This is a genomic window from Halosimplex aquaticum, assembly GCF_028747785.1.
Taxonomy (GTDB): domain Archaea; phylum Halobacteriota; class Halobacteria; order Halobacteriales; family Haloarculaceae; genus Halosimplex; species Halosimplex aquaticum.
This window is the reverse complement of the sequence record NZ_CP118158.1, coordinates 1,626,789-1,736,349: the sequence shown is the minus strand read 5'-3', so window position 1 is coordinate 1,736,349 and position 109,561 is coordinate 1,626,789. Positions and strand designations below refer to the sequence as shown.

Below are 109,561 nucleotides of genomic sequence, written 5' to 3'. Positions count from 1 at the left end.
GCCGTCCCGTCGGCACGTCCACCAGTTTCGTCGGTGGCCATAGTGGGAACGCGTCCGGCGTCGGCTGTGCCGGTCGCCGCATCGGCACCGACGCGATCTGCGATGCCGATGGCGATGGGGACCATCATGGCCGTCGTCGCGGAGTTGGAGATGACCATCGACAGCGCCGCCGTCGCGAGCATCACGGCGAGGACGATCCGTCGCGGCGACGTCCCGACGGCGGCGAGAACGTGGTAGGCGATCCGACGGTCCGTCCCGTGCTTCTGGAGCGCCTCGGCGAGAACGAATCCAGCGAGGAGCAGGAAGACGATGGGATCGGCGAACCCGGCGACGGCCGCTCCGGCCGTCGGGACGACGCCGAACGCGGTCAGGACCACAGGGATCGTCAGTGCCGTGATCGGCAACGGGAGCCCGCCGGTGACCCAGAGCGTTCCGGCGAAGGCGGCCGTCGCGAGCGCGAACTGTGCGTGGGACGGAAGCCCGTCGACCGGCACGGTGGCAACGGCCACGAACGCGACTCCGGCGGCCAGGAGCGCGCGACGGTCGGCCATCTACGCGAGCCCACCCAGCGTGACGCCCGCGGCGTACGCGACGGCGGCTGCGAGCATTCCGATCGCGAACATCTCCGCGCCGGCGCGATACCAACGGCGGTCCGTGACGAGCGTCCGGCTCGCGCCCACAACGAAGAAGGCGATCCCGGTCACGACGACTGACAGCCGAAACGTGGCGTCGATCCCGAACGCATAGGGAACCAGCGGCGCCCAGCCGGCGACCACGAACGAGAGGAACGTTACTGCGGCCGTGTAGCGTGGCGGACGAGCGTCCGCGACCGTGGTTCCCCGGGCTGCGCGATAGTCCCGTTCGGAGTGCTGGCTGAGATAGTTGCTCATGCCCATCGAGAAGCCATCGGCCAGCAGGTTCGCAACGCCGAGGATCAAAACGATCGCCGGGTCGAGTGCTGCGCCGGCGACGCCCGCGACAACCGCAAACGTCGTGACGATCCCGTCGTTCGCTCCGTATATCACCTCGGCGATATACCCGCCAGCGTCGTCGAACTCGTCCCCGAGGAACTGTTCGATCATTGTCTACTGCGTCTCGTGGCTCTCCCATAATAGCACGGCGAGAATGCTATCTCGTCGCGGTGATGGGCTAAGCTGGTTCAGCCTCTAGATGGTCGCTCCCGGGATCGATGTCCACGGCGTCAACGCCGTGGAGGAGGTCAATCCGAAACAGTCGTTCTCGAGCGCTCCCGTGGCTCGGAAGTCAACGGAGTCAAGGGACGAGCACGATTCCATGGTATGCAGGTCCGGAGTATCTGACCCGCTCGTTCTTCCCAAGTGAGAACGTTCGCCCGGTTTGACACTCCCCCAGATCGTAGTTTACCGTGAGACCGTATGTACGAAAGAATCCTCGTCCCAACAGATGGGAGCGCGGCGTCCGAAGCGGCCATCGAAACGGCGCTGACGCTCGCACGACGGTTCGACGCGACGTTGTACGCGATCCATGTCCTCGAACTCGACGAACTCCCGCCGGAATTTGACGCGGGAGCGCGTGCTGAACTACAAACTCGCGCTGAATCACTCCTCGCGACTATCGCGGACTGGGCCGACGACGCAAGCGTGTCGACTGTGACGGAGGTCGTCGAACCCGTGGGGCTGGTCCGCCAGGCGATCGTCGACTACCTCGACGAGCAGGACGTCGACCTCGTCGTGATGGGGACGCAGGGACGGACCGGGTTACACGAACTCGTCCTCGGGAGCGTTACCGAGCGCACGCTCCGCCTCTCTCCGATCCCCGTCCTTACCGTCCACGAGGAGACGGAACTCGATCCCGAGTTCGACGCGATACTCGTCCCGACGGACGGGAGCGAAGTGGCGAACGCCGCAGCGGATCACGGGATCGAACTCGCCGGCCGGGCCGACGCCGCGTTGCACGCCCTACACGTCGTCGACGTAACCGGTTTCTGGACCGACGTCGACAGTCCCGCAGTACTCTCGGCCCTCGAGGAGGCCGGACAGCGAGCCGTCGACGATGTCGTCGATCGCGCTAGCGAGGCGGGCCTGGGGTCCGTCGAAGCGTCAGTCAGTAGTGGAACCCCGGCCAGCGGGATCGTCGATTACGCCGACGACCGCGACGTCGATCTGATCGTCATGGGGACGCACGGCCGGACCGGTCTCGACAGATTCCTACTCGGTAGCGTCGCGGAAAAGGTCGTCCGCGTCTCTGACATCCCAGTGCTAGCGGTGTCAGTGGATCCAGAACAGTGACGCGCCTCGCCGGCCGAATTCTGGCGTACCGCTGGTCGACACGACTCCACCGAGGGGCGACACGTGTGGGGGGAAACGACTGTCCGTCTCCCGCCGGGAGATAATAGACGAGCGCCAGTCGCCTGCGCGTGGCCGGTGTCGCGAACGACACCGCTCGGGGGCGTCTGAGCAACGAGCGCTACCGCTGACCGAGACATGAACTGGTACACCCTGACTGTCGAAGAGATCTTCGACGAACTCGATGGAGGACCAGACGGGCTGGACCCTGAGACGGCCGAGAAGCGTCGCGAACGAGTCGGTCCGAACGAGATCACCGGTGACAGCGGGCGCAGTCCACTACGGATCTTCCTGGCGCAGTTCGAGAGGGCGCTCATCTGGGTATTGCTCGTCGCGGCCGTTCTCTCGTTCGCGATCGGTCACGTGGTCGACGCGGTACTCATCGGTATCATCCTGCTCCTCAACGGTGTCTTCGGTTTCGTCCAGGAGTACCGCGCCGAGCAGAGCCTCGAAGCGCTCCGCGACATGGCATCTCCAACCGTCACTGTCCGCCGCGACGGGACCGAACTGGAAGTCGACGCGACTGACCTCGTCCCCGGGGATATCGTGCTTTTGGGACAGGGCGACGTCGTCCCTGCGGACGGTCGACTCGTCGCGTCCGAGAACCTCGAGGTCGACGAAGCCCCGCTCACAGGCGAGAGCGTGCCCGTCGAGAAGACGACCGGGACGGTCGAAGCGGAGACGCCGCTCGCCGAACGGAAAAACGCGGTCTACAAGGGAACGAACGTCACACGCGGTCGCGGCGTCGCTGTCGTCGTCGAGACGGGAATGGACACGGAGATGGGCGAAATCGCGACGGCACTGATCGGCGCCGAGGACCCGCGGACGCCGCTCCAGCGCGACCTGGACCGGCTCGGTCGGCGCCTCGGGATCGGTGTCGTCGCCCTGTCGGCGCTGATCGTTCCACTGCTCCTCATCGGGGGCAAAGGAGTGGTTCAAGCGGGGTTGACCGCTGTCTCGCTTGCAGTGGCGGCTGTCCCCGAAGGGCTCCCGGCGGTCGTCACCCTGACGCTTGCGCTCGGCGTCCGGCGGATGGCCGACGAGAACGCGCTCGTCCGGACGCTGCCGGCCGTCGAGGCGCTGGGTGCCGTCGACGTCGTCTGTACCGACAAGACGGGGACGCTGACCGAGGGCGAGATGCGCGTGCAAACAGCGTGGGTGTCCGATACCGCCGTCGACGTCGGCAGTGACGACGGGATCGGAGCCGACGGAGACGTTACAGACCGACTCGACCAGTTGTTCGAGATCGGTGCCGTCTGTAACGACGCGACCGCCGAGGAGGGTGACCCGACCGAGCGTGCGCTCGTCGCAGCTGCGGCCGACCACGGGATCGACGTCGAGGCGCGGCGCGAGAGTCGGTCGCGGCGCGACGAGGTCCCGTTCTCCTCCGAGCGCAAGCGAATGGCGACGATCCACGACGACGTGGTTTACGTGAAGGGCGCGCCGGCGGTCGTCCTCGAACGCTCGTCGCGGGTGCTCGGCCCGGACGGTCCAGTGGACCTGGACGAGAAGGCGCGCGCAGACATCGAGGCGCAGGTCGAGTCATTCGCCGAGGACGCGCTTCGGGTCCTCGGATTCGCCTACAAAGACCGCTCAGACGACGGCGGCCCCGAGGAGAATCTCGTGTTCGTCGGGCTACAGGGGCTGCTCGACCCGCCGCGACCCGAAGTCCGGGACGCCATCGCCGACACGCATCGAGCAGGTATCGAGGTGAAGATGATCACCGGGGACAACGCCGCGACTGCGAGGGCCATCGCTGCCGACATCGGTATCGAGTCGGCTGTTCTCACCGGTCAGGAGGTCGAGGAGCTCGACGACGAAACACTCCGGGAACGCGTCGAGGAGGTCGACGTGTACGCGCGGGCCGAACCGACTCACAAAGTCCGGATCCTGCGAGCGTTACAGGCCAACGGTGCCGCGGTCGCCATGACTGGCGACGGCGTCAACGACGCGCCAGCGCTGAAAAACGCCGACGTCGGCATCGCCATGGGCATCCGTGGAACTGACGTCGCCAAACAGGCGAGCGACATCGTCTTGCTCGACGATAACTACACGTCGATACGGACCGCCATTCAGCGGGGTCGGACCATCTTTGACAACATCTGGAAGTTCGTCGCCTACTTACTGAGTGCGAACGCCGCCGAGGTAGCAATCGTCTTTCTTGCGTCGCTCTTCGGGTATCTCATCCTGCCCGCAGTCCAGTTGCTGTGGATCAACCTGCTGACCGACGGTCTGCCAGCGCTGGCGCTCGGGACGGATCCCGGAGGCGACGTGATGCAAAGGGAACCGCGGGAACAGGCGACGGGAATCATCGACCGCGACATGCTCGGATTCGTCGGTGGTGCCGGGCTCATCGCGACCGTCCTCTTGCTGGGACTGATGTTCTACACGCTCGACGGCGCCGCGAGCGTCACGCCATATGCGATGACGATGGTGTTCACCGGGTTGGTTGTCTTCGAGTTCGTCAAACTGTACGTGGTCCGATGGACGAGAGAGACGCCGGTGCTCACGAACCCGTGGCTCGGCGTCGCTGTCGCGGCGTCCCTTCTGCTCCAGCTGGCGGTCCTGTATACACCGCTGAACGAGTACTTCGGGACCGTTCCGCTCGACATCGCTGACTGGGGAGTGTTGGGCGCCGTACTCCTGCTTGGCACACCAGCTCTGCTGCTCGTCGGGTGGCTCATCAGGCGTCACGCAGCTGGAGAGCGTGCAGCGACATCACCACGACGGGCGAGCGATTCACCGGATGCGAAGGTCGACTGACGAATCGTCGGCCAACCCATGAACTGGCGAGTCACACACGAGCAAGTTGAGTACAAGGCGGAGACAGTTGGAATTACTGTGAAACAGGTTGGGTCGGCGTACACGTCGAAACGGTGCGCCGAGTGCGGGTTCACAGCAAGTGAAAATCGTACGACTCGCGATGAATTCTGTTGTCAGAAGTGTGGGTCGGAAGCGAACGCCGATTACAACGCGGCGAAAATTATTGGAATGCGGTACGTCCGCCGGGGCCAACAGTCGTCTCGGCGGACGGGCAACAGTCAGCTTGCCCTGAAGTCTGGAACAGTGACGCCGAGCGGTGGATTCACCGCCCACCCGGACGGGTTCGAGGCCGAGTTCATGGACAAGCCCCACCCTCCACGAGCGAACCCCCAAGGGTGAGCGAAGTAGGGTGGGGTCGTTGACTGTGATTTCGACTTAGACTGCGATGAAATCGAACCGCTCAAATTTTGAATCCGTAGTAGAATGGCTCTCTGAATACTTCTATCGTGAGCGCTTCTGGACGCCCGGGTGGGGAATCGTCGTGGGCCTCCGGTAGCTTCAGTTTTCTTGATTCGCCACTAATCGCTCACGACGCTTCTGAAACTCTTCTTCGTCGATTTCGCCTCGTGCGTAACAACGTTGGAGGGTTTCCATTGCGGAATCGTCACTCTCTGGAGGTGGATCACCTCGACCCAGTGCCCAGTAGAGGAGTCCGCTGACCAGCCCCAGCATTCCGAGTGCCCCGCCGACGAACGGCAGCCCACCGAACCATCCACCGTTCCGGCCGTTCATCATTCCAGGGCCAGAACCCATCCCGGGCCCCCTCATTCCGCCACCGGAGCTCCCGTCACCACCGTTGCTGGACCCATACGCTATCGCCCCCTGTTCGACGATCGCCTCGCTCTCGGGCACGTCACCGTCCGGAATCGGACTGTCTTCGGCTGGACCGCCAGGGCTGCCGACGACGATGCGACCGACCATCCCGACCGACTTGTGCGGAATGCAGTAGTAGTCGTACGTGCCCGGTTCCTCAAACGTGTACTCGAACTCTCCCGACGAGATGGTCCCACTATCGAATGCGCTGGCATCGGATGGAATCCGGTTCTCGTAGGCCGTTGCCGAGTGTGCACCGGCTGCTATCTCGAAGCGGACGGTCGTGCCGGGTTCGACGTGGAGCCCGATCGGGTCGAAGTAGTTGTTGCCCATCTTCACGACGGGCGTCTCCTGTGCGCTGGCTGGCTGAGAGAGGCCTGTGCTGGCGACTGCGCCGGCACCGAGCACTCCCAGAAACTGACGTCGACTATAGTTCGTCATATGAGTTGAATCGGTCGCTGGTTCGTTATCCACGCACAACATCAACGAGGCGCTGGGCGAATCCAGATGACTGCTCGGTCGCGCTCTCGATAGCTGAGTCCAAGTCGTTCCGGTCGACGATGCCAATGAATTCGGCGATCTGTTCACCGTTCGCGTAGACGAGTGTCGTCGGCGACTTCCGGACGCCGTATTCCTCGGCCGTTTCCAGATCTTTCTGGATGTCGACCTCCCGGAACTCTACGTCCGGATACTTGTCCTCGAGGCCGTCGTTTTTCTCCCGTTGTGTTGCGCATGCTCCGCATGTCTCTTGGGTGAAGAGGATGACTTCGGTCACATAGTATACTACGGTATTGGGACTTAACCACATTACTATTCAGAATCGTAAGCTGAGAGACCTCCATCTCTTTGATTCGAAGGCGCGCTCACACAGTGGTGATCGGGAGTAGCATCACGAATTCGATCACGCAGGCGTGGGAATACGCACCTTGGTGCGTACTCGTTGGCTCACTCCGACCGTTCGAGTCTCTCGCGGCGGGCTTCGAACTCTTCGTCAGTGAGGTCGCCACGAGCGTATGCCGTGCGGAGTTCCTCCATCGCGGGATTTCGAGACGTCTGCGTTTCGCTCATGCGCCGGAAGACGAGGTAGCCACCGCCGAGGATGATGAGGAGGAAGATGATCGGGACGAGCATCCCGATGAACGGCCACCACCCGCCAGTACCGCCATACTGGCCCATCATCCCGCCGTACCCCATCATTCCGCCGAATCCCATTCCCATTGTGAGCAACGGGAGCACGATGATCGCTCCGAGGATCAGGAGGAGGATGGTCGTGGTGTCGAGCTGGTTCGACGAAGCCATCGGAGATCAGGCCTCCGACGTGGATCCTAGTTCGTCGGTGACGGCCGAGAGAACACGCTCGAAACGCTCGTTGACCTCGGTCGCGATGGAGTCGAGCGCATCGTTGTCCGCGATACCGACCAATTGCTTTGGATCGACGGCACTCACAACGATATCGCCGTCATCGGTTTCGTAGACGATGACGTTACACGGGAGGAGTGCGCCGAGTTCGATCTCTTCGGTCAGTCCCTCGTACGCCAGCGGAGGATTGCACGCACCGAGGATACGGTACTGTCGAAACTCCTCGCCGAGTTTTTCCTTGAGCGTCGCCTGGATGTCGATGTCACAGAGGACGCCGAATCCTTCGTCTTCGAGCGCTGCGATCGTCGTGTCGACGACGTCGTCGAACTCGCCGGTGACTGACGTCTGTATTGTGAATTCCATAAAATATCATACTCCGTCCAGGGGGTTAACGCTTGGGTGCCACAACGGCGGGTGTTGGGGGTATGGTGCATCTGCTGGAACAACAACTGTTCCGGTCATCCGAAACGTTCAAGCTGTTTTTCGCCGTCGATCGAATTCGTCGTCCGAGAGCTCACCGCGGGCGTAGCGCTCGCGGGGAACCGACAGCGACTGCTCATCGTTCTCGCCGGATCCTCGATTGAGGAGTGCATAGACGATGTAGAGCGGGACGGCGATGAGGAGCCCCATCCTGAGGAGTCCCACGAGCAACCAGCGTCCGAGTGTGAAGTTGGTCATTGTCTTTCTCCTCGGTTACTCGTAGGACCGCTCGGGTGTTCTCGACGTGGTGTGAATCCGCACAGGAGAACGTTTGGGAACGCGTATAGAGTGTTCTAACCGTTTTTCAAAAATCGGACCGTTCATCTATGCCGAATACTGTGGTTTGCACAAGATACGACCAGTGGTCACTCGACGTATCTCACGACACGCGCCATCCCTGCATCGAGATGGTACAGGTTGTGACAGTGGAACAACCACCGGCCGGGGTTGTCGGCATGGAAGTCGATCGTCACCTGCCCTCTATGCCCGGGCACGATGACTGTGTCTTTGATTGCGTCGCCGACCTGGAAGAAGTGACCGTGAAGGTGCATCGGGTGAACGACTGGGCTCCGATTGGTCATCCGAATCCGGACGTGTTCGTCGGGCCGGATCTGGAGCGGGTCGGCGTCCGGGTAGGCCTGTCCATCTATCGTCCACGTGTATGACTGGCCCCTGCCGCGTGAGAGCGTCAGGTCGAACGTTCGATCCGGCTCTCCACTCACCCCGTCGAGCGAGGAGATCGCCTGCAAGTCCCCGTACTGCAGCCGGTTACTGGCCGACGACGGGCTCTGTGGGCTCCCTCCGCTAGCTGACTCGTACTCGACGACGGCTCTGGCGGGTGGTTCGTTTCCATCGAGCGCATTCGCTTGAACGGCCCACGTGCCCGGATTCGTCGCCTCGATCACGGCGTCGTAGCGCTCGCCGGCTCCGAAGACGAACGAGTCCACGTCGATGGGTTCGACGGGTCGCCCATCGGCGTGGGTCACCGTCATTTCGTGGCCGGCGATTCGTACACCGAAGACTGTCGCGCTGCCGGCGTTCACGAACCGGAAGCGGATCCGCTCTCCTTCTGCCACTTCGAACGTCGGTGGATCTGCTGGAAGCCGGCCGTTGATCAGGAGGCCCTCGTACGGCGGTCGAACGTCCCCCATCATCCCGCCTCCCCCGCCCATTCCACCATCGCCGCCCATCCCCCCGTCCGACGGAAGTTCCGGCTCTTCGGGGAGGTAATCGTCGACGATGACGACGTACTCGCGGTCGTACTCGACGTGTGGGCTGCGTTCTTCGACGATCAGTGGGCCGAACAATCCCCGGTCAAGCTGGAGCCCGACGTGACTGTGGTAAAAGTACGTTCCCGCGGGTTCGGCACGGAACGTATACGTGAATGTCTCGCCGGAATCGATCGGGTCCTGGGTCACGTTCGGCACGCCGTCCATCGGATTCGCGACGGGAATCCCGTGCCAGTGAATCGTCGTCTTCGCCTGGAGATCGTTGGTCAGTTCGACGCTGAGCACGTCACCCTCCTGGACGCGTAGCTCCGGCCCTGGGAATTGACCCTCGTACATCCAGTTGGTCGTCGACGTCTCGGGGGCTGGCCGAATGGTCCCGGACGCCGCAGTGAGGTTGACGGACGTATCTGGCTCGGCCGTAACTGTCGAGCGGGGCGTCACCTCACGACCCCCTCCGTCGCCGGAACCCGGTAGCTGACCGGAACAGCCCGCGATCACGCCGAGAGTGGTCGCTCCCATCAGCTGGAGGAGGCTGCGACGGGAGAGCGAGTGCTGTGTTCTATGCGGCACAGTTGTTCGGCCCCAGTTCGAGTTCCGTCGCCTCGGTCTCGTCGTCGACGGTGTCTTTGCCGGTGTTGATGGCGATGACTGCCTCGTAGTTCGGGGGCTTCTCCGGGACGTCCTCGGTCAGGCGCTCGACGAACGCGTCGCGGTCCAGCCCGAGGAAGTCGAGTTCGTCGCGGAGGTCCCCGAGTCGGGCCTCGAGGGGTTCGCCCGGCGAGCCGTTCTCGTAGCGCCCGTCGCTCGTGACGGTGAGGTGACCCGGCAGAATCGTCGTGTCGTCTGGGAGGTCGAGGATGGTCTCGTGGAGCGAGTCGTACAGCAGTTCCGCTCCACGGGAGGCGTCGTCCTCGCCGAACTGGAGTTCCGTCCGTCCGACGGAGTCGACGAACAGCGTATCGCCCGTCAACAGGAGTTCCCCGTCGACGAGGTAGTTCATCATCTCCGAGGTGTGCCCGGGCGTGTGCAGCGCCTCGATCTCGACGTCGCCGACCTCGACGACTTCGCCATCCGATAGCGGTTCGTATTCGTACTCGACGCCGCGCTCGCTGGCCCCTTCGCCGAGGTAGTAAGGCACGCCGACCTCGTCGGCGAGTGCCGAACCGCCCGAGATGTGGTCGGCGTGGACGTGCGTATCGAGAACGCGCGTGATGGAGAGTCCAGCGTCCTGGGCGGCGACCTTGAACTGGTCGGTCTGTCTGGTCGCATCGACCACGACGGCCGCGTCCGCCGCTTTCGAACCGACGACGTAGCCGAGACAGCCCTTCGCGCGGCGCTGGACCTGCCGAACGACGAGGTCCTCGCTGGCCGTCTCGATGGGGACGACCTCGTAGAGTTTGCTCCACGCCTCCATGCCGCCAGTGACGACCGAGAGGTCGTCGTAGCCGTGCTCGTCGAGTTCGAACGCGAACGGCGTCGAAGTCAAACCCTTCCCACAGATAGCGACGACCGGCTGGCCGTCGACCAGTGCGTTCACCTCGTTCAGTTGGTCCTCACTCAAGCCCTCGTCAGGGTCGTACGGGACGTTCTCTGCGTCGCGCACGTGCCAGGCCTCGAAGCTGTCTTCGGGACGCACGTCGATGAGCGTGAACTGTTCGTCGGCGTCGATCCCGTCCGCGAGTTGTTCCACAGTAATGTTTTTGACCATCGTATCTCACCTGTGTCGTGCCGAGTGTGCCGTCCGTCGGATCCGTCGCGTTCGCCGTCGCCGTCTAGCGCGTTCGATTACGCCCTTCGTCGGGGAAAGTGTTCCTGCCCGGAATCATGGACGTCTCGCAGTAGGCCTCACCGCCCTGATAGTCGACGCCCGGTTGGATGAACGGATACGGTCCGTCTGCGGGCGTGTTCTGGGCTCGGCCGCCATCGTCTGCACTCTCGACCAGCCCCATCACCTCATAGTCGACGGGCGAGTGGTCCTCGAGATACTCGACGATGACGTCGACCGGTATCGTCTCGTCGTCGACCTCGACGTCCTGGAACGGGAACCCGCAGTTGCCGAGGTCGCGTTCGGGATCTCCGGGCCGGCGGAACGTCGCCACCGAGTACGTCTCCTCCGGGTCGACCGTCTCGGAGTCGATTCGCAACTCGACGAGGCGACGGCCGCGCTTCGCGGTCGGGTCGACGGTCACCTCGACGTTCGAGGAGAAGTTGCGGACGCGACCGTCCTCCTGGTCGTAGGGGTACGGCGTGAAGTTGTCTTCGAGGAACTCCTCCATGTGGTTCGTGAGTTGCTGTCCGTAGGCGACACCGCGGGCGACGGGTGTCGTCATCGGGAAGAACGTGTACAGTTCGCCGAGCGTGATGTCGCCGGGCGGGATGGCAGTCCCATACCGGAATCCGTGCGAGACGGCGAGGTCGGTGTCGAAGTGGGTCCGGAGTGCGTCGTTGAACAGCGTGTTCCACGCGCTCTCGAGGAACGACTGCCGGTAGAGTGGGTTCTCCGTCCGGCCGACGACCGTATCCAGCGGCCGGTCGAGCGTGCCCGCGCCTCGCTCGAACCCCGGGTCGTCCTCGAGGAAGGGCGCGCGCACGGCTTCGACTGTCTCCGCCGCGTCGGCGTCCGGCTCTGGCGTGTGCTCGCCGTCCTCGGTCAGACAGTAGAGATGATGACGGAACTGTATCTCCCCGTCTCGAACTCGGAGGTCCACACGGCCGAGCGCCTCGCCCATCCCGGACTCGACGACCACGGTTTCGGTCTCCTCGACGACGATCGGGTCGTAGGTGTACTCGTGGGTGTGCGCGCTGAACATCACGTCCACGCTCGGACAGTCCTTGGCGGCCTGGACCATCCACGGGAGGCCGATCTCGGTGACCGCGACCACGACGTCCGCGCCGTCCTCGCGGGCGGCCCGTGCGGACTCTTCGAGGAGTGCGGGGTGCTTGCCGAAGCGGTACTTCCCCTCGGAGAACGCGGGCGCCATCCGGTCGACGTAGACGTTCGTCATCCCGACGACGCCCACAGAGAGGCCACCGACGTCGAGGATGCTGTACGCGTCGTACAACCGCTCGTCGGTCTCCCAGTCGTAGAGGTTGTTCGCAAGAATCGGGGCGTCGAGGTCGTCCATCAGCTCCACGAAGTTGCCATCCTCGGCGGCCTCGTTCGAGTAGTCCCAGTTGCCGGGGACGTAGACGTCGGGGACGACGTGCTCGTTGACTGGATCGAGCATCGCTCGCCCATCGGTGTAGGTGGTCACGGCGGAGCCGTGGAACGTGTCGCCGCTCATGAGCGTACAGACATCGTGGTGCTCGCGGAGTTCGTCGAGTTTGGCCGCGAGCAGGGGAATCCCGCCGCCGCGCTCGACGACGCGGTCGTCGTCTCCGAAGTCGAAGTCCGGCGTCGACGTCGGGTTGTCGTAGTAGACCTGGTGGCGCGGCGTCAGTTGCCCGTGGAGGTCGCTGACCTGAGCGAAGACGGCGTCGGGGGCGCCCGCACCGTCGCTGGCAGGGTCGCCACCGAGTGACGCCCACTCACCGAGTGCCGTGGTATCGGTCATCGTGACGGGAGTACAGCTACGCGCTCCGACTGTTCATGACTTGGGGTTACTGTTTGAAAGATCACACAAATCCAGCTACCAACACCGCATCGCAGAAGACCGGGCTCCATATCCGAGAGGCACGCTCCCGAGTTGGACACACAAACTAGGCCTCGACCTGAGAGCGATTGCGAACTATGGCCGGGGACGTCTCCCTTCGGCTCTCCGGGGTAATTATTCGGCGTCGTAGCCGCGGTCGGCAGCGAGACTCCGCAGGTCGCCGGCGTTGCGCCGGGCGACCTGCGGGCCGATTTTCGCATCGTGTTTCTTCGAGGTGGTCGAGTGGATGTCGGTGATGTACAGCGTCTCGACATCCACGAGAGCGGTGACTTTCAGCGCTCGAACGCGGTAGTGGGTGCGGTTGGCGTAGTGGCGTCTGGGTTGGTCACGGTCGAAGCCAGTCTAATCGATAGCAGCGTGACCGGTGCGTTTCTCGGCGGTTCCGCCGAGAAACGCACGCCACGTCGTGTTCGGAATACATGCAAACCACGTGTGGAGGACAGTGTAGTGGGGAAGCCGCGTGAGGCCAATCTCTTCGAGGATGCCGGGCATCTCGCTGAGCAAATCCACCGCAACACGGTGGGATTTGCCCAGCTCGATCCGGAGTGCATGGAGCGTGAGCATCGCCCATTCGGCGAACCCGCCTCCCCCTTCGGGGTCGGCGGGTTCGTCCGGATTAGAGGCAACTGATTTCGCCTTAGCGACCGTAACACGCGTGAGGAGACGGAATTCCGATACCAAAACATTCTGTCTCTTCGCTTTCTACGGCAATAACGCAGTCGCGGCGTCTCCGTCTAGCGAAACTATAGAGCCAATTATTCTAAGGTAGGAAGCCGTACGACCGTCTACAGAGATGCGCCCACTGACTCGTTCGTTGAGGCGGTATCGATGACGAGCGACTGGGTGACGACCGGGTTGTCTGCGGTCGTCATCCTCGTCGCGGCTGCCGTTCACGGTATTGCTGGGTTCGGCTTCGCGCAGGTGTCGATGGGCATAATGCCGCTGTTTCGGTCGCCCTCGAGCGCGTCGATCATCTTCACGGCAACGGCGGTGGTGGCCAACGCCCGCGTCTGGTGGAGCGTCCGTGACGCCTTCGACTGGGAGAAGTGGATCGTCCCCGTCGGTGGTCTCGTCGTCGGGATGCCGCTCGGCATCGTCGTGTTCAGTCGGTTCGACGCGGCACAGATGCGCGTCGCCATCGGAGCGGTTCTCGTGCTGGCGGTCATCGTCGTCGGCGCGACCCAGCAACTCGATACGATCACGGACTGGATCGAGGAGAAGGACTACCGACCGGGGAAGATAGTCGGCGCGACCGCCGGGCTGCTCGCCGGAATTCTCGGCGGCGCCGTCGCCGTTCCCGGCCCGCCGATGATCGTCTACGGGGCCTTCATGTCGGCGAGCGGGTTCTGGAGTGACGAGGAGATGAAGGCCACGTTCACCGCCTTCTTCGGGACGCTCATGCTGTACCGCCTCGGGAGTCTCACGTACACGGGAGCCGTGACGACGCCACTGATGATCGAGGCTGCCGTCGCCGTTCCGATGGTGTTCGTCGGTTCCTGGGTCGGCGTGTACATCTTCGACAACATCCCCGAGCGCATCTTCCAGTGGCTCGTACTGGTGCTACTGACCGTGAACGCGTTCGTCCTCCTGTTTACGTCGATCCCGGAACTCTAACCGTTTCAGCTGTCCTCTGTCCGAGGGATCCGGTCCCTCGGTGCCGCCGTATCGTTCCTCTTGGACTATCGACGACCCCTTCTCTATCCGGTGGGAATCGTGTATACGGCGGTGCGGTTCCCGCTCTGGTATGTAGCGAACGTCGGCGAATTCACGACGATCGGGTGCGTAGATAAAACACTACAAGGAGTGCTCATCGTCGTTCTCGCATACTTCTACTGGAAAGCACGACGGGCTCCCAAACCCGATCGTGAAACGATTACCGCCCGAGTATTCGAACTTACGCGCTTAGTGATGGGAGTGCTCAGTCGTTCTGATACTCCTTTTCGAAGCCCCGGAATTCGGTTCGATGGGCTTCCTCGTCGACAAGAATCGTCACTGCGAGGTCTTCGGTGGCCGGATCGTCGGCGCCCCAGGCAGCGTCGATGAGCGACCGATACGTCTCGATAGGGCCCTCTTCAGCGTCGAGAACGCCTCGGATCACCAAAAGCACGTTGGTCGAATCCTCGGGCGGTTGCAGCGAGTCCTGCCGAGCAGTGAACTCCGCCGAGCTGGGCGGTCGGGCGTCCACCTGTTTGAGTCGATTTCCAAGTTGTCGGGCGCGGGTCAGTTCCTCCTAAATGTCTTGCTGGAGGCTCTGCTTGATCTCTTCGGCACGGAGCCGTCCAGGACGATCGCGTTCGTCTGGTAGTTCATCACGGTCTCCATCTCGTCGCCGTAAGCCTTCTGGAGCAGGTCGATGACACGGTCAGAGGTCATAGGAGTGACACTACCAGCTAGGCGCCGATATACCCGTCGCTGATTCCCGTTTTCCCGAAACGCTCTGAATTATCACGCAGCCCCCGGATTGAGGCGCTGTCAGTTCCGTCGAACCCCTCAGCAGTCGAGATACAGGACGTCACGGACGGTATTCGGGGGATGGATTAACGAGTGTGTGGACGCATACCGTACACATGGCGTATCAATTCGAGTGTGCGGCCCCGGACTGCGTGTTCCTGATCCGGGCCGCGGACGAAGAAGAGGTCATCGCACAGGTCCAACGACATTCGGAAGAACGACACGAGAAATCCCCACCGCCCGAGGACGTAATCCGCGAGCGAATGGAGACCGTCGACGTCGAGTGATACTGCTGGACTCAGTCCCCGTCGAGCCAGGCACGGCGAAGTCGGTCGACTTCTTTTGGAGTGATGTCGTCACGCTCGACTGCGATCTCGATGTCGGCGTCAGTGACCACACTCCGCTCGAGCGCGCGTTGGAAGATATCCTCGACGACAGTGGCCATCTCGTCACCGTCGACCGCATTGGTCTCAGCCGCGTTACCGGGTGATTCTGTCGCTGTAACTGTGTTAGATCAGTCCGATCCGGCACCTCGTTTGATAAACCTCGTCCAGACGACGAGCAGGCTCGGGAGGACGAACACGCTGGCGAGGAACGCGAAGACGATCGTCAGCGCGGTGATGAGGCCGAACGACTGGAGGAACGGCAGGATCGTGACGAGTAACACGGCGAATCCGCTGGCAGTCGTCACCGCGCTCGACAGCAGGGCGCCGCCGGTCCCGGTTACGGTCTCGTGTAACGCCGCTGCAACCGTCTCCGCTTCGGCGAGTTCCTGATTGAATCGCTCGCTGATGTGGAGGCTGTAGTCGACGCCGAGCCCAATGGTGAGTCCAGTGATCATGCCGGTGACGATGTTGAACGGGATGTCCAGCAGCGCCATCGTCCCGAGCACCCACGTTAGGGTGAACGCGACAGGCAGGATCGTGACGACGCCAAGTGACGCGCTCCCTTCGGTGACCCGGTAGGCCACTGCGAGGACAACGAGGACCGACGACAATGCAACGACAAGACTCAGTAGCGCCGTCTCCGCGAGCTGGTCGGCCGTGATCTGGTTGACGATGACGTCACCGGTCGCGATGACGGAAACACCTGCCCCATCGGCGTCGTCAGCAATCCACTCCATCTGGTCGCGGACGACATCGCCGTCGGCTCCACTGTCGACGGTCACGACCATCCGGACGGCCTGGTACTCGCCGGCTTCCCGGTGGACGACGTCTGCGGCCTCCTCGGATGCGACCCGGTAGAGTTCGTCGTAGACGGCGGTCACGTTTTCGTCGGGGATGCCGTCACCGTCGGTGTCGGCGGCCGACAGCGTCCGGTTGAACGACTCGTTGTTAGCCGCGACGCGGTCCATCACCGTGATCGGGTCGGTCACTGCCGGCTCACCGTCGGCGTACGTCTCTGTCGCCGACATGTCGCTGGCGTTCGTGCGTGCCGCGTCGAGCCGGTCGAGTGTCGCGGGATCAGTCACGTCGCCTCTGACGAGTATCGTGGCCGTGGTATCCTGTCTGACGAAATCCCGGTCCAACGTGTCTATCGCCGTCTCCGCCGTGTACGTCCCCGGCGCTATCGGATCAGGAAGGTCCTTCAGCCAGTCGTCGGGATCCTCCGCGAGGAAGTCCGACTGCTCGAAACTGGCGTCGATGTCTGTTGCTCCGTAGGCACCTGCGGCGCTGACGAGGAGCGCAACGGCGATGACGACGTAAGGAGCCTTCGTCGCGAGTGTCGCACCCGTATCGAGGAGGTGATTGACCGGCCCGCCCCCGGTTCCGACGGCTGGTTTCACCCGATCGATTCCCCGGCCTTCGAGCAGTTCGTCGAGTTCGATTTTCAGAGCCGGAACGAGGAGGCCGAAGACGAGGAGCGTGGCCACGATGCCGATGGCGCTGAGGACGCCGAGTTCGCGGAAGACCGCGAGCGGGCTCGTGAGATTCGAGAGGAATCCGATGACAGTCGTCGTGGTGACGTAGACGAGTGCGACCCCAACACTCCCGAGCGCGACAGCCATAGCCCGACTGGGTGGTGTCTCGCTGGACCCTCGGGCCTCGCGATAGCGCATCACGACGTGGAGGCCGTAGTCGATAGAGAGGCCGATCAACAGGACGAGTACGACGATGAACGGCTGGCTGAACGCGATTTCGAACCATCCCATCGCACCGAACGTCCACACGAGGACGAGAGCGATCCCGAGGAGCCCGAGCAGGATGTCGAGCAGGTCCCGGTAGACGACCACGAGCACGAGCAAGACGAACGCGACGGCCAGCGGGCCGACCAGCAGGACACTGTCGATCATCGAGTCGGTAATCTCCGTGGAGACGATCCCGTCACCGTAGACCAGGACGGACATCGAGTCGTCGTTCGGCGCCAGGTCTGTCATGGCGGCCTGCGCGTTTTCGATCTCGTCGGGCGCGTCACCGGGCGCGAACGACCCGCCCGCTGTCTCCTGGGTCACGACGATCAGTGTCGCATTTATCTCGGTGGTTCCCGGTTCGTAGTAGTCGGGCATGAAGGCGAGTGCTCGTGCCGACCCGTTCGAATCTCCGCCCAGTACGTCCGCGACGAGGGTATCGACTTCCGAATCGTTCAGCGACCGGAGTTTCTCGGTCTGATTCTCAAGTGTGGGGTCGAGGTCCGCTAATTCCCGCCTGTCCTCGGCGAGGCTTGCGTACTCGTCCGCGAGTGTCTGTTCCGTTACGTTCCCCGTCCTGTCTCTCGTCTCGTTGTGGGCCCCGGCCGTCGCGGTTCTGTCGGTCGTTGCGTTTCCATCAATCGATTCGCGTCGCTCCTCGACAGCGTCTGCGAACAGCGTGTAATCCTCCTCCGTGAGAGTCACTGACGTGTTGGCGTCGACGGCACCGAACGCGAGGCGGACGCTCGCGTTCGGGTTGCGTGCGAGCGAATCGAGGGCATCCGCGAGTTCCGTCTCTGTCCTGGCCAATTCGCGTTCGCGAGTCTGAAGCTCAACGGCCCGGCTATCGCGGATCGCTGCAGTCGCAACCAGGTTCGCGACACTTTGGGTGGGGTCGTTCTTGACGAGTGTCTCGTTGACTGTTTCGTTGGTCTGGAGCGCTCGCTCGTATTCGAGCATGGAAACGAGCGTCTCCGTATCGAGGACGTCGTCGTCTCGGACGATGACCTGTGCGGACGTTGTGTCCGTCGTCCCGCTAGAGAAATTTGTGTCGACGTAATCGAGGGCATCAGCCTCATCGGCGTCGGTTTGGAACTGGTCGAGCGATGTCGAGCGGTCGACCATTGGCGCTCCAGCGGCGACCACCGCGGACGCGATGAGCATGACCGCGATGACGAGCCGAGCATTGCCCGTGATCCACTCGCTCGTGTCGAACATTACTGAAGACTCACCCCCGGTTTCGAAGACGTGGACGAGACACGAGACACAGCAGTTGCCTCGTCACGCTTGAGGCGAGACAGCGTTCCGTAAACAGATATCCGGACGACGGGACATTGAGAGTCCAGTCCCATTGCCACGTATTCGTGGAGTATCGACATTACGTGTCTGTATACTCCTCGGCCGGTTAGTGATCAGTGCGAATTATCGAGAGTGACCCTAATATATTCGTAACTACCGCTATTATAAGCGGTCTGTTAGGGTGACCGACCGACGATGCCACACGCGAAACTCGCAATAGATCTTCCAGATCATACCTGGATTGGTGACCTCTCAACCATTCATCCGGAGGTAGTGTTCCAGGTCGTCACGAGTATCCCAGGTGAAGGAACCGGTATCGGACTCGTCCGACTCATTGCGACCGACCCGTTGCCAATCATCACCGACATTCAAGCTCGTGACGACGTCGAGGACCTTGAACTGCTTTGGAAACACGACGACGAAGCGCTCCTCCAGATACAGACAGCGAATCCGCTCCCGCTCCTCCCGGTCTGGCGGGCCGGCGTGCCGCTCAAGATGCCCTTCGACATCCAGGATGGGGAGGCCACGTGGGAGGTGACGACGTCGACGAGTCGCCTCTCGAGCCTCCGCGACCACCTCGACGATCTGGGCATCGGATTTTCTATCGAGTACGTTCGTGAAATCGACGCGAGCCAGGCTGACCAATTGCTGACTACCCGCCAGCAAGAGGTGCTGATGGCCGCCGTCAAAGCCGGTTACTACCGCGCACCACGGGAATCGACGTTAGGTGACGTGGCCGAGACGCTCGGCGTCGCGAACGCAACGTGTAGCGACGTGCTCCATCGTGCCGAGGGCCACATCATCCACTGGTTCGTCGAGGAGCACATGGAAGCATAACTCGTCCGGGGTGCGCGTCGACGGATCCGCACCACGCTACGATAGTTGGTGTCGCGTCACAGAACCATTCACGGATCGGTCGGGTCAGGGACTTGCCACGGACGTTCGACGCCGATGGTTACCCCCCCGGGACGTCCTCCGGCTTGGGTTGCTCCTGAAAGCGGGCAGTGGGAACGGGTTCGATACCTTCGGCTTCGAGTCTGCGATTTTCCTGTTCGACTCGGACGCTGAGAAGCCGCTGAATTTCTCGCATCCGGAACGCCATCGTACGGAGCTCGTCGCGCTCGGAGGTTCCTGAATTCGGGTCGCTATCGGGTTGATCTGATGCGTCACTCATCGTGTTATTATTTCACATGCTGGTATTTAGTCTCCGGGTCGAGACACGGTTCCGAAGGGTGCTAAGATGTCAAACGTGAAGAGGAGCAATGCACAGATCGGCTGTCTCTCCATACGGACGATGGGGTGATTTTCGGGCTATCGCAGTTGGCCTCCCTTCTGCTGTGCACGGAGCGTCATATATCGGGAGAGTGTGGCTGTATTGTTGACTATAACATACAACCGTGAGGCACCCGTTGGCTCTACATGGAGGAGTTCGATTTTCTGGTCATCGGATCCGGGTCTGGCCTGGACGTAGCAAACGTCGCCGTGAACCAGGGACTATCAGTAGCTATCGTCGAGAAGGGTCGGATCGGAGGTACGTGTCTCAATCGTGGCTGCATCCCGTCGAAACTGCTGCTGTATCACGCAGACGTGCTGGAAACGGTCGAGAGCGCGCATGAATTTAATATCGAGACGGAGGTGACCGATATCGCGTTTAGCGATATTGTCCACGAGGTCAACGAAGATGTGAAAGGAGATTCGGAGTCTATCCGTCGCGGCCTCCGACAGTCTCCGGACCACACGCTTGTCGAAGGGGAGGCACAGTTCGTCGATGATCGGACCGTAGAGATTGTGGCCGGCGACGACGAAGGAAGAACCATCCAGGGCGACACGGTTCTAATCGCAGCTGGTACCCGCCCCTGGATAGCGGATATCGAGGGTCTGGACGATATCGATTATCTGACGAGCAAGGAGGCACTCCAGCTAGAGGAACCGCCCGACCACCTCGTCATCGTCGGTGGTGGGTATATCGCCGCAGAGCTCGGGCATTTCTTCGGTACCTTCGGGAGCGACGTGACTGTTATTGGGCGTCGCCCTCGCCTGCTCCCCCAAGCCGATGAAGAAACTGCAGAGGCCTTCACTGAGCGATTCTCAGAGCGATTTACGGTTCACACCGGTCACGAAGCCACGACTGCCGCGCAGGACGGTGACGACGTGACTGTTGAGGCACGACCGTACACGTACGGCGACGACGCCGGCGTGACTGGCGGGGAAGAGGCGACCGTGAGCGTGACGGGCGATGCACTCCTGGTCGCAACCGGTCGTACCCCGAACACCGACTTACTACACGTCGAAGGGACTGGAGTTGAGACTGATCAGCAGGGCTTTATCGAGACCGACGAGTATCTGCGGACGACTGCCGATGACGTGTGGGCCCTCGGTGACATCGTCGGAGAGTACCTGTTGAAGCACAGTGCCAATCACGAGGCACAGGCAGTCACGTGGAACATTTTCGGCGACGAGCTAGACCCGGTCGATTACACGGCGATGCCGTTTGCTGTCTTCACTTCTCCCGAGGTCGCCGGCGTTGGAAAGCGTGAACAAGATCTCCGAGGTGCCGACCGCGAGTACGCTACAAACACATACCGGTACGAAGACACGGCCCGTGGCGATGCGATGAAGGCCGAGGGATTCGTGAAGGTACTCGTCGATCTCGACGGAGAGATACTCGGGTGTCACATCGTCGGCCCTGATGCATCGACGCTCATACAGGAGGTCGTCGTCGCCATGAAAGCCGGAACCGGTTCAGTACACGACATCCGCGAGTCGGTCCATATCCATCCGGCTCTCCCGGAAGTCGTCCAACGGGCGTTCTCCGGTCAGTTCACACAGCAGGGTCACGACCACCATCATCACCATCACGACCATTAGATCCCCGTCGCTCACTACATACTCCGTGGAAGTACTCGAGTCAGGGCCGCTGGACCGGGTAGTACCGCCGTATGGGGACGACAGCCTCCCTGCTAGATGTCGATACGAGTAGCAGTAACATCAGTTTCTTTATCCGGAACTGGGGGATAGTACGCGTATGAAGGCCGTTTTCCATCACTCGGACGCCGACAAGCACTCCCAGGTCCTGGGTAACGTTGAAAACCTCCTCGACGACGACACGCTCGACCTCGAATCTGTCGCGCTCGTCGCGAACAGCGGGGGACTTGGACTCCTCACCCGGGACTCTGACCATCGGGATGGAGTTGAGGCCCTTCAGGAACGCGGTGTCGACTTCAAACAGTGCGAGAACACGTTGGAGGGGACCGACGTCACTCCGGACGACCTGCTAGACGGCGTCGAACTCGTCTCGTCAGGCGTCGGAGAGCTGACGCGTTTGCAGTCGGGCGGGTACGCGTACATCGTCCCGTAGGCGTTCCGAGTATTCGCTCCGCCGTCACCACCAGAATGGACGACTCCGGCGGATAACCTCGCGCTTGACATGGAGCCCGATGGCCGAGATTGCCAGCTTGTCTATCACTCGTTGCACTTTGCTATTCGCGTGAACACGGAACTCGTGGCTGTTTAGATGGCCAGCAATCTCGGTCCATACCCGCCTGGCCGCAATTTGAGGTCTAGCCTTTCCGGAGTACTCCATCGGATGACTACGGCAGCAGTCTACCGATCAAGGGCCGGTTTTCGGCCACGAGTCGATATACGCGATCGCGGACGGCACCATAGCCGGGGATCCGTCGTAGCGCCGGCAGTGCCGCCGATGGTGGGAGTCCAGTCCGCTCGTAGGCGCGTTCCATTGCTTCGCCACAAGAGTAGACACTTTCGTTAACGATCAAGTGTGCGCACCGCTCGTACTCGGTTGGGAGCCACGTGCGCAACTCGTCGTCCAGGTCCGAAAAGCCCACAATCCCGATGTCCGACCGACGCTCGACGTAGTGTGCCGCACGCGTACAGATTCCGCAGTCGTCGTCGTACACGAGCGTCGGGGACGACATCCTCATGGAACCTCCGTGTGCGCGTTCGCCCTGCGGACGCAAAACGCTGGTTCTACAGTAGAAATTGTATGCAGTGGAACACTCGAAGGCTCTACTCCAATTCGAGAAAATCGGTGGAGGGGTTCAGTAGTCCCATCGTTGCGGCGAAAATGATGGACTGACGGAGAATCTGTGAGGGCTCTCGAAAGCCGTCGATAGCGCCTTTGGATACTTCAGGCAGACGGCCATAGCCAATGCATGGACGGCCGACAGGACCCATCACATCCACTATTCGCTGCGATATACGACCCGGCGTTGGCAGTCGTCGAGCGAACGCTACTGCGTCCTCATCGCGGCTACTTGGTCGAAGATCTTCACGGTACGGTCCTCGATATCGGTGCCGGGACCGGGGCTATGTTCTCGTACTTTAACGCCGTCGCCCATGGGGGCGTCTCGTTCCATGCGATCGAGCCCGACCCCTATATGCGACGGCAGGCCATCGAGAAAGCGGACGAGTTGGGACTCGAGATCGATCTCCGATCAGCGGGCGCCGAATCGCTCCCGTACGAGGACAACTCGTTTGACGTCGTGATCGCCTCGATGGTCTTCTGTACGATCCCGGATATCGAGGCGGCGTTGTCGGAGGTGGCCCGTGTGTTGCGGCCCGGCGGCGAGTTCCGCTTCTTCGAACACGTACTGGATGACGGGTGGCGCGCTCGCGTCCAGTCTCTTATTGCACCGCTCTGGAAGCGGGTCGCAGGTGGATGTCACCTGACGAGACAGACCGCGTCAGTGTTCGCCGCCGACCGATCGTTCGACGTCGTCGAGGTCGATCGGATGAACCTCGGCGTGACGCCGATACGACCGTTCGTTCGAGGCCGATTGCGGAAACGAGCATGAGCGATAGGTGATCGGCACCACTTGTCGCCCTGTACGGGTCGTGGCCTCCCTCCAGACTTCTATTTCGCCGTGGCGACTAGGAGGAACGTCTCCGGCCGGACGGCTTCGTGTTCGATGCGGAACCCAGCGTTCGACAGTGCGTCTGCCGCTTCCGTGACGGTGAACCGCTCGTCGAGGGGTGGGCCGACGTCCCCGGCCCCGGTCGCGCTCCAGTCGACGATGACGAGTTGTCCCTCGGATGCGAGGACGCGATCGATCTCGACGAGCGCGTCGTCGCTCGCGAACTCGTGGTAGGTCATCGTCGAGAAGGCGGCGTCGACCGAACCCGCGTCGAACGGGAGGTCGCTCACCTCGGTGGTGAGGAGGTCGACGTTCTCGGGGATGCCCTTCTCGCAATAGTAGTCATGCATCTCCTCCTGTACGTCAACGCCGTACACGGTCCGCGCGTGGGGCGCGACGTCGTCTGACAGCGACGCCGTGGCTGCTGACTGATGTTAGGGTATTCCTCCCAATGTGAGCTCACATCGGGTCGCGAAATTGTAGTATATTGGGGAGACAGCTAGAACGCTTATCCGACATAATCGACTAGATTCCCTGATGCCTGCATACGATTGGCGTGCCCGCTACGGTAACGGCCCGCTGCAGCCCGAGGCACTAATCGAGAGTGCACCGGATCCGATAAACTCTGTCTGCAAAGTGAATCCGCTCTTGGGTGACTGCGAATTATGAACGCCATGCTCCTATCGCTCTGGGCCGAGCTGTTCCCACGGGGAATAACGCAGTATCTCGTTGGGGGCCTCTTCGTCGGCCTGGGAATCGCAGTGATCTACCTCGGAACTGGAATCATAGCGGGAAACAGTACGTTCCTCGAGACGACGCTGTCGTACGTTTCCGACCTTCCGCGCTTCCAGCGTGAGAAGTACGTCACGTCGCGCGACTGGCGAGTCGTCTTCGCGCTCAGTATCGTCGCCGGTGCTGCGCTCTATGGGCTAGTTCTTACGCCCGGTATCTTCGTCACAGACGTCCAGTGGTGGCGGCTGCTCGGCGGTGGCGTCCTCGTGGGAATTGGAACCCGAATCGGCAAAGGCTGCACGTCGGGCCACGGCGTATCTGGGATCGCGTCGCTATCGCGAACGTCGATCGTGAATGTCCTACTGTTCATCGGGGTCGCAATCATCACTGCCCTAATCGTCGCCGCACTGGGGGTGACTCCCTGATGAGCACCACGTCCCGGCAGCCGCTGTTCACGCTAGTCATCGTCGTCGGCGGACTCCTCCACGGATTCGGACTAGCGTACAGTGGAATGGCTCGCCCAGAAATCGTGCTGGACTTTCTCCAACTAGAGGATCTCGGACTACTCTTCGTGATGGGCGGTGCCGCGCTGGTTATGGGATTTGCAATCCGTTTGGGAACGGAGGTCCTTGATACGGCCCCGTTGACGGGGGACCGTTACACCAAGCGCGAGAAGTCCTACGACCGAAGCGTCGTCGTCGGTGGTATCGTCTTCGGCGTCGGGTGGGGGCTCTCGGGTATCTGTCCCGGTGCAGGATACGCGAGTCTCGGCATCGGGAACTACGAGATCCTCTGGGCCATCGCCGGAATGTTCATCGGCGCCTATCTGCAGGGTCTCTGGCGCGCTCATCGAAGTTCAACAGATCGGGAGTCACCAGCTACTGGGGACTAGCGTCTATCGTTTTAGACGACTTTCCGTTCGGTACTTCGATGCCCGCGGCTAACTCAACCGCCGAACCAGGAGCGTCACGAATACTCTCCCGCGATGTACAACGCGATTGTCGCCCCACCGAAGATGATCGTCGCGTAGGTTACGGGCATAAAGAAGCCTCCGTGATGGGACTCGATGAGATGGAAGAGGCCGATTCCGAGTGGCACCCCACCAGTAAGGACAGCACGTGTGAGGGTCCGGTCGTTGACCGCCGCGAGAAGGATCGCGTAGCCGAAGAAGCCACCGGCGAACACCCAGGGAGGGATACCGAGTGCTGCTGGTTCGCCACGCATGAGGTCCTGCCCTGCATGCATGAACGCTGCCGCAATCGCGAGCCATTCTGTGTAGCGTGTCAGAACGGAACGAATCCCGGTTGTTCTTGGAGATGACTGTCCCATTGTTACACTAGCTTCCTCCCGTGGCTGTCTGCGATTTGCATTTGATTTTTGATCATCTATCGGACGGAACGGCGCTAGGGATCAGCTGGCGTAGCAACGAGAGGCCACGATAGACGAGTGTTCCCTCGGTATAGTGTCGCCAGCCTGTATATCCACCATTCAGTGTCATAGCGTTGTATCCCTGGTCCCGAAGATAGTTCGTCGCTTTCTGAGCGGCGATACCTGCCTTGCACACGGTAACGACAACCGTCTCGCTCGGGATCTTATTGAGAAAGGAATCGAGAGCATGGGTGTCCCCACGCTGTAAATCGTCGTAGACCGGCGCATTGAAGCTGCCCTCGATATGCCCCTGCTGGTAGTCCGTCTGTGGGCGGATATCTAAGATGAACACGCTCTTCTCGGAGCGACGGTCGTCGAGTTGTGACGGCCCGATATTTCCCATAATTCACAATACTGCTCTCTATCACTATAGCGTTGGCCTTCGACGGGAGATCCACGGCCCCGGAAGAAAGCGACTATGCGACCACGATGACGCTATCCCTCAGGCTCTATTTCTGAATAGGGGTGGAACGTGCGGAGCCCCAGGAGGGACCCTTAGCTGTCTTGCCTTTCGCGGAGGTCTTCGTCTTTGAGTTCTGTCTCGGCGTACCACGTCCGGGGCCGAACAGCAATGAACAGGAGCGCTCCGAAACTGATGACGACGATGGCAATTACAAGGAAACCAGGTGCGTCCCCGATCGCTGCGCTGGCAGGCACGGGAATATCCGCATAGGCAGTGATACGAATGACCCAGGCACCAAGAACGATGGTTAACAGGGGGAGGTACACGCGACGAAGCCTGTGAGCGATGGCTTCCTCCATCGTAATTTTGAGTTGTGGTTGTCGGTAGTCGCTGCTCAGTTCGGCCCGCCAATTTTGGTCTTCGAGCCCTTGGGATGGGTCAAGGCCATACGCAAAGACGTTCTTTTGTAAGGTCCGCATTCGGGACCGCCAAATATCGTAGCCCCGATACCGTCTTGCCTCGAATACCAATAATGTGATGAGAATTCCGCCACCGAGAAGTAACACATAGTGTGGATTCGTAGGACTCGAAAATGACCATGTTAGGATGGCGGCTATTACGATAATTGCCCAGTTAGTAGTTCGGTCGAGACGTTCACGCCAGAACCTCATTCGATGGATTTCTCCGCGATACAAGTGAGCCATTGACCCGCTGGGCCCCATCTCTTCATCGAGGAGTCCCTGTCCGACCTCCCGTTGCTCCGGATCAGCTGGATCGATATCTTTGCTCGAACTTCTGCTCATAGGCGTATTCGATGGTCGCTTCGGCTAATGATCCATCGGTTTCGTCTTGAGAATTGGAGACGACAGGGGGTGTTACGGCCAGTGATTACGGACTGAACCGCTTCGATGCGTCGTTAGTTCGCAGCGCAGTTGTTCGGACCGAGTTCGAGGTCCGACGCGTCCGAGGTTAGCGGCTCTTTGCCCCAGTTGATGGCCTTGATCTGGTTGTAGTTTGCAGGTTCGTCCGAGAGGCTCTCGACGATAGTGTCGACGAACTCCTCGCGGTCGTTCATGCTGAACAATTCGTTGTCCTCTTCGAGCTGACCGAGCGATGTCGCGAGCGGACGGATGTCTTCGTCGTTGAAGTGGCCCGGTAGGACGACCGTGTCATCAGGCAGCTCAGCGAGTCGGTTGAGGCTATCGAAGAGCTCCCCCGCACCCTCTCGAATGTCAATCTCGTCGTTCCCTTCAAGATCTGGTCGACCTACGCTGTTGAGAAACAGCGTATCGCCCGACAGCAGTGCGCTGTCCCACGTGAGTGAGATGCTTCCGGGCGTGTGGCCGGGCGTGTGGAGGACTTCGAGATCGCGGTCGCCGACGATGACCGTGTCGCCGTCTTCGATCCCATCGTACTCATCGAGTTCGCCGGCGTCGATCGAGTTGAGGTAGTAGGGGACGTCCAGTTCGTCGGCGATGGACCGCCCGCCGCTGATGTGGTCGGCGTGGGCGTGGGTGTCGAGCGCACCGACGATGTCGACGTCGTGTTCGTCGGCGACCCCCTGATACTTGTCGACGTACAGGCTCGGGTCGACGATGATCGCCTCGCCGTCGTCGTGGACGAGGTACGAGACGCAGCCCGTACCTGGGCGGACGATCTGGGTTACGCCGTCGACGTCGGTCTCGTAGGTTACGTGGACGCGTCCCCAGCCGCTCATCCCGTCATCCATCGTCTTGGCGTCGTAACCACGCTCACGGAGGAACTCAGCTGCATCCGTTGACGTGATGCCGGCGACGCACACGACAACTATCTCCTTGTCTTTCGGGATCTCGTCGAGAGACGCCTCGAGTCCGGTGAAGTTCCCGTCGAGGAGCTGGTCGTAGATGGGGACGTTGTGACTTCCCTCGATCTGCCACTCCTCGTAGTCGTCCCTGTTACGGACGTCGAGGATGAACAGCTCATCGTCCTCACGGCGATCTGCCACTTCGTCGGGTGTCATCGTGTGATCTGCGTATCCAGTCTTGCTCATATCAGGAAATACTACGGAACACAGACTGAAAAGTCTGGCGCGACATTGGGGCCACTCTGACCGATGGAATCCGGGTATATTGCTTTGTTCGGCGGTTCAACCGTTCTATTGCCACGTACCGCAGAGCCATCCGATATTGTAGATACGGATGAATACTCGTGTGAAAGCGATCTTCCACCACTCCGACTCTACCCAGCATGCACAGGTCGGCGGAACCGTCGAGATCCTATCTGCCCACGAAACAATCGACCTTGACGCAGTCGTACTCGGGCCCGAACAGTGGGGGACTCGGGCTACTCACCGACGACTCCGAGTGTCAGGAGGAAGACAATCCTGCCAGGTAACGCGAGTATGGCGTCCGAGCGACAGCGAAACGCTGTGCATGTTTTAATTCCAGATCTCATGGAGTTCAGGCAGTCGTTGCAATCAGGAGGAACGTCTCCGGCCGGACGGCCTCGTGTTCGACGCGGAACCCGAGCTCTCGCAGTGCGTCCGACGCGTCAGTGGCCGTGAACCGCTCGTCTAGCGGTGGCCCCTCATCGCCAGTTCCCGTCGCAGCCCAGTCCACGACGACGAAGCGCCCCTCCGATTTTAGTACTCGTTGAATCTCGGTGAGTGCATCGTCGCTGGCGAATTCGTGATACGTCATTGTCGAGAAGGCAGCGTCGATTGAGTTTCCGTCGAGTGGGAGGTCGCTCACCTGGGTGGTGAGGAAATCGACGTTCTCTGGGACGCCCTTCTCACGATAGTAGTCGTGCATCGCATCCTGGATGTCAACCGCGTACACGTGGTTGACAGCCGGTGCGACATCGTCGGTATAGAACCCGGTCCCACTCCCGAGGTCCGCCACTGTTTCGTCCCCTTCTGGTGATAGCGCCCAGAGCAACTCCTCTGCGGAGAGGAACTGGTACCGTTGCTGTGCATTTTCGAGTTTGTCGGCGCGGTCGGCGTCGAACGTGTGATACCCCATGTTAGAGGTTCTCGAATGCCTTGTCGACGAGTTCGCCGGTATCGGCGACGATGTCTGCCATCTCCTCGTTATCGGGCGCCATCCCGACCAGTCGTGCGATGCGCATGATGGAGACGTGATAGACGACCTGCTTACCGGGTTCCTCTTCCCAGATAACAACGTTGCAGGCCATGAGTGCCCCAAGTTTGTTGTCAGTCGCGTCCAGAGCGCGGTCGGCGACCTCGGGGTTGCACGCACCCAGCACGTAGTAGGGGTCGCGGCCGGCGTCGACCTTCTCGTTGAGCATCTCGGAGGGCGAGAACTCCACGGGGACGCCAAAACCGGCGTCAATGAACACGTCGCGGACGTGATCGATGGCATCTTCGTGGCTCATCTCGAGGGTCGCCAGTTCTTCGCCGATGTCAGCAGGGTCGATCTGGCTCGGGTCGATTGGGAGCGTCATTCGTGTATTGTCTTGGGTGTACAGAACAAAGTCTCTTCGGATATACTCCCGAGAAAGCGCTGAAAACGGAAATATAATCTCCTCGCTACATTCTAGGCTAAAATAGTATTGTGATATTCGGGAACAGCTTTAATCTTCTCTGTCACCCTATTCTCCGATATGATGGCCACTTCAGTGCGTGAGGATCTTGAGCGCGACCTGGGGTGTCTTGACCTGCTGGGATACGTTCACGGTCTCAACGAGCGGGATCAGATGGCCTTTCAGCTGCTACAACAGGCAGAAAGGGGACTCACCGTCGATGACATAGCAGACCGACTGGATTGTGAGAGATCGACGGCATATCGCTCGATTTCCCGGCTTCACGAGGCTGGCGTGGTCGTACAGGAGCAGATAAACTACGAGAACGGCGGGTACTACGTGTATTGTCCGCGGACACCCGAGGAAATTGCTCACGATATGCAGCGATTGCTCAACGACTGGTATGCGGACATCGGACAGCTCATTCAGGAGTTCGAAGATCGATATAGTCGGGACTCGGACGACCGAGAGAACCAGCCGCTGCAGTCCTGTCCCTGACTCCTGTTAACTCAACTATCTAACGGAATAGTATTGTGCACTTTACGCAAAATACATAAGTCGATGCGGTTGGAACGGATACCTAATGGCTGAAGATATCGAGGAGATCCGACGACAGAAATTGGCGAAGCTTCGAAACAAGGCTGAAACGGGCGGTTCTGAGGCGTCCACCCCGAAGAGCCCGTCCAAACCGATCCATATCGACGGCGGCGCCGAGCTGTCCGAAACTTTCGCCGAGTACGGTCTCGTGCTAGCCGACTTCTACGCCGATTGGTGTGGTCCGTGCCAGATGCTCGAACCGATCGTCGAAACGATTGCGGCCGAGACCGATGCGACCGTAGCGAAGATCGACATCGACGCGAATCAGCAACTTGCCGCAGAGTACGGTGTCCAGGGGGTTCCGACCCTCGTCCTGTTCGCTGACGGCCAGCCGGCGGAACGACTCGTCGGAATGCAGGACGAAGCGCAGCTTCGCTCCGTGATCGAAGCGCACGCGTGAACCAACGATGACCGATGAGTCTGCTGACGCGGATGACCGCTCACTGGGGGATATCGCTGGGCCCCCTCGAATCGACACTGAAGGCTGATCTCGGTGAGACGCTGGTCGGCCTGGCGTCCTACGAGGATGGCGAGTACGATGTCCTGTACCGAGACGAGGCGGCGTCCTCACAGTAGGCTGCGTCGGATATCCGATCGATTCTAGAGCACATTTAGCTGGAGGCGATCGGCACTGCAGTCTACGAGGAGTACCACGGAGAGCCGCTGCACGCGACCGTTCGCGTGTACGAGACGCTGGTCACCATCGCCGCACCAGTCGGGGAGACGACCGGGTTCGTTGTCGTGGTACGGAACGATGGCACACACGATCCGTATTCGATAATTGAGACAGTCGAAAACGCGGTATAGGTCCCCACAGGGGGCGATTGCGGGATTGAGTTAGGACCACAACGTCTATCAGCCCATGTGAAGTGGTATTGTATATAGATGGGCGAAGAGAGCAATATAACTCGCCGAAGAGCACTCATCGCCGGCGGCGCAGTTCTCGCGTTCGGCGGTGGTGTCGCCTACATTGGGTCGCGATCCGGTCCGAGCGGACAGCATTACGTCCCCGACACCACGCACGCTGGTTCCGGAACGACCGGATTCCACGTCGACCTCGACGGCCGCCCCATCGCCGGTGAACGCGACGCGCCGGTAGACATCTACTACTGGACGGACTATCTGTGCCCGTTCTGCAAGCAGTTCGAGACGGAGACACTCCCGGAACTCGGCCGGAAGTTCCTCGACACCGGCGACGCGCGCCTGGCCGTGCTGCCCTACCCGAACATCGGAGAATACTCCACGTCAGCGGCGGTCTGGGGGCGTTGCGTGTGGTCGCAGGTCGCCGACAGCGACCCGGACGCGTTCTGGAACTGGCACGCGGCGGTCTTCGCCGAACAGCCAGAGTCCGGCACGGACTGGGCCGACGACGAGACGTTCGCGGCGGTCACCGAACAGACGGCTGGCGTTGACCTGTCCGCGGTCGAGACCTGCCGCGAGGAACGCGGCGCGTCGATTCGGGAGCGCATCGAGCTGAACGTCGGCGTGGCCCGGGAGTCGAGAATCCAGGGGACGCCTGGGTTCGTACTCTACAACCGTGACTCCGGGGCGGCCGGAAAGCTCGTCGGTGCCCACCCCTACGAGAACTTCGCCGAGGCGATCGAGAAGGTGATGGAGGCGTGACCGGGAACCGCGCCGCCACGAGTCGCGAATGGATTCGTGACCTCCGCGACGCGCTCGGCTATCCGCTCACGTCGGACGCGCGGTTGCTGGTGACCGCCGTCGTGGCTGTCGCCACGTACGTCGTCCTGGTGTTGAGCTCGTTCCCCCAGTTCTCGGTCCAGGTGCTCGCGACCGACCCGACCGACGTCGGCTACGCGGTTACGGCGCTCACGCGCGAAGTGTACCTGACTACCGGCTACCTTGGGCTCGCGCTAGTCGCCACGTACGCCGTCCTGACCGGTATCGGAGTGACCAACGCGCTTGCGCTGGTCCAGCGCGCGCGTCGCCGGAGTGCGTCGACGATCGTCGGCGTGCTCCCCGGACTGCTCGCCGCCGGCTGTGCAAGCTGTGGCGCGGGCGTGCTCGGCGCGCTGGGCTTCGTCGGTGCGATGGCGGCGCTGCCGTTCGACGGCAACCTCCTCAGACTCGGCGGAATCGCCCTGCTCCTCTTCTTCCTCGGTCGCGCAGGCGACCCACGGACGTGTTCGCTCGACGGAGGTGGGCGTGCATGACGGCGCTGCCGCGCCCCCGTCTGCGCCGGAGTGTCGGCGTGAGCCTCGGGGTGTTCGTCCTGTTCGGGGCGGTGACCGGCCTGCTGCCGAACCCGGTCTACGTGCGGATGATCTCTCGGACCCCGGCGGACTACCTGTTCCTCGTCGCGACCGCCGCTTCGCCGGCGCGTTCGTCTACCAGCGCTCGCTAGCCGAGGAGCCAATTGGCGATCGATTCGCTGCCGGTGGAATCGTCGGCGGATTCCTGGCCTTCGGCTGTCCGATCTGTAACGCCGTGTTGCTCGCGCTGTTCAGCTCGTCGGCACTCATGACGTACTTCGACCCGCTCCGCCCAATCCTCGGCGTCGTGAGCGTCGCGTGCTTCGCCGCGCTCCTGGTCTACCAGCGCCGGCGTTGCGAGGTGTGCTGACAGTGCGACCGACGGAGGCGAGTACGGAGGACGCGTCGACACCGCCGTGGGGACTACTCGGTGTTGGCGGCGCGTTGAGTCTTTGCTGTCTCTTCGCGGCGCCGGCCGCCGGCGCCGCGGCTGCCGGGGGAACGGCGGCTGCACTCGGTGGTGGGCTCATCAGAATCGTAGTGACCGCGCTAACGGTCGGTGTGTTGGGTGCCGTCTATCGAGTCCGCTCATCTGGCTGTGCGTGTAGCCCGCAGGACGACAGCGACCCCTGAGGCATATCGGTCGGCACTCGTCAGGGCTGCGTGAACTCCTCTGTGGCGAACCAGGTGACGATGCTGCTCTCACAGCGGTGGAGGATGTCACTGCACGTCGACTTCGAGACGCTCAACGTCTCTGCAACGTCGGTGAGCGTCGCTTCGCGCGGAACGGCGTAGTACCCCTCGTCGATCGCGACGGCCAGCACCTCGTGCTGTCGAGGTGTCAGCAGTCGGTCGGCTTCCGAAGAGCCGATTTCGACGACGGACTCGTCGTTTCGACTTGAACGAGCGCAGTGCGCTCGCGCTTCCAGAGCAAGTCGACGTCGACAACGTCCGGTTGACCCCGAACGTCCGCGAGGATGTCGAGGAGGTCGGTACTCTCGATCCGGAGGAGTGCGATTCCTGCGTCCTCGCCTGCAAGCGCTGTCACGACTTCGAACGTTGTGGCGTCGTAGGACGTCGACAAATCGCGGATCCAGACATCCGACGGCAGGGAAATAGAGAGCTGGGCTCGGGGCATACTGGAACATCGTCACTGGAATCCCTTGAACCACCTCCTGACATGTTCGAGTTATGCTCACATGTTCGAACACAACCGACAGGTTCGTCCGAACTGGTACACGGACCGGATGATAATACTGGGGCAGGTGTTCACGACGATGCAAACACGAAACAACCCGTTCCTTCTCATGGCCGGCCTGTATCTATCCGTCGGCTTGCTGGCCGTCATCGGAAAGCTGGGTGTCGAATTCGGAGCGATCGACGCGTTGCCGCGGCTCCGTTGGTTGACGATCCACTTCGTTACTATCGGGGGGCTGACACAGGTGCTGTTCGGCGTCCTCCCGGCCCTCGCGGGTTCTGCGTCCGCGACGACGGCCGCGACCACCCGGAACAGGTGGTTCCAGTGGCTTACACTGAACGCGGGATACCCACTCATCCTCATCGGGATGGCGACCGGCGACACGACGACCGCTGCGGTCGGTGCGACGCTCGTCCTCACGGCCCTCGGCGGACTGCTGGTGACGGTCTTCCGGGCGAGTACGTCCGGCGACCGAGGGGCCAGGTTCTTCAGAACCGCACCCTGGTTTCTGGTCGTCGGCATCCTCGCCGCGTTCGGGATGCTGTTGAACCTCCACGGGCCCGGCGGGTACTTCGGGTCGATCGAGGCACACGTTCACGCCAACGTCTGGGGCTTCCTCGCGCTCGTCGCAGCCGGCGCACTCCTCACGTCGATCCCGCACCTGTTCGGAGCCGACCTCCGATACCCGCGGCTCCGTGGCGTCACCTACTGGGGGGTCACTGTTGGCGCGGCGGGACTCGTCGCCGGGCCGTGGCTCGCGCGCCACGAACTCACGATGGGCGGACTGGCTGTGTACGTCGTCGGAACCGTAGCGCTGCTGGCGAACGTCGTCGGGACGTACCGAGCCGGTGACCGGATCCGCACTCGGCGGCTCGCGCTCGTTCTCGGAGCGTATCTCTGGCTGACGTTCCCGGTCCCGTGGGCGCCGCTCGTGTTGCTGTTCCCAGAGACCGTTCCCGGGACGGCAATCGAGTTAGCGGCAATCGACGGCCTGGTGTTCGGGTGGATGCTCCAGCTAGCGATGGCGTTCCTACCCGCCGTCGTGGTTTCCCTCGGGAACGAGACGCAGGACGTCGTCTCCCTACTGGATGTGGGCGTCGAGACCGTCGGCCGGCCGTCAAGGGTCCAGATTGCAAGCGTAAACGTCGGAATGCTCGCACTCTGGGGCACGGCGATGCCGCCACTCGAGGGACTCGCGGACTCGCTGACGCTCGTCGGCTACCTGCTGATTGCCGTCGCTTGGGCATTCCTCGTTGCCGACCTATGGACCGCACTGACCCCGCGGGCTTCCGTGACTGGCCCAGCCACAGAATCTCTCTCCGAGTGAGGTCGCTCTGAGCACCCGGAGAGACTCTAGCAATATTGTGAAATCCGCGAAATACTTTTGACGCTACTGCACCAACTCTCAGACATGAGCGACACGTTCGTGGTCGTTGGCGGTGACGCCGCGGGGATGAGCGCCGCGAGCAAGGCCAAGCGCGAGGACCCGGAGCTGGACGTCGTCGTCTTCGAGAAGGGCGAGTGGGTGTCCTACGCCGCCTGCGGGATGCCTTACTACGTCAAAGGCGAGGTCGAGGACCTGGAGAACCTCGTCGCCGTGACGCCCGAGGAGTTCCGCGACGAGCGCGACGTCGACCTCCGGACCGGCCACGAGGTCGTCGGCATCGACCCCGAGGGCGAAACCGTCACCGTCGAGGGTGACGGCGAGACGTTCGACCAGCCCTACGACCATCTCCTCGTCGCGACGGGCGCGAGCGCTATCGAACCACCGTTCGAAGGGCTCGGCCTCGACGGCGTGTTCACGATCCACGACATGGACGAGGCCGACGCCATCGAGAACTACGTCACCGAACACTCGCCGGACTCCGCAGCCATCGTCGGCGGTGGGTACGTCGGCATCGAGATGGCCGAGGCGCTGTCGGCGCGCGGCGCTGACGTCCACCTCTACGAGATGCTACCGCACGTCCTCCAGCCGTTCGGTGACGCGGTGGCCGAAGTCGTCGAGGACCACCTCCGCGAGCAGGGAGTCGAGCTACACCTCGACACCGCCGTCTCGGGGTTCGAGGGCGCCGAGCGCGTCGAGCGCGTCACGCTCGACGACGAGTCCCATCCCGCCGACGTCGCCATCGTCGGCGTCGGTGTCGAACCGAACACCGACCTGGCGGCGGACGCCGGCATCGAGCTGGGCGAGACCGGAGCCATCGCGACCGACGAGTACAGTCGGACGAACTACGAGAATATCTACGCTGCGGGCGACTGCGCGGAGGCACGCCACGTCGTGACCGGCGAGCCGGACCACGTGCCATTGGCGCTGACCGCCAACCGCGCCGGCCGCGCAATCGGCCAGACCGTCGTCGGCGATCCGGAGCCGGTCGGCGAAATCGCCGGAACGGCCATCGTCAAGGCGTTCGACCTGGGCGCCGCCCGGACCGGCATCCTCGACGAGGAACGGGCACGGGACGCCGGCTTTGACCCCGTCTCAGTAACGATATCGGCACCGACGCGGGCCCACTACTACCCCGATGGCGCAGAGATCACCGTCACGCTGGTGGCTGACCGGGAATCCGGCCGGCTGCTAGGCGGAAGCGTAGTCGGCCGGGAAGGGGCGAAACGGATCGACACGGTGGCGACGGCGCTCACGGCGGGAATGACCGTGACTGAACTCCGGAACGCCGATCTGGCATACGCCCCGCCGTTCAGCCCCGTCTGGGACCCGATACTCACGGCGGCGAAAGTCCTCGAGGGGAAGGTAGCGGGCGAATGAGCGACGCTACGCCATCCGAGTACGTGCGAGCACACCGAGAGGAACTGGTCGCGCTCACCCTCGATCTCCTCGCAATTGATACGTCGAACCCACCCGGCGACACGCGCAAAATCGTCGCCGAGATCGAACAATTCCTCGACCCGCATCCGGTCGAAGTAGAGCGTTTTGCAGTCGATCCAGCAAAGCCGAATCTGCTCGTTCGACTACCGGGTGGGTCTGACCACACACTGCTATATAATGGCCACCTCGATACGGTGCCCTTCGACGCAGATGCCTGGTCCCACGATCCACTTGGCGAGCGCGTCGATGAACACGTCTACGGCCGCGGTGCAACCGACATGAAAGGTGCCGTGGCGTCGATGCTGTTCGCAATACAGGCCTTCGCAGCCACAGATACTGAGCCACCTGTCGACCTCCAATTCGCGTTCGTGAGCGACGAGGAAGTGGGTGGTGACGCCGGCTTGCCAGCGTTACTGGACGCTGGTGAGCTCGACGCTGACGCATGCGTGATTGGCGAGCCAACCTGCGAGGAAGGGCGCCACTCCGTCACAATCGCGGACCGGGGCAGCATCTGGCTGACGCTCGAAGCCAGCGGTGAGGGGGCCCACGGCTCCCGACCGGTACTCGGCGTCAACGCCATCGACCGGCTCTACGACGCCGTCGGGACTATGCGCGAACGGTTTGGTACCCAGCGACTCGAGATCAACGCTGACGTGGCACCGATTGTCGAGGAGTCAGTCGAATACTACGCCCCTTCGATGGGTGAGGCTGCCGCTCGAGAGCTGTTCTGGTACCCCTCGATCAATCTCGGCGTCCTCAAGGGCGGGGACGCGATAAACACCGTCCCGCAGTCTGCGCACGCCGAAGTTGACGTGCGACTGACCGCAGGTGTCGACACGCCCGATGTGCTCGCGGAGATTCGGGAGTGCGTCGCCGACTGCGACGGTATCACAATCGCCGACGTCTCCTGGAGCGTCGGTACGGCCGAAGCACCCGCCAGCCCACTCGTCGAAGCCGTCGCGTCGACCGCAGAGGAGGCCACGGGTGATCGCGTCTTCCGACGGAGCGCTACGGGAGGTGGTGACGCCAAGAAACTCCGGAATGCCGGCATCCCGACCGTTGAGTTCGCGCTAGGAACTGACACCGTCCACACGCCAGATGAGTACGTTTCAGTCGACGTACTCGTCGACAACGCCGTCGTCTACGCTCAGCTACCAGCACGGTGGGAGTCGCAGATCGGTCAGTAACGCCTCCAGGCTGACGGTTCTACCGTACTGCTTCGGCAGTGAGAGGGTGGCTGAGCAAAATTGTATTGTATGGTTGGCCCAAGACTATTAAACATCCGGTGCGTAGAATCTCGTAATGACAACACAGACAGCGGAGACGGACCGCGTGGTCTCGCTCGGTGACGTCGACCTCGAAACGGTCGTCGAAGACAGCAGCGTTGCGCTCGTGGAGTTCTACACGGAGTGGTGTGGCACCTGCAAACGAATGAAGCCGGTTCTCGAAGCACTCGCGGAAGACACTGACGCGACGATCCTGACGATCGACATCGAATCGAATCTCGAAACGGCGATCGAGTTCGGCGCCCAGAGAACGCCCACGTTCGTCCTGTTCATCGACGGGCAACCGGTGAAACAGCTTCGTGGCGGCCAGAACGAACAGACACTCCGCGACCTGATCACCCGGTATCGGGACTAACTCACCGACAACGAGATGAACCCGAGAGAACTCCGCGCCGACACGCCCGCCCTGCACGAGGACGTTTACCTGAATTTCGGCGCTCACGGGCCGAGTCCACGGTACGTCGTCGAGGCTGCTGACGAGTTCGTCCGGTCACACGAGTACGAAACGAGCACGCGAAACGACCCCTACGAGGTGGCGTTCGACGCATACGACCGAGTGCGGGAGCGCGTCGCCACCTTCGTCGGTGCGGACGCCGACGAGATCGCGCTCACGGAGAGCACGACCGCGGGCATCAACGCCGTCGCGACCGCCATCGACTGGGAGCCCGGCGACACCGTCGTTCGAACCGACCTCGAGCATCCAGCCGGAACGCTCCCGTGGCAACGCCTAGAACAGAAGGGCGTCGAGGTTCGCGTCGTCGAGACGGAGAACGGTCGCGTCGACCTCGACGCCTTCGCCGAGGCCGTCGCCGACGCCCGACTGGCCTGTTTCAGCGCGGTGACGTGGACGCACGGCACCCAGTTGCCCGTCGGCGATCTCGTCGATATCGCCCACGACGCTGGCGCGTTCGCGCTCGTCGACGCCGTGCAAGTGCCGGGACAGCTCCCGATGGACGTCGGCGAGTGGGGTGCGGACGCCGTCGCGGCGGCCGGTCACAAGTGGCTGCTGGGGCTGTGGGGTGGTGGTTTCCTCTACGTCGACCGCAACGTCGCCAACTCCCTCACGCCCACCACAGTCGGCTACCGAAGCGTCGAAACGCCGACTGCGGATCCCTACGAGTTCGCAGCCGGCGCCCGCCGATTTGAGGTCGGCTCGGCCAACCCGGCGCCACACGTCGCCCTGGCTGAGGCCATTGATGCGATCGACGAGATCGGCGAGGAGCGTATCGCTGATCGGATCCGGGAATTGGCCGGCCAGCTAACCGCTGGTGTCCCCGACGATCGGCTTCTCAGTCCCGTAGACCCCGAGTCGGGACTCGTGACCATCGACGTGGACGACCCCGAAGCGACGGTCGACCGACTCACGTCAGAGGGAATCGTCGTTCGGGCCTTGCCGACGCCGGATGCCGTCCGCGCGTCGGTCCACGCGGTCAACACTCACGCTGAGGCCGAGCGGCTGCTGGACGCCCTCGAATCGGAGTGGACCTGACGCGACCACAGTTCTCCGCTGCTCCTCACTACGATAGTCTCTCAGAGCCTACTCGTTGAAATCGGACGCCGCTGCTGCAGTGGCCGTCGGTGGGATACCGCTATCGAAGAGAAGTTCTGTCGACTTCAGTCGACCTGTATGCGCCCGCTGTCGTCGACGACGACGTCGTGACCACGATACGCGAATCGAACTTCGAGGTCAGACGCCGTTGAATCTTCGACTAACCTTTCTACTGCATCCGGATCGACGACCTCAGCTAGCGGCGGATCGAGTGTGACCGGCTCAACGTCCTCCGCCTCCGCGACGGCATCGACAATCCGGGGAATAGGATTCTCAAGGTTGTTCATCGGGGTTCAGACGAGGAGCTGGATGTCGGCGTCAGCCATGTCCTGGAGGGCAGTCGCCGCGCCGACGCCCGTGGTGACGCCGTCGTAGAAGTCGTCCTCGTCGTAGTCCATGAGGTCGATGGTCATCTGACAGGCCTGGAACTCTACGCCCATGTCGAGGCTCGTCTCGATGAGTTCCTCGATTGTTGCGGTGTCGTTGTCGTCGATCTTCTTCTCCATCATCTTCGTCGTCACGCGGTCCATGCCCGGGAGCGCTGCGACGGCGTTCGGCACGGGCATGTTGGGGTTGCCGACGGAGCTCAGCTTAAGGTTCTTCGAACGCTTCTCGTGGAGGATGTCCAGCCCCCAGAACGTGTGGAAGACGGTCACCTCGTAACCGAACGCGGCAGCGGTGCTAGCGAGGATGAGCGGCGGGTACGCCATGTCCAGCGTGCCCTTCGTGGCGATGATGCTCATCTTCATGGTGTCGTCCTCGTCAGTTGCCTCGGCGAGTGCGTCCTCCAGTTCGTCAACGCGTGCAGCCAGCTCCGCACGGGAAGGCGTGTCGTCGGCGGACGCGTTGGGTGTGTCCGTGCTCATCGTTACTCCGTCTTGCGGACGTAGTGCTTGTACACTTCGTCGCCTTCGTCCTGGTCGACGAGCTCGACGCCTTCGGTGCCGGACGCCCAGCCGTCGATGTCGCTCATGCTTCCGGGATCGGTCGCTAGCACTTCGAGAATTTCACCTTCCGCGAGGTCGTCGATAGCAGACTTCGTCTTGACCACTGGCATGGGACACGATGCACCTTTGACGTCGAGCGTCTCCGTGATGTCGAATTCAGCACTCATTGGTTATCTGCTCCGTTAGTCTGTATTGGAGCTATCGCACAATACCCCCTATCCAAGTATAAGATTGTCGGTTCTTGGGAATACTCCAATAGACCAAGCAGCGGGATAACCCAATGATACTTCTCTTATACCCGTCTTTCGGACGTTTGGGGAAAATAGTGGTGGCATATCCCGGATTAGTATTGTGTAGTTAGGGAACTTCTATGCAAATGCTTTTGTACGTCCATCCAGTAGAAACGACTGCACAACATGAACGCCGACGACTTCCCGACTCCGGATGTCGACGTTGAAACCGTCGACCCGGAGACGCTGAAGGATCGTATCGACGCCGGCGAGGACGTCACACTCCTTGACGCGCGTATGCAATCAGATTACGAGGAGTGGCGTATCGACGGTGAGAACGTCACGTCGATCAACGTCCCGTACTTCGAGTTCCTCGAGGACGACATCGACGAGGACGTCCTCGATCAGATCCCCGATGACCTCGAGGTGACCGTCCTGTGTGCGAAGGGCGGCGCCAGCGAGTTCGTCGCGGGCACGCTCGCCGAGCGCGGCTACGATGTGAACCATTTGGAGGATGGGATGAACGGCTGGGCGAGCATCTACGAGGCCGTCGAGGTCGAACGCTACGACGGCGCCGGCACCCTGCTGCAGTACCAGCGCCCCTCCTCTGGCTGTCTCGGCTACCTCCTCTACGACGACGGGGAGGCAGCGATCATCGACCCGCTGCGGGCGTTCACCGACCGCTACCTCGAGGACGCCGACGACCTCGGCGTCGACCTGCAGTACGGGTTGGACACCCACATCCACGCAGACCACATCTCGGGCGTGCGCGATCTCGACGCTGAGGGCGTCGAGGGCATCATCCCCGAGGCCGCCGTCGACCGCGGCGTCACCTACGCCGACGAACTGACCACGGCCGCAGACGGCGACACCTTCCAGGTCGGCGACGCCACCATCGAAGCTGTCTACACGCCCGGCCACACGACCGGAATGACCTCGTACCTCGTCGACGACAGTCTGCTCGCGACCGGCGACGGGCTGTTCGTCGAGAGCGTCGCCCGCCCCGACCTCGAAGAGGGCGACGACGGCGCGCCCGACGCCGCGCGCATGCTCTACGAGTCGCTCCAGGAGCGCGTGCTGACGCTACCCGACGACACGCTCGTCGGTGGTGCCCACTTCAGCGACGCCGCCAAGCCCGCAGACGACGGCACCTACACCGCGTCCATCGGCGAACTCGTCGAGGAGATGGACGCACTCACGATGGACGAGGACGACTTCGTCGACCTCATCCTCTCGGACATGCCGCCGCGGCCGGCCAACTACGAGGACATCATCGCGACGAACCTCGGCCAGAACGCCGTCGACGACGATAAAGCGTTCACGCTGGAGCTTGGGCCGAACAACTGCGCAGCCAGTCAGGACTCCCTCGCGGGTGACTAACGACGCCGATGGTCACTGACCCAGTACTGCTCCAGACGGTTACCGACCTGTTCCCGAACGGGGTTAGTCGGTACGCCGTCGGCGGACTGCTCGTCGGGCTCGGGACCGTCCTGATATACGTCGGGACGGGGATCGCGGCCGGGGCGAGTACGTTCCTAGAGTCGACGCTGTCGTACGTCTCCGACCAGTCCCGCTTCCAGCAGTACGTCGGCTCGCGTGACTGGCGGCTCGTGTTCACGGCCGGCATCATCCTCGGCGGGCTGGCGTTCGCGGCGACGTTCCAGTCCGGGCTGGTCACGAGTTCGCTGTACGAACCCGGGACGACCGGCCAGCTGTACGAGGTCGCCGGGGTGACGCTCTGGACGACCGACGTCCAACCGTGGCGACTGTTCGTCGGCGGCATCCTGGTCGGCATCGGGACCCGGATTGGAAAGGGCTGTACGTCCGGGCACGGCGTCTGCGGCGTCGGTTCGGCGTCGAAGACGTCGCTGGTCGGCGTACTGACGTTCCTGACCGTCGCCATCGGGACCGCACAGGTCGTCGCCGCGTTGGGGGTGAGCCCGTAATGGCGGATAGACATCCGCTGTTTAAGCCGCTGATCTTCGTCGGCGGCATCGTGTTCGGGTTCGGGCTCGGGTTCAGCCACATGGCCCGCCCGGAAGTCGTGCTGAATTTCCTCCAGTTCGACGACCTCGGACTCCTGTTCGTAATGTTCGGGGCCGCCATCGTCTCCGGCATCGCGTTCGCCCTGCTGCCACGGATTCGGGACGCGGCACCCCTCACGGGCGACCCCTACGAGCGGCGCCTGAAGCCGTTCGACCGGAACGTCCTGGTCGGTGGCGCCGTCTTCGGTGTTGGCTGGGGACTCTCCGGTATCTGTCCGGGCGCCGCGTACGCGAGCCTCGGTGTCGGCAACATCACGATCCTCTGGGCGCTCGCCGGGATGTTCCTTGGCGCGTACGCCCAGGGCTACTGGCGGAGCCGCAGCCAAGCACGTGACACCGCCGTAACGGGCGCAGACTAACCCAGTTCTATGGACCCCGCTCTCATCGCCCTCTTCGCCGGTGCAGCGCTCGCCAGCCTGTTCATGGCGTGGGTCATCGGCGCCGGGTCGAGCGGCGCAACTCCGTATGCCCCTGCTGTCGGTGCGAACGCTATTGGGACGATGCGGGCTGCGTTCCTCGTCGGCATGTTCGGCCTCGTCGGTGCCGTTACTCAGGGCGGCAACGTCTCGGAAGCCATCGGAAGCGGCCTCGTCGGCGGCATCAGCCTGCCCGTCGCCGGGGTCATCCTCGTGCTCGTGTTAGGTGCCGGGCTGATGGCGATCGGCATCACGACCGGCTATCCGATCGCGACTGCGTTCACCGTGACCGGTGCCGTCATCGGCGTCGGCCTCGCACTCGGCGGGACGCCGGTCTGGTCGAAGTACCAGCAAATCGCCGCCGTTTGGGTGCTGACGCCGTTCGTCGGCGGCGGCATCGCGTTCACCATCGCGAGCCTCCTCCCGCGTCCCGACGTCCCCGAACGGTACAGTATTCCCATCCTCGCCGGCCTCGTCGGCGCCGTCCTCGTGAACGTTCAGTTTAGCTTTCTCGGCGAGGGGAGCGCGGCAGGAACCGTCCGCGGTGTCGGACAGCAGATGCTGGCAGTCGAGGGGGTCGCCTCGGCGGTCGGGATAACCGGCTTCGCGGCGCTAGCCGTCGCGGCCGTCGTCTGGTGGGACATCAGTCGGGACGAGCGTGGCGGCCTGCGGCGCGTGCTGCTGGCGCTCGGGTCGCTCGTGGCGTTCTCCGCGGGCGGCAGCCAGGTCGGGCTCGCCGTCGGACCGCTGCTCCCGCTGCTCGACGAGGTGGGAATGGTTTCGACGTTCGCCGTGCTTGTCGGCGGCGGCCTCGGAATGCTCGTGGGTTCGTGGACGGGTGCGCCGCGGATGATCAAGTCGCTCGCCCAGGACTACTCGTCGCTGGGGCCGCGGCGCTCCATCTCGGCGCTCGTGCCGTCTTTCCTGATCGCACAGCTGGCCGTGTTACTTGGCGTCCCGGTCTCGTTCAACGAGATCGTCGTCAGTGCCATCATCGGGAGTGGCGCCGCCGTCGGCGGTCGGGAAGCGGTGGATGCCAGAAAGATTCTCCTGACAGTCGGGGCGTGGGCAGGGTCGTTTATCCTCTCGTTCGCGGTCGCGTATGCCGCTGGAGCGCTTCTGTTGTAGCCGTTGCTGATAGCGTTAGTCGGCGGCCTGTTCGGTTCGTCGACCGTTCCCGACGCCCAGTGGGTCGGTCGTCGAGGTGGCGGTGACAAGTCGCAGGAACTGGCCCGCGTTCGTGAGCAGTTTGTTTTCTGCCTTCCGGAGGTGTTCTTCGTACGTCGAGCGAGCGACGGCAGTTTGTTCGGCGAGGTCACGGAGGGACGTCTTCCGAGGCTGTTCGTAGTAGCCGCTTTCGAGGGCGAGCTGGAGGGCAGCTAACTGCCGGTCAGTGATGTCCTCGAACAACTGATTCGCCGGCGCCAGCATACTATGCGGAATCTGTGTCTCCGATATCGACGTCTTAGAGAGGAGTTCGATCTCTCTGTCGGACCGAAGCGATTCGAGTAGTTCACGCACGTCCTCGCTGTCGAACGCGACGACCGTGTAGTGCTCCCAGCCCTGGCGGTAGATGGTCGGTGATTGATACAGGCAGTTGTGGTCCTCGAAGCGGTCGATGACGGAGTCTTCGAGCGAGCAAAGACAGGACTGGGTGACGACGTGATACCCGTCGTCGTCCGCCGATTCGTACAGTACGGTGCCGATCTCGTTGATCTCGTCGAGTAGTTCGTCGGTCGGCGTCGTCTCCGTCGTGATTTCGAGCACTTGGCAGTCGCTCAACGGCCACTCGCGGATCGTCAGATCCGGGTATCGCTCCGATATCCTCCGGTACGGGCATTCGTGTTTGACCCGAATTGACGCCTCGTACAGTCCCATACGAATGGTTTCGAACTCGATGCAATTATCAGTGCCGGTCATGTCCGGCAGTACCCATATGCAAATATACCTGCTATCCTGGACTACCGATGCAGGAGATATCGCCCGAGGAACTCGGTGAACAGTTACAGGATGATAATGACGGGCCACTTGTCCTCGATATTCGCCACCAAGCGGACTTCGAAGAGTGGCACATCCCGGGCAGCCGTAACGTCGATGTCTATGACGAATTGACTGACGACCCGGAACAGGCCATCGAACCGCTCTCCGACCTGCCCAGTGACGAACAAATCGTTACTGTCTGTGCGGCAGGCGTCGTCTCCCAGACTGCGACAGAAGTCCTCCAAGAGTTGGGGTACGACGCGGTGACGCTGACGGACGGGATGAACGGCTGGAGCCGCGTCCACCGGCACGCGGAAGTCCCCGTAGACGTCGATGGGACCCTCGTGCAAGTCGCCCGTCCAGGGAAAGGCTGTCTCTCGCACGTCCTCGTCTCGGACAGCGAAGCCGTCGTCTTCGACCCGTCACACTATCTCGACGAGTACGATACTGTCCTCGACGAGTACGACGCCGAGCTCGTCGCTGTCTTTGACACGCACGCCCACGCGGACCACGTCTCGGGTGCGGCAGACCTCGCTGACCGCCACGACGTTCCGTACTATCTCCACCAGAAGGATGCGCTCGCGCTCGACGCGACGCCGGTCGAGGATGGACAGACTGTGACGGTCGAGAGCCTCGACATCGAGGTCGTCCACACGCCCGGCCACAGCGAGGGAAGCGTCTCCTTCGATGTCGAGGGGAACGCTGCGACGCTGTACGAGAGCCTCCAGCGGCTACTGGACCGCCCTGACGACGCGCTGGTCCTGCCGGCGCACGACCCGGGTTCGCCTGAACCGCCGGTGGCCGCCACGCTCGCAGAGGTCAGAGAACGGAACGACGACCTCGGCCGTGACCGGGAAGCGTTCGTCGAGGAACTCGCGTCGGACATCCCGGACCACCCGCCGAACTTCGAACGCGTCAAGCGGACGAACGTTGGCCAGGAGTCCGTCCCTGCGGACGAACTGGCGGAACTAGAACTGGGCCCGAACAACTGTGCGGCCGAGTAATCCATGAGTACGACGACTGAACTCAGACAGGGGATCCGCGAGCACCTCGGGCAGTTCTCGCTGCACGTCCTGCTCGTGTTCGCGACTGGACTGACCATCGGGTCTGAGCGGACCGTCGTTCCCGTACTGGGGGAGGACGTCCTCGGCGTCGAGTCGTTCCTCGTAATCGGCTCGGTCGTCGTCTCCTTCGGCGTCGTGAAGTCGATCCTCAATCTCTACGCCGGCAAGTGGGGTGAGGAATACGGTCGCAAACCCGTCCTCATCGCCGGGTGGGCGACGGCGCTCCCCCTACCGGTCATCCTCATCTTCGCCCCGAGCTGGGGCTGGATCACAGTGGGGAACGTCCTGCTGGGGATCAACCAGGCGTTGACCTGGAGCATGGCGATCAACGCGAAGATCGACCTCGCGGGCCCCGACCAGCGCGGACTCGCGGTCGGTATCGACGAGGCGTTCGGCTACACTGGCGTCGCCGTCGGCGCCTGGATCACGGGTGCCATCGCCGGCCAGTGGAGTCTGCGGCCCGAGCCGTTCTACTTCCTCGCCGTGGTCGTCGTGCTGGCGTTCCTCATCTCCATCTTCCTAATCAAGGAGACCGTCCAGTACGCCCAAGCCGAGAGTGACGACGACCACCACGACGCGAATCTGCCGTTCGACGAGGTGCTGAAGCGCGCGACGTACGGCGATCGGACGCTGTTCGCGGCGGCGCAGGCCGGCCACATCGAGAACTTCGTGGACACGCTGTTCTGGATCGCCGTCCCGCTGTACCTGACAAGCCAGGGGCTGGGCATCGCAGCGGTCGGGGTAGTCGTCGGTGTCCACAGTGCGATGTACTTCCTCCAGATCGCGACCGGCGGGCTAGCGGACCACATCGGTCGCCGCCCGCCAGTCATCGCAGGAATGTTCCTCGCCGGCGCGGGCGTCCTCGGGATGGTGCTCGTCGATAGCTACGTCTCGTGGGCCGTGCTGGCTGGCGTCTCCGGGCTGGGGATGGCGCTGCTGTACCCGAACCTGATGACAGTCCCGAGCGATGCGGCCCACCCGACCTGGCGCTCGGCGGGCATGGGCGTCTACCGGATGTGGCGTGACTCCGGCTACGCTGTCGGCGCGGTCCTGATAGGACTCTCGATGGAGTTCGTGAATGCGGCGGCCGCGTTCTACGTGACTGCCGGCCTGATGTTCGCGTCAGGTGCAGTGGTGTACGTTTGGATGGAGGAGACTCATCCCGAATTCGGCACTCACGAGCCGCCTGCTCCTGCGAGAGTCGGAATGGGGAAGGGCGTCACGGAAGACTGAAGACTCCGTGACGGCCCCGTTTTGTGGGCTCCACAAGCGATCCGAGAACTGGCTTGAACTGCCGACGCTCTGTGATATCGGGGCCCTGGTGGTGTCTCTCAGACTGCCCGGGGCGGGGGAACGAGGAAGACGTTCCCCGTCGCCTCTGCGACGATCTCCTCTGAAACGCTACCCAACAGGAGTCGCCGGATACGGCTTCGTCCCTTCGAACCGACGAGGATCGTCGACGGCGTTACTTCTGCTTCGACGGCGAGGATTTCGTCGGCAGGATCGCCGTGCCGGACCTCGATTCGTGTTTCGATGTCCCAGTTTTCCAGCGTACTCGCGTACTCGGTCAGTTGCTCCCGTGGGCTGACATCGGCGTCGACGCCTTCGTCTTTCGGCGAACGCACGTGAACGAGCGTGGCTTCCTCGGTCGCATGACGGAGGTACGAGAAGGCGTCGAACGCCCGGTCGGCGTGTTCGGAGAAGTCCGTCGCGAAGAGCATCCGTTGGAAGAGGTGTTCTCGGAGAACCTCGGGGTCGTCGGTCCCCCGCTCGATGCGGTTGACCAGTAACGGAACGACGGTCGTCCGCGCAAGGTTGCGGGCGGTTGAGCCGATGATACGATTTTCGAGGGAGCTCTGGCCCCGGGAGCCGACCACCGCGAGGTCGGCGTGGACGGTTTCAGCGATACCGTTGATACGTCGATAGGGGGTCCCACGGACGATGTGGGCCTCGACGTCGAACCCGGCGGACTCGATTACCGTCCGATACTGGTCGAGCGCCTGCTGGCGTCGCTCCTCGAAATTCACGCCGGGCATGCCGGAGTGGACGTTCGCCGGGACGACTGTCACGAGATGGATCGTATCGACGCCGATACCTCCTAGACACTCGAGGCAGGTTTCGTTCTCTATTGCGGCCTCGCTTGCAGCCGACAGGTCGGTCGCGCACAGGGCCCTCATATCGGGTATTAGTCGTGTGCCGACAACATGGTTTTGCTCAACAGGTTATCGCCGTCCGTGGTGTTAGTCTGAATTGCACCAGCGGATCTCCAGAGCTGCCTTGGCGTATATGTTCTCTCTACGTTATCGGAACTCCTCCCGTGGTTACCCGAATATAGTATTGTGCGATAATCCCAAAACCGTTTTGTACTCTGGTCGGTTACGTAGGATTGCATAGAAAAGTATGAAACGGACAAGTCTAGCCGTCATAGAAGAGGTGGCGTACAATGATCGGTGTTGAATCGCTGGGCGGATGGGGACAGGCAGCGACCGTTATCGGAATCGTGCTACTGGAGGCAGTTGTGCTCTACGTCGGGTATGGAGCACTTGAGAAGGTCGTCGGCTCGAAGCTCATTGCCGCAATTCGAGGTGACCAGTAATGGAGATCTTCGGTATCGCTGCATCACTACTCGTGATGTTCACCGGGTTCGGCCTGCTCATCGGCCTCTTGTTCGGTTTCTTCGGCATGGGTGGATCGTTCCTCGTCACGCCAGCGCTGCTCGTGATGGGATACAAAACCGACGTAGCCGTCGCGTCCGGGCTCGCCTTCGTATTCGGAACGTCGGTCATCGCGACGCTTAAACACCGAGATCTCGGTCAGGTCGACTATAAGCTCGGGGTACTGATGATTGCCGGCACCACGGCAGGCATCGAAGTCGGTAAGCAGGGCCTCCATCTACTGCAGGACCTCGGCCTGGCAGATACCGTGGTCAGCGTTGCCTACGTCGGCCTACTCGGTGGCATCGGCCTGTTCGTTACGCGCCAGGCGCTCAAAGACGATGGCGGCGGCGGCATCAGCCACGACGCCGACGTTGACGGTGAACTAGACGCGGAAGATATCCCTGACATCGCGAAAAAGATCCAGTCGTACGAGGTTCCGCCGATGATGACGCTTCGCGGCGGCGTGGCGGTCTCGCTGTGGATAATCCTCGCTGTCGCGTTCGCCACGGGGCTGTTGTCCGGCTTCCTCGGTGTGGGTGGCGGCTTCATCCGGATGCCTGCCCTGTTCTACCTTGTGGGTGTACCCGTGCCCATCGCGGTCGGGACCGACCTGTTCGAAATCGTATTCTCCGGCGGAATCGGGAGCTTCCTCTATGCACTCGATGGGGCAGTCGATCTCGCGATCGTTGCACCGTTGCTTGCAGGAAGCGCCCTCGGGGCCCGGGTCGGCGCTGCGGCGACGAGTATCGTCGACGAGGATGAAATCAAGGTGTACTTCGGCGTGATGCTCCTGCTGGGAGCGATTGCCGTCGCCGTGCGCAAAATCGGCGGTGTCATCGAGATGCCCGTTCTTGACACAGTCGCACTGGTCATCATCATGGGTGCAGCACTCCTCGTCAGTAGTGCGGTCGTCTACAGCTCCATCCAGGAGCTTCGGACGACGTCTGCCGACACTGATTCCATTACCGCTGACTGACGAGCTCTCCTGCTGTTTCCGTCGTAGCACACAAGTCTTTGTCCGGCCGAGATCTTTGTTCCCCCTCCGTTTTGACTATGGGTCCTCACAGGATTGTGAAATCTATACACAAGTCTTTTAACAGCCTAGTGCGTAGAGTTACGTGATAACAATGCCAGATTCGATGTCTGAACAGCTCCGTCGGGACATGGAGTGCGAGGGGCTACTCGAGTGCTTCCACGGCCTCAAAGAGCTCGATAAGGAGTGCTTCCGGGCGCTCGTCGACGCCGAGGAACCGTTGACTGTCGACGAAATCGCCGATGCTGTCGACCGTGAACGGTCGACTGCATATCGTGCCGTCCAGCGGCTTCTCCAGACGGGCTTCATCGAAAAGGATCAGGTCAACTACGATCAGGGCGGGTACTACCACGTCTATTCGCCGACGGATCCGTCGCAGATCGCCGACGATATGCAGCGGATGCTCAACGACTGGTACGCGAAAATGGGCCAGCTCATCCAGGAGTTCGAGAACAAGTACGAACAGTCCGATACTTCGGCTCCCACTGCCGAAAGCTAACTTTTCTCTCTGTTTCAGATCTCACCGTTTCGACGGTGATCTGGAGATTTCCTGTGGCACAGTGACACCTGAGTCTCCATGTCACAGACTGTATTGGGTAGTATTGTATATATCACCCAAAACCCTTAATTAGCACCGGTGCTTACGTACTCGTGATGGCAACCGATACTGCATCCGACGCTGGCACCGCTACGAGTGAACCGCTCCAGGTCAACGGCCAGTCCCAGCTTGGCGATGTCGTCGCCGAGCATGATGTCGTCCTCACGGACTTCTACGCCGACTGGTGTGGCCCGTGCCAGATGCTCGAACCCGTCGTCGAGACGCTGGCCGCGGAGACCGACGCGACCGTCGCCAAGGTCGACGTCGACGCCAACCAACAACTCGCCAGGGCCTACGGCGTTCGTGGCGTCCCGACCCTGATTCTGTTCGCCGACGGCGAGCAGGTCGAAGAGATCGTCGGGGTGCAGGGTGAAGAGCAACTGCGCTCCCTGATCGAGAGGTACACTGAGTGAATGACTGAGGACATACAAGATCTCGTCATCGCCGGATCCGGAGTCGCCGGTCTCTCGGCGGCCGTCTATGCGGCACGGGCTGACTTCGTTCCCCTCGTGCTCGAGGGCGACGAGCCGGGCGGCCAGCTCACGCTGACGACGGATGTCGAGAACTACCTCGGATTCCCCGAGGGCGTTGGCGGCATGGAACTGATCCAGCGCGGCAAGGAGCAGGCCGAGCAGTTCGGCGCCGAGTTCCAGCACGGCAGCATCGAGTCTGCAGAGTTCGACGGACAGCCGCTGAAGCTATCGCTCTCGACCGGTGAGTCGCTCCGGACCCGCGCGCTGATCGTCGCGACGGGAGCAAGCGCTCGCTGGGTCGGCGCCGAGGCAGAAGATGAACTAATGGGGTATGGCCTCTCGACGTGTGCGACATGCGACGGCGCGTTCCACCGCGGTGACGACGTCCTCGTCGTCGGTGGCGGCGACAGCGCGATGGAAGAAGCCCTCTTCCTCGCGAGGTTCGCCGATACCGTGACCGTCGTCCACCGACGTGACGAACTCCGTGCCTCGGAGATCATGGCCGACCGCGCTCGCGATCACGGTGGCGTCGAGTTCGCCTGGAACACCGAACTCCTGGCGATCGACGGGTCTCAGGAGGAAGGCGTGACCGGTGCGACGCTCGTCTCCCACCCAGACGGCTACCCTACCGAGAAGTACGAAGCCGGCGAAGACGTCGAAATCGAGGAGCTCGACGTCGGCGGCGTATTTTACGCCATCGGCCACGAGCCCAACACCGACTTCCTCCGGGACACGCCCGTTGACCTCGATGACGACGGGTACGTGCAAACCTCCACCGCCGGGGACACCTGGGCGACGACTGCGACGGCCGCGGACGGCGTCTTTGCGGCCGGTGACGTGATGGACCGCGAGTACCAGCAGGCTGTCACCGCCGCCGGTATGGGTAGCATGGCCGCCCTGGACGTTGAGGAGTGGCTCGAATCAGCGGAAGCGGCGTCGACCGACAGCACTGGAACGATCCCGACGGAGGCTGACGACTGATGGGATCGGCAGAGATACGCGACATCAATACGACGGACCCGGCCACCGTTGAGGATCAGGCGGATCGAGTCCTTGTCTCGTTCCGGTCACCAGAGACAGATCCCGACGAAGACGACGACTGGTGGGTCGCCGACAGCGAGTGGTTGCGGGAGAACATGACCGAACACACGTACCGTCGGTACCTTCGGTGGGCTCATGCAGGACCGGTCGGTGTCGGCGACGAATGGGAGGAGTTCGTCAACTGCGGGTGTGCGAGTCCCGAAGACGTAATCCTCCGCGTCGAGGATGTCCAAGGCGGGACCGCGATCGGTTCCGAGACAACGCTCGAAGTGATTCCGTGGAAAGCCATCGTCGAAGACAATATCGAGGGGATAGCGGACGACGCCGGCTAAGCGACCATTTCAGGCGGATCTTCTGACGTTTGGCGTGTACAACTATGTCCGTGTCACAGGGAAAGGGTTGGAATCGTATTCCAGAAGATATTAAGTGAGATGACTCTCAGCAACGCGACTATAAACCAAGTGAACTTCTTTTCGTCTACCTCGAGACGGCGGGGGTGCGTTCTGAACAAAAGGCCGAGGATCGTGACGACCGCGTCCAGTCTGGCGCATCCGTGGCCAGCGGGGTCTGGAACATGAGGACGTCCACCATCGGCGAGAACAACATCACGTACACCCCGCCCAGCCGACCGAGGACGATGCCGACGGCGACGCCGAAGATGCCGAAAGTGTGCCCTGCGAGCAGCGTCGCGGCGACGAACGGGGCAATTGACTCGGGCGTAAACGCCAGCACGGCGACGAGCACTGACGCCGCCGTCACGACGGTGGTCCCGAGTCCGAGCGTGCCGACCCGCGAAACGACGAGGCCAGTCACGCTATAGCCGGCGAGTCGAAGCCTGTCGTCGGCCGCCTGCGACGTCTGGACGAGGAACAACCCGACAATTCCCGAGAGGATGGCGACGGTCACTGGGGCCATGAATGCGGCCGCGAAGTCGGGTAACAGATGCTGCGAAGAAACAGCAATCCGACGGCTTAAATTCAACCCTTGGTCCGTCCCTCACTGACCATCCCGATCAGATGGCGATATCACCCTATTAGGTCCGTTATCGATTCGGTGACGGGCAAGAGTAAATCTCAGTAGGGAAAGGGGCACCGGAGAGACTCGTTCGTCGGGGTTTCGATCCCGCCAGAGACAGGCCCAATACAGCGAAGTTGCGGCAGTATTGCTCGTGATCTGACCGACGGTCGATCACCCGCCAGTATTCGCCCGACCGCGCCGGAGTGGGTATACCCGTGGCCTGCTATCGCAACGATAGTTCGTAATACAATCTCACGAGACGTTGGTACTGACCCTCCCCCAGATGGGGACAAGCAACTGGTGGCATAACTAATGATATCAAACACCAATGGGGGCGCCGTGTGAGACGAGAGACCGTCGTGATTGGTGTTCTCGTCGCCGTGGTCTTGCTCCCGATGTGGTACGTCGCGCTACACGGCGAGCCGGCCAGCGAAGAGATCGCGATCGACGGGAGCGTCAGCGAGATCCGGCCGCTGGACGGCCCGGTCGACGCGCCGAACAAGCTCTCACCGAGCCAGGTCGGCGTCATCGTCTGGGTCGCGCTGTTCGGGCTGTACGGGCTGCTCGTCGGTGCGCATCGGTTCATGAACACCGCCGTCAGACCGTCCGACGCGGACGCCGCGGTCGCCGTCTCCGACGGTGGTTACGCAGAGACGGACGACGCAGATCGAGACGCGGAGGCGTCGGATACGCGCCCGGACGGTGGTAGGACTCGCCTCTCGTGGCTCCAGACGGACGAGCGATGGCTCGTCGAATACCACGGCGCAACCGGGTCAGACGAGGGCCTCGTCGTCATGGCGGCGCTGACCATCCTCGCTATCGCCTTCGCGGCGCTGTTCACGGGCGAGTATTTCACGCTCGCGCGGACCCAGTACTTCGGGCTCTACGCCGCGGGGCTGTTCATCTCGCTGGCCGCGTTGACCGTCGCGTACTACGCGTGGTTCATGCCACACGTCGAGGTCGCCGAGAAACGGGACCACTGACGATGACCGACAAGGACAATCCGACCGATTCAGAGCGAACGGTAGCGGACGAGTCACCCGCCGACCGGTGCCGGAGCTGTCCCTGCGACGGCGCGGACGGCGGCTACCGGGGTCTGCTGGCCGACGGTGGACCGGAATCAACGGCGGACGAGGGGAACGGCCGATTTGATCGCAGGAACGTGGCCAAGGCCCTCGCCACCGTCGGCGGCCTCGCTGCCGTCGGCAGCTTGGCCGCCCCGCTGGCCGGGCTGTCCCGCGTGTTTGAGCGCGGGTACACCGGGCCCATCTACTCCGACGGGGTGCCCCTGGTCGACGGGGACGGCGAACGAATCGGCGAGAACCGCCTGGAGATGGGCGACTTCATGACCGTGTTCCCCGAGCCACGACCCGGTCTCGGCGACGCGCCGACGCTGCTCGTCCGCTATCCCGAAGAAGAGTACGCCGAGCCGACGCGCCTCGAGTACACCGTCTCGGGTTACGCGGCCTACTCGAAGGTGTGTACCCACGCCGGCTGCATGGTGTCCGGCCGCGACGGACAGACGATGGTCTGCCCCTGTCATTTCGGGAAGTTCAACCCCGTTCAGGGCGCGACCGTCGTCGGCGGGCCGCCACCGCGCCCTCTCCCACAGCTCCCGCTCACGCTCTCCGGTGACGGCTACCTCGTCGCAGGAGGCGACTTCGAGGCGCCCGTCGGGGTGCAGGAGTGACCAATCATGCTGGAGCGTTTCTACCAGTGGTTCGACCGGCGATTCGACCTAGAGGAGGGCAGCGAGTTCCTCGGGAAGGCCTTCCCTGCGGAGGATTCGTTCCTGCTGGGCGAGGTGGCGCTGTTCTCGTTCGGCGTCCTCGTCTTGACCGGCGTGTTCCTCGGCTTCTTCTTCGAGCCGAGCACGACCGACGTCACCTACGAGGGCAGCGTCGCCCAGTACCAGGGCCAGGAACTGCCCGCCGCGTTCGTGAGCGTGTTGCAGATAACCTACGACATCCCCTACGGGATGTTCCTCCGGCGGATGCACCACTGGGCCGCCCACTTCTTCGTGGCCTCGATCGGTCTGCACCTCCTGCGCGTGTTCTTTACCGGCGCGTACCGCAACCCGCGGGAGCCGAACTGGGTGGTCGGCGGCGGGCTCGCGGTGCTCTCGATTTTCGCCGCCTACACGGGGTACTCGCTACCGTTCGACGAGTTCGCCAGCACGGCGACCGGCATCGGCTACAGTATCGCCAAGTCGGTGCCGGTGTTCGGGGACCTGCTCTCGAAGATCGTCTTCGGCGGCCAGTACCCCTCCAGCGCGACGGTACCGCGGTTCTACTTCTTGCACGTCTTTTTCATCCCGGTGGCGATCATGGCACTCATTGGCGTGCATATGGCGATCCTGATACGCCAGAAGCACACCGAGGGGCCGCGAAGCGGCGACGTCGCGGGCGAACTCACCATCGACCGGGGCGACGACACCTACGTCGTTGGCCTGCCGGCGTTCCCGAACCAGGCCGCGGTGAGCGCCGTCGTCTTCTTCCTGACGATGGCGGCTATCTCGCTTCTAGCGGGGTTTCTGCCCGTCCACAACGTCGCCCAGTATGGCCCCAACGATCCCGCGGGGACGCCCACACTCATCATGCCAGACTGGTTCCTGATGTGGGTGTTCGGGTTCCTGAAGCTGCTACCCTCGTGGATGAGTTTCGATCTGCTGGGCGTCCACGTCTCGACCGAGTTCGTGAGCGGCGTAGTGCTGCCGGGTATCGTGTTCGGTCTGGTCTTCCTCTGGCCGTTCGTCGACTACCGCGAGGAGCCGACGCACTTCACCGTCGACCCGCTCACTCGTCCCTGGCAGACGGCCGTCGGCGTCACCGCAGTGACGTTCATTATGGTCGCCTCCATCGGCGGGATGAACAACATCCTCGCGGAGGTGATCGAGGAGCCGACGGGGTTCGTCAACGCCGTCCTGCTGGCGGCGCTGATCCTGTATCCACCCGTCGCCGGCGTGATCACCTACTTGGTCCTCAGACGCTGGAACCGGTCCGAGACGGCCGGTCGCGCCGAACCCGCGGCCGACGGCGGCGAACCGATCACGGAGGCCGGAGGTAGCGTGAACACTGGGGCCACCGCGGAGACGGAGAATGGCGAAGCGGACGAGAGGGACGCGTCCGACCCAGAGTCGTCCACAGACACTGAACAGACCGGAGGTGGGGCGGATGAGTGACCGGTGGGTCGCCGTCGACGAGCGGACGTACCGACGGCTCGATGTCGCGACGAAACTCGCCGGCCTCGGGCTGATCGCGGCGGGGCTGGAGGTCGGGGGTGCGACGGCGCCGGGTCTTGCACTCGGCGTCTGTGGGGCCGTGCTGGGACTGGTAACGGTCATCATCGGAGACTCAGAGCCATGAATGACAATCGTCCGAACGATGCAGGCGACGCAGGTGAATCGAGCCGCGGCGTCGGCCGCCGCGACTTCCTCAAGGGACTCGGCCTCTCCACCGCGCTCGGGCTCTCGGGTGCGGGCGTGGCCGACCAGTTCACCCAGCTCTCGGGCATCGAGCGCGTCGATGGGGAGGACTACATCGGGAACTACCCCTACCGGGACTGGGAGGACTTCTACCGCGAAAAGTGGGACTGGGACTCCGTCGCCCGCTCGACCCACGGCGTCAACTGCACGGGCTCGTGTTCGTGGAACGTTTACGTGAAGAACGGGCAAGTCTGGCGTGAGGAGCAGGCCGCCGACTACCCGGAGATCAACGACGAACTCCCCTCGTCGAACCCCCGGGGGTGCCAGAAGGGTGCCTGTTACACCGACTACGTCAACGCCGAGCAGCGTATCAAGTACCCGCTTCGACGCACCGGACAACGCGGCGAGGGGAAGTGGGAGCGGATCAGCTGGGAAGAGGCGCTCACCGAGATCGCCGAAAAAGTCATCGAAGAGGTCCAGCAGGGCAACTACGACGCCATCTCCGGGTTCACGCCGATCCCGGCGATGAGCCCAATCTCTTTCGCCTCGGGGTCACGGCTCATCAGCCTCATCGGCGGGGTCGTCCACAGCTTCTACGACTGGTACTCGGACCTGCCGCCGGGCGAGCCGATCACCTGGGGCACCCAGACGGACAACGCCGAGAGCGCCGACTGGTACAACGCCGACTACATCATCGCGTGGGGGTCGAACATCAACGTCACGCGCATCCCCGACGCGAAGTTCTTCCTCGAGGCAGCATACAAGGGCACCAAGCGCGTCGGGATCTTCACCGACTACTCTCAGACGGCGATCCATTGCGATGACTGGCTCTCGCCGGAGGCTGGTACAGACGCTGCGCTCGCGCTCGGGATGGCCCGTACGATCGTCGAAGAAGACCTCTACGACGAGGCCCACCTCAAAGAGCAGTCCGACATGCCGCTGCTCGTCCGCGAGGACACCGGGAAGTTCCTGCGGGTGGCCGACGTGCCCGCGCTCTCGACGGACGGCGACCCCGGGAAGGTGTTCGTCATGGTCGACCAGCAGGGCGACCTCCGGAACGCGCCAGGCTCGCTTGGGAACCGCGACGGCCAGCACGACGAGAGCGCGAGCATCGAACTCGACTTCGACCCGCAACTGGCCGTCGAGGGGTCGGTCGATCTCGCCGGCGGCGGGAGCGCGCAGGTCAGGACGGTCTGGTCGCACGTCGTCGACGAGCTGTCGCAGTACACGCCCGACGCCATCAACGAGATCACGAACGTCGGCGCGGAGACTCACCAGGAGATCGCTCGCGAGTTCGCCCAGGCGGATCGGGGGAAGATCATCCACGGTAAGGGGGTCAACGACTGGTACCACAACGACCTCGGCAACCGCGCCATCCAGTTACTGGTCACGCTCACGGGGCACATCGGGCGCCAGGGGACCGGATTCGACCACTACGTCGGCCAGGAGAAGATCTGGACGTACCACGGGTGGCGAGAGCTCTCGTACCCTACGGAGAACGTCCGTGCCGTCCCGACGACACTGTGGACCTACTACCACGGCGACATCCTCGGTAACATCGAACCGGAGACGCGCGAGCGGATCCAGACGGCCATCGAGCGCGGGTGGATGCCGATCTACCCGAAGGAGCGCGAGGACGGCGCCCGGCCGGACCCGAGCGTCTTCTTCTGCTGGCGGGGCAACTACTTCAACCAGTCCAAGGGCGGTATCGCCATCGAGAACGTCCTCTGGCCGAAACTCGACCTGATCGTCGACATCAATTTCCGGATGGACTCGACGGCGCTATACTCGGATATCGTCCTTCCCGCAGCGAGTCACTACGAGAAGTACGACCTGAACATGACGGACATGCACAGCTACGTGCACCCGTTCACGCCCGCTATCGAGCCGCTGGGCGGGTCCAAGACCGACTGGGAGATCTTCCGCCTGCTCGCCGAGAAGATCCAGGAGATCGCCTGCGAGCGGGACCTCGAACCGGTCTCCGACCGGGAGTTCGACCGCGACATCGACCTTACGACGCTCCACGACGACTACGTCAGGAACCAACTGGACGACGAGCCGAACGCCCTGGTCGAAGACCGGGCGGCCTGCGAATACATCCTCGACCACTCCGAGGAGACCAACCCCGAAGAGGGCGACGGGCGGATTACGTTCGACGACACGGTCGAACAGCCCCGGCGCTTCCTCGCCGCGGGCGACCACTGGACCTCGCCGCTGGAGGAAGATCAGCCATACGTCCCGTGGAAGCGCTACGTCCAGCAGAAGAATCCGTGGCCGACGTTCACGGGCCGCCAGCAGTACTACATCGACCACGACTGGTTCCTCGAACTCGGCGAGGAGGTCCCGACGTTCAAGGACCCGGAGGTGCTGCAGCAGCCCGAACAGTACCCGCTCCGGTACAACACCCCCCACGGGCGGTGGTCGATCCACTCGACCTGGCGAGACAACGAACACATGCTGCGTCTCCAGCGGGGCGAGCCTATCGTCTACCTGCACCCCGACGACGCGGAGGAGCGCGGCATCGAGGACGGCGACACCGTTCGCATCTACAACGACCTCGACGAGATCGAAGTCGGCGTCAAGATCTATCCGAGCGCCCAGCCGGGCGTGGCGAAGCTCTACTTCGCGTGGGAGCGCTTCCAGTTCCCCAGCCGCGGCAACTTCAACACCCTCGTCGGGATGTACATGAAACCGACGCAGCTGGTGCAGTACCCCGAAGACACCGGTGAGCACCTCTCGTTCCGACCGAATTACTGGGGGCCGACCGGCGTCAACAGCGACGTCCGCGTCGACGTCGAACTGGTCGAGGCTGCCTCGGGCGACGAGGGACAGGACGCGACAGCCGCCCCCGACGAGACGGAGAACGTCGTTCCGGAGACGCCCGCCGACGACGAGACGGGACCGATCACCGAGGACGGTACCGCGACTGAGACGGAGCCCACACCGACGGACACCGCGGGCTCGCTCGACGTCGAACTGGCGGACGGCGGGTCACCCGGCGCAGACGGCCGGAAACCTGGCGACGCCGTCGACGATCGGACCGGAGGGAAGTCACAATGAGTTCTCAGGACGACCAACAGCAGACGACGACCGCGGGGAACGGCGCACAGATAGACATCGCGGAGGGCATCGACCACCAGGTCGCCATGGTGATGGACCTGAACAAGTGCGTCGGCTGCCAGACGTGTACTATCGCCTGTAAGAAGCTCTGGACGGACTCCGGTGGTCGCGAGTACATGTACTGGAACAACGTCGAGACGATGCCGGGCGGGGGGTACCCGCGCAACTGGCAGGACGACGGTGGCGGCTACGAGTCCGCCGAGCAGGCCGAGGACGATGGCCACCTCGAGTACGAAGAGGGCGACGGGACGCTCCCGACGCAGGAGGACTACGGTCGGGCGTGGGAGTTCAACCACACCGAGGTAATGTACGACGGCAGCGACGAACCGCTCAGGCCCGAGGGGGAGGAACCGGACTGGGGTCCCAACTGGGACGAGGACCAGGGTGGCGGGGAGTACCCCAATTCCTACTACTTCTACCTCCCGCGAATTTGCAACCACTGCACCCACCCCGCCTGCGCGGAGGCCTGCCCCCGCAAGGCCATCTACAAGCGCGAAGACGACGGGATCGTCCTCGTCGATCAGGAGCGTTGTCGGGGGTACCGTTACTGCGTCGAGGGATGTCCGTACAACAAGGTCTACTACAACGTGATGCGCAAGCGCTCGGAGAAGTGCATCTTCTGTTACCCCCGCATCGAAGGCGAGGGCGCCGAGACGGAGGGGAACTTCAACCTCAACGACGGCGAGGCCGTGCCGCCGGCCTGCGCGACCGAGTGTCCGCCCCAGCTGCGCATGGTGGGCTTTCTCGACGACGAGGACGGTCCCATCTACAAGCTCGTCGAGGAGTACGGCGTCGCGTTGCGCCTACATCCTGACTACCACACCCAGCCGAACGTCTACTACATCCCGCCGTTCGCGCCGCCCCAGCACTCCGAGGACGGCGAGAGCATCGACGTCGAGCGGATCCCGCGGCCGCTGCTGGAGGAGCTGTTCGGCGAGGACGTCCACGAGGCACTGGATACGATCGAGCGCCACCGCGACCGCGTCCGCCGCGGCGAGGAGAGCGAGCTGATGGACCTGCTCACGACGAACAACCCGGCCCAGCAGTACCGCCTGGAGGTGTTCGATTGATGCGAGCGCAAGCGAGCGAAATCGAGCTCGCCAGCGCTCGCTCTGGAGGTGTTCGATGATTGATGCCGGGGGAGCGAGGCCTCGGGCGGAAACTGATCGTCGCCGTCGCGCTCGTCCTCGCGGCGGCGGCCGTCCCGCTGCTTGTCGCGGGCGCCCCGGCCGACGAAATCCCGCTCGCGCAGGCCACCCAGTCGGAGGCCGAGTCGTTGGCGAACCCCGCCGCGCCGGTGTGGGACCGGCTGTCCGTCGCGACGGTCGCGCTGACGAGCGCGCCCAGTCAGGTCCCCGACGCAAACGAGACGTCGGTCGATCGGGCGAACGTCCAGGCGGCCTACACGGACCAGTACCTGTTCGTCCGGGTGTCCTGGCCCGACGCGACCCGCGACGGCAACGTCACGCCCTCACAGTACGAGACGCCGACGCTCAACTCATACGGCGACGCCGTTGGCGTGCAGTTCCCCGCGAATGCCAGCCAGCAGCCCGGCATCGCCATGGGCAGCCCGCAGTCGCCGGTCAACGTCTGGTGGTGGAACGGCGCGATGGGTCGCCAGGAGTTGCTCGCCGCCGGTCCAGGGTCGACGACGCCGTTCAACGAGACGCGGATCGCTGCCAACGCCACCTACAGCGACGGCCGGTGGTCGGTCGTATTTGCCCGGAACCTGACCGCCGAACGCCGCGACCGGGTCTCGGTGACGACCGACCAGGATGTCCCCATCTCGATCGCCGTCTGGAACGGGTCCAACGCCGAGCGCGCGGGCCGGAAGGCCGTCAGCGAGTGGCAGACGCTCCCGTTCGGACCGGAACCGGCTGGACCGCCGTATCGGACCGTCCTCTGGACGATCGCCGGGCTCGCCATCGCCGTGGTCGTCGTGGTGACTGCGATCGCGGTCAGGAGGAGTGAGTCCTGATGGCACCCGACACGACCGAACGGACTGAAACTGACGCGGAGGAGCCTCCGGCGGACCCGTCGGTCGACCCGTCGATGCTCGACACTGACGCGGCGGCCCGCGGAACCGTCTACGCACTGTCGGCCAGCGCCGTCGAGCACCCGACCGACGAACTGTACGACGCGCTCGCCGGAGGTGCCCTGCGGGCTCGGTTCGAGGAGTTGCTCTCGCGGACGCCACTCGATGTCTCCGTCGAAGGCGTGCAAACAACGGACGATTACGAGACGCTCGCGGCCCGGTACAACGACCTGTTCGTCATCGGCTACTCGGAGTACGAGGACCGGACGGACGGGACGCTCTCGACGGACGAACCCCCGGTCCCACTCTACGAGACGGCGTACCGACCCGAGGCCTCGTGGACGGACGTGAACCTCGACCTCGCCCGGGCATACGACTACTACGATGTCCGGCCGGCGGCCGACGACCGCGACCACCACGACCACCTCCGCCTCCAGCTGGAGTTCGCGGGGTATCTCGGTCGCCGGGAGGCCGCGAGTGACGGCGCCGACGCCGCCCGGTCCCGCCTCGATCTGCTTGACCGCCACCTTCGACCGACGATCGAGGGCGTCCGCGAGCGCATCGACGACGAACCGAACACCGGCGTCTACGGCCGGTTCGTCCGTCTGATCGACGAGTTCACGGCGGCCGAGCGGGCGGAACTGGTCGACCGACTGGAGGGCGAGTGAGATGCGCCGGTCGACCGGTCTGCTCCGGGAGCGCGCCCGAACCGCGGCCAGTGACGCCGCGACCGTCGCCGCGGCAACCATCCCCCCTGTCCGCAGGCGGCGCGTCCGGGCGGCTGCAGCTGTCGTCGCGATCGCTGGACTGGCGTCGCTGACCCTCACGCGAGTCGCGTTGAACAGTCCTATCGTCCTCCCGGCGGCCGCCTCGGGGCAGTGGTTCGACTTCGTCTCGACTGCCGCGACCGTCGGGCCGGCGCTCGGGGTGCTCGCGGTCGGTGTGACAGCTGACGGCTGGAGCCGTCTCGGACTCGTGATCGCCGGCGTCTTCGGTCTCCTGTCGGCGGTAGCGCCTGCCGCCCAGTCCCCGGCCGTCGGTGCCGTCATCGCCGGCGGATGGCTCACGCTCACCGGTCGGGCGACGGCGGGACTGCTTGCGGCGGCCGGGGCCGACGCCGAGCGTGATGTCTCTGCCCCCAGTGACGGCGCGGCCGTCAGCGTGGTCGTCGGCGCGGTACTACTCGGCGGGGTCACGCTGTCGCTGTTCGGCGCGGCCGGTGTCCGTCCGGCGCTGTTCCGACCCACCGGTACCGTCCTCGTGCTCGTCGGGATGGCCGCGACGCCGCTGGGCATTCGCCCGGGCACCGTCCCGCTGGTGGTCGGGGGTGTCGCCGCAGTGGGGACGTTCTGGGTAAGCGCCGCCGCACCGTTCACGACGGGGGCGGTCGCGCTGATCGCCGGGAGCGTTGTCGGCGCGCCGGTCGCCCTGCTCGCAGTCGCCCTCGGCGGACTGACGGCGACGATAACGTACGGCGTGCTGGAGACGGCGCCCGACACCGCCGTCGTAGGTGTCCTTCTGCTCGCGGCGGGCGTACCGTCGTCGATCCCCCGAGCGCTGGGTGCCGTCCTCGCCGTGGCATTCCTCGCGGCGATCGGACCGGCTGTGACCGCCGGACGGCCCCCAACGAGTGACGACGCGAGCACGGACGAGTCTACCGCAACTGACGGAGGTTCCACATGAGTCACGACCATAGCCAAGACCACGAGCACGGCGACGCGAACCACGACTGCGGCTGCGGCGACGCCTGCGGCTGTTCGAGCGACCCTTACGAGGAGGACCCTGGGTACGAGGAGATAGAAGAAGAGCCCGACCCGCAGCTCGACCCGACGAAGAGCCCTGGGTTCGGCCATACACTCGATAGCCTCGCGGATATCGAGGTAAGCCGGGACGTGACCATCGGCGAGATGGACCCGGAGGACCTGACGGCGGCTGACACCGGCCCGGTGGTTGACGGCTCAGCGCGCGAGCTACTCGACGATCTGACCGATGGACAGCTGAAAGACCGCCGCCGCGCCGCGCTCGCCCTCGCCGAGACCGACGGATCGCCGGCGGTCGTAAAGGCGCTCTCGTCGGTGGCACTGACGGACGAGGACGCTGACGTCCGCCAGTTTGCCGTCGAGTCGCTGGCGAAACTTCGGGCCGACGGTGCAGGCAACGTAGCCCTGAAGGTGTCGGTCGAGGACGACGACCCGTGGGTCCGCGCGGAGGCGCTGGTCGCGCTCGACCGGATCGACCGGGAACGCTACGCTGACCGGCTGGAGTCGGCGCTCTCGGACGAACACCACGCGGCGCGGCGCAATGCGCTCGTCTCCCTGTTCAAGCTCCGCGGCGAGGCGATCCTCGACGAGGCCCTCGAACTGGCCGCGGACCCGAGCGACCGCGTCCGCGAGTGGGCCGCGCACGTCCTTGGGGGGATCGACGACGACCGGGCCCGCAAAACCCTAGAGGGGCTCGCGATGTCGGATGACAGTGACATTGTCGCCCTGACAGCCAGACACGCCCGCTCGGTCGACCCCGACCGGTTCCGGCGCCAGTTCGCCGGTGCGCTGGAGGAGGGTGATACGCTGTTGCCCGGCGAGGACCTGCTGAACCGCCAGCCGACGCTGTGAGGGACGGCCTGTCTTCAAGATCTCATTCATGAGCGAATCCAAACCCCACCTACGAGACGATGTGGAAGCGAGCCTCCGGGCGGTCGAAGACTCCCGGAGCGGGATGAACGTCTTCGAGGCCGGTCTCGTCGCTGACATCACTGTCGACGGCGATTCAGTCACTGTCGAGGCCGACTTGGCACAGTTCGACCCACGGACCACCACCGAAGTGATGGAGACAATGCTGCGGGCGGTCCGGAGCGTCGATGGCGTCGAGTCCGCACACGTCGAGCCCGCGCAGGTCGACACTGGCGACCGGGTATCGATCGCGGAGATCGACACCGTGGTCGCCGTCGCCTCAACGAAGGGCGGCGTGGGCAAGTCGACGGTCGCCACGCAATTGGCTTGCGCCTTCGCTGCCGACCGCGATACCGCGCTCTTCGACGCCGACATCTTCGGCCCGAACGCGCCCTCGCTGCTCGACGTGGCGGGACCGATCATGTCAGACGAGAATGATAACCCTATCCCAGCCACTGTCGACGACATGGAGGTGATGAGCGTCGGATTGATGACCGAGGGGGGGCCGCTGGCCTGGCGCGGCGCGATGGCTCACGATGCCCTCTCTGACCTGTTCGCCGACACCGCGTGGGACGACCCCGACACACTCGTCATCGACCTGCCGCCCGGGACCAGTGACGTCCTCCTGACGACGCTGCAAGAGGTACCCGTCGACGGCGTGGTCTTCGTCACGACGCCGTTCCACACCAGCGTCGAGGACACCCGGCGGAGCCGCCGCCTCTTCGAGGAGAACGGCGTTCCCGTCCTCGGTTGCGTCGTGAATATGGAGCGGTTCGTCTGCGAGGACTGTGGCCACCCCCATGACATGTTTCCCGACCGCTCGCTGGCCGACGACCTCGAGATGCCAGTGCTAGCGCGCCTCCCGTTCTCGACCGATCTGCAGATGAAACCGGAACCAGGCACGGCGCCCGAGGCCTTCCGGTCGGTCGCCGACGCCGTCGACGACCGCCTCGATACCGCGGATCGTCTCGAACTGCCCGAGGACCCGCTCGACATCCGCGGGCTCGAGGCGCAAGAACGCGTCGACCGCGTGCGAACGGCGTTCGACTCCCTCGAACCCAGTGAGCCACTCTATCTCGTCAGCGACCGCGATCCGACTCCAGTTGGTGACTTTCTGATCGACTTGGTGGATGCCGATGGGGATCCGAGTGACGTACTCTCTGAATACGAGGTGGAACGCAGAGGCCTCGAGAAGTGGGCGCTCAAGGCAACTCTGCCGTAGTCTTCTCTCTCCGCTACTGCTATTCTTTGAGAGACGCCTGTGAGTATTCGAACTGCCGGATCGACTTAGTCGGTGTCGCCATCGAAAGTATCGTTTGCCACAGTATCGTGAAGGCTCGTTGCGGTGCGAACTTATACGGTAACATGACCCATGACCTCTCGGACGGACGGTACCAACGCGGGAAGAACGGTTGCTTGACAGAGTTCGAAATAGCTCGGTGTGCTACCAGTACTGACCTTAATCGTCTTCGTCCTGATCACCACCGGTTCGAACGTCTGAAGCAGTACTACTCGATGGAATACGGTGGATGAGTGACCGACGTTTCTGTGCCGGTGAGCAGCCTGTGGCACGGCGGCTCATCGATAGATTCAGGGATGAGATACATATCGCTGTCACTCGGAGGTGCAGTTCAAATGGTCGAGGCCGATCAAAGTAGCCGCATCTCGGAGGCAGCGGTGGAGGGCATTGCGGCACTCGGAAACCCCCCAGCGACTCCAGATACTGTTCGTACTCGCGGAAACGGAGCGGGACCAGCAACGGCATCGCCACCCGCTTCCGTTCAGTGAGTTGCACGATGCAGTGGACATCGATAGCTCTTCCCAGTTCCCGTATCACCTCGACCAGCTCATCGGTCAGTTCGTCAGCCAGACACCCGATGGATACTGTCTTACCTATAGCGGGCGGAAACTGATTCGAAGCATCCTCTCCGGCGTCTACGAGAGCGCCTCGAAGTTCGATGAGCGATGCGTCGATGGTACCTGTCTGTACTGTGGCGAAGCACCACTCCGTGCGACGCTCGATCGGGAGGAGTTCATGATTCAGTGCGAATCGTGTGGTGCAACGCTCCTCACTGATTCGTTCCCGCAGAGTCAGTTGCGAAATCGCACGCCGAGAGAGATCGTCGAGAGTTTCGGCTATCGCATCTGGAGTTCGTACATGCATCTCCGGGAGTCAATCTGCCCGGAGTGTTACGGTCGCGCCGAAATAGTCATTGTGTCACACGCTCTCGGGGAGCAGACTCGATATACATATCGCTGTTTATGTTCGAACTGCGGTTTTACCGTCCATTTGCCGGTCGAAGTCGCAGTCGCGTTCCATCCAGCGACAGTCGGTCTCTTCTGGAATCACGAAGTGTCACTGTTTGATGTCCCCCCTCTGGGAACTGTTCGAATACATCGCGGCAGACGTCTTCGTCACCGATAGCGCACCAGATCGGCCCGCTAAACTTGTCTGCTCGGTATCCTTTGCTGGGGAATCTCTCGATTTTGGGATCGACGAGTCGCTACAGGTTTCCTTACTTGAGCAACCGCCCGAGTAGCTACTCACCTGCCGGTGAACACCACTGGCGCTTCTCAACCAGCAGCAACTCGGTATCGATTGCTCAAATAAATTTGAGTTACATCGCTGTTAAATGTAATTAAAATAACGGTACTTATCCCGGACTGGGGCTTCTGTGTGGAGTATGGATTTTGAGCGACCGGTTTGCGGGGATGCGCCAAGGAGAGGCGAGAATGTCCGCGATTGAGATCGACGGGCTGACGAAGCGATTCGGGGGCATCGTCGCCGTCGACGGCCTCGATCTGACAGTCGAGGAGGGAGAGATCTTTGGTTTTCTCGGGCCGAACGGCGCCGGGAAATCGAAGACGATCGACACCCTGCTCGATTTCATTCGACCGACTGCGGGCTCCGTCACCGTTCTTGGTCACGACGCACAGCGAGACGGCGAGGCTGTCCGACGACGAACTGGCGTTCTCCCCGACGCCTATCACGTGTACGACCAACTTACCGGTCGGCAGCACGTCGAGTTCGCCATCGAGATGGACGGGAATCAGACGCTCTCAGACAAGGAGATACGAGAGAAGTACGTCCGGTTGACTTGTATCGGACGCCCGGCAAGCGATTATATCCGGTTAGTATACAACGCGAAACACCTCGATTATCTTCAAGACAGGATCATGTGAACAGTTAATCGGACGTGACAGTGACCCCGGAAGGGATATCTCGGTCGCCACTTCTGTTTTCTTTTAGCACTTGCTCCTCCGCGCGGTGGAGGATCTCGCTACAGGTCGACTTCGCCATGTCCAGTTCTTCGGCGAGGTCGACGAGCGTCGTCCGCCGCGGCGTGTCGTAGTACCCGCGGTCGATAGCCTCGTCGAGCAACCACTGCTGGCGCTCAGTCAGGAGCGGCGAATCCGAGTCCGGTTCCTGCTGGATCCGTTCGACGGTGTACTGGATACCGAACTGGTCGAGGGTTTCCCCGAGATCCGAGAGCGTCTGCTGGGGAACCGTCACTTCGAGTGCCATTTCGCCGTCTTTGACCTCGAAGGGCATCTCCAGGGGAACGCCAGCGTCCTGTAGGGAGGTTAGCAACAGGGGGACGGTCGTTTCGACCTGGACCTGACACGTCCTGGAGCCGGATTCGAAGACCGTCAGATCGGTTACCGAGTCGTACGTCTCGAACTCGTCGCAGACGGCTTCGGGGTTTTCGCCGAGTATCTCGATTCGGGCGACACCGGTCGCCATGTTCGCAGTGGCTGCAAGCACGCGAAAGCGCGTGTTGGGATGAGAGCGGGACACCTCGCTGATCCAGACTGCATCCGGAATCGTAAGCGTGAGTTGTGCGTGGGGCATGGTGGTGTATCGTGAGTTGGTTGCTCGATCGTCCGCTCGACTGAACCGATCCGGTTTCCTTCGTACAATGTATTTTAGGGCGTCCTAAAAATATGTTGGCGTGAATATGTTCGAGTCGGGTTGAAGTAATACGTTCAAAAACTCAGCGATACCCTCGAAGTACGTTATCAGTGGACGTCGATGTCGAATCCGTCCGGTGGATCGTCGGGACTCGATCGACTGATGCTCAAGTGGGATCCCGAAGGGATTCGCCATGGAGATATTAGGTCGGGCGCGAGGACTAACACCAGAGATGGAAACGGATCTCGACCTACGGGACCACTCAGAAGACGAGTACCGTCAGATACTGTTCGATACGCTATCGGAGTCAGATACCGGGGATGACGTCGAAATCGTGGCAGACCACGATCTCGATCCCCACCTGGTCCGCTATCAGATCGAACGCGACCGGGACGTAGAGTGGACGTACGCGGATCCTGACGAGGTGCCGCGAGAACTCACGGTGTCCAAGGGCGAGTCGCTGGACGGTGACCTGGGGACGATCGACGTTCGCGACCTGAAGCCTCAGCGGCGACACGAGGCGCTGCTCGGTATCTTCGACGAACTCGGGGCCGACGAGGGGTTCGTACTGGTTAACGACCACGACCCCAAACCCCTGTATCACGAACTCAGGTCGATGCACGGCGAGGTGATCGACTGGGAGTACCACAGCCGCGGCGGCGACGGCTGGCGGGTCGAAGTCGTCAAGACGGCCGAGTCCGACGCCGACGACGAGGACATCGTTACCCGATACGACGTTCGCGACATCCCCAAGGAGGAGCGCCACCCGACGATCCACCATCGCTACGGGATGATCCCTGAGGGCGGGACACTGGAACTGATCGCACCCCACGAGCCGCGACCGCTCCGCGGGGAGTTCCGGGAACGGTACGGGAACGCCTTCTCCTGGGAGGTCGTCGAGAGCGAACCCGGTCGCTGTCGCGTCCAGATCACGAAGGAGGGAGACGGCGACGCCGGCGATTCCGAGGAAACGAGCGAAGCGGAAGCGGGCGACGAAGCGGTCGAGGTCATCGAAGAGCTGGACGTGCGCGACCTCCCGCCCGCACAGCGCCACGAACAGATCTTCGCCGCGTACGACGACCTGGAGGGCGGAACGGGGTTCGTGCTGGTCAACGACCACGATCCTAAACCGCTGTACCACCAGTTCGAAGCCGAGACGGGACCGGAGTTCCGATGGGAGTACCGACAGAAAGAGCCCGGGGAATTCAGGGTGCTGATCGGCAAGACGGAGGCGGCCGACAGCGAACTGGCTGGAAGACAGGAAACGGCCGGCGACGCGTCGGACGCGCCATTTTGACGATGGCTGACGCCGACAGAGCGAGCGAAGCAGATCCCGACTCGGGGACCGTCGCCGTCACGTTTCACCCCCAGGAGTGGGTCGACTCGCCGGGAGAGGACCACGACTGGGACCGACGACAGTTGATCCCCGCCCGCGAGCGGGACGAGGTCACGTTCCGTGTCCCGCGGACGGACGCCACCGACGATACGGGGAACCCGTACCCCGACGAGTCCTACGAGGCCAACCTGCTCGCAGACCACTCGTCGGCACCCGAGTGGGTCAACCAGTGGGACGGTCCGTACTACGTGATCGTCGCCGAGGACTGACTGACGACGAATCCAACACGAATCATGACCGACATCGACCCAGAACGCACACTTGCATCGCTCGTCAAGGAATCGCCCGCTTGCGCCCGCACGTTCGAATCACTGGGACTGGATTACTGCTGTGACGGCGACCAGACGCTGGCAACCGCCTGCGACCGGAACAACCTGGACATAGACGAAGTCCGCGACCGGCTCGCCGAGGCCCGAGACCGGAGCGACGGCGACGCCGCCGACTACGAGTGGGACGGCCTCGAGGACCTCGCCGACCACGTCGTCGAAGCACATCACGACTACCTCCGCGAGGAGCTTCCGAAACTCGAGGACATCGTCGAGACGGTCGCGAAGGTCCACGGCGAGAACCACCCCGAACTCCGCGACGTCGAGGCGGAGTACCGAGAGCTCGCGGCGGAGATGCGTGAGCACATCGACGAGGAAGAGGAGGAGCTGTTCCCCGTCGTCGGGAAGCTCGACCGCGGCGAACGGCTCTCGGCCGACGAGACCGAGCGACTGCGCGAGGAGATCCGAACCTTCGAGGAGGACCACGCTGCGACGGCGGCCCGTCTCGAGCGGATCGCGGAGCTGACCAACGGCTACGCCGTGCCCGATGACGCCTGCCCGAGCTACCGAAGCATGCTCGAGCGCCTCGACAACCTCGAACGCGACACCCACATGCACGTCCACAAGGAGAACAACATACTGTTCGAGCGTGCCGGCGAACGGCTGGCGACCGCGTCGGCCGAATCCTGATCGGGCGGAATATACGGGTGCGTCCGCTGTTTCCTCACTGATATACTCCTATTAAATTCGAACCATATCATATTCGGCCGTACTCGTGTCTTCGCTCGTCTCCTACGATCGGATGCCATGTCACGGAACGACCGCGCGTTCGACTTTCTCCACGTCAACGACCGCCCGGACAAGCCACGCGAAACGGGGATCACGGAGATCCGCGGTCCGTACTACGACCCGATGGGGCCCCGGGAACTGCGAGATATCCTGGAAACCATGGGCGAGTACGTGGACATCTACAAGTTCTCGGGCGGATCGTTCGCACTCATGCCCAAGGACGCGGTCCGGGAGCTGATCGAGGTCTGCCACGAGTACGACGTGGAGGTGTCGACCGGCGGGTTCGTCGAGAACGTCCTCGTCAGGGATAACGACCTCGTCGAGGAGTACGTCGTCGAGGCGGGCGAACTCGGGTTCGACGTTGTGGAGATCTCCTCCGGATTTCTCGCGGTCGACACCGACGATCTCGTCGAACTGACGGAACTGGTCGCCGACCACGGCCTCAAGCCGAAACCCGAGATCAACGTCCAATTCGGCGCGGGCGGGGCCTCCAGCGAGGAGGAACTGCTCTCGGAAGTCCAGCAGGACCCCCGTCTCGCCATCGAGGAGGGACGGAAACACCTCGATGCGGGGGCCTACAAGCTGATGGTCGAAGCCGAGGGGATAACCGAGAACGTCAGCGACTGGCGGACGGACGTGGTCTACGAGATCGCGACCGAACTCGGCATCGAGAACCTGGTGTTCGAGGCGCCCAGCCCCGAGGAGTTCGAGTGGTACGTCAAGAACTTCGGCCCGAACGTGAACCTGTTCGTCGACAACTCCCAGATCGTCGAGCTCGAGTGCCTGCGGTCGGGTTTCTGGGGGAAGTCAACCTCGTGGGGCCGGACCACGTCGTTCAGCCGCGACTGACCCGTCGTCGGGAATCAGCTCCGCTCGCTGTCGAATCGTCGAGGTCGGGTGTTTGACCGGGGCTTGGGCCGACTCGTCCGGGGAACTGTCCACTCTAAATTTACTTTTCGACTGGTTGGAGTCGTCTTTTGCGGCCGAATACATCTCCCGTGACGGAGGCGACTGTCCACGACCAGTATCAACCGTACGTTCTTAGATAGGGGGATCGTTAGTCGCCTTGGAGCAGTAGCTGGAGGTCACAGTGGGCACGGTGGCGCGTTCGCGCCACCCGACGAAGCACGATACTACTCAAGACCGTCGTCCCGAAGTGTAGTTGTAGCGGGTTTTCGCACCTGAACACGGTTGCCGTCACGGATCACCGCTCCGGTAAATGTTCCAATCTCCGCAGGGAGCTTTCGTGTCCACATGACGGGCAAAAGAGGACTGTTCTCTGGCTGGGTCTGTTCACCTGTCCGCCACTCCACCTGCCGCTTCGAGAATCTCCGGGTACCGGTTCCGGATCGTGACCTCGCTCACATCGGCGATCTCGGCGAGTTCGGGTTGCGTGACGTCCTGATTCGTGAGTTTAGCGGCCGCGTACAGCGCTGCTGCGGCGATCCCGACGGGGTTTCGCCCACTGTGAACGCCCGCCTCGACCGCGGCCTGGATCAGATCCCGACTCCGACGTTCTGTCTCGTCGGGACACCCCAGTTCGGAAGCGAACCGAGCGACGTAGGCTTCGGGATCTGTGGGGGCCATTTCCAGCTCCAACTCACCCGCCAGATAGCGATAGGCACGCTCGATCTCCAGTTTATCGACGCGACTCACGGTCGCAACTTCGTCGAGTGTTCGGGGTGCGTTTTCCAGGCGGGAGCCGGCATAGAGGGCCGCCGTTGCCATCCCCTCGATCGAACGTCCCCGGATCAGGTCCTTTTCGAGCGCTTGCCGGTACAACATACTCGTCGTCTCTCCGATCGGATCGGGACATCCGAGCGCGGAGACCATTCTGCTGATCTCCCCCAGCGCCTGCTTTAGATTCCGTTCTCGGTCATTCTTTGTCCGGAACCGCTCGTCCCACTTTCGGAGACGCCGCATTTTCTTTCGCTGACGGGACGAGAGCGACCGCCCATGCGCGTCTTCGTCTCGCCAGTCGATAACCGTCGACAGGCCACGGTCGTGTAGCTGCTGGGTCTGGGGAGCACCGACCCGTGATTTGTCGTTCTTTTCGCGCGAATCGAACGCACGCCACTCCGGACCATAGTCGATCTGGTCCGATTCGATCACGCGACCGCAGTCCTGACAGTGTGTTTCGGCCTGGGTCTCGTTATGGACGACGCGTCCACTGCACTCGGGACACGTTTCAACTGAGCGTTCATTCTGCTTCTCTTCGCCCGTTTCGTCGTGTTCCTCTGGATAGGTCTCTTCGCGAACCCCTGACGTCATAAATGACTCAGTCATGTTTGACTACCCCCGGTATGGGAGCGAGAGCGCCGCCGCCGGTGGGACAAGCGAACATCCCAGTCTCGACAACTCCGGAACGTCTCGTCCGAACTAATTTGGCCGACCCTGTGCGGAGGTCGATCATCAGATCGCTTTCCGGGCTGTCGACCAATGGACATTGATACCATACACCTCTTTTGGATCGGAGCGATAGTAAGTTTTTACACCGAAAAAATTAGTTACGAATACAAATAGTTATAACGGGGTATCCAGGGAATATTTCCACAGATAGCAATCAAAATTTGCTGTGAGCTAAACTTATGTGGTCAGGGTCTCAACGTGAATTCATGAGCTCAGACCAAGACCACCTACAAGAGACCGACACCGAGGCCCGCTTCGAGTTCAAGAAAGAGGAGAATTCGGCGTTCGAGACGGAGAAGGGACTGACCGAGGAGACGGTCCGGATCATCTCGGAGGACAAAGACGAGCCCGAGTGGATGCTCGAGCGACGTCTGCGCGCCCTGGAGCAGTTCCAGGAGATGCCGATGCCGACCGACTGGCCCGGCCAGCCCGACCTCTCGGAGGTCGAGATCGAGGAGATCGTTCCCTACATCCGCCCGGACATCGAGACCCGCGGCGGCGCCGAGGACTGGGAGGACCTCCCCGAGGAGATCCAGGACACCTTCGACAAACTGGGCATCCCGGAGGCCGAGAAGAACGCCCTCTCGGGCGTCGGCGCCCAGTACGAGTCCGAGATCGTCTACCAGAACATGCAGGAGCGCTGGGAGGAGAAAGGCGTCATCTTCTGCGACATGGACAAGGCCGTCCAGGAGCACGAGGAACTCGTCAAGGAGCACTTCATGACGAAGTGCGTCCCCCCGAGCGACAACAAGTTCGCCGCGCTGCACGGCGCGATCTGGTCCGGCGGTTCGTTCGTCTATATCCCGGAGGACACGACGGTCAACATGCCCGTCCAGGCGTACTTCCGGATGAACTCGGAAGGGATGGGCCAGTTCGAGCACACGCTCATCATCGCCGAGGAGAACTCCGAGGTCCACTACATCGAGGGCTGTTCCGCACCGAAGTACTCGGCGTTCAACCTCCACAGCGGGGGCGTCGAGGTCTTCGTCGGCGAGGACGCACACGTCCAGTACTCGACCGTCCAGAACTGGTCGAAGAACACGTACAACCTCAACACGAAGCGCGCCATCTGTGAGGCCGACGGGACCATGGAGTGGGTCTCCGGCTCGATGGGCTCGAAGGCGACGATGCTCTACCCGAGCACCATCCTCAAAGGCCCCGGCGCGACCGACAACCACATCACCATCGCCATGGCCGGTGAGGGCCAGGACATCGACACCGGCGCGAAGGTCTACCACAACGCGCCCGACACGAAGTCGACCATCGAGTCCAAGTCCATCGCCAAGGACGGCGGCCGCACCAACTACCGCGGCCTCGTCCACATGGCCGACGGCGCTGAGGGCGCCTCCACGTCCGTCGAGTGTGACGCGCTCATGTTCGACAACGAGTCCACGTCGGACACGATGCCGTACATGGAGATCCAGGAGAACGAGGTCGACGTGGCCCACGAGGCCACGGTTGGCAAGATCGGCGACGAGGACGTGTTCTACCTCCAGAGCCGCGGGCTCGACGACGACGACGCCAAGCAGATGATCGTCGCCGGCTTCATCGAGCCGATCACCGAGGAACTGCCCATCGAGTACGCGGTCGAGCTCAACCGCCTCATCGAACTGGAGATGGAGGGCTCGCTCGGGTAGCGTCCGGCTGGACTGACCACTAACCAACGTAACAGAGGACATATCAATGGCTATCGATCCGAACTTCGAGGAAAACCGTAACGTCGTCGAGCAACACGAGGGACACAACGTCTGGGGGCCGGTCGACGAGCCCGAGGAGCTGGGCATCCACGGTACACACGTGGCTGTCGACTTCGACATCTGCATCGCCGATGGGGCCTGTCTGGAGGACTGTCCCGTCGACGTGTTCGAGTGGACCGATACCCCTGACCACCCCGAAAGCGAAATTAAAGCTGACCCGACCCACGAGGATCAGTGCATCGACTGTATGCTCTGTGTCGATGTCTGCCCCGTCGATGCCATCGACGTTGACCCGGGACGAGCGGGGAGGCTCTGAACCCCCGGCAAACGAGTGTCGACGATGATCCTGACATTACAGTGTTACCGGTGTGGAACCGACTACGAGTACGTCGGCACCTCACCCCATCCAGGCCAGTGCCAGGCGTGTGGCTCACCCTGTGTCCCTCCGGCAGGTGGCCTCACAGTCCTCAACAGCGCTCACTGGGAGAGTGTAAATGGCCTCTCGAAGGTCTGGGTCTATGCCATCGACGAACGGGATCGCCCGTTCGAATTCGAGGTTGCTGCACAGGGGGACCACGGAAAGCTGGTGGCACTGAGAGTCGACGGAATCTCGGTCGATCCACACGTAGACGAGGCACTCGAAAACCTCCCCCCGGCAGTGAGGGCCGAACTTGATACCGCAGGTATCGAACGAGTGGCTGCGTATACACCCAGACAATCGAAGCGATGATTACCGAACGGGAGTCGCTGACGTGGGGGAGAACCGTATCAGACGCGTTCGTCACGGCGGATCGGACATCCCAGGAATTCACCGTCGAGTCGGACGACAGCCTCGCTCGTCGTCGTTCTCCACCGCTCTCATGAATACGATCCCTTCTCTCAGGAGGTCGGAGGGCACGCGTGACCTCGCTCAGTCACTGGCCCGAGCCTATTGCTGCCGGGGACTACTGTTCAGCCATAGGCGAGTCAATCCTTCCAGATGACGGTGACGACCGTATCGCCGTCTTCGAGCGTCTCGTAGTCGTACCCGCGGTCATCCAGCTTCGGATACAGGTGTTGTGGACGGCGGTCGTTCAACTGGATCAACACGATCGAATCATCGATCTCGGAGAGCTGTTCCAGCGTGTTCTTGATCGGCTGTGGCGGCGGGAGTTCGCGGGCGTCGATAGTCTCACACGGGCGGGTCTCTGGCGCGTCCGTCTGCGAGAGGTACGAGACGACGTTCTCCATATCCGTCCGTTCGTCCGCCACCGTATCAATCGTTCAGCCGAAGGTATTCCCGACAAGAAGGTTGATTCTTCGGGGAGTACAGTCGGTTGCGGAGGACGGGACCCAGTCGAAGTCGTGTGTCAAGCCATATTGACTCCGTTCGGCGGTTTCCGGCCCACTATCCCGTCCGTCCCCCGTACCCTTTCATTTCGATGTCCACCGAATCCCGACCCGACGGCGCGACCTACCTGATCGAAACCAGAGACGGCTCCGAAGAGCACGTCGTGTCCATGCTCGAGAAGTACTACGGCGACCTGCTTACCGATGTGGTCCGGAACCCGGCCGGCCGCGACGGTGTCTTGCTGGTTACGACAGGCTACGAGCTCCCACCGGACGCGTTTCGGCGGTACGTCGAGGTCGACGACGTCGTCCAGACCGACGCCGCGATACGGGACAGGGACCCCGAAAGTGTCGCCGATGGCTGTGGGGACGCGATCTCCGATCTCTCGGAGGGAACGACGGTCTCGCTCGTAGTGAACGATTCAGTGACGTCACCGGGCGATAGCGAAGTCCGGAGACAGTGCGAGGACGCGTTGCGTACTGCCGGACTGATCGTTGCCGAGGACAGTACCGCCAAAACCGAAATCCGGGTTGATGTCGTCGGTGACTGGGTAGGTATCAGCGTAAACTGATAGTAGGAGCGGATCCTCCCTGGGAATCCGGGCGAGTCACCGTATTGCGACATCGTCTATACTGGAACACGATGGCGGTCCCGACGAATACAGTGGGATACTAATATATCCGTACTCGAATTCATCTGGATCCATCGACGAGATACCGATATGGCGGAATCGGCATCACTGCCCGCAGGATGGAACTGCGTCGTCGAGCGAACGAATCACGACCCGTTCTGAACCGTGAGTACACGATCGTCACCTACGAACACGCAGATACCGGCCGGATAGTGTTTATCAATGTCGTTCAGGAACCTAACGGCTTCGGCGGATGGGGGTATCTCGTTCGAGTGGACGGCTACGACTACGGCGAATTGGGCTTGGTTGAGGACGTGGAATCCGCGAGAGAACTGGCCGTGGAGTTCATGGAAGAGTACGAGATACCGACGTAATCAACGCCGTGAAGTCGTGAATTCTCCTTTCACGGAAAAGCGAACGCGTCGGGAACTCGCGTTCGCACACTGACGAGCCCAGGGAGTGCTACGCCCCCAGTACTCCGAACCCGAAACTACACTGTCCAGTTCAATAGGGTGCCATAGAACAGTTCACAAGGCGATTGATTACAGGACTATTGGTAATGAAACAGCTGATAAGTAGGTTTGCGAACTGAGTGGAGGGTTAATTTCCAGTGATTGTGATGCTGAAGGTTTCAACAGCTGTTTTGGCGTCAGGGCCACGTTCAGCAAAAACTTTCACTCCATATGTGTATTCACCCGGCTCAGCGTGGTCACCTATCTGAATCGGGATTTCACCTGACACGGATCGGGGTGGCGACCAGACCCACCGAGGTGGATACGAATCCGAGGTTCTCGTCGGATTCGGCGACCAGTTCGCGTTTCGGAATCGGAACGCGATAAACTGCGGATCGGGGAGTTTGACCGTCAGTCCGGCAATATCGTTCGCTTCCACTGTCAGCCGTGATTCCTCGGCGAATGAGAGCGTCGGTTCGGCCCCCTCGATGGCTGGCGACCACGTATCTTCGTCGCCACTCCCCCCGGCAAAGCTCAGACAGCCAGTAACACCAGCCAGAATCCCGGAGCAACTCATTGTAAGAAATCGTCGCCGCTTCATGATATTTCAGTCATCTGTGGACCACAAAAGTAACCCGGACGATCAACTACCTAATTGAACGATTTCCAAGAGGTGTAGTATCTATCTCACCTGTACTGACCGATTGCAGGAAGATAATTTCAACGGGGAGAGACGGAATCAACCGCTCACTGTACCTGCGTACCGAACGGAAGAAGTGTGTCTCTGCTAACTGTCCGAGCGCCCAGCCAGTTCGAGGTAGGGCGTGAGCTGCTCAATGGCCTCTTGTGGGTTGACTGTCTCGCATGCTGGGTCGTACTGCACGACTCCAGCGTCGGCCATCTTCGGGAGGTGAACGTGGACGAGGCTGGTACAGACCCGCTCGTACTGTTCGCGGGTGTGTTCGCCCTCCCAGAGCGTGAGTTGGTCGGCGAGGTCACTGATCGGGACAGCACCAACTGTCTGTGTGAGATACTGCAACGCACGTTGACGGCGCTCGTTCGTGAGCAATTCGAAGATAGTCGTCGTAGATAGATCGGAGTCAGTACTTCCTGCAGTAGCAGTGTATCGCGTCTTTGACATTGTTATCCCCATACCTCGCCTACCCATCACCCGCTCCCTGTCAGCAGTGGCCTACTTCAGCGGTGTACGTTTGAATCTCAGTCGGTCCGTATATAAATCCTCGGTATTGGTAGTCCTACTTACATACTGAGTAGATACGCGGTGGAGTCGCTTACTCCATAGATACGTATCGGAATCTACTGAGACAGATCGCTACGGGGATCTGCCTATTCGTCGAGGAACGTAGACTCGTCTTGAGGGGTGTCGGCGTTGTCGGTCTTCTCGATGGTAATTCGCCAGTTGGGGACGACCGATGACGGAGGAGTTACCTCCCACGCGCCCTCGATAGCGACCCCCTCTGCGAACGACTCTAAGATGAGTGTTTCGAGGGCGGATTCGAAATCGTCTGTTGGCGTACCTGTAGGATTAGTATTTGGTCGAGAGGTCATGATCGGACTGCGCAACACGTGGGGGGAACGATCTCACCACGACACGGTCACTGAGTCTTATAGCTGGGAGGTGTATTTAACTCTCTCTATCAAATGGCGATTCGCTGCTACGGCTATAATCTGTATGTATCGGTTGGTCCCTCTCCATGAAAAACGAGGGAACGCTCTAGTGCTCGGTGTCCACATCTCACGGTCATTACTTGTCCGAATTCTGTGATTCCGTCGTGACCTGACCGCTGATTCGCTGCTGTTCGTCTTCCGGGATGAAAGGGCCGAACGCTGCCGTTCGCTGGGCAATGAGCGCAATACGTACAACGTACGCGAGAAGGACTGCAAGCGGTACGAGCGAGACTGCGATAGTCGCGCTGAGGAGAACAACAATGATCGGGCGTGCAATCGTGAGGCCGGAAATTTCTGGGGCGATAAAGATGGCCAGCCCGGCAACGATGACCGCCGGAAGTCCGGTGTACAGCATCATTCGAGACAGCTCTGCGAGTTCTCGCTGTATCCACAACGATTTGATATAATCGCGCGCGGCGTCGAGCCCCAAAAAGAGATCTTCTAATTCGTCGAGCGCCTCGATCGCGGGCTCCGAAAGCTCATTCTCGTACGTGGCATCGAGACGACGCGCCGTGTGGAGTTGCCACGAATCGTGATAATCAAGCAGGACGATTAGTGTATCGGTTAGCTCGAAACCGAGGTTTTCGAGATCGGCACTGATGTTGTCGGTCTGTTCGGTGAGTGTTTCGGTATAGTCTCTGATCTCCTCTTGCAGTTGTTCGTTGGTGGCTTTCTCACCCGCCGCTTCGAGCTCCCCCGCTCGGTTGTTGATGGCGTTTGAAAATTGTAGGAAAAATTCCGACGCCTGTGGTGAACTCACGGAGACGTTCGTGGTGTCCCCGATTTGCTGATGGACATCGAACGTTCCCTTCGTCCGGTCGTACAGATCATCGAGTGAGCCCAATTCTTGCGAGAGAACGATCTGATTGAGACCAACGGCGATGGCGATGAGCGTGAGGAGACCGCTCAGCGTCCCGCTGAGAAACCAGACAGCCCGGTCCGAGACGGATAGCGAAATGAATCCGGTGAACCCGAACAGAAGAAAAATGGCGAAAACCAACCCAGTGATAGCGGCGGTGATTCGGAATCGATCACCCGTAAGTAAAATCCACCGTATCAGACGATCGGTCGCCGAATCCACCGGTGAGATATTTTCTGATTCAGACACAGTGATCACTACAGGGCGTCATTGGAAATAATCGGGACACTGGACTCCCGTCTCTGATCATGTTTCCTCCTGTATTTCACTTGACTCCTCGTTGCGAATTTCTTCTAGTTGCTTAGTCTCCCGGAGGATGAACGGCCCAATCGAGAGCGTTCGCTTCATAACCGTGAGTACGCGAAGGAGGTAGGCGAGCAATACGGCGAACGGAATGAGCGTGAGTACGTAGAGGGCACTGACGACGAGGTAGGCAGTACTGACGCCGAACACTGTGCCAGTGATTTTCGCAGCGTCGAATTCGAGAATCATGTAGCCGGCGAGTGCGAGGGTCGGCATCGCCCCGTACAGCACTCCGCGTGAAATATTGATGATCTCCCACTGAACGTAGAGTGTCTTGAAGTATTCGCGGGCTGGCCCGAAGAATCGGAGCGCCTCAATCAGGTCGCCGAATGCATCGTCTGCCTCTTCCGGGAGCGACTCGGTGTACTTATCTCGGAGCGTCCGGGCAGCAAACACCTTCCACGGGTAGTTGTAATCCAATACGGGGAGCAACATCTGGAACGATCCGAACTCCGCGTTTTCCAGCTCGTCGTTGATTTTTTGACTGTGATCGATGAGACCAGCTGCGTATTCAGCAACTTCGTCGAACTGCTCCGAGTTGTCACTCTCGGAAACCGCATCGCTAAGCCCTCTTGCGTTCGTATCAACCGTCCCGATGAGTGTTCGGAGGAATCTGGATGGCTCGGCGGGACTCACACCGATGCCCGCGGCCTTCTCTACCGCTTCACGAAATTCGGTCTCGTTCGACATGCGCTCGTGCTGTTGACCGAGTGGGCCGATTTCCCCGGCGAGCACGAACTGTGAGATCGACAAGACGAGGGTAACACTCGTGACGGTGGCGATGACCATCGAGCCGAATAATGATCCTATCCCACTGGTCGTCACAAGTTTCTGTGGTGATGTCGGGCCGACCACGTGAACGAAGAGTAGGACGAGATACGTGATCAGAAGTATGATACCGGTGACGAGCCACCGATTCGCGCTAATGAGAAACCAGATCTTCACACGAGTCTCGCCGACCCGTTCACGCATCGTATCGGCTGGCCGTGAGATTGTCTCCGAGTCACTCATATTTCCAATTGTTATACTTCGATTCAGAAAATAAAGCGCCCGGCCCCCTATTTGTATTGCAGACATTATTGACTGGCTGGTCGTTCTATTGCTGTCGGTATCGCAATCGACGTATTCAGCACCGGGGTAGCTGGATGCTATAAGATGCCAGAGAACAGTTCCCAAGGTGATTGATTTCAAACTCTGGGGACGAACCTTCTGCTCAGTAGGTATGCGTACTGTTTGCTGTTCTCCAGTCTATGACACTCAGAGTACGCCGTCACCATACCTGCTTATGGAGCGAGGAGATGTCTCTCCGCTATGAGCGATTCGAATAGCGACGAGTTCGACCCAACAGCACCAGACCAACGGGAGATTGGCCGTGAAATGGTCGACGACAGTACGGGACTCGGTTCGGTGATGGCCCACGCCTATCGTGGAGAGATAGACCGAGTGGGAACGTGGCGCCAGCGCCTCGACCAGACGACGACGTGGGCGGTGACGCTGATGGCAGCAATCTTCACGTGGGCGTTTTCGAGTACCGATAACCCACACTATATCTTGCTGATCGGGGTCGTTGTCGTCACCATCTTTCTGAGCATCGAAGCACGGCGGTACCGGGACTACGACGTCTTTCGGTCTCGTGTTAGAGTTATCCAAGAGAACCTGTTCGCAAACGCCCTCGACCCGTCCGAGGGTGTCGAAAGTCACGACTGGCGAGCGGAACTGAGCAGGGACTATCGCAGGCCGACGCTGAAAGTCTCGGTATTCGAAGCACTTGCAAACCGGCTCCAAAGTGTGTACCTTGCTCTGCTCAGTGTCCTATTGGTCGCATGGGTATTCAGGATTACAGCGTTCGCGCCGCGCCAAGACTGGCTGACAACCGCTGGAATCGCCCGTGTCCCCGGGACCGCTGTGGTTGCCGTTGTGGGCGTGTTCTACGTCGCACTGCTGGGTATCACCTTCTGGCCCCACGAGCGCCATGCCAAGGGTGAATTCCGGGAAGGAGATACAGACGATTGGAAAGAGACAGACCAATAAATCCGATCTCTGTACTGGCCGATCCCTGCGCTACCTGTACTGAGTAGATACAACACTGGCTGCAGAACCGGACACATATTTCGGTCCAGTATTCCCTGGATGGCCTTCTCGGTGAGTTTACTTATCGATGGGATTCGATTTTGATGACGGGTTCCGTTCTTGTTCGCTCTGATAGTAACCGTCGTAGTATCCGCGTCGAACTGGAGAGTTGTGTATTAGTTGCCTCTGTTGACGGCTGACAAGGGTAGGTGGCTACTGGGAATCTACCACCGAGAGGGTGTCATAGAAAGCCTCACACACGAGGACGCAGGGTGTTGGAACTGTGTCTACGAGCGCCAGCACCCTGCAAGAAGAGGGTTCTATCGACGAGTTCTTCAATGTCGTGGCTACCGAGACGCTCGCGTTGTTCGAGCATCTTGAGTTCGACTTTTTCAGCGAGTTCGACGTGTTCGCCCCCGCTCGCCGGGGGCGAACACGAGACCACCACCCACCAGAACTCTTCCGAGCGTTCCTCCACTGCTACTACAAGGACATCTACGGCATTCGCCCGGTCACACGAGAACTCCAGAACACGGTCGTCTGGCTCAGCTGTGGCTTCGATCGACCGCCCTCAAGAGACGCGGTCGATCGCTTCCTCACCGACCTCGAACACGTCGTCGACGAAGTCTTCGACCACCTCGTCGAGCAGGCCGCCGCCCGCGGCCTGCTCGACATGACCTACCGAATCGATTCGACGGACGTGCGAGCGATGCCATCCGACCCAGATGCGCCGAAGAACTACGACCCAACCGCTGAGGAGTACTATTACGGCTACGGCTGTACGATCGTCTCAACCGGCGCAAAGATCCCGATTGCAGCCGAGTTCACCGAGAGCAAACAAGCCGCAGAAGAGACGGCGATGCGCGTCACCCGTGACGCGCTCGCCGTCGCCCAGCCGATCTGGATGCTCGGTGACAGCGCCTACGACACGCTCGACTGGCACGACCTCCTGCTGACCGCAGGAGTCGTGCCAATCGCCCCGTACAACCCGCGAAACACCGACGATCCGCTCAATATCAAGTACAGAGTCGAAGACCGCATCGAGAAACACAGTGACGAGATTCAGCTCAAACAGTCGATCCTAGACGAGACGTACAACCGCCGGAGTCAGGTCGAGCGAACGAACGATGCGGTCAAGGACTGCGGCCTCGGGACGCTACGCGCCCGAGGCCGCGTCCACGCCCGAGCGCAGGTGTTCCTTGCGCTCTGCGTTCGACTCGTCGTCGCCGTCACCAACTACGAACGAGGTGACAATCCGGGAAGCACCGTCATCACGGTATGAGATGGATTCTATGACACCCTCACCACCGAGATAATTGGTCGGGCGTACGTATTTTGCCTAGTCTATTTATAATAGACAGCAGTCATAATTGAGTGACGCCGATCGTAGAATATCTCAATTACGAAGTGGTGGACGACCAGGGTTGGGATGTCTACGACGAGGAGAACTTCGAACGGGCCAAAGAGATGAACCTGTCCGACGAGGAGGTCGAGGACAAGAACGTCCGGTTGACCTGCATCGGATCGCCGGCGGCCGATCATCTCAATATCGTATACAACGCCAAACACCTCGACTACCTCCAGAATCGCGTGATCTGACCGTGCGCATCGAGTTCGACCGCGACACATGTATCGGGATGTTCAACTGTGTCGCCGAGTGGGAACGGTTCGTCGAGGATATTGACGCCGGCAAGGCGACGCTCGTCGGGAGCGACGAGGCCAACCCGGATCTGTACGTCCGCGAGGTACCCGGGGGCGAGGAGTTCGAGGCGAAAATGGCCGCGCGCGTCTGTCCAGTCGATGCGATCACCGTCTACGATGGTGATGATCAGGTCATCCCGTAAGTAGGGCCCGGTCGGTCAGCGAGAGGATGCGGCCGACAGTCACTGATAGGCGTGTTTCCTCCCTAGGATTTAAAACGAAATGGAAACACATTCGTGCTAGACGTTACCGAATAACAGGAGAATATGTACAAACGACCATGAACGCGACGACCCAGATCCGTGTCACCGATTCTGCATTCGACTGCGAAAACTGTGCAACCACCATCAAGCGGGTCTTGCGCAAGGAAGGAGGCGTCGAAGGCGTCACTGTCGACGACGCCGAACGGGAACTCCAAGTCCGGTTCGACAGATCCCAGATAGGCGAGGATCGGATCGCAGAGATCGTCGAGGAGTGGGGATACATGCCGGAAGGATCCTCTCCATGAATTGTCTCGGGGTCAAGTAGTTCGAGAGGGTGGGGCCCTCTCGAATCACAAGCAGTCTCGGACGACTCCGAAGGATCAGTCTCCTCTGCGCGTAGACTAGCACGCGCGGAACAACCGTTATCCGTCCGGATCGTCCGCCTTTCGCGCCTTCACGAAGTTGACCACGACAAGGCCTGTCAACATGGCCAGAATGGCAAACTTGACCGCAACGAATCGACCGACGGGCGTACCGAACAGCGCCGAAACTGAGTACCCGAGGAGGCGAACGGCCTGGTAGACCCCGGTCGCGAGGAACACGGCGATAACGACCGGGAGGTGCCGGCGGAACCGGCGTGCCCCCGCTTTGATCTCGTCGGCCGCATCCGGGCGAGCCCGCAGCGTGGGCAGGACGACGAAGTTGTGCCAGCTCGCACCACCGATCCAGAGTGCGAACGACCCGACGTGACCGGCACGGACGACCCATTCGAGGGGGCGTCCGCTCGTCTCCGTCCAGACGAAGCCGGCGAGCGACCCGAGGACGACTGCGAAGAAGAGCCAGCGAACGTATGTCGCCGTCTGTCTACGCTCGTCACCGGAGTATCGATCGAGGCCGACCCACAGGAACGTCGAGAGGGCCACTCCGAAGCCGACGGCAACCTCTCCGGGGTCGAGCGGTCGAGCCATCACACCGGTCGCGACGCTCCCGACGCCACCGAGCAGGAGCGCCAAAACGGCGAACGCTTCGACGCGTCGCCACTGCTCGCTGACCGCACGGGTCGTGTCGTCGTGTTCGAAATCGCTCGCGTCGAACAGGACGAGCCGCCAGTACAGGCCACCACCGAGTGAGCCGAGCGCCACGACGAGGAGCCACCAGAACCCACGCGCGACAAACGCCTCTCCCCAGCGAGACAGCCAGATCCCGGCGGCGGACCCGACCAACAGCAACGCGAACACGACCCTGGGTTGGAGGCCTTTCGGGGACACATCCAGTCCGAACGGCCCCGTTTCCTTGTCGTCACTCCCGCGAATTGCCATATTTACCGTACCCGTCTTCGCCCGTGGGGAAAGTCCTCCGGGGAGAGATGTTCGGGGAACGTACGCCGGAGCTCGGACGAAGAGATTCGGCGGCAGGCTTTCCCGGGGGTATGACAGATCATGAGGTATGTCTTCGGACTATCGAACGGGATCGGCCCCGGACCCGTCGCCCGAGCCGTCGGACGTCGAGCGGACGACGGCGCGATACCTCTTCGCCATCTCGACGCTCTCGACCGACACCGAAGAGCGCATCGCGACCGGCGAACTGAAAGAGTATCTGGGCGTCACGCCGGCGAGTGTGACGGAGATGGTGGCCAAATTGGACGAACGGGGACTGGTCGACTACGAGAAGTATCAGGGGGTTCGGCTCACCGGCCGTGGAGAGGGCATCGCCTCGGGAATCGCGTGGCGACTCTGTATCGTCACCAGCTTCTTCGACTCGGTCCTGGAAACGGGCCTCGACGAGGAGACTGCGTTCGATATCGGGTTTACACTCCCTGAAGATGGAGTGTATCGCCTCCGAGAACGGATGGAGGCGTCGTGTCTCGAAGTCTGCCCCGAATCCGACCGACACGAGACCTGCTGTCCCGCGTAGCGGAGTGACGCGAACGTAATCGGGAGGTCTCATATCGCTCGAAGACACCTATCGTTTCGTATGAGCCTCGAATCGGCGGAGGCGGAGCGCCGACTGGACGTCCGAGAGATCGACGGCGAGCCGTTCGGCGACATCATGGCCGCCCTGAACGAGCTGGACTCCGGTGAGTCATTGCTTCTGATCAACAGTTTCGAGCCGGAACCGTTCTACGACGTGATCGAAGATCGCGGGTTCACTTACGAGACGGCTACCCCGGAACCCGATGTCTGGCACGTCGAGATCGAGCACGCTTGACCGTCGAAGTAGTCAGAACCAGCCGTTGGCTGAGATCCTGGGATTGATCGGCAGCCCATCTACCTATCCTCACCGGTTCCCCGAGCTGACGGTCGGTGAGCGCGAAGCGGTCGCTGGTTCAATTCACCCACTTGGAACCATTAGGTAGACGTCTGTTCGGGATCGATACGGACGTCGACCACAACCGGTCCGTCGTGGTCCCGGTCGAAACCGACTGTTTCGATGTCGGGTGTATTGTCGGTCAGACGATGTGGAGTTCGTAGCCGTCATCGACGAGCGCGTCCACGTCCGGCTGGTGGTTCTCGCCGGTGATCTCGAACCCCTCCGCCTCGACATCCTCGATGACGCCTTTGTGGGACGCGCAGTGGTTGCAGACGCCGGCGATCAGGTCCCGTTCTTTCGCCGACTCGTAGGCGTCGAGTGCGGGCGCCGGACGGTCCGCTAGATTCTCGAACCAGAACGTCGACCCGCCGTCGAACCAGACGACGACGTCGTGACCCGCCTCGTCGAGTTGGACAGCGTATTCGAGCGGGTTCGCGATCTTTCCCGGATTCTCTGGTGGCGACAGCAACAGGAACGCGTGTTTGCTCATTGCGTCCGGACGTACGTCCCGGAGCAACGTGATAGTGACCGCGAACATTTCCCCATCTGGCATTGAACCGTGGGTATCGAGTTGAATCGCTCACCTCTCCCAAACGCGTAATTGGCCGGCCGGAAAATATTCGAGTATGTTTCGGAAAGTGAGCGGTGTCCTCGGCGTTCTCACCGCCGCAGCGATGGCAATCGGGGCCGGATACGTTCTCGTCACGACATCTATACCCGGATATCGCGGAACCGCCGCCCTTGCGGTGACCCTCTATCTGCTTGCGCTCGGTGGGATCGGGATTGGTGCGAGTGTGGCTCACGAGCTCCTGTAGACGCGATATTGGCGATCGAACGGGGGTTATCACCGGTTCACCCTAATTCGAGGCAGAGGCCGAACCGGTATCCGAGGTATCGGTGGAAGATATTCGGGCCAATGCTTTTTGATTTCCTTGGCCCATTCTCACCTGTATGAGTTTAGGCCAACCTAAAACATTGGGCGAGAAGTGGCGATCGATCGGCTCGGTCGGTTCTGATCCCGGGAGGTGGTGAACTCGTGATCCGTGACCACGTTCGTCACCTGCATCACCTCATCGACGACCAGTCGGTCCTGATCCGGGCCGGCATCACGCTCGCGGCACTGCTTTCGCTCCCGCTGTTCGGGACCGGCGTCCGGGCCCTGGGGAGTACACTGGGTCTCGGTCGGCTCGTCCTCCCGTTGCTCGTACTCGCCCACGTTCCGGCCGTCATCGCGCTCATCGCCGTCTGGTCGATCGGGTGTGACGTCTGTCGAACGGAGGCAGGAGCGTGACGGCCACCGATTTCGACGCGGAGCGCGCCTACGACGATGGCCAGTTTTCCGCGGTCGAAGTGTTCGCGAGCGACCGGATGAAGGCCGTCTGCGGGTACTTCGAACCCGGCCAGTTCATCCCAGTCCACGCGCCCGGAAGCGACGTCGCGATTCACGTGCAGTCCGGGACTGGGCTGATACGGGACGGCGACGACGAACACCGTGTCGAATCCGGTGACGTGGTCGTCGTCGAGGCCGACGTCGACCGTGGCGTCAAGGCCGACGACGACACCCGCCTCGAAGCCTTCCTCGTCACCGCGCCGCCGCCGACCGATGCCGAGCACGGTCCGGTTCGCGAAGGGCTCAAACGTGACGAGTTCGACCCACGAGGTGAGAACTCGTGACGACCATCAGAGCGCTCGACGACCTCGACGGAGAGCCACATGCCAACGCGTTCCCGGACGCGGAACCGAAGACGATCCGGCTCACGCTCGCTGCGGGCGAGGCGGTACCGGCGCACGACCACCCCGACCGCGAGATCGTGCTCTACCTCGTCGAGGGCGAGATCGAGCTGACTCTGGGTGAGGAAACGCACGAGGTGACCGCCGGCGACGTCGCTCGTTTCGACGGCGACCAGGACGTCTCGCCGAAAGCCACGGAGGACAGCACCGCGCTACTCGTCCTGGCCGAACGCGCTGGGGACTGAACCGAAACGCTTCGGACGCAGACCTTTGCGTTGCCGTACCGTAGGGATCGGCAGAACGCCACGCAGCGGTCTGGAATCGCCCGCGGCGCGCCTGAAAGTGGGGGTCGCATAGCCCACACGGGAGCGGGGACCAACCGTTACGAGCGACACGATCGGAGATTCCGGGATCACCAATGCAACCGAAGCACATCGACACGGACGAACGACCGTTCGTCCTCATCTGGGAGGTAACGCAGGCCTGCGACCTGGCGTGCAAACACTGCCGGGCCGAGGCGCAACCGCGACGACACCCCGACGAACTCACGACCGAGGAGGGGAAACAGCTGCTCGACGAGGCGCGCCGGTTCGGCGACGGCCAGCTCGTCGTCCTCTCGGGCGGTGATCCGCTGTATCGCGACGATACGCTCGAACTCGTCGAGTACGGTGTCGACCGCGGCCTCCGGATGACGCTCACCCCCAGCGGGACGACGTCACTGACGGCCGACCGGATCCAGGCGCTCGCCAATGCAGGGCTCCGGCGGATGGCGCTGAGCATCGACGGTGGATCGGCCGAGACACACGACGCGTTCCGCAAGGAGACGGGGAGCTTCGAGCAGACCGTGACTGCCGCACGGGCCGCCCGTGAGGCGGGCCTCCCGCTCCAGGTCAACACGACCGTCTGTGCCGAGACGGTGGACGAACTGCCCGAGATCCGCGAGCTCGTCGCGGACCTGGGCGCCGTCCTCTGGTCGGTGTTCTTCCTCGTCCCCGTCGGACGCGGTCAGGTTCTTGATCCGATCTCGCCCGACCGCGCGGAACGCGTCATGGAGTGGCTCACGTCCGTCAGTTCGGAGGCCCCGTTCGGTATCAAGACGACGGAGGCGCCACACTACCGGCGGGTGGCGATCCAGCAGCAGCGTTCGGCGACCGGTGGCGACGAAGCCAGGGACGGTCCCCCTGACGGCATCGGGCGCCGGACCGGGATCACCGCCGGCGACGGCTTCGCGTTCGTGAGCCACACGGGCAACGTCTACCCGTCCGGGTTCCTCCCCGAGGCCGCCGGGAACGTTCGCGAGCGGGATCTGGTCGATATCTACAGGGAGTCGCCGCTGTTCGAGGACCTGCGCGACCCCGATGCTCTCCGCGGGAAGTGCGGGGCCTGCGAGTACCGCCAGGTCTGTGGCGGGAGTCGGTCACGAGCCTACGCATACACGGGCGACCCACTCGCAAGCGACCCGCTGTGTGCGTACGTCCCGGACGGCTACGACGGTCCGCTCCCCGAACAGTCGCTGTCGGACTGATACGAAGTGGTCGGACCGTGACCGCCGACGGCGCGCCGTTCGAAACGAATGGGTCAGTTCTCGGCGGGTTCCCGGTGTTCGACTGGCGGCGGCGACGTGATCTCCACCTCCGTCAGGTAACACTGTGGGTCCGGCGCGTCGATATCGTCGTGGACCGTCAGCGCCCGCAGCCGAGACCCCCCGCGACAGATATCCCGGTACTGGCACCGGCCACACCGGCCGTTGAGGTGTTGTTCCCGGTTACGTAGTCGGCGGAGCAACGGGTTGGTCTCGTCGTCCCAGATGTCGCCGAACGGACGGTCCCGAACGTTTCCCAGCGAGTACCCCTGCCAGAACTGCGTCGGGTGGACGTTGCCCTGGTAGTCGACGTCGGCGACCCGCTCGCCGGCGGGGTCGCCACCGTTGTGCCGGAGGTAGCGATAGATCCGCGTAGCCGTCTCCCGGCCGAGGTGTTCGGCGGCGTATTCGACGAGGTACGCGGCGTCGGCGTAGTTCCCGACCAGTAGCGTCTCGATCTCGTGACCGTCGTCGTGGTATTCTCGCGTGAGGTCACAGAGTCGTTCGACGGCCCGGCGCTTGTCGGCCGGCTCCAGGTCGACGTCGACGATCTCGCTCCCCCGCCCGCCGTAGTCCAGGTGGTAGAAACAGAACCGGTCGACCCCGACATCGTGGAGCAGCGCGACGACGTCTTCGAGGTCCTCGGCGTTTCGCTCCGTGATCGTGTATCGGAGACCCGTTTTGAGACCGGCGTCGAGACACGCCTCGATCCCCCGGACCGCGGCGTCGAAGGCGCCCTCCTGTCCGCGGAACCGGTCGTTGCGTTCGGGCATCCCGTCGACCGAAACTCCGGCGTACTGAAGTCCGGCATCGCGGAGTTCCCGCGCCTCCTCGGACGTGATCAGCGTGCCGTTGGTCGAGAGGACCGGGCGCAACCCCAGGTCCGCGGCGTGGGCCACGAGTTCGGTCAGGTCGTCTCGGACCAGTGGTTCGCCCCCGGAAAAGAGTACGACCGGTACGCCGTACTCCGCCAGCTCGTCGAGGAGTGTCTTCCCCTCGGCCGTGGTCAGTTCCCCAGGTGCGACTTCGCGGTCGGCGCTCGCGTAACAGTGCTCGCAGTAGAGGTTGCACTGCTTGGTCAGGTTCCAGACGACGACCGGCCGGCGCTGGCGCTGTTCGGTGATCTGCGGCTTCGAGGACTCGTCACCCGCGTCGTATCGGAGTCCGTCGCTCTCCGCATCCAGATCGCACAGGAGTTTGCTGATCGAAATCATGGTCTGTGTCCGCCGGTCGACTCGGCGCGTTCGCGAGGGACGATATCGGCCGTCCCTCGGAAACGGTCACCGGTTCCCTGGGTCTGGGTTTCGCGTCGCGACCTACCAGTGTTTTGTCGATGGTGTTCGCCACACCGGACACACGACGCACTTCGGACCACCCCGAGAAGTCACCGATACCGTGATACAGCGGCACCGTGCCGGCAACAGGTAGATGCGAGCCGGCGTCCGGAGAACGCCGAGCGATACGGACTCGAATTCGACCACCAGGCGCTGGGGGACCGTCATGACTGAACACGGACCCCCGGCATTCTAGGTCCTCGATCACAGTCTCACTTTCCTGGAATCGCGACGGCCCTTTTATCGGTCGAGTACATAGATCCGGACACTGATGTCGAGTACCCCTCACGACCACGACCACGATCACGACCACGACGCCGAACCGGTGACCGACAGCGTGCACGACAACTCCTGGTCCGCGAACCTCGAAAAGCCCGAGCACGCCGACGACCGGGACTTAGTCGTCCAGCAGGGAATAGAGGCCGTCGAACACACCGCGGATGGCAACCACGTCAATCTCGTCACCCACGCGAACCACGGTCATCCCTCGGAGTTCCTCTTCGACGAACTCGCGGCCGAGTTCGGCGACGAGGTCGAGTGGGAATACATCGAACAGTGTGGCTGTGGCGGGCACGTCGTCCGGGTCCACGTCTAACGCCGATCGACCCAATATCCATCTGTCTCGCGGGGTTCAGTCGTTGCTGGAGACGATCTATCCGACATCGGTGACCGTTTTCGTCCAGACACCGCTGTCGAAATCGATCGCATCGTTCCATTTGCCGACGACAGTCGAGACTGCGAGGTCACCGGTCACGTTGTTCATCGTCGCTATGCGGCCCAGGATCGGATCCACGCCGGCGACGAACCCGACCACTGAAAGCGGCAGACCGACCTGATTGAGCACGACGGTAAGCATGACGATCCCTGCCCCGGGGACCCCAGCGGTGCCGATACTGATGAGAACGGCGACGACCAGCACTAGTACTTGCTCCGAGAGAGCGAGTGGTTGGCCGACCACGTTCGCAGCAAATACGACGGTGATCGCCTGTCGGATGGCGGCACCGTCCATATTGGCTGTGGCGCCAACCGGGAGGGCGAACGAGTAGATCTGCTCCTCAATGCGGAGGTCTTCTTCGGCGTTGGTCATCGTTACCGGGAGCGTCCCACTCGAGGAGCGAGTCGCGAACGCAGTCACCATTGCGTCCTTCGCACCGATGAGGAAAGCGAGCGGCGAAACGCCCGCGACCAGGCCCATGAGCAGGAGGAGGTACGTAAACACGATGTGAACGACGACTGCGATCGTGACGGCGAGTACCAGCTCGCCCAGCGACGAGAACACGCCGATACCTTCGGTACCGATCCCGGCGGCCATGAGTGCAAATACCCCGATCACGCCATATTCGAGAACGCCACGTACAACGACGAACATCGCTTCGGCGCCAACCTCGAACACCTCGAACACCGAGTCGACACGGTCTGCGAGGTCGTCCTGCTGGGCACGTACGTACGTAAGCGCAATTCCGAAGACGATCACGAAGAAGACGGTCGCGAGCAGATTACCGTCCGCCATTGCAGTGACCGGGTTATTTGGGACGATGCCGAGCAGGACCTCGGAGATCGATGGAGGCGCCTGGGACTCGGCTTCGCCACCGGCAAACTCGACGCCACGGCCGGGCTGAAGTACGTTCGCGACGACAAGTCCGATGACGCCAGCAATGGTGGTCGTTATTGCATAGAGTCCGACAGTCGTTCCACCGATCCTGCCAAGTCGAGCGGGTGATAGCTGGCGGATCCCGGTTAGCAGCGTGAAGACGATGATCGGGATTACCAGCATGTTGAGCAGCCGGAGGAAGAGGTCTCCGAGCGGTTCAACAATTGTCATCTGCTCACCGAATGTGATTCCCGCTGCGGACCCGAGGATGAACCCAAGTGTGATACGATAGATCAGCGGTACTGACCGATACCGATGCCAGACCGATCCGAGCGTCGAGTACATGGGTAAACCAAAGAATGAGCCCTTCAAATTGCTGTCCTTGTCCCCCGTATTTGAAGCAGTCTATGACACGAACCTATTCCCACACACAGGCGCACAGTGGGTTCTTTGGAGCCAAAGCCACTGAACAGAACTGCGACGAATGGATTCGGACCGGCGTATATCTCAGATTCCGCCGAGTACGGCTTCGCAATCTCGTGGAAGGCGGTTACAATTGCCACCAGGTGCCCGACTACCCGCAGAAAGAAAACGAACAGCTGTCGTCCAGTAGATGTGACGATCAACGACTCCAGAAACCGCCGTGCGACGTCACTTCGGCCGGGCCTTGATTTTTGTATCCGACGATTCCATGGCATGATAATGAGCGATGGCTGCCTTTCCGGCTTCTCCCGATGTGAATCGGGTCCGAATTCCCCGTTACGATCAGGTATACGCACTGGGTGACTGCCTGCGATCGGGACTGGAAGAGATCATCGCCGACAGCGGGTCCGAATACACGGTCGTCGGGATCGATTCGATGTTCAAACTCCTGTTCGCTGGCGGCCCGGGAGACACCGAGCAGTTCCCCCGAACGGGTGCGGACGTTCGGAGCCGGGACGCGGACCGCTGGGCGCGACTGCTCAGACCGGCCGCGAAGGACCGTGGCGTTCTGCTTCCGCCCAACCAGTTCGAGAGCCAGTTCGTCAGCGCCGCTTACACCGAAGACGACATCGACCGGACGCTGGAGGCCTACAAGCACGCGCTGGCCTGACGTTTCCATGCCAGACCGTCTGGGAAAAGTGTGACACGAATATCTCCGGGACTACCCGTATCCTGTTGGCCGCCGTACGGAGAGACATGCCCGGGTTCCCTTCACCGTTCGGCGACAGCGACGACGACCTGTTCGAGACCTACGACCGGTTCAACATCGAGAACGAACCGTTTCCCAACGAGTTTCTGGAGGACCACGACGTGCTCGCCGGTCGCGAACACGCGGCGTTCCATCGGCTGACGCGCGAGCTCTTCGAAGAGCGAAAGGTCTACGACATGACGTTCAACTACAACCTCGCGCGGCTGAACCTCGACACCCGCCACAGGAACGCCGGCTACCGCTACGCGGTCGAGGATTCCGAGGCCGACGACGCCGTCGAGGCCGACGGCGTCGAGCGAGTGCTCCGGGCGGAGTTTACGCCGACCACGCCGTTCTGTCCGCAAACCCATACCCTCACTATCGGGTCGTTCCGTGCGTGGAACGGCCTCTCGGAGCGCCACGAATACGACCTGCTGCGCGTGCGGGCCGACCCGATGCACCACAAGAGCGAGGAGATCAACGCACAGCTGGCCGAACTCGAAGAGACCTACGTCGAAACCGGCGACGTCGAGGCCGAACCCGAGGACAGCCCGGAAGTGGGTTCGACCCCGATGGAGCGGGCCATGCAAAACGAGGGGAGCAGCCGCGGGTCGACGGACGCTCCGTTCTGACCGTGACTGGTCGTCTCGCCACCCCGGTCGCCGGCCGTCGGCGTGTCAGGTCCACGCCGCCGCCCGGACCGCTACGACCGGTCCGGGAATCGCTCTCCGGACGGCGCGTCGGTGCACTTGACGGGAGGTCCGGGGGAGTCTATGCCTGTTAGACTCGTCTGTGACTCGTGCGGCCACCGCCACAGAATGGGCGAGCGCGACTTCGACGAGGGCGCGAAGCGCATGACTTGCCCTGAGTGTGGCCACTATCCGTTTACGGTCGACCGGGGTGACATCTCGTGGCACCCCTCATCCAACGAATGACCGAGAAATCGGCCGACTAACCGATACTCCCGGGAAGCGTTGCGGTCAGTCCTCCCAGAACCGTATGTCGCGTTTGATCCCTTCTCGTTTCATCTCCTGAATGTGTTCGGTGATCGGGATATCTTTCGGGCAGACCTCCGTACAAGAGAACTGCGTCTGACACCGCCAGACGCCGTGCTCCTCGGTCAGGATGTCGAGTCGCCGGTCTTTCGCTTCCTCGCCCTCGCGCTCGTCCATGTAGAAGCGATAGCCCTTCACGATCGGCGCGGGCCCAAGGTAGTACTGGTCGCCCTGGACGATGTTACACGAGGACATACATGCGCTACACCAGATGCAGCGGGTGGACTTCTTGATCGTCTCGCGGTTTTCTGGCGACTGGCGTTGTTCCTCGTATTCGCCGTCGGGTAGTTCGTCGGGCTGGAAGTACGGTTCGACGGCGTGCATCTGCTCGTAGAAGTGCTCCATGTCCACGACGAGGTCCTTGACTACGTCCTGATGAGGGAGCGGCTCGACCCGGACAGGCTCGTCGAGATCGTCGATCTGCGTCTGGCAACCCAGCCGCTGCTGGCCGTTGATGAACAGGGCGTCCGAACCACAAACAGCCTGTCGACAGGAGTGGCGGAAGGTGAGCGAGGAGTCGTAGTGGTCCCGGGCGTAGATCAGCGCGTCCAGCACCGTCATTCCTCGACTGTACGGGACGTGAAAATCGTCGAACCGCGGCTCCTCTTTCGCTTCCACTTCCGGATCGTATCTGAATACCTTCAACAGGACCTGCCGGCCGGTCTCGGTCTCCGTTCGCCGTTCACGAGCGGTTTTACGACGGGCTACCTCGTCCTCGGGGCTCGACCGTCCAGTTGACGAGCTTCCGGACTCTTTCGGCGTCTCCCGTTCGTCTTCGGTCTCCTCGCGGGCCTCCGCCTTCGGTTCGGCGGAACTCATACTGGTCGGTACGGTCCCATAAACCGTAAGCGTTCATCCAAATCGCTTCGAGCTCCCCGCAGACAGAAACGGAATCGCGGGAAACTGCCGTCGGTACGGGCGCCGTCGGTCGACCGCGGTACCCGACCGGAACGGAAAACCGTCGGGGGACGCGGAAACGGGTCCGCAGCGTCGTTCTGAACGTCGAGCGATAGATCTGATACCGGTGTCGTCCACGTGATTGGCCGATCCCGAAGTCACGTGATAAAGCGGTCATGAACGCCAATTCGGAGATGTTCCCAGTGCGAGATATACGTATCCACCACATGAAATCCAATACGGGGATACCCCATTTCCCATGACCAACACAGTACTCACCTAGCGGATCGCTGGCGGGTCGGGCGACGGAGTCGACGTCGACAACGACTGGAAGGCCCCGGCTGACCTGCTCGACCGTCACCGCTGACGACGCTTTTACGGCCCCGGTCCGTACAACGAGATATCTTCGCTTCGACGTCGCGTTTGCCCGAGGGAAGCGGAACTGAACGGACGAACACGTGGTCGACGGCGGGAGTTCACAACGCCAATGCCATCACCCAACTCGCGAGACGAGGAGTACGTCGCAGTCATCGACCAGGACGAGGTCACTGACGAGGTACGCGACATCGCGGTCAAGTACGACCCGCTGAACCGGTCCGGCCGCGAGGGCTTCCACGTCACCGAGGACGGCGAACTCCACATCGACGACTCGAAAGTGATGGCCGAGCACAGGCTCATCGAGAAGAAAATCCCCAACGACGCCGTCCGGATCGTGCCGCTGCCCTCGGCGTCGGGCCAACTCGTCCACCAGTACGGCGAGAACGGCTTCAGGCTGCACGAGTTACCCATCCCCGAGGAGGGTTCGGTCGTCGGCCTCCTAGGTCGCAACGGCGTCGGGAAGACCACCGCCCTCCGGATCCTGGCGGGTGACCTTGTTCCGAACTTTGGTGACCCCGGCGAGACCGACTGGGAGCACGCGGCCGAATCGTTCCGCGGGACAACGCTCCAGACGCACCTCCAGCGACTCGCCGACAGCGACGTCGAGACGGTCTACAAGGACCAGCGCGTCGACGAACTATCGGACGCCGGCGGGGGGACGGCCCGCGACCTGTTACCGGACGGCTCGGGCGTACGGGACCGGCTGCTCGACGACCTCAACGTGCGCTCGCTCCTCGATCGACCGATAACGGATCTTTCTGGCGGTGAACGCCAGCGGGTCGCGGTCGCTGCCACGCTCGCCGCCGACGCGGACCTGTACCTTTTCGACGAGCCGTCGTCGTTTCTGGACGCCGGGCAACGACTGACGGTCGCGCGGGTGATCCGCGAGCGCGTCCGGGAGGCGGACGCGGCCGGTCTCGTAGTCGAACACGATCTGGCGTCGCTGGACGTGCTGGCGGACGCGATCCACGTCATCTACGGCGAGCCAGGCGGGTTCGGGGTCGTCTCCGGACGCTTGTCGACGCGTTCCGGGATCAACCAGTTTCTCGACGGCTATCTGTCGGAGGAGAACGTCCGGATCCGCGAGGAAGCCATCGAATTTCCGTCGCCGTCCGAGCGGGGCGGACGGAGCGGCGACCCGGTCGTAGAGTATCCGACGCTCGAAGCGGAGTTTCCGGCGTTTTCGCTGACGGTCGACCCGGGTCGGGTCCACGCCGGTGAAACCGTCGGCATCGTCGGCGAGAACGCGCTCGGGAAGACGACGTTCGTCAAACTGCTCGCGGGGAGCATCGAACCCAGCGCGGGGATAGTCCCCGACGACGTGACCGTCTCGTACAAGCCACAGTACATCAGCCCCGATGGACAGGGGACAGTCCGCGACCGGCTATCGGCGGTGACGGACCTGCACTCCCAGCGGTTCCAGACGCGAATACGCGACCCGTTCGACCTGGAGGAGTTGTACGACCGTTCGCTAGACGCGCTGTCCGGCGGCGAACTGCAACGCGTCGGGATCGCACTCTGCTTCGCTCGAGACGCGGACCTCTACCTCCTTGACGAGCCGTCGGCGTTCCTCGACGTGGGTCGGCGCGTCACGCTGGCCGACCGGATCCGGCGGTTTGCCGGCCGGTCCGAACGACCCGTCCTCGTCGTCGACCACGACCTGTTCGTCGTCGACCGGATCGCAGACCGCCTGGTCGTCTTCGAGGGGACGCCCGGAGAGCGGGGACACGCGACCCCGCCACAGTCGATGCGGGAGGGGATGAACGCGTTCCTGTCGTCGCTGGATATCACGTTCCGACGCGACGAGGGAACCGGTCGACCACGGGTCAACGACCCCGGCAGTCGACTCGACAGGGAGCAGAAAGCCGACGGGGAGTACTACTACCCCGGATAAACCGGGCAACTCAGACGATATCGGCCCGATACCGGTCGAACTCTTCGATCGCGTGTCGGAGTCGACCGCCTCTCGGACTCTTGCCCGCGGACGAGTACAAGAGGCGACAGGCGGATATCTTCCCGCGAACGCCCACGACCGTCGCCCGCGGACGATAATCCATGTCGGACCGAGTCTCATCGACTGACCGCGCGAAGACACTCGACCGGGTCCGGGAGGCCGAATACGACGTGGCCGTCGTCGGCGGCGGGGTCGCGGGGGCGGGCGTCGCGCGGGACGCCGCCATGCGGGGCTTGGACGTCGTACTGGTCGAGGCGAGCGATTTCGGGTCCGGGACGACTGCGTACTCGACGCGCCTCGTCCACGGCGGACTGCGATACCTCAAACAGTACGACTTCGGACTCGTCTTCGAGAGTCCGCGGGAGCGAGAGACGCTCGCCGAGATCGCCCCGCACCTCGTCGACCCGCTGCGGTTCCTCATCCCCCAGTACGACGAGTCCTGGTCGTACCGGTTCAAACTCCGCCTCGGGATGGCCCTCTACGACGCCCTCTCGTACGGGAAGACGGTGCCCAACCACGAACGACTCTCGCGCTCCCGGCTCCGTGATACGGAACCCGCCCTGCCCGAGACGGGCCTCCAGGGCGGGTTCGCCTACTACGACCGGCAGGCCGAATTCGTCGAACGCCTCTGTCTGGAGACGGTCATGGACGCCGACGCGAACGGAGCCGACGTCCTGAACCACGCGTCGGCTGAATCGGTCGAGACAGACGGCGACTCCGTTGCCGGTCTCACCGTCGAAGATGGTCTCACCGAGGAGACGTTCGACATCGAAAGCTCGGCCGTCGTCAACGCGGCCGGGCCGTGGGCCGAGGAGGTAGCCGCCGGTCTCCCCGACGACACCTTCGTCCGCCCGGCGAAGGGGATCCACGTCGTCGTTCCGCGGCTGACCGACGACGCCGTCACACTGCCGACGACCGACGGGCGGGTGGTCTTCGTCGTCCCCTGGAACGGGAAGTCACTCGTCGGGACGACCGACACCGACTACGACGGCGACCCCCGCGAGGCCCACGCGACCGCCTCTGACGTCGAGTACCTCCTCGACGAGGTCGGTCGGTTCTTCCCCGGCCTCAACGAGAGCGACGTCCTGTACGCGTATGCCGGCGTCCGCCCGCTGTACGACACCGGGGGTGCATCCGATTCGGCCGCAGTTTCCCGTGACCACGAGGTCGTCGAACACGGCTACCCCTACGCGGGGCTGTTCTCGCTCGTCGGAGCCAAGATAACGCCGTACCGCGCTGCCGCCGAGGACGCGACCGACGCGGTCACGGAGTACCTGGGCGTCGACTCGTCCTGCCGAACCGCCGAGGAACCGCTCCCCGGCGGTCGCGGTGAACCGTCTCTGGAGGGCGAGCTCCCGACGGCGACGGCCGACCACCTCGCGTCACTGTACGGTAGCCGGGCGACGGTGATCGAACGACGCGCCGCGGCGGACCCTCGACTCGCCGAACCGCTCTGTGAACACACCGACGATATCCTCGCTCAGGTCACCGTCGCCGTCGAGGAAGAGTACGCTCGCCGCCTGACCGACGTGCTGTTCATGCGCTGTACAGTCGGGTTCGAGCCCTGCGAGGGACGGGATGCGGTGGAGACGGTCGCGGACCACATGGCGACGCTACTCGGTTGGGACGAAACGCGAACGCGGGAAGAGATCGACCGATACGAGACGGTTATCGATCGCCGTCACGTGTTCGAGGATGACTACGGGACACGCATCTCGATGTGAATCGGATTTCGGTCCGTCTCGGCGCCAGTGACAGCGGTCCACCCCAATCGTGGACCGATTCGACGAACTCGCGGTCGACCCGTCTCGTGGCCGGATACGCGCCGTCGAGTCGGATCCGGCCGTCTTGGAGCGCCGTCGGGTCGTCCAACGCGTCGCGCAGGAGTTTGCGAACCGCGAAAACATCGACGCCGTAGAAGTCGGCGGGGACGCCCCGGAGATACGTCAGCGATGTCTCGAAGAGGCGAGCCATCCCGTCGTCGTCGCCGGACTGCGTCCGGCTGCCCGAGGCGCTACGCGCCTCGCTGTTCTCGAAGTAGAAGTGCTTGTATGCGCCGGCGGCCAGTTGCACCATCCCGTGGAGAAACTTGCTCTCGACCGTTCCGCTCCCGTAGTTGTACCACTCGTGTTCGAAGCAATCCGCCGATTCGTGGTGCTCCTCGCCGTTGTAGAGGCGAACACCGTGGACGACGGCTCGACGGAGCGTCGGATGCTCCCACTGCCCCGTCCCGCCGAGCCATCCCGAGGGGTCGCCGGAATCCGGTGATGCCACGCCATCGACTTGAGTGTGGCTCATCACCTATCACTGGGAGCGAGAGCGCAAAAGGCCTCTCCGGCAAGGTGTCCGGCCTCTACATTATCAGGTCGACCACAACCCCGCGGCAGACGGGACAGTCCGTCACTTCGGGAGGCGAACGGCCAGTGACGATATCGGGCGGTCAGTCGTCAGTGTCTTCCATTTCGTCGAGTGCGATGGCCGCGTGAGCGTACGCCCCACCGGCTTGCATTTCGACGGCGACCCAGACCGCTTCCATCAGTTCCGCGTCAGTGGCTCCCGCGTCCCGAGCGTGGTCCGCCCGATCGGCGATACAGGACTCGCACTGGAGCGCGTGAGCGACGGTGACTGCCAGCAGTCGCTTCGTCCGTTCCGACAGGGCGCCGTCGTCGAAGATTCGTTCGGTGAACGTCCGGAACGCGTCCGAGGTGTCGGGCGCCATCGTCGCACGGTCTTCCGCCGACAGCTCCTCGAAGGCGTGGTCCGTCTGTGTGTGGGTGCTGTCGGCACGGAGCGCCGCTGCGACCCAGATCGCCTCCATTACCTCCTCGCGAGTGGCTCCCACGTCTTGGGCGTTCCCCGCGTGGCCGCGAATACAGTAGGGACACTGAGTCACATGCGCCGTGGCAACCGCCATCAACTGCTTCGTCTTTTCCGATAGCGCACCCTCGGCGAACACCGCTCCGCTGAACTCCCAGAATGCGGCATCGACGTCCGGCGCGAGCGACGCCCGTTCTCGATGCGTTTCACGGGTCGTAGATGGGAACATCCGGTCGGTCATGACTGGTAACGACAAGGGGTGGGTTCCCGATATACGTTGTCGGCAATATATTCTCACCTCGAAAACCGTTCGAGCGATATTTTACCGATCTGGGAAGGCAAGCTGATGGTAATATCCTCGAACGATCCGCGGACCATGATCAGAGAACGACTGGAATCGGACCTGGACGAGGCCGTAGAGGCCGATATCCGGTCCGGCGTGTTTTGCGCCGAGATGAGGTGTGGCGAACGCGAACAGGAGTCCCTATCTCAGCATCCGAAACTTCGGTTTCCCTACCTGAGGCGCGTGTCGGACCCGAGCGCGCACTGTCAACGACTCCGAAAGGAGTACCACGAAGCGATGGCTCAGTAAGCGCGTCACCCCTCGTCCAAGCGGTCGACGAGATAGTCGGCGAGGACGACGGCGTTGTTGTGTTCCTCGTCCGTGGCGGCGTAGAGGAGGGTGAGCGTCCCCGTTCGGGCGTACTCGAGCAGTTCCTGAACCCGTTCGGATCGGTCGTCGAGTTCGTTGCGGTATCGCTCCCTGAACTCGTCCCATCGGCCCGGGTCATGTTCGAACCACTCCCGGAGCTCGTCACTCGGTGCGACATCCTTCATCCAGTCGTCCAGCTGAGCCTTCTCCTTCGAGACCCCACGTGGCCACAACCGGTCGACGAGAACGCGGGTGCCGTCCGCGGGATCGGGGTCATCGTAGACGCGTTTGGTGTGGACCGACATCGTTCTGTCATCGGTTGGAACTGGCGAGCGAAAAAGGTGGTTCGAGGACCGTCCCGACGACTGACGAACGCGAACGCCTCTTAGCGGGACTCCCTCGTCAAACCCGGTCGCTCGTCGTCCCGAAAGACGTAGAGATCGAGCGGCGTCCCCTTTACGAACGGGGGATCAGGTGACGAGTTGCCCGTCTGTCCGGCGGCGGAGAGATACCCGTCCAATCGGCCCGTAACGACCGGTGGGGACTCCCCCGTCCAGTCGTCTGGGATAACTCCGATGAGTTCCAGCGTATCCATTCGCGCCAGGTGACGGGCCGACTCCAGATGGTCGTTGGCGAGGACCCAGCCGCCGGGACGCAGGTTCGCGTCCACGACAGCCTCCTCGACCAGCCCGGCGTTTCGGAACACGATGACGTCGGCGCCCGTCGCTAGCTCGTGCCCAGTTGCGTCGGCGCCGACAGCCTCGTACCCGGCACGGGCCAGATCGTCCATCGCAGCCTCGTCGACGTCGACGTAAACCACTCGGCTCTCCGGAAACGCCGCGGACGGACTCACGTCGTGTCCCGACCCGGGATGATAGACGACGTCGGGAGCGAGGTCGAAGTGATCGCCAACGGCGCGGTACTGAGCTACCCTGTCCGCGTAGGTCACGGGTGTAGAACCGTCGTTCATCGACACGAGATGGGCAGGACACAGGTCCGGCGGCAGCAGATACCGCGCCTCACCCGTCTCTGAATCGACCCCGTAGCCCGCCGCGTGGACCTGACGGGCCACCTCCCGCACCGGTTTCGTCGCCACGATGACCGCGAACCAGTCGGGATGGTCCTGCCTTCGCGCCTGCTCGACGTAAGAAGCTTCCACCTCGCGGGCTTCGTAATACAGTTCCTTGACCTTGGCCGCGAGTGCGGCCGCCGGCGACGTGTCGGTCTCGGAAGCGTATCCGTCGCGGTCCGCGAGGTACTCCCGGACCTCGGCCGGCACCGTCTCGGACTCGTACGGCCACCCGTCGACGAGCCGGTGGTACGCGTCCAGCGCCTCCCGCAACCGGTCGGCCGTCGCCTTGAGGTTCTCAGCTGTCACGACCATGGCCCTCGATGGACGAACGTTCGGTAGCCGGAACGTTCACTCGTTCGGTCTCCGCGCGTCTCGATCATGCGCGTCCCATCGGGTGGCGGTCGCCATCCGCGGAAACCGGTGCCGATCACCCCCATTCGGGCTGGTCCCCCAAGCGTAGAGTACGGTGGCGGCGACTACCACGGGGTTCGCGCATCGATTCTTCCGACCGGGACTGAGGCCGGGCGAACGAATCGATTCGCCGGGAGTACTTTCGACCTCTGGAACGGTGTTCCAGCCGTGACAGACTACGATGCAGTCGTCATCGGTGGTGGCGTCGCTGGACGAACAGCGGGTAGTTTCATCGCTCGGGCCGGTCTCGACACGGCGGTCTTCGACGGCGGGGACTCGCTGTTGCGGCGGAACGCACACCTCGAAAACTTCCCGGGGTTCCCGGTCGGCGTGAACCCTCGGTTGCTGCTAGATCTCATGCGAGATCAGGCCGAAGGGGCGGGGTGCGACTGGCACGACCTCGAGATCGCGGACGTCGACCGGCACCCGGACGACGGGTTCGTCGTGAAACCCGACGGCGAGGACCGGTGGATCCACCGTGCCGACCGCCTCGTCGTCGCGACGCCCGGGCGGACGGACTACCTGAGCGAACTCCCGGTCGAGACGTACGCGGAAGACGGGAGCACGTTCATCGACGCGAGTCCCGCGGGGCGAACGGACCTCGACGGACTCTACACGGCGGGCCGGCTGGCCGGGAAGCCACTGCAGGCCGCCGTCGCCGCCGGCCACGGCGCCGAGGTCGCTCTCTCGGTGCTCGAGGACGCCGACGTGCCGTTTGCGTTCGACTGGAGCGTCCCGGACGGCTACTTCACCGACCGTGGTCGCGACGTCCCGCCCGGCGTCGAGGAGGTCTCCGCCGAGCAGCGCCGGGAGCGGGAACGACGGTCGCTGGAAGTAATGGCGGGGCACTTTGCTGACCCACACCCCGACGATCCGGACCCGCACCCGGAACTCCGGTCAGACGGGGACGGCGAGTAGTGGCCCACCGGTGGGCGGCGGTCAGACGGGGACACGGAGTATGTGACCGCCGCAGTTACACTGGCAAATATACTCGCAGTCGATTTCGCCGTTGAACTCCGCTTCGAGAACCGGGGTGAGGTACTCGGACGGGTGACCGTGTTCCTCGTGTGTGACGAGCTGGACGTGAGTCCCTTCGACGGTGTTTCGGACGGCTTTGACGGCTTGTTCGACCACCAGACCCCGGTCAGCAGCGTGTTCCGGCGCTTCGAGGTCCGCCGCCCAGGCGCTCTCGTGGGTTCGGTCGGTGACGGGTTCGGTGCCCTCGTCGCCGTCGTGGGTGTGAGAGATGTTCGACATCCGTACCCGACAGTAGCACTTCAAGCAACAAATACTCCCAAACGTTTCCTGCAAGCCGGGAATGGGACGACGCGGTGGTCCCGCAGTGACTGTGGTACTGGTTCGTCGCTTTGACCGGACGCATTCGGAGGTGGATCGGGACCCGATGGACTCGATCGGTATCAGGCCGTAACCGCATCGACCCTGTCGGCGAGAGACGCCCAGTCATCTTCGGGGACGGCCTCACACGTCCACTCGAGTACCGTCTCGAACACCTCGTCGGGCATGGTCTGCTCGTAGACGCCGAGCATGTGTTCCCGCCGGTCCTGGTCGATCCGCGCCATCATGAACTTCGTCGTCTCCTCGGTCAGTTCGTCGGGCGTGACCTCCCCGGCTTTCCCAGCGATATCGGCCTGCTCGCCAACCGGGAGTTCTTTCGCGAGCAACGGGAGCAGGAGCTCGTCCACCTTCCTCGAGTGGGCGTACAGCAACGCCTTGATCGACGCCATCGTCTCTATCAGATCGGCCTTCGAGACCGACTCGTCCCCGTCTTCGACGGCGTCCAACTGCTCGTCGAACGTCCCGAAGTACTCCTCGGCTTGCTCGTGGTCTCACTCGTAGATCTCCGAAGCGTCCTCGCGGAGTTCGTCAGCTGCCAGGTACAGTCCGGCGTCCTCGATATCGTCGTGAATTCCCATGTGGGTCTCGAAGAAGTCGAACCGATCCCGGAGTTGTGCGACCGCATCCGGATCGGTGGATTCGAGGTCGGTCGTCAACTGCTGGAGTTCGTCTAGTTCGGTTCTGATCGCGTGACGTACGTAAATGACTGTAGCGGGCCGGAGACTCGTCCCGTACGCGGGAAGTATCGACGGAAAAATAGGACAAAGGCTATGACAGGCACACTGTGTGGGTTACTCTTCGATCTCATACCGACAAATCTCGGTATTCCCACACTCGGGACACTGATCCGTCGCGGGATCGACTGGGGCACCGCACTGTCGGCACTCGACCACCACCACCACTGTCCCGTTACCGGGCAGTAGGCGAGCAAAGGCTCCCCGAATACCCATGCTACGGGCTACCACTGGCAGATGTAAAATAATGATTGACTGGCCACAGGCAGTGAAAACCGTGGTTACACAGAGCTAATCCGCCGAAAATTTACTTGTGAGGGTGGCGTATTTTTAATTGGAAGGGTTGTCACACGCTCCCCTTCCCCTTTGGTATGAACAGTGACGCGTCGGAGCTTGGGCGGTGTCCGGAGTGCGGCGAACGGATTCCTGAGACGTGGCTGTTGATCCAGTACGAGACGAGCGACGGTAAAACACGTATTTGGGCCGAGTGCCCGGCCTGCGAGACAGTCGTGAGTCCAGAGTGAAACGAATGGTTCTGCCCATATATCGAAACTCACGCTCTGTTGAACATCTGTATTGAGCGATTCGAGAGATCAGAAGGTGGGTGCGTTAACCGTTCTATGACTCCCTGTACCCGTAAGTAACTGTGAATTCTATTCACGGTTCGGAACCGAGTTACGCGACGATCTCTTCGGGAGAGGGCCGGACGTTGTCGTCGTATTCAGTGAGCGTAAGCCCCTGTTCGTGGGCTTCGTCGATGCTCTCCTGGATGTCCTCGAATACCTCGTCGTCCGCCTTCTCAAGGTAGACGATGAGGCCCTCGCAGTCACTGACGTGAACCATGATGTCCGGGATGGCCCGCAGCGCTTCCTGCTTTTCCTCCTCAGTCAACTCGTCCTGTGCGGTCAGTTCGGCCAGCGTCCGGGCGGCCTCGATGGCCTCGTCGTGTTCCGCGACTAGTTCCTTGACCTTCTCCTCGCCGAAGAAGGGGATCAGCGCCGGGTACAGCGAGTCCTCCTCGTACTGGAAGTGGGGGCCAGCGTCGCCGTTGACCTCGTGGACCAGTTCCTCGGCGCGGTCGAGGTCACCCTCATCGATAGCGTCGGACAGCTCCAGCAGGTTGTCCCTGGTTTGGTAGTGCTCTTCGGAAAACGTCTCGATAACGCGGTCTCTTACGTCGCTCATTGCGGGCCTTTCTACGGCCGACACGTGGATTACCGTTCGGATCGATGAAATTTTTCTCGGTATCTACAACACCCGAATCCCCGCTCTGCCACCCGAAATCCACATATTATCCCCCGATATCAGGCATCGAATTATATGTCTGTTCCCCCTCTCCGAAGCGGTGTCGTTTGTCTCCGGATGAGGCAATATCGGCCGCATATTTCGGTATTTTCGAAGGAATCGGGTGGGTTCGATCTGGGCCATCGGTGAATTGAGAGCGGTTGCACGATTGACCGCACCTAGTCATTCGGTCATCCGGATGATGTCTTTCAAATTCCACATACTACAGTGGCTACACCCACACGATTTCGATCGTTGATACGATTCTACTACCGAGGTCCATCACTTCGACCCACCGTCGCTTTTCGACATGACGGTGTGACCCCACTGACTGGAGGAACGCCCTCCAATGATAGTTCTCGCTAATATATCCGCCACGTGGTTCTTGGACATACGCATTCGATCAACTGACATGGCAGAATCAGCAGCAATCCCCGACGGGTGGGAACGAACCCTCGAACGGTCCGACTTCGACTCACGCATGGACCGCGAATACACGACGTTCAACTTCGTTCACGCGTCCACTGGGCAGAAAGTAATAATCAACAACGTACAGGAGCCAAACGGCTTCGAGGGATGGGGCTATCTGGTTCACGTTACCGGCCCGGAATTCGGTGAACTCGGTCTCGTCGAGGACCTCTCGACTGCCCAGGAGGTCGCACACGAGTTCATGGAAGACCATCCGAACTAACCACCAGTATGAGCCACGAACACCTCGAAACGACCGAAACGGGGACGGACTTCGATTTCAAAAACGACGTGCTGGCCGCGTTCAAGTCCCAGACTGGGCTGACCGAGAATACCGTTCGTCTCATCTCAGCGGAGAAGGACGAACCCGAATGGATGCTCGAACGGCGTCTGAGTGCGCTTGAGCAGTTCAAGCAGATGCCGATGCCGGATGACTGGCCGGGGCAACCTGATCTCTCCGAGATAGATCTCGACGAGATTGTCCCGTATCTACGGCCGGACCTCGAGACCGAAGACAGCGTCGACTCGTGGGACGATCTGCCCGAAGACATCCAGGACACCTTCGACAGACTCGGGATTCCAGACGCGGAAAAGAAGGCCCTCTCCGGGGCGGGCGCCCAGTACGAGTCCGAAGTCGTCTACCAGAACATGAAAGGCCGGCTCGAGGACAAGGGCGTCATCTTCTGTGACACGGACGAGGCAGTCCAGGAGTATCCCGACCTCGTCCGCGAGCACTTCATGACGGAGTGCGTCCCACCGAGCGATAACAAGTTCGCGGCGCTGCACGGCGCGGTCTGGTCGGGCGGTTCGTTCGTCTACGTTCCCGAGGGCGTCACCGTCGAGATGCCGTTGCAGGCGTACTTCCGGATGAACGCCGAGGGGATGGGTCAGTTCGAGCACAAGATCATCATCGCGGAACCCGACTCCGAGGTGCATCTCATCGAGGGCTGTTCGGCACCGCATTACGGCAGCCACAACCTCCACAGCGGCTGCGTCGAGGTGTTCGTCAAGGAGGGCGCTCACGTCCAGTACTCGACGGTACAGAACTGGTCGAAGAACACCTACAACCTGAACACGAAACGGGCCATCGTCGAGGCCGACGGCACGATGGAGTGGGTATCGGGGTCGATGGGCTCGAAAGCGACGATGCTGTACCCCGCGTCAATACTCAAGGGTCCGGGAGCGACGGACAACCACGTCACTATCGCCATGGCCGGGGAGGGGCAGAACATCGACACTGGCGCGAAGGTGTATCACACCGCGCCCGACACCCACTCCACCATCGAATCCAAATCGATCGCGAAGGACGGGGGACGGACGAACTACAGAGGGCTGGTCCACATCACCGACGGCGCGGAGAACTCTTCGACGAGCGTCGAGTGCGATGCGCTGATGTTCGACGCCGAATCCACGTCGGACACGATGCCGTATATGGAAATTCGGGAGGATACTGTCGACGTCGCACACGAGGCAACAGTCGGGAAGATCGGCGACGAAGACATCTTCTACCTCCAGAATCGCGGTCTCGATGCGGAGGACGCGAAGCAGATGATCGTCGCCGGGTTCATCGAGCCACTCACGGAGGAACTCCCCATCGAGTACGCCGTCGAACTCAACCGTCTCATCGAACTCGAGATGGACGGGAGTCTCGGATAGTATCCTCGGTCTATCCCCCGTCGTTCGACGCCTCGGTTGCCGGTGGCTGGCTGCATTTCGACGAGGTCGAATAGCTACCACGCTGTTCGAATCACCCACTGACGACGTACACGAGCAAGTAACGGGCCATCTCGGGGGGAGCCGCGGCTCCCTGCCTTCAGTGTTGACAAAGATTGGAAATGAACCGCCTGACGACTCTCCTGTCACACCTCGTCCGAGTTAAAACAGCGGACAGGATGTGATTCGTCTGAGTATTCATACGTCTGTGTCGCGAATTACTGGATCCCATGGAAGCGATCGACCCGTCAACGGGTGCTCGGATCGAAACGTACGAGGAACACACCGAGAGCGATGTGACAGAGGCACTCGATCGTGCCACCGAGGCGTTCGACGACTGGCGCGCCCGTTCGATTCGTGACCGCGAGCAGCTGCTCGCGGCCGCCGGCGAGGTCCTCCGTGAGAACAAACGGGAGTACGCCGAGACGATAACCCGGGAGATGGGCAAACCGGTCACGCAGTCGCTCTCGGAGGTCGAGAAGTGCGCCCGGGTGTGTGATCACTACGCCGAACATGCGAGCGCGTATCTCGACTCGGATCCTCATCCGAGTCCGCCCGGCTCGACGGTCAGAACCGAGTACGAGCCGCTCGGGGCTGTCCTTGCGGTGATGCCCTGGAATTTCCCGTTCTGGCAGGTGTTCCGGTTCGCTGCCCCGTATCTCGCGGCCGGGAACGTCGGTCTACTCAAGCACGCCTCGAACGTGCCGGGATGCGCGCTCGCGATCGAAGACGTGTTCCGAGAAGCCGGCTGTCCGGAGGGCGTCTTCCAGTCGCTGCTGATCCCGTCGGACCTCGTCGACGACGTCATCGCCGATGACCGCGTCCGGGCGGCGACGCTGACCGGGAGCGGTCCGGCCGGGCGGTCCGTCGCCGCGACGGCGGGCGACCATCTCAAGAAGACGGTGCTGGAGCTGGGCGGGAGCGACCCGTTCGTCGTGCTGGACGACGCCGACGTGGAGACCGCCGCCGAGACCGGCGCGTGGGCGCGCAACCTCAACGGCGGTCAGTCGTGTATCGCCGCGAAGCGCTTCGTCGTTCACACGGACGTGTACGACGACTTCCTCGACGCCTTCGTCGATGAGATTGACTCGCTCGCGGTCGGCGACCCGATGGACGAGGAGACCGAGGTCGGCCCCCAGGCCCGGGAGGACCTCATGGTGGAGCTACACGAACAGGTCGCGGAGAGCGTCGACGCCGGGGCGACCATCGTGACCGGCGGTGAACCGCTCGACCGTGAGGGGATCTTCTACCCGCCCACGGTTCTGACCGACGTTCCCGAGGGGTGTCCCGCCGACAGCGAGGAGACGTTCGGTCCCGTCGCTACGGTGTACGAGGTCGCCGACGAGGACGAG

The 109,561-nt window shown here is 62.2% G+C and carries 120 protein-coding genes and 9 pseudogenes (2 of these 129 only partly in view); 79 read left to right on the top strand and 50 right to left on the bottom strand.

All coding sequences use genetic code 11. The annotated features are described in order from the left end of the window. Together PSC72_RS08690 and PSC72_RS08685 are read right to left on the bottom strand one after the other, a co-directional pair. A protein-coding gene (locus PSC72_RS08690; protein ID WP_274325483.1) for an SLC13 family permease crosses the window boundary here: on the bottom strand, positions 1 to 551 show its 5' portion. It extends 1,060 nt beyond the left edge of the window; only the first 551 of its 1,611 coding nucleotides appear in the window; its start codon is at positions 549 to 551; the stop codon falls past the left edge of the window. Continuing rightward, positions 552 to 1,082, bottom strand: coding sequence for a VIT1/CCC1 transporter family protein (locus tag PSC72_RS08685; protein ID WP_274325482.1), 531 nt, complete (start codon positions 1,080 to 1,082; stop codon positions 552 to 554). Positions 1,083 to 1,394: 312 nt separating this feature from the next. On the opposite strand from PSC72_RS08685, the gene PSC72_RS08680 reads away from it, so the two are divergent. The 3 genes and pseudogenes from PSC72_RS08680 to PSC72_RS08670 form a co-directional block, all read left to right on the top strand. After that, positions 1,395 to 2,267: a universal stress protein gene (locus tag PSC72_RS08680; RefSeq protein ID WP_274325481.1), complete on the top strand. Its 873-nt coding sequence runs from the start codon at positions 1,395 to 1,397 to the stop codon at positions 2,265 to 2,267. A 195-nt stretch (positions 2,268 to 2,462) separates the two neighbouring features. Then, complete coding sequence (locus PSC72_RS08675) at positions 2,463 to 5,087, top strand: cation-translocating P-type ATPase (RefSeq protein ID WP_274325480.1); 2,625 nt, start codon at positions 2,463 to 2,465, stop codon at positions 5,085 to 5,087. A 33-nt stretch (positions 5,088 to 5,120) separates the two neighbouring features. After that, a pseudogene (locus PSC72_RS08670) lies at positions 5,121 to 5,486 on the top strand (zinc ribbon domain-containing protein); the annotation flags it as partial. Positions 5,487 to 5,645: 159 nt separating this feature from the next. Here PSC72_RS08670 and PSC72_RS08665 read toward each other — a convergent pair. The 9 genes and pseudogenes from PSC72_RS08665 to PSC72_RS08625 form a co-directional block, all read right to left on the bottom strand. Next, complete coding sequence (locus PSC72_RS08665; RefSeq protein WP_274325479.1) at positions 5,646 to 6,401, bottom strand: plastocyanin/azurin family copper-binding protein; 756 nt, start codon at positions 6,399 to 6,401, stop codon at positions 5,646 to 5,648. 25 nt (positions 6,402 to 6,426) lie between these two features. Beyond that, positions 6,427 to 6,735 (bottom strand): thioredoxin family protein, encoded by a 309-nt coding sequence (locus tag PSC72_RS08660; protein WP_274325478.1) that lies wholly within the window; start codon positions 6,733 to 6,735, stop codon positions 6,427 to 6,429. 170 nt (positions 6,736 to 6,905) lie between these two features. After that, positions 6,906 to 7,259, bottom strand: coding sequence for an SHOCT domain-containing protein (locus PSC72_RS08655; protein ID WP_274325477.1), 354 nt, complete (start codon positions 7,257 to 7,259; stop codon positions 6,906 to 6,908). Between the two features lie 6 nt (positions 7,260 to 7,265). Further along, a complete protein-coding gene (locus PSC72_RS08650; RefSeq protein ID WP_274325476.1) occupies positions 7,266 to 7,682 on the bottom strand; it encodes a DUF302 domain-containing protein in 417 nt (138 codons plus the stop codon). 108 nt (positions 7,683 to 7,790) lie between these two features. Then, the gene (locus PSC72_RS08645; protein WP_274325475.1) at positions 7,791 to 7,997 is read right to left on the bottom strand and encodes an SHOCT domain-containing protein; all 207 of its coding nucleotides are present in this window, start codon (positions 7,995 to 7,997) and stop codon (positions 7,791 to 7,793) included. A 167-nt stretch (positions 7,998 to 8,164) separates the two neighbouring features. Beyond that, the gene (locus PSC72_RS08640; RefSeq protein WP_382261498.1) at positions 8,165 to 9,547 is read right to left on the bottom strand and encodes a multicopper oxidase family protein; all 1,383 of its coding nucleotides are present in this window, start codon (positions 9,545 to 9,547) and stop codon (positions 8,165 to 8,167) included. Positions 9,548 to 9,587: 40 nt separating this feature from the next. Continuing rightward, positions 9,588 to 10,736: an MBL fold metallo-hydrolase gene (locus tag PSC72_RS08635; RefSeq protein WP_274325473.1), complete on the bottom strand. Its 1,149-nt coding sequence runs from the start codon at positions 10,734 to 10,736 to the stop codon at positions 9,588 to 9,590. A 64-nt stretch (positions 10,737 to 10,800) separates the two neighbouring features. Further along, the gene (locus tag PSC72_RS08630) at positions 10,801 to 12,582 is read right to left on the bottom strand and encodes a 5'-nucleotidase C-terminal domain-containing protein (protein ID WP_274325472.1); all 1,782 of its coding nucleotides are present in this window, start codon (positions 12,580 to 12,582) and stop codon (positions 10,801 to 10,803) included. 216 nt (positions 12,583 to 12,798) lie between these two features. Continuing rightward, positions 12,799 to 13,362, bottom strand: a pseudogene (locus tag PSC72_RS08625) (transposase); the annotation flags it as partial. Positions 13,363 to 13,509: 147 nt separating this feature from the next. On the opposite strand from PSC72_RS08625, the gene PSC72_RS08620 reads away from it, so the two are divergent. Further along, positions 13,510 to 14,295 (top strand): sulfite exporter TauE/SafE family protein, encoded by a 786-nt coding sequence (locus PSC72_RS08620; protein WP_274325471.1) that lies wholly within the window; start codon positions 13,510 to 13,512, stop codon positions 14,293 to 14,295. A gap of 304 nt (positions 14,296 to 14,599) precedes the next feature. On the opposite strand, the pseudogene PSC72_RS08615 reads toward PSC72_RS08620, so the two are convergent. Next, positions 14,600 to 15,054 (bottom strand): annotated as a pseudogene (locus PSC72_RS08615) (ferritin-like domain-containing protein). Positions 15,055 to 15,248: 194 nt separating this feature from the next. Between PSC72_RS08615 and PSC72_RS08610 the strand changes: the two are divergent. Next, a complete protein-coding gene (locus PSC72_RS08610; RefSeq protein WP_274325470.1) occupies positions 15,249 to 15,419 on the top strand; it encodes a DUF1059 domain-containing protein in 171 nt (56 codons plus the stop codon). Continuing rightward, positions 15,416 to 15,622, top strand: coding sequence for a hypothetical protein (locus PSC72_RS08605; protein WP_274325469.1), 207 nt, complete (start codon positions 15,416 to 15,418; stop codon positions 15,620 to 15,622). The genes PSC72_RS08610 and PSC72_RS08605 overlap by 4 nt, the downstream gene beginning before the upstream one ends. Positions 15,623 to 15,646: 24 nt before the next feature. Here the strand turns inward: PSC72_RS08605 and PSC72_RS08600 are convergent, their stop codons facing one another. Continuing rightward, on the bottom strand, positions 15,647 to 18,478 hold the full coding sequence (locus PSC72_RS08600; protein WP_274325468.1) for an efflux RND transporter permease subunit: 2,832 nt from the start codon (positions 18,476 to 18,478) through the stop codon (positions 15,647 to 15,649). Between the two features lie 276 nt (positions 18,479 to 18,754). On the opposite strand from PSC72_RS08600, the gene PSC72_RS08595 reads away from it, so the two are divergent. From PSC72_RS08595 to PSC72_RS08585, 3 genes are all read left to right on the top strand, one after another. Then, positions 18,755 to 19,396, top strand: coding sequence for a helix-turn-helix domain-containing protein (locus tag PSC72_RS08595; RefSeq protein WP_274325467.1), 642 nt, complete (start codon positions 18,755 to 18,757; stop codon positions 19,394 to 19,396). 582 nt (positions 19,397 to 19,978) lie between these two features. Further along, positions 19,979 to 21,427 (top strand): dihydrolipoyl dehydrogenase, encoded by a 1,449-nt coding sequence (locus tag PSC72_RS08590; RefSeq protein WP_274325466.1) that lies wholly within the window; start codon positions 19,979 to 19,981, stop codon positions 21,425 to 21,427. Positions 21,428 to 21,584: 157 nt separating this feature from the next. Next, a complete protein-coding gene (locus PSC72_RS08585; RefSeq protein WP_274325465.1) occupies positions 21,585 to 21,917 on the top strand; it encodes a DsrE family protein in 333 nt (110 codons plus the stop codon). A 232-nt stretch (positions 21,918 to 22,149) separates the two neighbouring features. Here PSC72_RS08585 and PSC72_RS08580 read toward each other — a convergent pair whose 3' ends face one another. Then, positions 22,150 to 22,494, bottom strand: coding sequence for a thiol-disulfide oxidoreductase DCC family protein (locus PSC72_RS08580; protein WP_382261855.1), 345 nt, complete (start codon positions 22,492 to 22,494; stop codon positions 22,150 to 22,152). Positions 22,495 to 22,731: 237 nt separating this feature from the next. Between PSC72_RS08580 and PSC72_RS08575 the strand changes: the two genes are divergently transcribed. After that, the gene (locus PSC72_RS08575) at positions 22,732 to 23,373 is read left to right on the top strand and encodes a class I SAM-dependent methyltransferase (protein WP_274325463.1); all 642 of its coding nucleotides are present in this window, start codon (positions 22,732 to 22,734) and stop codon (positions 23,371 to 23,373) included. A 59-nt stretch (positions 23,374 to 23,432) separates the two neighbouring features. Here PSC72_RS08575 and PSC72_RS08570 read toward each other — a convergent pair. Next, a pseudogene (locus PSC72_RS08570) lies at positions 23,433 to 23,843 on the bottom strand (class I SAM-dependent methyltransferase); the annotation flags it as partial. 255 nt (positions 23,844 to 24,098) lie between these two features. On the opposite strand from PSC72_RS08570, the gene PSC72_RS08565 reads away from it, so the two are divergent. Together PSC72_RS08565 and PSC72_RS08560 are read left to right on the top strand one after the other, a co-directional pair. Continuing rightward, positions 24,099 to 24,590 carry a YeeE/YedE family protein gene (locus PSC72_RS08565; protein ID WP_274325462.1) on the top strand — a complete coding sequence of 164 codons (492 nt, stop codon included), beginning with the start codon at positions 24,099 to 24,101 and terminating at the stop codon, positions 24,588 to 24,590. Further along, the gene (locus PSC72_RS08560; RefSeq protein ID WP_274325461.1) at positions 24,590 to 25,057 is read left to right on the top strand and encodes a DUF6691 family protein; all 468 of its coding nucleotides are present in this window, start codon (positions 24,590 to 24,592) and stop codon (positions 25,055 to 25,057) included. The genes PSC72_RS08565 and PSC72_RS08560 overlap by 1 nt, the downstream gene beginning before the upstream one ends. 74 nt (positions 25,058 to 25,131) lie before the next feature. On the opposite strand, the gene PSC72_RS08555 is transcribed toward PSC72_RS08560, so the two are convergent. The 6 genes from PSC72_RS08555 to PSC72_RS08530 all read right to left on the bottom strand — a co-directional run bounded on the left by PSC72_RS08555 (position 25,132) and on the right by PSC72_RS08530 (position 29,437). After that, the gene (locus tag PSC72_RS08555) at positions 25,132 to 25,494 is read right to left on the bottom strand and encodes a hypothetical protein (RefSeq protein ID WP_274325460.1); all 363 of its coding nucleotides are present in this window, start codon (positions 25,492 to 25,494) and stop codon (positions 25,132 to 25,134) included. A 52-nt stretch (positions 25,495 to 25,546) separates the two neighbouring features. Continuing rightward, positions 25,547 to 25,936, bottom strand: coding sequence for a rhodanese-like domain-containing protein (locus tag PSC72_RS08550; protein WP_274325459.1), 390 nt, complete (start codon positions 25,934 to 25,936; stop codon positions 25,547 to 25,549). 152 nt (positions 25,937 to 26,088) lie between these two features. Beyond that, positions 26,089 to 26,799 (bottom strand): DUF2270 domain-containing protein, encoded by a 711-nt coding sequence (locus tag PSC72_RS08545; RefSeq protein ID WP_274325458.1) that lies wholly within the window; start codon positions 26,797 to 26,799, stop codon positions 26,089 to 26,091. Positions 26,800 to 26,912: 113 nt separating this feature from the next. Further along, a complete protein-coding gene (locus PSC72_RS08540) occupies positions 26,913 to 28,025 on the bottom strand; it encodes an MBL fold metallo-hydrolase (RefSeq protein ID WP_274325457.1) in 1,113 nt (370 codons plus the stop codon). A 409-nt stretch (positions 28,026 to 28,434) separates the two neighbouring features. Continuing rightward, positions 28,435 to 28,995 (bottom strand): class I SAM-dependent methyltransferase, encoded by a 561-nt coding sequence (locus PSC72_RS08535; RefSeq protein ID WP_274325456.1) that lies wholly within the window; start codon positions 28,993 to 28,995, stop codon positions 28,435 to 28,437. A gap of 1 nt (position 28,996) precedes the next feature. After that, positions 28,997 to 29,437, bottom strand: coding sequence for a DUF302 domain-containing protein (locus PSC72_RS08530; protein WP_274325455.1), 441 nt, complete (start codon positions 29,435 to 29,437; stop codon positions 28,997 to 28,999). A 162-nt stretch (positions 29,438 to 29,599) separates the two neighbouring features. Here PSC72_RS08530 and PSC72_RS08525 point away from each other — a divergent pair, with 162 nt between their 5' ends. From PSC72_RS08525 to PSC72_RS25600, 6 genes and pseudogenes are all read left to right on the top strand, one after another. Further along, on the top strand, positions 29,600 to 30,013 hold the full coding sequence (locus PSC72_RS08525) for a helix-turn-helix domain-containing protein (protein WP_274326160.1): 414 nt from the start codon (positions 29,600 to 29,602) through the stop codon (positions 30,011 to 30,013). Positions 30,014 to 30,098: 85 nt separating this feature from the next. Continuing rightward, entirely contained in the window at positions 30,099 to 30,512 is a 414-nt protein-coding gene (gene trxA, locus PSC72_RS08520) for a thioredoxin (protein ID WP_274325454.1), read from the top strand. Between the two features lie 14 nt (positions 30,513 to 30,526). After that, entirely contained in the window at positions 30,527 to 30,688 is a 162-nt protein-coding gene (locus tag PSC72_RS08515) for a hypothetical protein (RefSeq protein ID WP_274325453.1), read from the top strand. Between the two features lie 309 nt (positions 30,689 to 30,997). Continuing rightward, the gene (locus tag PSC72_RS08510; protein ID WP_274325452.1) at positions 30,998 to 31,735 is read left to right on the top strand and encodes a DsbA family protein; all 738 of its coding nucleotides are present in this window, start codon (positions 30,998 to 31,000) and stop codon (positions 31,733 to 31,735) included. Then, entirely contained in the window at positions 31,732 to 32,286 is a 555-nt protein-coding gene (locus PSC72_RS08505; RefSeq protein WP_274325451.1) for a hypothetical protein, read from the top strand. Before PSC72_RS08510 ends, PSC72_RS08505 begins: the two co-directional genes overlap by 4 nt. Beyond that, positions 32,283 to 32,695, top strand: a pseudogene (locus PSC72_RS25600) (hypothetical protein). The gene PSC72_RS08505 and the pseudogene PSC72_RS25600 overlap by 4 nt, the downstream one beginning before the upstream one ends. Positions 32,696 to 32,978: 283 nt before the next feature. Here the strand turns inward: PSC72_RS25600 and PSC72_RS08495 are convergent. Both PSC72_RS08495 and PSC72_RS08490 read right to left on the bottom strand, forming a co-directional pair. Next, complete coding sequence (locus PSC72_RS08495) at positions 32,979 to 33,149, bottom strand: helix-turn-helix domain-containing protein (protein ID WP_274325449.1); 171 nt, start codon at positions 33,147 to 33,149, stop codon at positions 32,979 to 32,981. Positions 33,150 to 33,166: 17 nt separating this feature from the next. Then, complete coding sequence (locus tag PSC72_RS08490) at positions 33,167 to 33,463, bottom strand: hypothetical protein (protein WP_274325448.1); 297 nt, start codon at positions 33,461 to 33,463, stop codon at positions 33,167 to 33,169. 169 nt (positions 33,464 to 33,632) lie between these two features. Between PSC72_RS08490 and PSC72_RS08485 the strand changes: the two genes are divergently transcribed. From PSC72_RS08485 to PSC72_RS08465, 5 genes are all read left to right on the top strand, one after another. Then, entirely contained in the window at positions 33,633 to 34,850 is a 1,218-nt protein-coding gene (locus PSC72_RS08485; protein WP_274325447.1) for a heme-copper oxidase family protein, read from the top strand. Positions 34,851 to 34,934: 84 nt separating this feature from the next. Further along, positions 34,935 to 36,287, top strand: coding sequence for an FAD-dependent oxidoreductase (locus tag PSC72_RS08480; protein ID WP_274325446.1), 1,353 nt, complete (start codon positions 34,935 to 34,937; stop codon positions 36,285 to 36,287). Then, the gene (locus PSC72_RS08475; protein WP_274325445.1) at positions 36,284 to 37,534 is read left to right on the top strand and encodes a M20 family metallopeptidase; all 1,251 of its coding nucleotides are present in this window, start codon (positions 36,284 to 36,286) and stop codon (positions 37,532 to 37,534) included. Before PSC72_RS08480 ends, PSC72_RS08475 begins: the two co-directional genes overlap by 4 nt. Positions 37,535 to 37,649: 115 nt before the next feature. Further along, positions 37,650 to 37,988, top strand: coding sequence for a thioredoxin family protein (locus tag PSC72_RS08470; protein WP_274325444.1), 339 nt, complete (start codon positions 37,650 to 37,652; stop codon positions 37,986 to 37,988). 15 nt (positions 37,989 to 38,003) lie between these two features. Further along, a complete protein-coding gene (locus PSC72_RS08465) occupies positions 38,004 to 39,122 on the top strand; it encodes an aminotransferase class V-fold PLP-dependent enzyme (RefSeq protein ID WP_274325443.1) in 1,119 nt (372 codons plus the stop codon). Between the two features lie 125 nt (positions 39,123 to 39,247). Here PSC72_RS08465 and PSC72_RS08460 read toward each other — a convergent pair whose 3' ends face one another. The 3 genes from PSC72_RS08460 to PSC72_RS08450 are packed head-to-tail and all read right to left on the bottom strand — an operon-like array spanning position 39,248 to position 40,296. Further along, positions 39,248 to 39,469 carry a HalOD1 output domain-containing protein gene (locus tag PSC72_RS08460; protein ID WP_274325442.1) on the bottom strand — a complete coding sequence of 74 codons (222 nt, stop codon included), beginning with the start codon at positions 39,467 to 39,469 and terminating at the stop codon, positions 39,248 to 39,250. 6 nt (positions 39,470 to 39,475) lie between these two features. Further along, the gene (locus PSC72_RS08455) at positions 39,476 to 40,048 is read right to left on the bottom strand and encodes a DsrE/DsrF/DrsH-like family protein (RefSeq protein ID WP_274325441.1); all 573 of its coding nucleotides are present in this window, start codon (positions 40,046 to 40,048) and stop codon (positions 39,476 to 39,478) included. Positions 40,049 to 40,050: 2 nt separating this feature from the next. Further along, positions 40,051 to 40,296, bottom strand: coding sequence for a sulfurtransferase TusA family protein (locus tag PSC72_RS08450; RefSeq protein WP_274325440.1), 246 nt, complete (start codon positions 40,294 to 40,296; stop codon positions 40,051 to 40,053). A gap of 249 nt (positions 40,297 to 40,545) precedes the next feature. On the opposite strand from PSC72_RS08450, the gene PSC72_RS08445 reads away from it, so the two are divergent. The 4 genes from PSC72_RS08445 to PSC72_RS08430 are packed head-to-tail and all read left to right on the top strand — an operon-like array spanning position 40,546 to position 43,948. Then, entirely contained in the window at positions 40,546 to 41,739 is a 1,194-nt protein-coding gene (locus PSC72_RS08445) for an MBL fold metallo-hydrolase (RefSeq protein ID WP_274325439.1), read from the top strand. An 8-nt stretch (positions 41,740 to 41,747) separates the two neighbouring features. Beyond that, on the top strand, positions 41,748 to 42,305 hold the full coding sequence (locus PSC72_RS08440; protein WP_274325438.1) for a YeeE/YedE family protein: 558 nt from the start codon (positions 41,748 to 41,750) through the stop codon (positions 42,303 to 42,305). Beyond that, positions 42,305 to 42,763, top strand: coding sequence for a YeeE/YedE family protein (locus PSC72_RS08435; protein WP_274325437.1), 459 nt, complete (start codon positions 42,305 to 42,307; stop codon positions 42,761 to 42,763). The genes PSC72_RS08440 and PSC72_RS08435 overlap by 1 nt, the downstream gene beginning before the upstream one ends. Before the next feature lie 9 nt (positions 42,764 to 42,772). After that, positions 42,773 to 43,948, top strand: a complete 1,176-nt coding sequence (locus PSC72_RS08430) for an inorganic phosphate transporter (protein ID WP_274325436.1) — start codon at positions 42,773 to 42,775, stop codon at positions 43,946 to 43,948. Between the two features lie 15 nt (positions 43,949 to 43,963). Here the strand turns inward: PSC72_RS08430 and PSC72_RS08425 are convergent, their stop codons facing one another. Continuing rightward, positions 43,964 to 44,698 carry a helix-turn-helix domain-containing protein gene (locus tag PSC72_RS08425; protein ID WP_274325435.1) on the bottom strand — a complete coding sequence of 245 codons (735 nt, stop codon included), beginning with the start codon at positions 44,696 to 44,698 and terminating at the stop codon, positions 43,964 to 43,966. Between the two features lie 89 nt (positions 44,699 to 44,787). Between PSC72_RS08425 and PSC72_RS08420 the strand changes: the two genes are divergently transcribed. Both PSC72_RS08420 and PSC72_RS08415 read left to right on the top strand, forming a co-directional pair. Further along, on the top strand, positions 44,788 to 45,804 hold the full coding sequence (locus tag PSC72_RS08420) for an MBL fold metallo-hydrolase (protein ID WP_274325434.1): 1,017 nt from the start codon (positions 44,788 to 44,790) through the stop codon (positions 45,802 to 45,804). A 3-nt stretch (positions 45,805 to 45,807) separates the two neighbouring features. Beyond that, complete coding sequence (locus tag PSC72_RS08415) at positions 45,808 to 47,097, top strand: MFS transporter (RefSeq protein ID WP_274325433.1); 1,290 nt, start codon at positions 45,808 to 45,810, stop codon at positions 47,095 to 47,097. Between the two features lie 98 nt (positions 47,098 to 47,195). Here PSC72_RS08415 and PSC72_RS08410 read toward each other — a convergent pair whose 3' ends face one another. Next, positions 47,196 to 48,041, bottom strand: a complete 846-nt coding sequence (locus tag PSC72_RS08410) for a universal stress protein (protein ID WP_274325432.1) — start codon at positions 48,039 to 48,041, stop codon at positions 47,196 to 47,198. A 266-nt stretch (positions 48,042 to 48,307) separates the two neighbouring features. Between PSC72_RS08410 and PSC72_RS08405 the strand changes: the two genes are divergently transcribed. The 6 genes from PSC72_RS08405 (at position 48,308) to PSC72_RS08380 (ending at position 51,998) form a co-directional block, all read left to right on the top strand. Continuing rightward, the gene (locus PSC72_RS08405; RefSeq protein WP_274325431.1) at positions 48,308 to 48,460 is read left to right on the top strand and encodes a DUF7512 family protein; all 153 of its coding nucleotides are present in this window, start codon (positions 48,308 to 48,310) and stop codon (positions 48,458 to 48,460) included. Then, positions 48,460 to 49,497 carry a sulfite exporter TauE/SafE family protein gene (locus PSC72_RS08400; protein WP_274325430.1) on the top strand — a complete coding sequence of 346 codons (1,038 nt, stop codon included), beginning with the start codon at positions 48,460 to 48,462 and terminating at the stop codon, positions 49,495 to 49,497. Before PSC72_RS08405 ends, PSC72_RS08400 begins: the two co-directional genes overlap by 1 nt. 151 nt (positions 49,498 to 49,648) lie before the next feature. Continuing rightward, positions 49,649 to 50,053, top strand: a complete 405-nt coding sequence (locus PSC72_RS08395) for a helix-turn-helix domain-containing protein (RefSeq protein ID WP_274325429.1) — start codon at positions 49,649 to 49,651, stop codon at positions 50,051 to 50,053. A gap of 155 nt (positions 50,054 to 50,208) precedes the next feature. After that, complete coding sequence (gene trxA, locus PSC72_RS08390) at positions 50,209 to 50,565, top strand: thioredoxin (RefSeq protein ID WP_274325428.1); 357 nt, start codon at positions 50,209 to 50,211, stop codon at positions 50,563 to 50,565. Next, entirely contained in the window at positions 50,566 to 51,606 is a 1,041-nt protein-coding gene (locus tag PSC72_RS08385; RefSeq protein WP_274325427.1) for an NAD(P)/FAD-dependent oxidoreductase, read from the top strand. Next, the gene (locus PSC72_RS08380) at positions 51,606 to 51,998 is read left to right on the top strand and encodes a hypothetical protein (protein WP_274325426.1); all 393 of its coding nucleotides are present in this window, start codon (positions 51,606 to 51,608) and stop codon (positions 51,996 to 51,998) included. The genes PSC72_RS08385 and PSC72_RS08380 overlap by 1 nt, the downstream gene beginning before the upstream one ends. A 53-nt stretch (positions 51,999 to 52,051) precedes the next feature. Here PSC72_RS08380 and PSC72_RS25595 read toward each other — a convergent pair. Together PSC72_RS25595 and PSC72_RS08375 are read right to left on the bottom strand one after the other, a co-directional pair. Continuing rightward, positions 52,052 to 52,201, bottom strand: a pseudogene (locus PSC72_RS25595) (sulfite exporter TauE/SafE family protein); the annotation flags it as partial. Further along, positions 52,144 to 52,572, bottom strand: coding sequence for a hypothetical protein (locus PSC72_RS08375; RefSeq protein WP_274325425.1), 429 nt, complete (start codon positions 52,570 to 52,572; stop codon positions 52,144 to 52,146). The pseudogene PSC72_RS25595 and the gene PSC72_RS08375, both read right to left, overlap by 58 nt. 452 nt (positions 52,573 to 53,024) lie before the next feature. Between PSC72_RS08375 and PSC72_RS08370 the strand changes: the two genes are divergently transcribed. The 13 genes and pseudogenes from PSC72_RS08370 to PSC72_RS08315 all read left to right on the top strand — a co-directional run. Beyond that, on the top strand, positions 53,025 to 53,666 hold the full coding sequence (locus PSC72_RS08370) for a hypothetical protein (protein ID WP_274325424.1): 642 nt from the start codon (positions 53,025 to 53,027) through the stop codon (positions 53,664 to 53,666). 2 nt (positions 53,667 to 53,668) lie between these two features. After that, on the top strand, positions 53,669 to 54,373 hold the full coding sequence (locus PSC72_RS08365; RefSeq protein ID WP_274325423.1) for a QcrA and Rieske domain-containing protein: 705 nt from the start codon (positions 53,669 to 53,671) through the stop codon (positions 54,371 to 54,373). A gap of 6 nt (positions 54,374 to 54,379) precedes the next feature. Then, a complete protein-coding gene (locus tag PSC72_RS08360; protein WP_274325422.1) occupies positions 54,380 to 55,864 on the top strand; it encodes a cytochrome b in 1,485 nt (494 codons plus the stop codon). Further along, positions 55,857 to 56,048 carry a hypothetical protein gene (locus PSC72_RS08355; RefSeq protein WP_274325421.1) on the top strand — a complete coding sequence of 64 codons (192 nt, stop codon included), beginning with the start codon at positions 55,857 to 55,859 and terminating at the stop codon, positions 56,046 to 56,048. The genes PSC72_RS08360 and PSC72_RS08355 overlap by 8 nt, the downstream gene beginning before the upstream one ends. Then, positions 56,045 to 59,167 (top strand): nitrate reductase subunit alpha, encoded by a 3,123-nt coding sequence (gene narG, locus PSC72_RS08350; RefSeq protein ID WP_274325420.1) that lies wholly within the window; start codon positions 56,045 to 56,047, stop codon positions 59,165 to 59,167. Before PSC72_RS08355 ends, narG begins: the two co-directional genes overlap by 4 nt. Continuing rightward, complete coding sequence (gene narH / locus PSC72_RS08345) at positions 59,164 to 60,297, top strand: nitrate reductase subunit beta (RefSeq protein WP_274325419.1); 1,134 nt, start codon at positions 59,164 to 59,166, stop codon at positions 60,295 to 60,297. The genes narG and narH overlap by 4 nt, the downstream gene beginning before the upstream one ends. 62 nt (positions 60,298 to 60,359) lie before the next feature. Next, entirely contained in the window at positions 60,360 to 61,205 is an 846-nt protein-coding gene (locus PSC72_RS08340) for an ethylbenzene dehydrogenase-related protein (protein ID WP_274325418.1), read from the top strand. Next, positions 61,205 to 61,930, top strand: coding sequence for a molecular chaperone TorD family protein (locus PSC72_RS08335; RefSeq protein ID WP_382261478.1), 726 nt, complete (start codon positions 61,205 to 61,207; stop codon positions 61,928 to 61,930). Before PSC72_RS08340 ends, PSC72_RS08335 begins: the two co-directional genes overlap by 1 nt. 1 nt (position 61,931) lies before the next feature. Then, positions 61,932 to 62,945: a phosphate ABC transporter permease gene (locus PSC72_RS08330; RefSeq protein ID WP_274325417.1), complete on the top strand. Its 1,014-nt coding sequence runs from the start codon at positions 61,932 to 61,934 to the stop codon at positions 62,943 to 62,945. Beyond that, on the top strand, positions 62,942 to 63,874 hold the full coding sequence (locus PSC72_RS08325; RefSeq protein WP_274325416.1) for a HEAT repeat domain-containing protein: 933 nt from the start codon (positions 62,942 to 62,944) through the stop codon (positions 63,872 to 63,874). Before PSC72_RS08330 ends, PSC72_RS08325 begins: the two co-directional genes overlap by 4 nt. A 28-nt stretch (positions 63,875 to 63,902) precedes the next feature. Beyond that, a complete protein-coding gene (locus PSC72_RS08320; protein WP_274325415.1) occupies positions 63,903 to 65,153 on the top strand; it encodes a P-loop NTPase in 1,251 nt (416 codons plus the stop codon). 402 nt (positions 65,154 to 65,555) lie between these two features. After that, on the top strand, positions 65,556 to 66,356 hold the full coding sequence (locus PSC72_RS25720) for a DUF7351 domain-containing protein (RefSeq protein WP_456071268.1): 801 nt from the start codon (positions 65,556 to 65,558) through the stop codon (positions 66,354 to 66,356). A gap of 308 nt (positions 66,357 to 66,664) precedes the next feature. After that, a pseudogene (locus tag PSC72_RS08315) lies at positions 66,665 to 66,979 on the top strand (ATP-binding cassette domain-containing protein); the annotation flags it as partial. Positions 66,980 to 67,118: 139 nt separating this feature from the next. On the opposite strand, the gene PSC72_RS08310 reads toward PSC72_RS08315, so the two are convergent. After that, positions 67,119 to 67,676, bottom strand: coding sequence for a helix-turn-helix domain-containing protein (locus tag PSC72_RS08310; protein ID WP_274325414.1), 558 nt, complete (start codon positions 67,674 to 67,676; stop codon positions 67,119 to 67,121). A gap of 400 nt (positions 67,677 to 68,076) precedes the next feature. On the opposite strand from PSC72_RS08310, the gene PSC72_RS08305 reads away from it, so the two are divergent. From PSC72_RS08305 to PSC72_RS08290, 4 genes are all read left to right on the top strand, one after another. After that, positions 68,077 to 69,141, top strand: a complete 1,065-nt coding sequence (locus PSC72_RS08305; RefSeq protein WP_382261475.1) for a DUF2249 domain-containing protein — start codon at positions 68,077 to 68,079, stop codon at positions 69,139 to 69,141. A gap of 2 nt (positions 69,142 to 69,143) precedes the next feature. Then, positions 69,144 to 69,449 carry a hypothetical protein gene (locus PSC72_RS08300; RefSeq protein WP_274325412.1) on the top strand — a complete coding sequence of 102 codons (306 nt, stop codon included), beginning with the start codon at positions 69,144 to 69,146 and terminating at the stop codon, positions 69,447 to 69,449. Positions 69,450 to 69,473: 24 nt separating this feature from the next. Then, positions 69,474 to 70,196 carry an iron-sulfur cluster repair di-iron protein gene (ric, locus tag PSC72_RS08295; protein ID WP_274325411.1) on the top strand — a complete coding sequence of 241 codons (723 nt, stop codon included), beginning with the start codon at positions 69,474 to 69,476 and terminating at the stop codon, positions 70,194 to 70,196. A gap of 117 nt (positions 70,197 to 70,313) precedes the next feature. Continuing rightward, positions 70,314 to 71,144, top strand: a complete 831-nt coding sequence (locus PSC72_RS08290; RefSeq protein ID WP_274325410.1) for a phosphosulfolactate synthase — start codon at positions 70,314 to 70,316, stop codon at positions 71,142 to 71,144. 444 nt (positions 71,145 to 71,588) lie between these two features. Here PSC72_RS08290 and PSC72_RS08285 read toward each other — a convergent pair whose 3' ends face one another. After that, positions 71,589 to 72,581, bottom strand: coding sequence for a transcription initiation factor IIB (locus PSC72_RS08285; RefSeq protein ID WP_274325409.1), 993 nt, complete (start codon positions 72,579 to 72,581; stop codon positions 71,589 to 71,591). A gap of 329 nt (positions 72,582 to 72,910) precedes the next feature. Here PSC72_RS08285 and sufB (PSC72_RS08280) point away from each other — a divergent pair, with 329 nt between their 5' ends. The 3 genes from sufB (PSC72_RS08280) to PSC72_RS08270 are packed head-to-tail and all read left to right on the top strand — an operon-like array spanning position 72,911 to position 75,131. Continuing rightward, positions 72,911 to 74,341: a Fe-S cluster assembly protein SufB gene (sufB, locus tag PSC72_RS08280; RefSeq protein ID WP_274325408.1), complete on the top strand. Its 1,431-nt coding sequence runs from the start codon at positions 72,911 to 72,913 to the stop codon at positions 74,339 to 74,341. Between the two features lie 46 nt (positions 74,342 to 74,387). After that, the gene (locus PSC72_RS08275) at positions 74,388 to 74,717 is read left to right on the top strand and encodes a 4Fe-4S dicluster domain-containing protein (RefSeq protein ID WP_274325407.1); all 330 of its coding nucleotides are present in this window, start codon (positions 74,388 to 74,390) and stop codon (positions 74,715 to 74,717) included. A 24-nt stretch (positions 74,718 to 74,741) separates the two neighbouring features. Then, on the top strand, positions 74,742 to 75,131 hold the full coding sequence (locus PSC72_RS08270; RefSeq protein WP_274325406.1) for a hypothetical protein: 390 nt from the start codon (positions 74,742 to 74,744) through the stop codon (positions 75,129 to 75,131). A 236-nt stretch (positions 75,132 to 75,367) separates the two neighbouring features. Here the strand turns inward: PSC72_RS08270 and PSC72_RS08265 are convergent, their stop codons facing one another. Continuing rightward, a complete protein-coding gene (locus PSC72_RS08265) occupies positions 75,368 to 75,631 on the bottom strand; it encodes a DUF2249 domain-containing protein (RefSeq protein ID WP_274325405.1) in 264 nt (87 codons plus the stop codon). A gap of 191 nt (positions 75,632 to 75,822) precedes the next feature. Here PSC72_RS08265 and PSC72_RS08260 point away from each other — a divergent pair, with 191 nt between their 5' ends. Together PSC72_RS08260 and PSC72_RS08255 are read left to right on the top strand one after the other, a co-directional pair. Further along, positions 75,823 to 76,302 (top strand): hypothetical protein, encoded by a 480-nt coding sequence (locus PSC72_RS08260; protein WP_274325404.1) that lies wholly within the window; start codon positions 75,823 to 75,825, stop codon positions 76,300 to 76,302. Positions 76,303 to 76,481: 179 nt separating this feature from the next. Continuing rightward, the gene (locus PSC72_RS08255) at positions 76,482 to 76,736 is read left to right on the top strand and encodes a hypothetical protein (protein WP_274325403.1); all 255 of its coding nucleotides are present in this window, start codon (positions 76,482 to 76,484) and stop codon (positions 76,734 to 76,736) included. An 865-nt stretch (positions 76,737 to 77,601) separates the two neighbouring features. Here the strand turns inward: PSC72_RS08255 and PSC72_RS08250 are convergent. The 3 genes from PSC72_RS08250 to PSC72_RS08240 form a co-directional block, all read right to left on the bottom strand. Further along, positions 77,602 to 77,955 carry a DUF7344 domain-containing protein gene (locus tag PSC72_RS08250; RefSeq protein WP_274325402.1) on the bottom strand — a complete coding sequence of 118 codons (354 nt, stop codon included), beginning with the start codon at positions 77,953 to 77,955 and terminating at the stop codon, positions 77,602 to 77,604. Between the two features lie 624 nt (positions 77,956 to 78,579). Next, entirely contained in the window at positions 78,580 to 79,611 is a 1,032-nt protein-coding gene (locus PSC72_RS08245; protein WP_274325401.1) for a hypothetical protein, read from the bottom strand. A gap of 57 nt (positions 79,612 to 79,668) precedes the next feature. Beyond that, the gene (locus PSC72_RS08240) at positions 79,669 to 80,736 is read right to left on the bottom strand and encodes a hypothetical protein (protein ID WP_274325400.1); all 1,068 of its coding nucleotides are present in this window, start codon (positions 80,734 to 80,736) and stop codon (positions 79,669 to 79,671) included. Between the two features lie 300 nt (positions 80,737 to 81,036). On the opposite strand from PSC72_RS08240, the gene PSC72_RS08235 reads away from it, so the two are divergent. From PSC72_RS08235 to PSC72_RS08215, 5 genes are all read left to right on the top strand, one after another. Further along, positions 81,037 to 81,756, top strand: a complete 720-nt coding sequence (locus tag PSC72_RS08235) for a DUF2270 domain-containing protein (RefSeq protein WP_274325399.1) — start codon at positions 81,037 to 81,039, stop codon at positions 81,754 to 81,756. Between the two features lie 322 nt (positions 81,757 to 82,078). Further along, positions 82,079 to 83,077: a transposase gene (locus PSC72_RS08230; protein WP_274324770.1), complete on the top strand. Its 999-nt coding sequence runs from the start codon at positions 82,079 to 82,081 to the stop codon at positions 83,075 to 83,077. Positions 83,078 to 83,169: 92 nt separating this feature from the next. Next, positions 83,170 to 83,394, top strand: a complete 225-nt coding sequence (locus PSC72_RS08225; protein ID WP_274325398.1) for an alkaline phosphatase family protein — start codon at positions 83,170 to 83,172, stop codon at positions 83,392 to 83,394. Between the two features lie 2 nt (positions 83,395 to 83,396). Continuing rightward, positions 83,397 to 83,639, top strand: coding sequence for a ferredoxin (locus PSC72_RS08220; RefSeq protein WP_274325397.1), 243 nt, complete (start codon positions 83,397 to 83,399; stop codon positions 83,637 to 83,639). Between the two features lie 137 nt (positions 83,640 to 83,776). Then, the gene (locus tag PSC72_RS08215; protein WP_274325396.1) at positions 83,777 to 84,004 is read left to right on the top strand and encodes a heavy-metal-associated domain-containing protein; all 228 of its coding nucleotides are present in this window, start codon (positions 83,777 to 83,779) and stop codon (positions 84,002 to 84,004) included. A 117-nt stretch (positions 84,005 to 84,121) separates the two neighbouring features. On the opposite strand, the gene PSC72_RS08210 is transcribed toward PSC72_RS08215, so the two are convergent. Next, complete coding sequence (locus PSC72_RS08210; RefSeq protein WP_274325395.1) at positions 84,122 to 85,018, bottom strand: CopD family protein; 897 nt, start codon at positions 85,016 to 85,018, stop codon at positions 84,122 to 84,124. A 127-nt stretch (positions 85,019 to 85,145) separates the two neighbouring features. Here PSC72_RS08210 and PSC72_RS08205 point away from each other — a divergent pair, with 127 nt between their 5' ends. Together PSC72_RS08205 and PSC72_RS08200 are read left to right on the top strand one after the other, a co-directional pair. Then, positions 85,146 to 85,613 carry a metal-dependent transcriptional regulator gene (locus PSC72_RS08205; RefSeq protein WP_274325394.1) on the top strand — a complete coding sequence of 156 codons (468 nt, stop codon included), beginning with the start codon at positions 85,146 to 85,148 and terminating at the stop codon, positions 85,611 to 85,613. 60 nt (positions 85,614 to 85,673) lie between these two features. Beyond that, positions 85,674 to 85,907, top strand: a complete 234-nt coding sequence (locus tag PSC72_RS08200; RefSeq protein WP_274325393.1) for a DUF2249 domain-containing protein — start codon at positions 85,674 to 85,676, stop codon at positions 85,905 to 85,907. A gap of 241 nt (positions 85,908 to 86,148) precedes the next feature. On the opposite strand, the gene PSC72_RS08195 is transcribed toward PSC72_RS08200, so the two are convergent. Then, on the bottom strand, positions 86,149 to 86,499 hold the full coding sequence (locus PSC72_RS08195) for a DsrE family protein (RefSeq protein ID WP_274325392.1): 351 nt from the start codon (positions 86,497 to 86,499) through the stop codon (positions 86,149 to 86,151). Positions 86,500 to 86,635: 136 nt separating this feature from the next. Here PSC72_RS08195 and PSC72_RS08190 point away from each other — a divergent pair, with 136 nt between their 5' ends. The 5 genes from PSC72_RS08190 to PSC72_RS08170 all read left to right on the top strand — a co-directional run bounded on the left by PSC72_RS08190 (position 86,636) and on the right by PSC72_RS08170 (position 89,265). Further along, positions 86,636 to 86,824 (top strand): hypothetical protein, encoded by a 189-nt coding sequence (locus PSC72_RS08190; protein WP_274325391.1) that lies wholly within the window; start codon positions 86,636 to 86,638, stop codon positions 86,822 to 86,824. Positions 86,825 to 87,045: 221 nt separating this feature from the next. Further along, a complete protein-coding gene (locus tag PSC72_RS08185; RefSeq protein ID WP_274325390.1) occupies positions 87,046 to 87,300 on the top strand; it encodes a hypothetical protein in 255 nt (84 codons plus the stop codon). Next, positions 87,297 to 87,683, top strand: a complete 387-nt coding sequence (locus PSC72_RS08180) for a cupin domain-containing protein (protein WP_274325389.1) — start codon at positions 87,297 to 87,299, stop codon at positions 87,681 to 87,683. Before PSC72_RS08185 ends, PSC72_RS08180 begins: the two co-directional genes overlap by 4 nt. Then, entirely contained in the window at positions 87,680 to 87,985 is a 306-nt protein-coding gene (locus tag PSC72_RS08175; protein ID WP_382261464.1) for a cupin domain-containing protein, read from the top strand. Before PSC72_RS08180 ends, PSC72_RS08175 begins: the two co-directional genes overlap by 4 nt. A gap of 173 nt (positions 87,986 to 88,158) precedes the next feature. Then, positions 88,159 to 89,265, top strand: a complete 1,107-nt coding sequence (locus PSC72_RS08170) for a TIGR04053 family radical SAM/SPASM domain-containing protein (RefSeq protein WP_274325388.1) — start codon at positions 88,159 to 88,161, stop codon at positions 89,263 to 89,265. Between the two features lie 53 nt (positions 89,266 to 89,318). On the opposite strand, the gene PSC72_RS08165 is transcribed toward PSC72_RS08170, so the two are convergent. Continuing rightward, positions 89,319 to 90,536 carry a TIGR04347 family pseudo-SAM/SPASM protein gene (locus tag PSC72_RS08165; protein WP_274325387.1) on the bottom strand — a complete coding sequence of 406 codons (1,218 nt, stop codon included), beginning with the start codon at positions 90,534 to 90,536 and terminating at the stop codon, positions 89,319 to 89,321. A 391-nt stretch (positions 90,537 to 90,927) separates the two neighbouring features. Here PSC72_RS08165 and PSC72_RS08160 point away from each other — a divergent pair, with 391 nt between their 5' ends. Further along, positions 90,928 to 91,251, top strand: a complete 324-nt coding sequence (locus PSC72_RS08160; protein WP_274325386.1) for a CGCGG family putative rSAM-modified RiPP protein — start codon at positions 90,928 to 90,930, stop codon at positions 91,249 to 91,251. 57 nt (positions 91,252 to 91,308) lie between these two features. Here the strand turns inward: PSC72_RS08160 and PSC72_RS08155 are convergent, their stop codons facing one another. Further along, positions 91,309 to 92,592 (bottom strand): dicarboxylate/amino acid:cation symporter, encoded by a 1,284-nt coding sequence (locus PSC72_RS08155; RefSeq protein WP_274325385.1) that lies wholly within the window; start codon positions 92,590 to 92,592, stop codon positions 91,309 to 91,311. Between the two features lie 391 nt (positions 92,593 to 92,983). Here PSC72_RS08155 and PSC72_RS08150 point away from each other — a divergent pair, with 391 nt between their 5' ends. Both PSC72_RS08150 and PSC72_RS08145 read left to right on the top strand, forming a co-directional pair. Next, positions 92,984 to 93,340 (top strand): PLP-dependent aminotransferase family protein, encoded by a 357-nt coding sequence (locus PSC72_RS08150; protein ID WP_274325384.1) that lies wholly within the window; start codon positions 92,984 to 92,986, stop codon positions 93,338 to 93,340. A gap of 86 nt (positions 93,341 to 93,426) precedes the next feature. After that, positions 93,427 to 94,050 (top strand): hypothetical protein, encoded by a 624-nt coding sequence (locus tag PSC72_RS08145; protein ID WP_274325383.1) that lies wholly within the window; start codon positions 93,427 to 93,429, stop codon positions 94,048 to 94,050. Between the two features lie 348 nt (positions 94,051 to 94,398). On the opposite strand, the gene PSC72_RS08140 is transcribed toward PSC72_RS08145, so the two are convergent. Next, positions 94,399 to 95,292, bottom strand: a complete 894-nt coding sequence (locus tag PSC72_RS08140) for a succinate dehydrogenase/fumarate reductase iron-sulfur subunit (RefSeq protein WP_274325382.1) — start codon at positions 95,290 to 95,292, stop codon at positions 94,399 to 94,401. Between the two features lie 565 nt (positions 95,293 to 95,857). Here PSC72_RS08140 and PSC72_RS08135 point away from each other — a divergent pair. Beyond that, the gene (locus tag PSC72_RS08135; RefSeq protein WP_274325381.1) at positions 95,858 to 97,642 is read left to right on the top strand and encodes a ribosome biogenesis/translation initiation ATPase RLI; all 1,785 of its coding nucleotides are present in this window, start codon (positions 95,858 to 95,860) and stop codon (positions 97,640 to 97,642) included. Positions 97,643 to 97,803: 161 nt separating this feature from the next. Then, positions 97,804 to 99,426, top strand: a complete 1,623-nt coding sequence (locus PSC72_RS08130; protein ID WP_274325380.1) for a glycerol-3-phosphate dehydrogenase/oxidase — start codon at positions 97,804 to 97,806, stop codon at positions 99,424 to 99,426. Positions 99,427 to 99,472: 46 nt separating this feature from the next. Here the strand turns inward: PSC72_RS08130 and PSC72_RS08125 are convergent. From PSC72_RS08125 to PSC72_RS08110, 5 genes and pseudogenes are all read right to left on the bottom strand, one after another. After that, positions 99,473 to 100,003: pseudogene (locus tag PSC72_RS08125) on the bottom strand (DUF309 domain-containing protein); the annotation flags it as partial. Between the two features lie 139 nt (positions 100,004 to 100,142). Continuing rightward, positions 100,143 to 100,520 carry a carboxymuconolactone decarboxylase family protein gene (locus PSC72_RS08120; protein ID WP_274325379.1) on the bottom strand — a complete coding sequence of 126 codons (378 nt, stop codon included), beginning with the start codon at positions 100,518 to 100,520 and terminating at the stop codon, positions 100,143 to 100,145. Between the two features lie 21 nt (positions 100,521 to 100,541). After that, positions 100,542 to 100,748: pseudogene (locus PSC72_RS25590) on the bottom strand (carboxymuconolactone decarboxylase family protein); the annotation flags it as partial. Between the two features lie 368 nt (positions 100,749 to 101,116). Beyond that, on the bottom strand, positions 101,117 to 101,476 hold the full coding sequence (locus PSC72_RS08115) for a DUF488 domain-containing protein (protein ID WP_274325378.1): 360 nt from the start codon (positions 101,474 to 101,476) through the stop codon (positions 101,117 to 101,119). Between the two features lie 80 nt (positions 101,477 to 101,556). Then, positions 101,557 to 102,549 carry a hypothetical protein gene (locus tag PSC72_RS08110; RefSeq protein ID WP_274325377.1) on the bottom strand — a complete coding sequence of 331 codons (993 nt, stop codon included), beginning with the start codon at positions 102,547 to 102,549 and terminating at the stop codon, positions 101,557 to 101,559. A gap of 273 nt (positions 102,550 to 102,822) precedes the next feature. Between PSC72_RS08110 and PSC72_RS08105 the strand changes: the two genes are divergently transcribed. Further along, a complete protein-coding gene (locus PSC72_RS08105) occupies positions 102,823 to 103,572 on the top strand; it encodes an FAD-binding protein (RefSeq protein ID WP_274325376.1) in 750 nt (249 codons plus the stop codon). Positions 103,573 to 103,593: 21 nt separating this feature from the next. On the opposite strand, the gene PSC72_RS08100 is transcribed toward PSC72_RS08105, so the two are convergent. The 3 genes from PSC72_RS08100 to PSC72_RS08090 all read right to left on the bottom strand — a co-directional run bounded on the left by PSC72_RS08100 (position 103,594) and on the right by PSC72_RS08090 (position 104,666). After that, the gene (locus PSC72_RS08100) at positions 103,594 to 103,911 is read right to left on the bottom strand and encodes a CGCGG family putative rSAM-modified RiPP protein (protein WP_274325375.1); all 318 of its coding nucleotides are present in this window, start codon (positions 103,909 to 103,911) and stop codon (positions 103,594 to 103,596) included. 161 nt (positions 103,912 to 104,072) lie between these two features. Further along, positions 104,073 to 104,456 carry a hypothetical protein gene (locus tag PSC72_RS08095; RefSeq protein WP_274325374.1) on the bottom strand — a complete coding sequence of 128 codons (384 nt, stop codon included), beginning with the start codon at positions 104,454 to 104,456 and terminating at the stop codon, positions 104,073 to 104,075. Positions 104,457 to 104,501: 45 nt separating this feature from the next. Further along, a complete protein-coding gene (locus tag PSC72_RS08090; RefSeq protein WP_274325373.1) occupies positions 104,502 to 104,666 on the bottom strand; it encodes a hypothetical protein in 165 nt (54 codons plus the stop codon). Between the two features lie 449 nt (positions 104,667 to 105,115). Here PSC72_RS08090 and PSC72_RS08085 point away from each other — a divergent pair, with 449 nt between their 5' ends. Continuing rightward, positions 105,116 to 105,268 (top strand): DUF7837 family putative zinc-binding protein, encoded by a 153-nt coding sequence (locus tag PSC72_RS08085; protein ID WP_274325372.1) that lies wholly within the window; start codon positions 105,116 to 105,118, stop codon positions 105,266 to 105,268. 151 nt (positions 105,269 to 105,419) lie between these two features. Here the strand turns inward: PSC72_RS08085 and PSC72_RS08080 are convergent, their stop codons facing one another. Continuing rightward, a complete protein-coding gene (locus PSC72_RS08080) occupies positions 105,420 to 105,929 on the bottom strand; it encodes a hemerythrin domain-containing protein (RefSeq protein ID WP_274325371.1) in 510 nt (169 codons plus the stop codon). A 511-nt stretch (positions 105,930 to 106,440) separates the two neighbouring features. Between PSC72_RS08080 and PSC72_RS08075 the strand changes: the two genes are divergently transcribed. The 3 genes from PSC72_RS08075 to PSC72_RS08065 all read left to right on the top strand — a co-directional run. After that, positions 106,441 to 106,719: a hypothetical protein gene (locus tag PSC72_RS08075; RefSeq protein WP_274325370.1), complete on the top strand. Its 279-nt coding sequence runs from the start codon at positions 106,441 to 106,443 to the stop codon at positions 106,717 to 106,719. Positions 106,720 to 106,727: 8 nt separating this feature from the next. Further along, positions 106,728 to 108,152, top strand: a complete 1,425-nt coding sequence (gene sufB, locus PSC72_RS08070) for a Fe-S cluster assembly protein SufB (protein WP_274325369.1) — start codon at positions 106,728 to 106,730, stop codon at positions 108,150 to 108,152. Between the two features lie 287 nt (positions 108,153 to 108,439). Continuing rightward, positions 108,440 to 109,561: the 5' portion of an NAD-dependent succinate-semialdehyde dehydrogenase gene (locus tag PSC72_RS08065; RefSeq protein WP_274325368.1), read on the top strand. Its footprint extends 240 nt past the window's final position; 1,122 of the gene's 1,362 nt are visible here — the first part of the coding sequence; it begins with the start codon at positions 108,440 to 108,442; its stop codon lies beyond the right edge, outside the window.

Bases quoted from the DNA above. Each gene is read 5' to 3' on its own strand.
- PSC72_RS08685 (WP_274325482.1), bottom strand. From the start codon at position 1,082: ATGATCGAACAGTTCCTCGGGGACGAGTTCGACGACGCTGGCGGGTAT.
- PSC72_RS08680 (WP_274325481.1), top strand. From the start codon at position 1,395: ATGTACGAAAGAATCCTCGTCCCAACAGATGGGAGCGCGGCGTCCGAA.
- PSC72_RS08675 (WP_274325480.1), top strand. From the start codon at position 2,463: ATGAACTGGTACACCCTGACTGTCGAAGAGATCTTCGACGAACTCGAT.
- PSC72_RS08665 (WP_274325479.1), bottom strand. From the start codon at position 6,401: ATGACGAACTATAGTCGACGTCAGTTTCTGGGAGTGCTCGGTGCCGGC.
- PSC72_RS08655 (WP_274325477.1), bottom strand. From the start codon at position 7,259: ATGGCTTCGTCGAACCAGCTCGACACCACGACCATCCTCCTCCTGATC.
- PSC72_RS08650 (WP_274325476.1), bottom strand. From the start codon at position 7,682: ATGGAATTCACAATACAGACGTCAGTCACCGGCGAGTTCGACGACGTC.
- PSC72_RS08645 (WP_274325475.1), bottom strand. From the start codon at position 7,997: ATGACCAACTTCACACTCGGACGCTGGTTGCTCGTGGGACTCCTCAGG.
- PSC72_RS08640 (WP_382261498.1), bottom strand. From the start codon at position 9,547: ATGGGAGCGACCACTCTCGGCGTGATCGCGGGCTGTTCCGGTCAGCTA.
- PSC72_RS08635 (WP_274325473.1), bottom strand. From the start codon at position 10,736: ATGGTCAAAAACATTACTGTGGAACAACTCGCGGACGGGATCGACGCC.
- PSC72_RS08630 (WP_274325472.1), bottom strand. From the start codon at position 12,582: ATGACCGATACCACGGCACTCGGTGAGTGGGCGTCACTCGGTGGCGAC.
- PSC72_RS08620 (WP_274325471.1), top strand. From the start codon at position 13,510: ATGACGAGCGACTGGGTGACGACCGGGTTGTCTGCGGTCGTCATCCTC.
- PSC72_RS08610 (WP_274325470.1), top strand. From the start codon at position 15,249: ATGGCGTATCAATTCGAGTGTGCGGCCCCGGACTGCGTGTTCCTGATC.
- PSC72_RS08600 (WP_274325468.1), bottom strand. From the start codon at position 18,478: ATGTTCGACACGAGCGAGTGGATCACGGGCAATGCTCGGCTCGTCATC.
- PSC72_RS08595 (WP_274325467.1), top strand. From the start codon at position 18,755: ATGCCACACGCGAAACTCGCAATAGATCTTCCAGATCATACCTGGATT.
- PSC72_RS08590 (WP_274325466.1), top strand. From the start codon at position 19,979: ATGGAGGAGTTCGATTTTCTGGTCATCGGATCCGGGTCTGGCCTGGAC.
- PSC72_RS08585 (WP_274325465.1), top strand. From the start codon at position 21,585: ATGAAGGCCGTTTTCCATCACTCGGACGCCGACAAGCACTCCCAGGTC.
- PSC72_RS08580 (WP_382261855.1), bottom strand. From the start codon at position 22,494: ATGTCGTCCCCGACGCTCGTGTACGACGACGACTGCGGAATCTGTACG.
- PSC72_RS08575 (WP_274325463.1), top strand. From the start codon at position 22,732: ATGGACGGCCGACAGGACCCATCACATCCACTATTCGCTGCGATATAC.
- PSC72_RS08565 (WP_274325462.1), top strand. From the start codon at position 24,099: ATGAACGCCATGCTCCTATCGCTCTGGGCCGAGCTGTTCCCACGGGGA.
- PSC72_RS08560 (WP_274325461.1), top strand. From the start codon at position 24,590: ATGAGCACCACGTCCCGGCAGCCGCTGTTCACGCTAGTCATCGTCGTC.
- PSC72_RS08555 (WP_274325460.1), bottom strand. From the start codon at position 25,494: ATGGGACAGTCATCTCCAAGAACAACCGGGATTCGTTCCGTTCTGACA.
- PSC72_RS08550 (WP_274325459.1), bottom strand. From the start codon at position 25,936: ATGGGAAATATCGGGCCGTCACAACTCGACGACCGTCGCTCCGAGAAG.
- PSC72_RS08545 (WP_274325458.1), bottom strand. From the start codon at position 26,799: ATGAGCAGAAGTTCGAGCAAAGATATCGATCCAGCTGATCCGGAGCAA.
- PSC72_RS08540 (WP_274325457.1), bottom strand. From the start codon at position 28,025: ATGAGCAAGACTGGATACGCAGATCACACGATGACACCCGACGAAGTG.
- PSC72_RS08535 (WP_274325456.1), bottom strand. From the start codon at position 28,995: ATGGGGTATCACACGTTCGACGCCGACCGCGCCGACAAACTCGAAAAT.
- PSC72_RS08530 (WP_274325455.1), bottom strand. From the start codon at position 29,437: ATGACGCTCCCAATCGACCCGAGCCAGATCGACCCTGCTGACATCGGC.
- PSC72_RS08525 (WP_274326160.1), top strand. From the start codon at position 29,600: ATGGCCACTTCAGTGCGTGAGGATCTTGAGCGCGACCTGGGGTGTCTT.
- trxA (WP_274325454.1), top strand. From the start codon at position 30,099: ATGGCTGAAGATATCGAGGAGATCCGACGACAGAAATTGGCGAAGCTT.
- PSC72_RS08515 (WP_274325453.1), top strand. From the start codon at position 30,527: ATGAGTCTGCTGACGCGGATGACCGCTCACTGGGGGATATCGCTGGGC.
- PSC72_RS08510 (WP_274325452.1), top strand. From the start codon at position 30,998: ATGGGCGAAGAGAGCAATATAACTCGCCGAAGAGCACTCATCGCCGGC.
- PSC72_RS08490 (WP_274325448.1), bottom strand. From the start codon at position 33,463: ATGCCCCGAGCCCAGCTCTCTATTTCCCTGCCGTCGGATGTCTGGATC.
- PSC72_RS08485 (WP_274325447.1), top strand. From the start codon at position 33,633: ATGGCCGGCCTGTATCTATCCGTCGGCTTGCTGGCCGTCATCGGAAAG.
- PSC72_RS08480 (WP_274325446.1), top strand. From the start codon at position 34,935: ATGAGCGACACGTTCGTGGTCGTTGGCGGTGACGCCGCGGGGATGAGC.
- PSC72_RS08475 (WP_274325445.1), top strand. From the start codon at position 36,284: ATGAGCGACGCTACGCCATCCGAGTACGTGCGAGCACACCGAGAGGAA.
- PSC72_RS08470 (WP_274325444.1), top strand. From the start codon at position 37,650: ATGACAACACAGACAGCGGAGACGGACCGCGTGGTCTCGCTCGGTGAC.
- PSC72_RS08465 (WP_274325443.1), top strand. From the start codon at position 38,004: ATGAACCCGAGAGAACTCCGCGCCGACACGCCCGCCCTGCACGAGGAC.
- PSC72_RS08460 (WP_274325442.1), bottom strand. From the start codon at position 39,469: ATGAACAACCTTGAGAATCCTATTCCCCGGATTGTCGATGCCGTCGCG.
- PSC72_RS08455 (WP_274325441.1), bottom strand. From the start codon at position 40,048: ATGAGCACGGACACACCCAACGCGTCCGCCGACGACACGCCTTCCCGT.
- PSC72_RS08450 (WP_274325440.1), bottom strand. From the start codon at position 40,296: ATGAGTGCTGAATTCGACATCACGGAGACGCTCGACGTCAAAGGTGCA.
- PSC72_RS08445 (WP_274325439.1), top strand. From the start codon at position 40,546: ATGAACGCCGACGACTTCCCGACTCCGGATGTCGACGTTGAAACCGTC.
- PSC72_RS08440 (WP_274325438.1), top strand. From the start codon at position 41,748: ATGGTCACTGACCCAGTACTGCTCCAGACGGTTACCGACCTGTTCCCG.
- PSC72_RS08435 (WP_274325437.1), top strand. From the start codon at position 42,305: ATGGCGGATAGACATCCGCTGTTTAAGCCGCTGATCTTCGTCGGCGGC.
- PSC72_RS08430 (WP_274325436.1), top strand. From the start codon at position 42,773: ATGGACCCCGCTCTCATCGCCCTCTTCGCCGGTGCAGCGCTCGCCAGC.
- PSC72_RS08425 (WP_274325435.1), bottom strand. From the start codon at position 44,698: ATGGGACTGTACGAGGCGTCAATTCGGGTCAAACACGAATGCCCGTAC.
- PSC72_RS08420 (WP_274325434.1), top strand. From the start codon at position 44,788: ATGCAGGAGATATCGCCCGAGGAACTCGGTGAACAGTTACAGGATGAT.
- PSC72_RS08415 (WP_274325433.1), top strand. From the start codon at position 45,808: ATGAGTACGACGACTGAACTCAGACAGGGGATCCGCGAGCACCTCGGG.
- PSC72_RS08410 (WP_274325432.1), bottom strand. From the start codon at position 48,041: ATGAGGGCCCTGTGCGCGACCGACCTGTCGGCTGCAAGCGAGGCCGCA.
- PSC72_RS08405 (WP_274325431.1), top strand. From the start codon at position 48,308: ATGATCGGTGTTGAATCGCTGGGCGGATGGGGACAGGCAGCGACCGTT.
- PSC72_RS08400 (WP_274325430.1), top strand. From the start codon at position 48,460: ATGGAGATCTTCGGTATCGCTGCATCACTACTCGTGATGTTCACCGGG.
- PSC72_RS08395 (WP_274325429.1), top strand. From the start codon at position 49,649: ATGCCAGATTCGATGTCTGAACAGCTCCGTCGGGACATGGAGTGCGAG.
- trxA (WP_274325428.1), top strand. From the start codon at position 50,209: ATGGCAACCGATACTGCATCCGACGCTGGCACCGCTACGAGTGAACCG.
- PSC72_RS08385 (WP_274325427.1), top strand. From the start codon at position 50,566: ATGACTGAGGACATACAAGATCTCGTCATCGCCGGATCCGGAGTCGCC.
- PSC72_RS08380 (WP_274325426.1), top strand. From the start codon at position 51,606: ATGGGATCGGCAGAGATACGCGACATCAATACGACGGACCCGGCCACC.
- PSC72_RS08365 (WP_274325423.1), top strand. From the start codon at position 53,669: ATGACCGACAAGGACAATCCGACCGATTCAGAGCGAACGGTAGCGGAC.
- PSC72_RS08360 (WP_274325422.1), top strand. From the start codon at position 54,380: ATGCTGGAGCGTTTCTACCAGTGGTTCGACCGGCGATTCGACCTAGAG.
- PSC72_RS08355 (WP_274325421.1), top strand. From the start codon at position 55,857: ATGAGTGACCGGTGGGTCGCCGTCGACGAGCGGACGTACCGACGGCTC.
- narG (WP_274325420.1), top strand. From the start codon at position 56,045: ATGAATGACAATCGTCCGAACGATGCAGGCGACGCAGGTGAATCGAGC.
- narH (WP_274325419.1), top strand. From the start codon at position 59,164: ATGAGTTCTCAGGACGACCAACAGCAGACGACGACCGCGGGGAACGGC.
- PSC72_RS08340 (WP_274325418.1), top strand. From the start codon at position 60,360: ATGCCGGGGGAGCGAGGCCTCGGGCGGAAACTGATCGTCGCCGTCGCG.
- PSC72_RS08335 (WP_382261478.1), top strand. From the start codon at position 61,205: ATGGCACCCGACACGACCGAACGGACTGAAACTGACGCGGAGGAGCCT.
- PSC72_RS08330 (WP_274325417.1), top strand. From the start codon at position 61,932: ATGCGCCGGTCGACCGGTCTGCTCCGGGAGCGCGCCCGAACCGCGGCC.
- PSC72_RS08325 (WP_274325416.1), top strand. From the start codon at position 62,942: ATGAGTCACGACCATAGCCAAGACCACGAGCACGGCGACGCGAACCAC.
- PSC72_RS08320 (WP_274325415.1), top strand. From the start codon at position 63,903: ATGAGCGAATCCAAACCCCACCTACGAGACGATGTGGAAGCGAGCCTC.
- PSC72_RS08310 (WP_274325414.1), bottom strand. From the start codon at position 67,676: ATGGCGACCGGTGTCGCCCGAATCGAGATACTCGGCGAAAACCCCGAA.
- PSC72_RS08305 (WP_382261475.1), top strand. From the start codon at position 68,077: ATGGAAACGGATCTCGACCTACGGGACCACTCAGAAGACGAGTACCGT.
- PSC72_RS08300 (WP_274325412.1), top strand. From the start codon at position 69,144: ATGGCTGACGCCGACAGAGCGAGCGAAGCAGATCCCGACTCGGGGACC.
- ric (WP_274325411.1), top strand. From the start codon at position 69,474: ATGACCGACATCGACCCAGAACGCACACTTGCATCGCTCGTCAAGGAA.
- PSC72_RS08290 (WP_274325410.1), top strand. From the start codon at position 70,314: ATGTCACGGAACGACCGCGCGTTCGACTTTCTCCACGTCAACGACCGC.
- PSC72_RS08285 (WP_274325409.1), bottom strand. From the start codon at position 72,581: ATGACTGAGTCATTTATGACGTCAGGGGTTCGCGAAGAGACCTATCCA.
- sufB (WP_274325408.1), top strand. From the start codon at position 72,911: ATGAGCTCAGACCAAGACCACCTACAAGAGACCGACACCGAGGCCCGC.
- PSC72_RS08275 (WP_274325407.1), top strand. From the start codon at position 74,388: ATGGCTATCGATCCGAACTTCGAGGAAAACCGTAACGTCGTCGAGCAA.
- PSC72_RS08270 (WP_274325406.1), top strand. From the start codon at position 74,742: ATGATCCTGACATTACAGTGTTACCGGTGTGGAACCGACTACGAGTAC.
- PSC72_RS08265 (WP_274325405.1), bottom strand. From the start codon at position 75,631: ATGGAGAACGTCGTCTCGTACCTCTCGCAGACGGACGCGCCAGAGACC.
- PSC72_RS08260 (WP_274325404.1), top strand. From the start codon at position 75,823: ATGTCCACCGAATCCCGACCCGACGGCGCGACCTACCTGATCGAAACC.
- PSC72_RS08255 (WP_274325403.1), top strand. From the start codon at position 76,482: ATGGAACTGCGTCGTCGAGCGAACGAATCACGACCCGTTCTGAACCGT.
- PSC72_RS08250 (WP_274325402.1), bottom strand. From the start codon at position 77,955: ATGTCAAAGACGCGATACACTGCTACTGCAGGAAGTACTGACTCCGAT.
- PSC72_RS08240 (WP_274325400.1), bottom strand. From the start codon at position 80,736: ATGAGTGACTCGGAGACAATCTCACGGCCAGCCGATACGATGCGTGAA.
- PSC72_RS08235 (WP_274325399.1), top strand. From the start codon at position 81,037: ATGAGCGATTCGAATAGCGACGAGTTCGACCCAACAGCACCAGACCAA.
- PSC72_RS08215 (WP_274325396.1), top strand. From the start codon at position 83,777: ATGAACGCGACGACCCAGATCCGTGTCACCGATTCTGCATTCGACTGC.
- PSC72_RS08210 (WP_274325395.1), bottom strand. From the start codon at position 85,018: ATGGCAATTCGCGGGAGTGACGACAAGGAAACGGGGCCGTTCGGACTG.
- PSC72_RS08205 (WP_274325394.1), top strand. From the start codon at position 85,146: ATGTCTTCGGACTATCGAACGGGATCGGCCCCGGACCCGTCGCCCGAG.
- PSC72_RS08200 (WP_274325393.1), top strand. From the start codon at position 85,674: ATGAGCCTCGAATCGGCGGAGGCGGAGCGCCGACTGGACGTCCGAGAG.
- PSC72_RS08195 (WP_274325392.1), bottom strand. From the start codon at position 86,499: ATGAGCAAACACGCGTTCCTGTTGCTGTCGCCACCAGAGAATCCGGGA.
- PSC72_RS08190 (WP_274325391.1), top strand. From the start codon at position 86,636: ATGTTTCGGAAAGTGAGCGGTGTCCTCGGCGTTCTCACCGCCGCAGCG.
- PSC72_RS08170 (WP_274325388.1), top strand. From the start codon at position 88,159: ATGCAACCGAAGCACATCGACACGGACGAACGACCGTTCGTCCTCATC.
- PSC72_RS08165 (WP_274325387.1), bottom strand. From the start codon at position 90,536: ATGATTTCGATCAGCAAACTCCTGTGCGATCTGGATGCGGAGAGCGAC.
- PSC72_RS08160 (WP_274325386.1), top strand. From the start codon at position 90,928: ATGTCGAGTACCCCTCACGACCACGACCACGATCACGACCACGACGCC.
- PSC72_RS08155 (WP_274325385.1), bottom strand. From the start codon at position 92,592: ATGTACTCGACGCTCGGATCGGTCTGGCATCGGTATCGGTCAGTACCG.
- PSC72_RS08145 (WP_274325383.1), top strand. From the start codon at position 93,427: ATGCCCGGGTTCCCTTCACCGTTCGGCGACAGCGACGACGACCTGTTC.
- PSC72_RS08140 (WP_274325382.1), bottom strand. From the start codon at position 95,292: ATGAGTTCCGCCGAACCGAAGGCGGAGGCCCGCGAGGAGACCGAAGAC.
- PSC72_RS08135 (WP_274325381.1), top strand. From the start codon at position 95,858: ATGCCATCACCCAACTCGCGAGACGAGGAGTACGTCGCAGTCATCGAC.
- PSC72_RS08130 (WP_274325380.1), top strand. From the start codon at position 97,804: ATGTCGGACCGAGTCTCATCGACTGACCGCGCGAAGACACTCGACCGG.
- PSC72_RS08120 (WP_274325379.1), bottom strand. From the start codon at position 100,520: ATGGAGGCGATCTGGGTCGCAGCGGCGCTCCGTGCCGACAGCACCCAC.
- PSC72_RS08115 (WP_274325378.1), bottom strand. From the start codon at position 101,476: ATGTCGGTCCACACCAAACGCGTCTACGATGACCCCGATCCCGCGGAC.
- PSC72_RS08100 (WP_274325375.1), bottom strand. From the start codon at position 103,911: ATGTCGAACATCTCTCACACCCACGACGGCGACGAGGGCACCGAACCC.
- PSC72_RS08085 (WP_274325372.1), top strand. From the start codon at position 105,116: ATGAACAGTGACGCGTCGGAGCTTGGGCGGTGTCCGGAGTGCGGCGAA.
- PSC72_RS08080 (WP_274325371.1), bottom strand. From the start codon at position 105,929: ATGAGCGACGTAAGAGACCGCGTTATCGAGACGTTTTCCGAAGAGCAC.
- PSC72_RS08075 (WP_274325370.1), top strand. From the start codon at position 106,441: ATGGCAGAATCAGCAGCAATCCCCGACGGGTGGGAACGAACCCTCGAA.
- sufB (WP_274325369.1), top strand. From the start codon at position 106,728: ATGAGCCACGAACACCTCGAAACGACCGAAACGGGGACGGACTTCGAT.